This is a genomic window from Blastococcus sp. SYSU D00820 (assembly GCF_054050695.1).
Window position 1 is genome coordinate 1 of record NZ_JBJGZW010000017.1, and the last position, 100,533, is coordinate 100,533.

Genomic DNA, 100,533 nt, shown 5'->3' on the forward strand with positions numbered 1-100,533 from the left:
CCCGCCGCCGGGGCCCCCCGCCGCGCCCCCCGCGCCGCCCCGCCCCCCCCCCCCCCCCCCCCCCCCCCCCCCCCACTCCGCCTAGTCGGTGCCCGACTCCATCGCGGCGCGGTCGAGCAGCTCGTCGTGCGCCGACACCCGCCCGCGGGAGGCGATCGTCTCGGCGCCGCCGGCCTCGGAGGCGTCGATCAGGCCGGTGGCCGCCGCCTGCGCCGCACCGATCGCGGCCGTCGGCGCGCCGCCGACCATGCCGATCCGCGCGTACTGCTCCAGCCGGGCCCGCGAGTCGGCGATGTCGAGGTTGCGCATCGTGAGCTGGCCGATCCGGTCCACCGGCCCGAACGCGGAGTCCTGGGTGCGCTCCATCGACAGCTTGTCGGGGTGGTAGCTGAACGCCGGACCCGAGGTGTCGAGGATCGAGTAGTCCTCCCCGCGGCGCAGCCGCAGCGTGACCTCGCCGGTGACGGCCATGCCCACCCAGCGCTGCAGCGACTCCCGCAGCATCAGCGCCTGGGGGTCCAGCCAGCGGCCCTCGTACATCAGCCGGCCCAGCCGGCGGCCCTCGCTGTGGTACGTGGCGAGGGTGTCCTCGTTGTGGATGGCGTTGACCAGCCGCTCGTAGGCGATGTGCAGCAGCGCCATGCCCGGGGCCTCGTAGATGCCGCGGCTCTTGGCCTCGATGATCCGGTTCTCGATCTGGTCGGACATGCCCAGCCCGTGCCGGCCCCCGATGGCGTTGGCCGCCATCACCAGGTCGACGGCGGAGGGGAACTCGCGGCCGTCGATCGTCACCGGCCGGCCCTGCTCGAACCCGATCGTGACGTCCTCGGGGGCGATCTCGACGGCGGGGTCCCAGAACCGCACGCCCATGATCGGCTCGACGCTCTCGATGCCGGTGTCCAGGTGCTCGAGGGTCTTGGCCTCGTGCGTGGCGCCCCAGATGTTGGCGTCGGTGGAGTAGGCCTTCTCGGTGCTGTCGCGGTAGGGCAGGCCGTGCGCGACCAGCCACTCCGACATCTCCTTGCGGCCGCCGAGCTCGGTCACGAAGTCGGCGTCCAGCCAGGGCTTGTAGATCCGCAGCGCCGGGTTGGCCAGCAGGCCGTAGCGGTAGAACCGCTCGATGTCGTTGCCCTTGTAGGTCGAGCCGTCGCCCCAGATCTGGACGCCGTCCTCGAGCATCGCCCGCACCAGCAGCGTGCCGGTGACCGCCCGGCCGAGCGGGGTGGTGTTGAAGTAGCTGCGCCCGCCGGAGCGGATGTGGAAGGCGCCGCAGGTCAGCGCGGCCAGGCCCTCCTCGACCAGCGCCGCCCGGCAGTCGACCAGGCGGGCGAGCTCGGCGCCGTAGGCCGAGGCGCGGCCGGGCACCGAGGCGATGTCGGGCTCGTCGTACTGGCCGATGTCCGCCGTGTACGTGCAGGGGACCGCCCCCTTGTCGCGCATCCACGCGACCGCGACCGACGTGTCGAGACCGCCGGAGAAGGCGATGCCGACGCGTTCGCCGACAGGGAGGGACGTGAGCACCTTGGACACGGGATCGATTATTCACACCCCTGCATGACCATGCAGAGGCGGGGTCCTCGAGGTCAGCGGGGGACGGCGTTGTAGGCGGCGGTGACCGCCGTCCGGACGGCGTCGGCCAGCGGGCGCAGCGCGGCGTCGCGGGCGGCGGCCTGACCGTGCGTGACCGCGCCGCCGGGTGCGTCGGCCGTCGCGAGGTCGAGCACGCGCGCCAGCCGCTCGGCCCGGCCGAGCACCGACAGCGCCACCGGGTCGGTGTCGTCGGGCATGCCCGGCGCCGGGGCGGGCCGGGCCAGGCCGGCCAGCAGGGCCGGCACCTCCGGGTGCCAGCGCGCGAGGTCCAGGCGGGCCAGCGTGCGGGCCGCGTCGCCGACGGCGAGGTCCAGGGCGCCGGACGCCGCGCGCAGGGTGCCCTCGACCGGCGGCGGCGGCAGGGGGACGCCGTCCAGGGGGACGACGGTCCAGGTCACGACCTCGGGCCCGGCCTCCGGCAGCCAGGCCAGCCGGTCGCCCACGGCCGCCTGCCCGGCCTCCAGTGCCGCGGCCGCCAGCCCGGGCACGGCGGGCAGCCCGCGGACGTCGCCGGGAACCGGCAGCACCAGGCGCAGCCGCCGCTCGCCGAGGCCGCGCAGCGCCGACAGCGCCGGCCCGAGCGGCACCGCGCCGGTCTCGCCGGGCAGGCCGGTCACCACGTGGGCCCGGTCGCCGGTGATCCCGGCCAGGGCGTCGTCGTAGGAGGCGCGCCCGGACAGCCAGGCGGTGGACCAGGCGGCGAGGCGGCCGGCGGGGAAGTCGTGCACCGGACGAGGCTATGACGGGGCTCGGACGAGGCTGTGTCGCCTCGCGGCGTCGGCAACGGTCGGGATACGGAACATCGCCGTCCGTTCCGAGGGCGGGGGGCCTTCTGCCAGAGTGGCCCCGTGGACCCCTGGCTGCTGTGGCTGATCGCATCCGGGCTGTTCGCGGCCGGAGAACTGGCCAGCCTGGACCTCGTGCTCCTGATGTTCGCCGGCGGCGCCCTCGGCGGCATGACCGTGGCGCTGCTCGGCGGGCCGGTCGTGCTCCAGCTCGCCGCGTTCGTCGCCGTGGCCGCCGTCCTGCTCGCCCTGGTCCGCCCGCTGGCGAAGAAGCACCTGACCCAGCGCACCCCCGAGCAGCTGGACGGCGTCGCCACGATCATCGGCCGCACCGCGAAGGTCACCCAGGCCGTCGACGGGCACGGTGGCCGGATCCGGCTCGGCGCCGACGAGTGGACCGCCCGCAGCCAGTACACCGGCGAGGCGTTCCCCGTCGGCACCACCGTCCGCATCCTGTCCGTCGACGGCGCCACCGCGGTGGTCGGCGACGCCCTCGAGCTGGAGTGACCACCCGACCGGGGGCGTGACCCGCACCGGTCGCAGGAGAAGGATCGACCACCGAACGTCCCGACGAAGGGAGCTCCTCCCGTGACCCCCGCACTCATCGCGATCCTCGTGGTCGCGCTGTTCGCCATCGTCGTGATCGCCAAGAGCGTCACGATCGTGCCCCAGGCCCAGGCGAAGGTGGTCGAGCGCCTGGGGCGGTACAGCCGCACCCTGTCGCCGGGCCTGTCGATCCTGGTGCCGTTCATCGACCGCGTGCGCGCCACCATCGACCTGCGCGAGCAGGTCATCTCGTTCCCGCCGCAGCCGGTGATCACCGCCGACAACCTGCAGGTCGGCATCGACACCGTCGTCTACTTCCAGGTGACCGACCCGCGGCTGGCCGTGTACGGCATCGCGAACTACATCACCGGCATGGAGCAGCTGACCACCACGACGCTGCGCAACGTCGTCGGCGGGCTGAACCTGGAGGGTGCGCTGACCGGCCGCGACGGCATCAACAGCCAGCTGCGCTCGGTGCTCGACGGCACCACCGGCCCCTGGGGCCTGCGGGTGGCGCGCGTGGAGATCAAGGCGATCGACCCGCCGCCGTCCATCCAGGACTCCATGGAGAAGCAGATGCGCGCCGACCGCGACAAGCGGGCGATCATCCTGCAGGCCGAGGGCCAGCGGCAGTCGCAGATCACCACGGCCGAGGGCCAGAAGGCGGCCGCGATCCTCACCGCCGAGGGCAAGAAGCAGTCGGCGATCCTCGAGGCCGAGGCTGAGCGGCAGAGCCGGATCCTGCGCGCCGAGGGCGAGCGCGCCGCGCTGTACCTCAAGGCGCAGGGGCAGGCGAAGTCGATCGAGACGGTCTTCCAGGCCATCCACGACGGCAAGCCCGACCAGGGGCTGCTGGCCTACCAGTACCTGCAGACGCTGCCGCAGATCGCCCAGGGCGACGCCAACAAGATGTGGATCGTGCCCAGCGAGTTCAGCAAGGCGCTGGAGGGGCTGTCCCGCCTCGGCGGGGGCGACGGCGACGGCCGGTCCTGGCTGGACGTGCCGCCCTCGGCCGACGGCGGCACGAGGCCGACCGCGGAGATGGACACCAGCGGCTGGTTCGAGTCGCAGCTGCCGCCGGCCGCCGCGCAGCCGGAGGCCCGGATCGAGCTGTCGAGCCTCGCCGACGCCGCGCCGGCGGTGCCGAGCCCGGAGATGCCGCCGACGACGTCGCTGGCGCAGGCCGCGACCGACGAGGTGGCCGGCCCGGCCGCCGGCCGGCAGGCCCCGCCGCAGCAGAACGGGCAGCCGCCGGCCTGAGGAACGACGAGGGGCGGGGTGGAGATCGTCGTCTCCGCCCCGCCCCTCGTGCGTCTCAGTCCTTGAGCAGGCCCTCGCGCAGCTTGGCCAGGGTCTGGCTGAGCAGCCGCGACACGTGCATCTGCGAGATGCCGATGTCGGCGGCGATCTGCGACTGGGTCATGTTGCCGAAGAACCGCAGGATGAGGATGCGGCGCTCGCGGGCCGGGATGGTGGCCAGCAGCGGCTGCAGCGACTCCCGGTACTCCACGCCCTCGAGCGCGGCGTCCTCCTCGCCGAGGGTCGCCGCCAGGGTGGGGGAGTCGTCCTCGCCCGAGAGCCGCTCGTCCAGCGAGCTGCTGCGGTAGGCGTTGGCGACCGCCAGCCCCTCCAGCACCTCGGCCCGCGGGATGCCCAGGTGCTCGGCGAGCTCGCTGGGCGTCGGGGCCCGGCCGTTCTTCTGCGCCAGCTCGCCGACCGCGGAGTTCAGCGACAGGTGCAGCTCCTGCAGCCGCCGCGGCACGCGCACCGACCAGCCCTGGTCGCGGAAGTGCCGCTTGATCTCGCCGGTGATCGTCGGGACGGCGAAGGAGAGGAACTCCACGCCGCGCGTCGGGTCGAACCGGTCGATCGCCGCGATCAGGCCGAGGGTGCCCACCTGCAGCAGGTCGTCGAAGGGCTCCCCGCGGTTGCTGAACCGCCGCGCGAAGTGCCGCACGAGGGGCAGGTGCTCCTCGACGAGGATCTCCCGCAGCCGCTCGCGGCGCGGATCGTCCTTGTCCAGCGAGGCGAGCTCGGCGAACAGCGGCGCGGTGCGCTCGGCGCGGCGGCGGTTGTCCGACACCGGGGGCGCGTCCTCGGGCGTGCGCGGGCTGGGGACGGCGGCGACGTCCACGTCGTCCTCGTCGTCGGCGACCTCGTCCACGTCCGCCGGCTCACCGGCAGCGGGCTCGGTCGTCTCCCCGGTCACGGCGTCCTCGGCCCGGGACTCCTCGCCCCGGGGCTCCTCGTCGTGCAGCGCGTCCTCCCCGGCAGGCGTGCGGTGGGTGGCTGCCCGGCTCACCGCGGGACCGTGAGGCTCTGACCCGACCCGCCGACGGCGGAACCGGGGTGCTGGCCCGGTAGGTACTTGTCCATGGAGATGACGGCGACGGCGCTGCCGGAGCCGTCGCCGGCCGGTACCTGGGACTGCGTGGCGGGGCGGGCGTCCACGTTGTCCACCAGCGTGTGCAGCACCGCCCAGCCGAAGCCGTCACGCGGCACGTCGGTGCCCTCGGCGGTCGGCACCCAGGCGTCGATGTGCAGCCCCGTGCGGGTGGTCTCGAAGACCACGGTCAGCGGCTGGTCGGCCGCGGCGATCGCGGCCAGCGTCGCGCAGGCCTCGTCGACGGCCAGCCGGAGGTCCTCCACCGAGTCGAGGTCGTAGTCCATCCGCATGGCCAGGTCGCCGGCCATCGCGCGCACGGCGGGCAGCTGGGTGGGAGTGGCGGGCACCCGCAGTTCCAGCCGTTCCGCGCGGCGCCCGTCCTGCGCGAGGGCACCCCTCGAGTCCACCATCCGTCGTCCGCTCCTCATCGTCTGCTCGGCCGCCACCGGCCGCGTCGTGCGGTCGGCGTCCGGCCGTCCATCCTGCCCGACCCGTGCGGGGCGGCGGCGCACCGCGACCCGGACCGGGCGGCCATGGCGCTGCGCCGACGGGCTGCGATACCCGGACGCCCGGCCGGCCAAACCCCGGAGCCGCGAGGAGTGGGCGCGGTTGCTGACCCGGAGGGCCTGCGGTGAACTGGCCAGGGATGGACACGAGCAGAGGGACGACGTCGCGGGGGCACCACGCCGTCTCGGACGGGGGCCCGGCGCTGCTGGTGGCTGCCATGGAGAGCGCACCGGCGGCGATCCTCTGCCTGGCCGGGCCCGATCTGGCACCGGTCTGGGCCAACGCCCGCGCCCGCCGGATGGGCACCGACTCCGGCGACCTGCCGGTCGTCGACGGGCGGCCGGTGGCCGAGCTCGCCGACACGGTCCTGCGCACCGGTCGCACGGAGTCCCTCTGCGGCGCTCTCGGCGACGACGGCCCGGCGGCCACCGTGCTGCTCCAGCCGGTCGACGTCGGCGGCCGGCGCGGGGTCCTCGTCGTCGTGGAGGCCGACGGCGGATCGGCGGCCGCCGCGACGTCCGGAGGGGAGCTGGTCGACCAGGTGCAGCACTCGCTGCTGCCCCCGGCGCTGCCGCTCCTGCCCGACATCCGGCTCTCCGGCAGCTACCACCGGGCCAGCTCGGTGCGCGCCGCGGGCGGTGACTGGTACGACGCCGTCGTCCTGGGCGCCGGGCGGCTGGCGCTGGTCGTCGGCGACGCGGTCGGCCACGGCGTGCCCGCCGCGGGGGCGATGAGCCGGCTGCGCGGCGCGATGCGCTCGATCGCCCAGCGCGATCCGTCCCCGGCCACGGTGCTCGCCGCGCTCGACGACTTCGCCGCCCAGATGGAGGACGTCGAGGGCGCGTCGGTCTTCTACGGCGTGCTGGAGTCCGACACCGGCACCCTCACCTACGCCGCGGCCGGGCACCCCGCGCCGCTGGTGGTGCAGGCCGACGGCAGCAGCGCCTTCCTCCCGCTGACCCCCCGCCCGCCCCTGGGCACGGTGCCCGGCACGCCGACCGAGGTCGCCACCGGCGTCCTCGACTGCGGCGCCACCCTGGTGCTGTTCTCCGACGGCGCGGTCACCGCGTCGGGGCCGCCCCCGACGCAGGGGCTGACCCGGCTGGCCGAGGTCACCCGGTCGGTGCTCGCCGTCCCCGGCGCGCTGGAGGGCGAGGCGTCGGCGGGGCTGGCGGCCGCGGTCGCCGAGGGGCTGCTGACCTCCGACGGCCGGCCCGACGACATCGCCGTCCTGGTGGCCCACCGGCTCGCCGTGACCCCGCAGCCCCTGGTGCTCGACCTCCCCGCCGTCCCCTCGTCGCTGCCGCAGGTGCGCCGCCGGCTCTCCGCCTGGCTGACCGACCTCGGCATGGGCGAGCAGGACCGCGTCGGCGTGATGGTCGCGGTGGGGGAGGCCTGCGCCAACTCCGCCGAGCACGCCTACCGCGGGCAGGAGCCCGGGCTCATGCACGTGTCCGCCACCGTCGACCCCGACGGCGTGCTCACCGTGGTGGTGCGGGACGAGGGCACCTGGCGCCCGCCGGACCGCGATCCGGGCAGCCGCGGCCGGGGTCTGCTGATCATGCGGCAGCTGGTCGACGGCGTCGTGCTGCAGGGCGAGCACGGCACCACGGTCACCCTCAGCATGCGGCTGCGCCGCACGCCGGAGGAGGTCGCCGAGCAGCAGGGCGGGGTCGCCGGCGCATCGGTCGTCGTCGACCGGGCGGGGGAGCGGCCGGTGGTGCGGGTCGACGGCGCCGTCGACCTGGTCAGCGCCGAGCAGATGCGGATCCGGCTGCTGGAGGCCAGCCACGGGGGCACCGGGCGGGTCGAGCTGGACCTCACCGCGGTGACGCTGTTCAGCAGCGCGGCGGTGCGGGTGGTGCTGGCCATGGCCCGCATCGCCGGCGAGGAGGGATGGCGGCTGGTCGTGCACGCGCCCGACGGCGGTGTCACGCGGCACATCCTGGAGATCAGCGGCCTCGGGGGCCTGGTCGACCTCCGCTGATCCGGGGAACGCGCCCGCCGGGCGGTTTGGGGAACGGCTCCGGTGCCCATCCTCCGGGCGTGAGACTGCGGCGCAGTGACGTGCACGGCCCCGGCTACCGGCGCAAGCGGGCCGGACGGGGGTTCGCCTACTACGACGTCGACGGGTCGCTGATCAAGGACGACCGGCTCGACCGGATCCGGGGCCTGGCCATCCCGCCGGCCTGGAAGGACGTCTGGATCTGCCCGTGGCCCAACGGGCACATCCAGGCCACCGGCGTGGACGCCGCCGGCCGGCGGCAGTACCGCTACCACGACGCCTGGCGCGCCCGGCGGGACGCCGAGAAGCACGAGCGGGTGCTGGAGATCGCCCACCAGCTGCCCGACGTGCGGGACACGGTCGTGTCCGCCGTGACGGGGTCGGGGCTGACCCGCGACCGGGTGCTGGCGGCCGCGGTCCGGCTGCTGGACCTCGGCGCCTTCCGCGTCGGCAGCGAGCAGTACGCCGAGGACAACGGCACCTACGGCCTGGCGACGCTGCGCAAGGAGCACGTGCGGGTGCGCGGCGAGCAGGTGTTCTTCGCCTACACGGCGAAGGGCGGCATCGACCGGGAGCTCGAGCTGACCGACCGGCCCACCGCCGACGTCGTCCGCGAGCTGCTCAAGCGGCCGGCCGGCACGGGGGAGGAGCTGCTGGGCTACTGGGTGGAGGACCCGGCCGGCGGCGGGCGGATCTGGCACGACGTCACGAGCAGCGAGATCAACGCCTACCTGAAGGAGATCAGCGGCGCGGAGCTCACCGCCAAGGACTTCCGCACCTGGAACGCCACCGTGCTGATGGCCGCCATGCTGGCCGAGGCTCCGCCGCCGGGCACGAAGTCGGCGCGCAAGCGGGTGCTCAAGCAGGCCTACGAGCGGGTGTCGGAGACCCTCGGCAACACCCCGGCGGTCTGCAAGGCCAGCTACGTCGACCCGCGGGTGGTCGACCGGTACGAGCACGGCGAGACGATCGCCCCGGTGCTGCCGGAGGCGGCCGAGGCACCCGACGACCGGACCGCCCAGCGCGTGCTGGAGCAGGCGGTGTGCCAGCTGCTGTCGGCCTGAACGACGAAGGGCCCCGCCGGTCGGCGGGGCCCTTCGTCGATGAGGCCCCCTGCAGGGACCCGCCGCGAGCTAGCGAGCGGTGGGGGGCAGGGGGTCCGTCATCAGCGAGCGCTGCCGTCCACGATCGTGAACAGGTCGATCAGGCCGGTCACCTCGAGCGGCCGGGTGACCGCGCGGGTGGTGGCGATGAGCCGGAGTTCGACCTCGCGGGCGCGGGCCGACTTCTGGGTCTCGACGAGGACGGCCAGGCCGGCGGAGCCGAGGAACTGCACGCCCGAGAGGTCGATGACCAGCTCCTTGGGCTGCTGCTCCAGCTGGGTGTCGAGGGAGGACCGCAGCACCGGGGCGGTGAACGTGTCCACCTCACCCACGACCGTCACCGTGACCGCGCCGTCCGCCCCGGTGGAGGTGGACAGGGTGATCACGTCGTCGAAGGGTGCCTCCGTGCCCTCGGTCGACACGTCGGACTGCCCCTCGGCGGGCAGGTCGGATGTGGTCACGGACGAGCTCCTCTCCACGGCGGTGCCGGGAGGCACGACCGCCCGGCCAACATACCGCTGTGCGGCCCGCCGGCGTCGTCGCCCCCGGTCACGCGGCCGGATGGACATCTCCCCAGGCGAACCCGGACAGGCGTCCGGCTCGCACGGGGCGCGGCTGCCTGCTCAACCGCGCTTACAACGTAGACAACCGGATCACGACGCGCCAACCCGCCCGGAGGGCAACACCCGGGTGGGCGGCCTCCGGGCGGGACGGTGGCGCTGCGTGTGCGGCGGTCGCCCGGTCAGGGGTCGATCATGTGGACGGCGGCCTCCTCGGGGCCCTCCCCGCCGGCCGGCGCGTCGGCGGTGGCCTCGATGTCGTCGGCGGTGGTGTTGGTGCCGGAGTCGCTGTACGGGCTGGTGGAGGTGTCCTGCTCCAGCTGCAGGGTGGCCCGCTGCGGGTCCTCGGCGGCGCGGACGCCGGGCTGGACGTCGGGCTCCTCGCGGTCCAGCCGGCCGCTGAGGGACTCGCCCTCGCTCTGCTCGAACGCCGTCGTGCCGAAGTCGGTGGAGGCGCCCGGACGCTCGCCGGGCAGCGGGGCGAACTCCGGGTCCTCGTTCCAGGTCTGGGTGGGCGAGTCGTCCTGGGAGACCTCGGGGATGCCCTCGTCCTCGGGGTGGACGTCGCGGGCGGTCTGACCCTCGGGCTGCGTCATGTGCGGGACCTCCTGGTGCGCGACGGGCGCGCGGGATCGGGGACGGACGGCCGGGTGCCCGGCCGTGGACTGCCCTCCCGCCTACCCGGCCCCCAGGCAGCCATGCGTGACACCGGCGGCACGCCCGGAGCGGCATGGCCGGGCCGCCGGGCGGGTAGCGGCGGGCGCATGGCACTCCCCGACCAGGTCCAGAGGATCGGCGCCCCGCTGCGGCAGTGGGCCCGGACCCAGAAGCGCGAGTACACCCAGGGGGAGCCCCGCCCGCTGGCCGGCGACCTCGGCGCGATGGGGGTGTACCTGGGCCTGGTCTCCACGGCGGCCGCCGCGGTGCGCGCCTCGGGGCGCGAGCTGCCCAGCCGCATCCCGCTCGGTGACGCGGCACTGCTGACCGTGGCCACCTTCCGGCTGGCCCGGCGGATCGCCAAGGACCCGGTGACCAGCCCGATCCGCGCGCCCTTCACCGCCTTCCAGGGGCCCTCCGGGCACGCCGAGGTGGCCGAGGAGGTGCGCGAGCACGGCGGCGTCAAGCACGCGGTGGGGGAGCTGCTGACCTGCCCGTTCTGCCTGGCGCAGTGGGTGGCCACCGGCTTCGTGTTCGGCTACGTCACCGCTCCGCGGGCGACCCGGATGGCGGCGCTGACCATGACGATGGTGGCCGGCTCGGACGTCCTGCAGTTCGTCTACGACGCCATCCAGAGCGGCGGGCTGGAGCCGGCGCCGCGCGAGGAGCCCCAGGGCGTCGACTGACCGGTCGTCCCGCGCGGCGCGCTCGCGGCCACCCCGGACGGGGGACAGCCGCCGCCGCCGACCTGCCGTGGACCCCGGACCGCCCCTATCCTGCGGATCTTGGACAGCCGGTGGTGGGAGGGCACGTCGTGCGGTCGATCTGGCGGGGCGCGGTCTCCTTCGGGCTGGTCAGCATCGGGGTGAAGCTGTACTCGGCGACCGAGGACAAGGACATCCGGTTCCACCAGGTGCACGCCGTCGACGGCGGGCGGATCAAGTACAAGCGGGTCTGCTCGATCGACGGCGAGGAGGTCGAGTACTCCGAGATCGCCAAGGGCTACGAGCTGCCCGACGGCCAGCTGGTGATCCTGACCGACGAGGACTTCGAGGACCTGCCGCTGTCGACGCGGCGCGAGATCGAGGTGCTGCAGTTCGTCGACCAGGAGGAGATCGACCCGATCCACTTCGAGAAGACCTACTACCTGGAGCCCGACGGCCCGGCCACCCGGCCCTACGTGCTGCTGCGCGACGCGCTGACCAACGCCGGCCAGGTGGCGATCACCAAGATCGCGCTGCGGCAGCGCGAGTCCCTCGCGGCGATGCGGGTCCGCGACGGCGTCCTGGTGCTGCACACGATGCGCTGGCCCGACGAGATCCGCCGTCCGGACTTCGCATTCCTCGACGAGGACGTCACCGTCCGGCCGCAGGAGCTGCAGATGGCCGAGGCGCTCATCGGCTCGATGACCGGCGACTTCGACCCCGGCGAGTTCACCGACGACTACCGCGAGGCCATGACCGCGCTGCTGGAGGCCAAGCAGAGCGGCGGGGACGTGCAGCCGGTGCCCGAGACCGCCGATCCGGGCGCGGCCGTCGTCGACCTCATGAGCGCCCTGCGGCGCAGCGTCGAGCGGGCCCGCGGCGGCGCCGAGGACGACGGGCCGCCGGCGAAGCGGGCCCCGGCCCGCAAGGCCACCGCGGCGAAGAGGACGGCGCCCGCCGCCGAGGACGACGACGCCGACGAGGCCCCGCCGGCCAAGCGCACCGCCCGCAAGGCCCCCGCGGCGAAGACCCCGGCCAAGAAGACGGCGGCCGCGGAGAAGAAGACCCCCGCGAAGAAGGCCCCCGCGAAGAGGGCGACGGCGGCCGAGAAGACGGCGGCGGCCGGCGAGAAGCCGCCGGCCAAGCGCGCCCGCCGCAGCGCCTGACGTGCCGGCCCGCCCCCGCGGCGGTCGGCCCGACCCCCTCGCCGAGTACCGCGCGAAGCGCGACCCCGCGCGCACGGCCGAGCCCGTGCCGCCCGCCGGCCGGCCGCTGCCCGCGGGCGGGGACGACACCTTCGTCGTCCAGGAGCACCACACCCCCCGCGGCTCGGGCGAGCGGGTGCACTGGGACCTGCGGCTCGAGCGCGGCGGGGTGCTCAAGGGCTGGGCGGTGCCCAAGGGCCCGCCGACCACGACCGGGCCGAGCCGGCTCGCCGTCCCCACGGAGGACCACCCGCTGGAGTACGCCGGCTTCTCCGGCACCATCGCGGCCGGCGAGTACGGCGGCGGCGAGGTCACCATCTGGGACGCCGGCCGCTACGCCACCGAGAAGTGGGCCGACGACCACGTCACCGTCGTCTTCGACGGCCGCCGGCTGCGCGGTCGGTACGTGCTCTTCCGGCTGGCCGACGGCACCTGGAACGTCCGCAAGCTCGACCCGGCGCCGGCCGGCGCCACCGTGCCCTCGCCGATGCTGGCCACCGCCGGCGAGCTGCCCCCGCCCGCCGAGGACGCGCAGTGGGGCTACGAGTTCAAGTGGGACGGCGTCCGCGCGGTGGCCGCGGTGTCGTCCGGCGCGGTGTCGCTGTGGGCGCGCAGCGGCACCGAGATCACCGACCGTTATCCCGAACTGGGTCGCCTGCCGGACGCGCTGCGGGCGCGCGAGGCGGTCATCGACGGCGAGGTCGTCGCGATGGACGCGCAGGGCCGCCCCGACTTCGGCGCGCTGCAGGGGCGCATGCACCGCACCGGCCCCGAGGTGCACCGGATGGCCGCCGCCGCGCCGGTGACCTACCTGGTCTTCGACCTGCTCGCCCTGGACGGGGAGAGCCTGCTGGAGCTGCCCTACGAGCAGCGCCGCGACCGGCTCGACGCCCTCGGCGCGGCGGGGCACCGGTGGGTGGCCACGCCGTGGTTCCGCGGCGGCGGCGCCGACGTGCACGCCGCCAGCCGCGACAACGGGCTGGAGGGCGTGGTCGCCAAGCGGCTGGACTCGCCGTACCGGCCGGGCGTGCGCAGCCCCGACTGGCGCAAGGTGAAGAACGTCCGCACGCAGAGCGTCGTCGTCGGCGGGTGGCGGCCCGGCCAGGGGCGCCGGACCGGGATGGTGGGTTCGCTGCTGGTCGGCGTGCACGACGACGAGGGCCGGCTGGTCTACGCCGGGCACGTCGGCACCGGGTTCACGACGGCGGACCTGCAGGAGCTGGCCGGGCTGTTCACCGCCCGCCGGCGGACGCCGTTCGAGGACGCGCTGCCGCGCGAGGTGACCCGCGACGCGCACTGGGTGGAGCCGGACCTGGTCGGCGAGGTGGCGTTCGCGGCGTGGACCGCCGACGGGCGCATGCGGCATCCGTCGTGGCGCGGTCTGCGCGACGACCTGGACCCCGATGAGGTGGTCCTCGAGTGGTGAGGCGTCGCGGGGCGCCCGCGCGGGCAGGGGAGCGGCCATGAGCCGGCAGCGGGTGCGCGTCGACGGGCGGCAGCTGGAGGTCTCCAACCTCGACAAGGTGCTGTTCCCGGAGGTCTCGTTCACCAAGGCGCAGGTGATCGACTACTACGTCCGGATCGCCCCGGTGCTGCTGCCGCACCTGTCCGGGCGGCCGGTCACCTTCACCCGCTGGCCCGACGGGGTGGAGGGGCAGGCCTTCTTCGAGAAGAACAGCGCCCGGCACGCCCCGGACTGGGTGCGCCGGGTGACCATCCCGAGCCCCGGCAGCTCCCGGGGCCGGGAGACCCTCGACATGGTCATCCTGGAGACCGTCGCCGATCTCGCCTGGGCGGCCAACCTCGCGGCGCTGGAGCTGCACGTGCCCCAGTGGCAGGTGGGCAGCCGGCGGCAGCCGACGCTGCCCGACCTGCTGGTGCTGGACCTCGACCCCGGACCCAACGCGGGGATCGCCGAGTGCTGCGCGGTGGCCGAGCGGCTGCGCGAGCGGCTGGTCGCCGACGGCCTGGACCCGGTGGTGAAGACGTCGGGCTCCAAGGGCATGCAGGTCTACGCGCCGATCCGGGTGAGCGACCGGGAGCACCCCAGCCGGTACGCCAAGGCGCTGGCGCAGGAGCTGTCGGCCGAGACGCCGGACCAGGTGGTGTGGCGCATGGAGAAGGTGCTGCGCCCGGGCAAGGTGCTCATCGACTGGAGCCAGAACAACCCGGCCAAGACGACGGTCGCGCCGTACTCGCTGCGCGCCCGGCCGGACGCGACGGTCTCGACGCCGATCGGGTGGGACGAGGTGGACGCCGTCCGCGACGGGGCGGACCCGGGGCTGCTGCGGTTCCGCACCGAGGAGGTGCTGGAGCGGGTGGAGGACTACGGCGACCTGTTCGACATCGCCGACCGGGTGCGCGCGCCGCTGCCCGCCGTCTGAGGGCAGGACCCCTGCCGACCGGCGGGGAGGGCGCCCTTGGCACCATTCCGGGGTGTCCAGCCCCGCCTCGACCGACCCCCGCGCCACTGATGTCGGCCGGCTGGTCGTCCGCTGCCCCGACCGCCCGGGGATCGTCGCCGTCCTCTCCCGCCTGCTCGCCGACGTCGGGGCCAACATCACCGAGTCGCAGCAGCACTCGTCGGACCCGACCGGCGGCGTCTTCACGCTGCGGCTGGAGTTCGTCCTCCCCGAGCTCGCCGGCCGCCGGCACCAGCTGGAGGGGGCGCTGGACCTGCTGGCGCGGCAGTGGGGGATGACCTGGCGGCTGGCCGAGGCCGCGCACCGGCCGACGGTGGCGGTGTTCGTCAGCAAGACCGACCACGTGCTGCAGGAGCTGATCTACCGGGTGCGCGCCGGTGACCTGCGGGCCGACATCACCGCGGTCATCTCCAACCACCCCGACCTCGAGCCGGTCGCCCGGGCGGCCGGCATCCCGTTCCACCACGTGCCGGTGACGCCGGAGACCAAGGCCGAGGCCGAGGCCCGCGCCCTGGAGCTGGTGGGGGACGCCGACCTGGTGGTGCTGGCCCGCTACATGCAGATCGTCTCCGCCGACTTCTGCAGCCGCTTCCCCGAGCGGCTGATCAACATCCACCACAGCTTCCTGCCGGCGTTCGTCGGCGCGAACCCGTACCAGGCGGCCCACGACCGCGGGGTGAAGCTGATCGGCGCGACCGCGCACTACGTGACGCCGGAGCTGGACGCCGGGCCGATCATCGAGCAGGAGGTGGCGCGGGTCGACCACCGCGCCACCGTCGAGGACATGCGCCGGGTGGGCCGCTACGTCGAGCGGCAGGTGCTGGCCCAGGCGGTGACCTGGCACGTGGAGGACCGCGTGATCGTGGAGGGCGACCGCACGATCGTCTTCGCCTGAGCGCGGGGCGGCGTCCGTCCGCTCCCGGGCGGCGTCCGTCCTGCTTCGCCGCGGGCGGCGTCCGTCCTGGGTCCGCCGCGGGCGCCGTCCTCCCTGGCCGCCCGGGATCCTCCCTCGCCGTGCGCCGCCGGGGAGGACCCCACATGATCAGGGCACCTGATCGTGTGGGCAGCCGCCGCTCCTTCCTTGCCCGGGCACGGGCGCGGGCGCCGTCCTCCCCGACCGCCCGGGGTCCTCCCTCGCCGTGCGCCGCCCGGGAGGACCCGGCACGATCAGGGCACCTGATCGTGTGCGGAGCAGCCCCGCACGCCCCACGTCTTGATTTGACTAGTTCAAGACAAGTGGTTGAGTGGGTCCCGAGGGGCACCACCTGAGCGGCCGTCCGCGGCGGGGTGCCCGACGCGATCGTCCCCGCGGCTCCGTGCCAGGGAGCCGCGGCCGCCGGAGGACCCGTGCGCGGTCGCGAGCACCACCACGAGGAGGAGCACAGCATGACCGACGTCGCATCCCAGGGCACCGCCGCGAGCGAGGCCGACCGCGCCGTCCTGACCAACCGTCAGGGTCACCCGGTCTACGACAACCAGAACCAGCGGACGGTGGGCGCGCGTGGCCCGGCCACGCTGGAGAACTACCAGTTCCTCGAGAAGATCAGCCACTTCGACCGGGAGCGGATCCCGGAGCGCGTGGTGCACGCGCGCGGCTTCGTCGCCTATGGCGAGTTCGAGGCCACCGGGACGTGGGGCGACGAGCCGATCGAGCGCTACACCCGCGCGAAGTTCCTGAACACTCCCGGCAAGAAGACCGACCTGGCCATCCGGTTCTCCACGGTGATCGGCGGCCGCGACTCCTCGGAGGCCGCCCGCGATCCGCGCGGCTTCGCGGTGAAGATGTACACCGAGGACGGCAACTGGGACCTCGTCGGCAACAACCTCGCGGTCTTCTTCATCCGCGACGCGATCAAGTTCCCCGACGTCATCCACTCGCTCAAGCCCGACCCGGTGACCTTCCGGCAGGAGCCGGCCCGGATCTTCGACTTCATGTCGCAGACCCCCGAGGCCATGCACATGCTGGTCAACCTGTTCAGCCCCCGGGGCATCCCGTCGGACTACCGGCACATGCAGGGCTTCGGCGTGAACACCTACCGGTGGGTCAACGCCGACGGGCAGACGCACCTGGTCAAGTACCACTGGCTGCCCCGGCAGGGCGTCAAGAGCCTCACGGCCGCCGACGCCGCGGCGATCCAGGCCGACGACCTCGGGCACGCCTCGAAGGACCTCTACGAGGCCATCGAGAACGGCGACTTCCCGCAGTGGGACCTCTACGTCCAGCTCATGAGCGACGACGAGCACCCCGAGCTGGACTTCGACCCGCTGGACGACACCAAGGTGTGGCCGGAGAACGACTTCGAGCCCCGGCTCGTCGGCACCATGACGCTGAACCGCAACGTCACCGACCACCACAACGAGAACGAGCAGAGCGCCTTCGGCACCGGGGTCCTCGTCGACGGGCTGGAGTTCTCCGACGACAAGATGCTGGTCGGCCGCACGTTCTCCTACTCCGACACCCAGCGCTACCGGGTGGGCCCCAACTACCTGCAGCTGCCGGTCAACTCGGCCAAGGGCGCGGCGGTGCACACCAACCAGCGCGGCGGGCAGATGTCGTACGGCGTGGACCTGGGCCCGGGGCAGAACCCGCACGTGAACTACGAGCCGTCGATCACCGGCGGCCTGCGCGAGGCCCAGGCGCCGTCCACCGACGAGATCGGGCCGACCATCACCGGCCGGCTCACCCGGGCGCGCATCCCGCGGACCGACGACTACACCCAGGCCGGGCAGCGCTACCAGCTGCTGGAGCAGTGGGAGAAGGACGACCTGGTGACCAACCTGGTCGACAACATCGGCCAGGCGGTCCGGGCGGTCCAGGAGCGGATGGTCTGGCACTTCTACATGTGCGACGACGAGCTGGGCCAGCGGGTCGGCGACGGCCTCGGCATCAGTGCCGACGACGTCCGGGGGCTGGAGCCGCTGCAGACGCAGACCCTGACGGAGGCCGAGCTGGCGCGGGCGGCGAACCTGGGCAAGAACGGGCCCCGCGACGTCACGGGCCTGCGGATGACGCACTGCGTGCCGAACGAGCGGGTCGCCGTCGCCGGCTGACGCCGGACGTCCCGCGGCGGGCCGCGACCGGACCCCCGGTCGCGGCCCGTCGTCGTCCTCCCCGACCGCGCAGGGTCCTCCCGGGCCGTGCACCGCCGGGGAGGACGCCAGGGGATCAGGGACCCTGATCCCCTGGGCGGCGAGCTCGAGCGGGGTGCTCTTCCGCTGGGCGGGAGGCGGCGATTGGCCGGCCGCCGGCGTGCGTACTGCAGGCCGGAACGTCACCTGTGACCCGGAGGAACCCGATGACCTCGACCGCCCGTACCGGCGGCGGACCCGGGACGGCGGCGCGCGCGGCCGGCTGGGTCGCGCCGCTGTGCTGGATCGCCGTCCTGCTCGACGGCTTCGACCTCGTGGTCGTGCCCACGACCAAGTCCGGCTTCCAGGCCGAGTGGGACCTGGGGGAGGGCGGGGCCAACCTGCTCATCACCGTCGGGCTGATCGGCATGATGCTCGGCGCGCTGGCCATCGGCACGCTCACCGACCTGCTCGGCCGCCGGCTGGCGCTGATCGCCGCCGTCACGTCGTTCTCGGTGCTCACCCTGCTGTGCGCGCTGGCGCCGAACCCGTGGGTCTTCGGCATCCTGCGCTTCCTCGCGGGCCTCGGGCTGGGCGGCTGCCTGCCGACGGCGATCGCGATGGTCAACGAGTTCAGCTCGGCGGCCCGCGGCGGGCGGGCCACCACCACGATGATGACCGGCTACCACGTGGGCGCGGTCGCGACCGCCGCCCTGGGCATCCTGGTCGTCGAGCCCCTGGGCTGGCGCTGGATGTTCGTCATCGGCGCGCTGCCCATCGTGGTCCTGCTGCCGCTGATGCTGCGCCACCTGCCCGAGTCGGCGGCCTTCCTCATGGCGCACGGCCGCCGCGCCGAGGCCGAGGAGGTCGCCGCGCGCTACGGGCTGACCCTCGAGACCCCGGACGACCGCGTCGCACCGCACGCCGGCGAGACCGGCGCGGGCGGAGCGGTGGCGACGGTCCGCACGCTGTTCGCCGGCGGCTACCTGCGCAACACCGTGGTCATCGGCGTCACCTCGTTCATGGGCCTGCTGCTGGTCTACGGCCTGAACAACTGGCTGCCCACGATCATGCGCGAGGCCGGCTACGACCTCGGCGCCCAGCTGGCCTTCCTCACCGTGCTCAACGTCGGCGCCGTCGCCGGCCTGCTGGTTGCCGGGGCGGTCGCCGACCGGCTGGGCGCCCGCCCGGCGGGCATCGCCTGGTTCGCCGCGGCGGCGGTCTTCCTCGCGCTGCTGTCGATCAAGCTGCCGATCGCCGGCATCTACCTGATGGTGTTCCTCACCGGCTGCTTCGTCTTCAGCGCCCAGGTGCTGGTCTACGCGTTCGTCAGCGGCAACCACCCGCCGCAGGTGCGCGCCACCGCGCTGGGGTGGTCGGCCGGCGCCGGCCGGATCGGCGCCATCGTCGGCCCGGTGGTCGCCGGGTTGCTGGTCAGCGCGGGGGTGGCCTTCCCGTGGGGCTTCTACCTGTTCGCGGTGGTCGGCGCGCTGGGCGCCGTGGCGCTGGTCGCCGCCCGCGCCACCCGCACGACCACCGGCGCGGCGGCCCGCTGAGCGGGGGTGCCGCCGGGGTCACTCGCCCCGGCGGCGCTCCTGCTCGATGAGGAACCGCTCGAACTCGTCGGCGATCTCCTCGCCGCTGGGCACCTCGCCGCGGCTGCCGAGCAGGCCGCCGTCGGCGTGCGCGGCCGTGAACTGGTCGTACTGCTGCTCCAGCGCCGCGACCACCGCGGTGTTCTCGCTGGAGCGGCCGATCTGCTCGTCGATCTCGGTGCGGTTGGCCTCGGCGGCCTCGCGCAGCGACTCGGTGGGCAGGTGCAGCCCGGTCAGCCGGCCGAGGTGCTCCAGCAGGGTCACCGACGCCGCCGGGAAGGTGGCCTGGGCGAGGTAGTGCGGCACGTGCGCGGCCACGCCGTAGGCGTCCACGCCGGCCTCGCCCATCCGCAGCTCCAGCAGCGCGCCGACGCTGCCGGGGATGCGCATCTCGCCCCAGTACACGGGATAGCCCTCGATGAGCTGCCGCCGCGTGGCGTGCGCGGTGACCGTGACCGGACGGGTGTGCGGCACCGGCATGGGGATCGCCTGCAGCGCCACCACCGACGTCACGCCCAGCCGCTCGATCAGCGACCCCACGGCGGCGACGAACCGCTCCCAGGCGAAGTCGGGCTCGGAGCCGTGCAGCAGCAGGAACGGCTCGCCGGCGTCGTCCTCCAGGGCGTAGACGACGATCTCCGGCGCGGTGACGTCGGAGTAGCGGTCGCCGGTGAAGGTCATCCGGGGCCGGTGGGCGCGGTAGTCGACCAGGCTGTCGACGTCGAACCGCGCGATCACCTCGTGCGGCAGGCTGGCCAGCAGGTGCGCCCCGGCCAGGGCCGCGGCGTGCGCGGCGTCGAACTCCCCGGCCAGGTCGTGCACGAGGACCAGCCCCCGGCGGTGCTCGGCGGGGTCGGCGTGCTGGGCGAGGTCGGCCTCCCGGGTCAGGAACGGCTCGGCCTCCGGCAGCAGCTCGACGAGCTCTTCGGGTCGCGGTGCCACGATCGCGCCTCTCCTCGGTGGTGCGGGACGTCGACGGGTGCAGCCCGCGCCGCCCCGCGGGCATTCCCATGATCACCTGCGGGGGCGCCTCACCGCCCGGCGTCCTCCTCCGGAGCCGGCCCGCGGTCCTCCGGAGCGGCGGTCGCCTGCCCCGTCAGCTCCGCGCCGTGGGCGTCGCCGGTGACCGCGGCTCGGACGCCGTCGTCGGTCAGCTCCGGTGACCGGCCGTCCAGCTCGTCGCGGACGTAGCGGTAGGTGACCGCGATCAGCGCGGCCACCGGCACGCCGAGGAAGGCCCCGGTGATGCCGGCCAGGCTGCCGCCGGCGGTGACGGCGAGGATGACCACCGCGGCGTGCAGGTTGAAGCCGCGGCCCTGGATGATCGGCTGGAGCACGTTGCCCTCGATCTGCTGCACCAGCAGCACGATGCCGAGCACGATCAGCGCCGTCGTCCAGCCCTGGTCGACCAGCGCGATGAGGACGGCGAAGGCGCCGGCCACGAAGGCACCGATGATCGGGATGAACGCGCCGAAGAAGGTGAGCACGGCCAGCGGGAGCACCAGCGGGACGTCGAGGATCCACAGCCCGATGCCGATGAAGAAGGCGTCGATGAAGCCCACGATCGCCTGCTGGCGGATGAACTCCGACAGCGTCGACCACGCCTTGTCCGACAGCGCGGCCACGTGCGGAGCGGCGCGCGGGCCGGTCTGCGCGGCCAGCCACGGCACCCAGCGCGGCCCGTCCTTGAGGAAGAAGAAGCACAGCAGCAGCGCGAGCACCAGGTTGATCAGCCCGTTGCCGACGGCGGTGGCACCGGTGACGGCGTAGCCGGCGATGTTGCTGGCGTTGTCCTGCAGCGAGTTGATCGCGTTGTCGACCGCCTGGCCGATCTGGTCCTCGCCGATGTTGAACGGCGGGCCCTGCAGCCACTGCTGAACCTCCTCCAGGCCGCCGGCGGCCTGGGTGGCGAGCTCGCCCACCTGGTCGACGACCGAGGGGGCGATCGCGGCGATGATGCCGCCGAAGACGCCGAGGCCCAGCAGCAGGACCACCGACGCGGCCAGCGCCGGCGGCCAGCCGTGCCGCCGCAGGAAGCGGGTGGGCGGCCAGAGCACCGTGGCGATGAGCAGCCCCAGGACGATCGGCAGGATGACCACCCAGAGCTTGCCGAGCACGTACCCCACGATGATCACCGCGAGGGTGATGAGCACCAGTTCCGCGGAGACGGAGGCCAGCGTCCGCATGCCGCGGCGCACCTTGGCGCCGCGGTCGGCGGCGGGAGCGGGCGCGGCGGTCACGGCCGGCGCGGCCTCGGTGGCGCCGTGCGGGGTCCGGTCCCCGGCCGGTGCGGCGTCCCGGCGGCGGGAGGGGAGCAGGCTCATGGACCCATCGCAGCACAGATCCCCTGGTCACACCGCGCGGCACAGCGGAGCGCGCGGCTAGCGTCGGGACATGCCGCGTACCGCCACCGCCGACCGGGTCGACCGGGCGGCGCTGCTCGATTTCCTCCGCCCCCGCCACAAGGCCGTGCTGCTCACCCGCCGCTCGGACGGCACCCCCCAGATGTCGCCGGTGACCTGCGGCATCGACGCCGAGGGCCGGGTCGTCGTCTCCACCTATCCGCAGCGGGCCAAGGTGGCCAACGCCCGCCGCGACCCCGCCGTCTCGCTGTGCTTCCTGTCCGACGACTGGGACGGCCCCTGGGTGCAGGTCGACGGGACGGCGGAGGTGCTGGACCTCCCCGAGGCGCTGGAGCCGCTGGTCGAGTACTTCCGCTCGATCAGCGGGGAGCACCCCGACTGGGACGAGTACCGGGCGGCGATGGCCCGGCAGGGCAAGTCGCTGCTGCGGATCACCGTCACCCGCTGGGGGCCGGTGGCCACCGGCGGGTTCCCGGCCGAGGTCGCCGCCCGGCTCTGACCCTCCCTGACACGCCGCGACAAGGCAGGGGGCTTGCCCTGCCGCGCGGTGGGCGCCAGGCTCGCGCCGTGCCGTACGTGCTGGGCCTGCGCGCCGAGGGCGGCGCCGCCGCCGGTCGCGGCCCCGCCGACGGCCTGCGCCGGCTGGCCCTCGTGCCCGCCGCCCCCGAGGACGCCCCCGACCGGGACGAGGCGACCGCCGTGCTCGACGACCCCGCCGCGGTGGTCGACGCGGTGCTCGCGCTGATCCGGGACGGTGGCTGGGTGATCGGCGTGGGCGCCGGTGCGCTCGGGGACGGCGCCGCACCCGACGGCGCCGCGCGCGGCGGCCCGGCGCCCGCGCTGCTCGCCGCCCGCCGCGCCGTCGACGCCGCCCGGCGGCGCACCCCCCGGCTCGCCGTCCGCGGCGCCGTCCCGGCCGAGGCGGCCGACGCCCAGGCGGTGCTCGGCGCCCTGGCCACCCTCGTCGCCCGGCGCAGCGAGCCGGCCTGGGCGGCGATCGCCCTCGTGGCCGACGGCCGGACCCAGTCGGCCGCGGCCGCCGAGCTCGGCATCACCCGGCAGGCGGTCGGCCAGCGGCTGGCCGCCGCGGGCTGGGAGCTGGAGCGGGAGCTGCGGCCGACCGCCGCCCGGCTGCTGGCCCGCGCCGGCGGCTGACGCCCGGCGCGCGCCCGGCTGCTCCCGCGGCGAGAATGGGCAGGTCCGAGCCCCGCCGTCTGGAGGTCCCGTGTCCGAGTCGTCCCCGAACGGCGCTCCCCGCAATGCCGAGTTGCTCGGCATCTACTGCAACGACCACATCGCCGCGGCCACCGGTGGCATCGAGCTCACCAGCCGGATGATCGGGGTCCACCGGGGAACGGCGTACGAGCCGCGGCTCGAGGAACTGCTGGGCGAGCTCCGCGAGGAGAAATCCGCGCTGCTGGCCCAGACCCGGGCGCTCGGGCTGCCGGTGCGCCAGTACAAGCAGCTCGGCACCTGGGTGGCCGAGAAGCTGTCGCGGGCCAAGCTCAACGGCCGGCTCTTCTCCCGCTCGCCGCTGTCGGACCTGGTGGAGTTCGAGTTCATCGCCACCGCGGTGCTGGCCAAGCGGGCGGGGTTCGAGACGCTGCGCGCGCTCGCCGAGGTCGAGCCCCGCCTGGACGCGGCCCTGTTGGACCGGCTGGTCGCCCAGGCCGACAAGCAGCACGTGTGGCTGTCCGAGGTGCGCCGGGAGGTGGCCGCGCAGGTGTTCGGCGGCCGGCCGGCGGCCGCCAGCGAGGCCGCCGGCAGCCCCGCCGACGACTGAGCGGGCCGGGCCGGCCCCTGGTAGGCAGGACGCCATGTGCCACGACCCCGACAGCCGGCCCCCCGCGCCGCCGCAGCGCGCGGACGTCGCCGAGCGCGGCCTGCTCACCCTCGTGGCGGCCGACGCCACCGCGTTCGCCGCGGCCTACGCCGCCCCCGCCGGCGAGGCGCGCGCGGGCGTCGTCGTCCTGCCCGACATCCGCGGGCTGCACCCCTACTACGTCGCGCTGACCGAGCGGTTTGCCGAGGCCGGGGTGCCCGCCGTCGCCATCGACTGGTTCGGCCGCACCGCCGGCGTGCCGGACAGCGGCACCCGCGACCAGGACTTCGACTGGCAGACGCACATCCCGCAGACCACCGCGGCCGGGATCGACGCCGACCTCGCGGCGGCCATCGCCTACCTGCGCGAGCGGACCCGGCCCGACCTGCCGGTGGTCACGGTCGGCTTCTGCTTCGGGGGCAGCCACTCCTGGCGGCAGGCCGGCGGCCGGCTGGACCTGGCCGGCTGCGCCGGCTTCTACGGCCGCCCCGCGATGGTCGGCGAGGCCGCCGGCCGGGCGCACCTGCCGACGCTGATGGTCATCGCCGGCGCCGATGCCGCCACCCCGGTCGAGGAGCAGCTCGCCCTCGCCGATGCCATGCGCGCCGCCGGGGCGGACGTCGAGACGGCCGTCTACGACGGGGCGCCGCACTCGTTCTTCGACCGCGCCGCGGCCGACTGGGCCGACGCCTCGGCCGACGCGTGGCGCCACGTGCTCGGACTCCTGGACCGGGTGGCCGGGGACGCTCCCGGATGACCGGGCCGGCGGGCGGGATCGACCCCGGGGTCCTCGAGCTGGCGCGCCGGGTCTTCGACCTGGCCCGCGGCGGCGCCACCGAGGAGCTCGCGGCCTACGTCGACGCCGGCGTGCCGCCGAACCTGACCAACGAGAAGGGCGACACCCTGCTGCTCCTGGCCGCGTACCACGACCACCCGGGCACGGTCGCGGCGCTGCTGGCCCGGGGCGCCGACGTCGGCCGGGTCAACGACCGCGGGCAGACGGCGCTGGCCGCCGCGGTGTTCCGGCGGTCCGCCGAGACGGTGCGCCTCCTGCTCGGCGCCGGCGCCGACCCCGACGCGGGCGGGCCCTCGGCGCGGGAGACCGCGGTCTTCTTCGAGCTGCCCGAGATGTCCGCGCTCCTGGACGCCGGGTCGGCCTGACCACCGCGGCCGGTCGTGCCACCCTGGACGCCGAGCAGCGCCGGCGTCCTCGCGACGGCGATGCCGGGCACCGTCGAGCGCATGGGGGGACACCGGGATGCCGCTGGTCCGGGACGACGTCCGGGGGGCGCGCCGCCGCGCCGCCCGGGCCGGCTGAGGAGCGCCGCCGGTGGTCGCACACCCCGACCTGCCCGCTCCCGGACGACCCGCTCGCGGCAGCGGCGCCTCCCGGCTCACTCCCGCCGGGGTGGCGGAGGTCGACACGGCGCTCGAGCAGGAGGCGGCCGATCCGCCGGCCGACGCCGCCGAGCCGGCCCCGCCGGGCGCCGGTGAGGTCGTCGTCGGCCCCGGGGACGTCGCGGCGGGCTCGGCCGGCCTGCCGCGCTGGCTGGTGCTGCTGGTCGGCGGCGCCGCCGCGACCATCGCGCTGGCCGGCGTCCGGTCGATCGCCTGGCTGATCGCGCCGGTGCTGCTGGCGCTGGTGATCGTCGTCGCGCTGATGCCGGTGCAGCGCTGGCTGCTGCGGCACGGCGTGCCCCGCTGGCTGAGCGCCACCGTGCTGCTGGTGCTCGTCTGGACGGTGCTGCTGTCCTTCGTCGCGCTGCTGGTGCTGTCGATCGCCCAGCTGGCCGCGCTGCTGCCGGACTACGCGCCGCAGTTCAACGACCTGCTGCGATCGGTGCAGGCCGACCTCAACGACGCCGGGGTGGTCTCCGGCCAGCTGTCCGACCTCGTCGCCCAGATCGACTACGGGCAGCTGGTCGGCGTGGCCACCGGCCTGCTCGCCAGCCTCACCGACGCTGCCACCACGCTGCTGCTCCTGCTGTCCGCGCTGGTCTTCCTCGCCATCGAGAGCGGCGGCTTCGGCAAGCGGCTGGGCCTGATCGCCGCCGAGCGCCCGCACCTGCCGATCGCCCTGGGCCTGTTCGCCCGCGGCACCCGCAGCTACCTGCTGGTGAGCACGGTCTTCGGGTTCGTCGTGGCGATCGGCGACACGATCGCCCTGGCGATCCTCGACGTGCCGCTCCCGCTGCTGTGGGGCCTGCTGTCGTTCATCACCAACTACGTGCCCAACATCGGCTTCGTCCTGGGCCTGGTGCCGCCGGCGCTGCTCGGCCTGCTGGCCGGCGGGTGGACCGAGTTCTGGGTCATCGTCATCGTCTACTCGGTGCTCAACTTCGTCGTCCAGACGCTGATCCAGCCGCGGTTCGTCGGCGACTCGGTCGGCCTGTCGATGACCGTCACCTTCCTCGCGCTGCTGTTCTGGGGCTGGGTGCTCGGCGCGCTGGGGGCCCTGCTCGCCATCCCGCTGACCCTGCTGGTCAAGGCCCTGCTGGTGGACGTCGACCCGCGCGGGCACTGGCTCGACGCGCTGCTGCGCGAGGAACCGCGCGCGCCGCGGACCAGCCGGGCCCGGCAGCGCGCCCAGGCCCGCCGGGCCGCGCTGGCCTCGGTGCGCGCGCTGCACGTGCCCCGGCCGCACCGGCGGTCGGCGGCGGAGCGGCCGCCGGAGGAGACCGCGGAGGGGTGACCGGGCCGGCGCAGGAACTGGTGGTCATGGTCGGGCTGCAGGGGGCCGGCAAGACCACCTGGGTGGCCACGCACCTGGCCGGCACCCACGCGGTCGTCAGCAAGGACCACTGGCCGCGCGCCCGCCGCCGCGAGGCCCGCCAGCAGCGGGTGGTGGCGCAGCTGCTCGCCGAGGGGCGCAGCGTCGTCGTCGACAACACCAACCCGGCACCCGAGGACCGCGCGGCGCTGGTCGCCGCCGCCCGCGCGGCCGGGGTGCCGGTGCGCGCGGTGTGGGTGGACACGCCGCCGGAGACCTGCCGGGCGCGCAACGACGCCCGCGAGGGCCGGGCGCGGGTGCCGGAGGTCGGGCTGGCGGCCACCCGGGCCCGGTTCGTGCCGCCGTCGACGGGGGAGGGCTTCGACCGGGTGGACGTCGTCCGGACGCGGGCCGTGTCGGTGCCCGGCGCCCCGGTGCGGTAGACACAGCAGCGCCCCGCCCCGCCGTCCCCGGAGGTCTGCGACCCCATGCTGGCCAGCATCGGCTACGCCGTCGCCTACACGGGGGTCGGCCTCGTGCTGCTGGTCCTCGGGTTCTACGCCCTGGACCTGCTCACCCCGGGCCACCTGGGCCGGCACATCTACGAGCACCGCTCGGTCAACGCCGCGATCACCCTTGCCGCCGGGTTCCTGGGGCAGGGCGCCATCGCCTTCGCCAGCATCTGGACCAACGCGACCAGCGGCTTCGGCCAGGCGCTCCTCTACACCGTCGTCTTCGGCGTGCTCGGGGTGCTGCTGCAGGCGGTCGCGTTCGTGCTGCTGGACCTGATCACCCCGGGCCGGCTCGGCCGGCACCTCACCGAGGTGACGTTCCACCCGGCCAGCCTGGTCAGCGCCGCCGCCCAGCTCTCCGTGGCGGCGATCATCGTGGCCAGCATCTGGCCCTGAGCGGAGCCCCGTCCGGCGGTCGAGACCGCTCGCGAGGCCGGACCGCCCCGGCCGTACGGTGTCGAGGGACTTCACGACGATCGACCGGCACCCGCGGGGTGCCGACACGAAGGGGAGCGACATGAGCAGCGACACCAGCGGGGCCGCCGGCCGCGTGGCCATCGTCACCGGCGCGGCCCGCGGCATCGGCGCCGCCACCGCCCAGAAGCTGGCCGCCGACGGCTTCGCCGTCGCCGTGCTGGACCTCGAGGAGACGGCGGCGCAGGGCACCGTCTCGGCGATCGAGGCGGCCGGGGGCAAGGGCCTGGCCGTGGGTGCCGACGTGAGCGACGCCGACCAGGTGCAGGCCGCGGTCGACCGGGTCGCCGCCGAGCTCGGCGCCCCCGTGGTGCTGGTCAACAACGCGGGCGTCACCCGCGACAACATGCTGTTCAAGATGACCGACGCCGACTGGGACGTCGTCATGAACGTGCACCTGCGGGGTGCCTTCCTCATGACCCGCGCGGCCCAGAAGCACATGATCGACGCCAAGTGGGGCCGGATCGTCAACCTCTCCAGCGTCTCGGCGCTGGGCAACCGCGGCCAGGCCAACTACGCCACCGCCAAGGCCGGGCTGCAGGGCTTCACCAAGACCGTCGCCATCGAGCTGGGCAAGTTCGGCGTGACCGCCAACGCGATCGCCCCGGGCTTCATCCAGACCGAGATGACCAAGGCGACCGCCGAGCGCATCGGCGTGCCGTTCGAGGACTTCATCGCCGCCGCCGCCAAGGAGATCCCGGTGGCCCGCGTCGGCCAGCCCGAGGACATCGCGAACCTGGTGTCGTTCCTCGTCAGCGAGGGCGCCGGCTTCGTGTCCGGCCAGGTCATCTACGCCGCGGGCGGCCCGAAGGCCTGAGGCCGCGTGCAGGGGCCCGCGGCGCGCGTCGTGGGGAGCAGGCATGTCCTCCTCCTGTGAGACGCACGACGCCGGCCGGCGGGCACAGCGCCCCGCCGGCCGGCGTTGTGACTGCCGTGGACCGCTCCTCCCTCCGGCTCGCCGTCCTCGGTGACTCCATCGCCTACGGCACCGGCGCCCAGCGCACCGCTGACACCCTCGGCCCCCGGCTGGCCGCCGCCCTCGACCTCGAGGGCTACGACGTCGCGCTCTCCGTGCTCGCCGTCCCGGGCGCGGTCAGCGCCGGGCTCGCCGCGCAGGTGCGCTCGGCGGTGGCGCTCGGCGCCGACCTCGCCGTCGTGGTGATCGGCGCCAACGACCTCGCCCGGTTCGTGCCGACCGACGCCGCGGTGGCCGCCCTCGCGCAGGCGGTGCGCGACCTGCGCGCCGCCGGCACCGACGTGGTGGTCGTCCCGGCGCCGGACATGTCGAGCATCCCGTTCGTCCCGCCGGCCTTCCGCCCGGTCGTGCAGGCCGCCTCGGTCCGGCTGCAGGAGCAGCAGGCCGCGGCCGCCGAGGCGGCGGGCGCGTCGGTCGCCGCCGTCGCCGCGCACGTCGGCCGCTCCTTCGAGAGCGATCCGGCGATGTTCGCCGCCGACCGGTTCCACCCGTCGTCGACCGGCTACGCCGCGATCGCCGCCGCGCTGGTGCCCTTCGTCGTCCGCGCCGCGCACGCCCGCCGGGACGCCCGCGCGGCCTGAGCGGCCGCGCGGGCGCCGGGCGGTCACATGTCGCGGTAGCGCTGGGCCGCGGCGACCGCCGCGGTCAGCCCGGCGAGGTCGAGGTCGGCGCCGTAGCCCGGGGTGTCGCGCTGGATCCGCCAGCCCTCGGCGAGCGGGCCCAGGTCGAGGACGTCGAAGCCGAGGCCGTCGATGAACGCGGTGACGGTCTCCTTGGCCGCCGCGTCGTCGCCGGCTATGGCCAGCGCGCGGCGGTGCGGCGTGCCCGGCGGCGTGCGGCGGGCGGTGATGTCGGCGGCGAGGATGTGGTTGAACGCCTTGACCACCCGCGAGCTCGGCAGGTGCTGCTGGGCCAGCTCCGCGGTGGTGGTGGTCTCGTCGTCGAGCGCGGCGATCCGCCCGTCCCGCTCCGGGTAGTAGTTGTTGGTGTCGATGACGACCTTGCCGGCCAGCGGCTCGACGGGGACGTCGGGCAGCGCCTTGAGCGGCACGGTCACCACGACGATGTCGCCGGCGGCGCCGGCGTCGTCGGCGGTGGCCGCGCGGATCGCGCCGCGCCGGCCGGGCCGGGCCTCGATCGCCGCGACGGTGCCGGCCAGGGTCTCCGGGCCGCGGGAGTTGGACAGGACGACGTCGTGGCCGGCGTCGGTCGCTGCCTGGGCCAGCGCCGTGCCGATGTGGCCGGCGCCGATGATGCCGATGGTGGTCATGCCCTGCCCGAACGCGGCAGCGCGCCGTCCATTCCGCCGGCGAGCAGCTGAGCGAGGTGGAGGCCGCGCCGGCCGGCCAGCTGGTCGAGCTGGGTGCGGCAGGAGAACCCGTCGGCCAGCACCACGCCGTCCTCGCCCAGCTCCCGGACCGCCGGCAGCAGCTGCCCCTCGGCGATCGCGACCGACACGTCGTGGTGGCCGCGCTCGATGCCCCAGTTGCCGGCCAGCCCGCAGCAGCCGCCGATCCGGCGCACGCGGGCCCCGGCGTCGCGCAGCAGCCGCTCGTCGGCCGACCAGCCCATCGTGGCGGCGTGGTGGCAGTGCGGCTGGGCGACCACCTCCAGCCCGTCGAGGGACGGCGGCCGCCACCCCGGCGCGCGGGCGAGCAGCTCGGCGAGGGTCGACGTCCCCTGCGCCAGGCGCTCGGCGGCGGGGCCGGGCACCAGCTCGCGGGCGTCGCCGCGCAGCACGGCCGTGCAGGAGGGCTCGAGCCCCACGACCGGCACCCCGGCCTCGGCCAGCGGGGCCAGCGCGGCCACGGTCCGGCCGAGGATCGCCCGCGCGCGGTCCAGCTGCCCGGTGGTGATCCAGGTCAGCCCGCAGCAGGTGTCGGCGGCCGGCACCTGCACCCGGTAGCCGGCCTCCTCCAGCACCCGCACCGCCGCCTCGGCCACCTCGGGGGCGAAGTGGTCGGTGAACGAGTCGACCCACAGCGCGACCGGATCGCCGGTGGTGCGCTCCGGGCGGCGGGCCCACCGGTCGCGGAACGTCCGCTCGGCGAACGCGGGCAGGTCGCGGCGCTGGTCGACCCCCGCACCCCACCGGGCCAGCCGGGCGCCGGCCCGCGAGGAGAGGACGGCGTTGACCAGCCGCGGCGCGCGGGCGGCGAGGTCGGCCCAGCGGGGCAGCCGGCCCAGCGTGTAGTGCGACCGCGGGCGCAGCCGGCCGCGATGGCTCTGGTACAGCACCTCGGCCTTGTAGGCGGCCATGTCCACGCCGGTGGGGCAGTCGCGGGCGCACCCCTTGCACGACAGGCACAGGTCGAGCGCCGCATGCACCTCCGGCGACCGCCAGTCGCGCACCGGCCCGCCGGGCGCCAGCATCTCCTGCAGCACGCGGGCGCGGCCGCGGGTGGAGTCCTTCTCCTCGCGGGTGGCGGGGAACGACGGGCACATCACCCCGCCGGTGGCGGTCAGGTCGGCCCGGCACTTGCCGACGCCGGTGCAGCGGTGCACGGCGGCGGAGAGGTCGCCCCCGTCGTGCCGGTAGGCCAGGGCCAGCCCCTCGGTGAGCCGGGGCGCGGCGGCCACGCGGACGTCGGCGTCCAGCGGGGCCGGGCGCACGAGCACGCCGGGGTTGAGCACGTCGTCGGGGTCGAACAGCGCCTTGACCCGCTCGAACAGCGCGAGCACCCGCCCGGAGTACATGGTGGTCAGCAGCTCGCTGCGGGCCCGGCCGTCGCCGTGCTCGCCGGAGATCGAGCCGCCGTAGCGGGCGACCAGCGCGGCGGCGTCGGTGACGAACGCGCGGTAGCGGCTGCGGCCGGCGTCGTCGGCGGCACCGAACGGGAAGTCGATCCGCACGTGCACGCAGCCGTCGCCGAAGTGCCCGTACGGCACCCCCTGCAGCCCGTGCTCGTCCAGCAGCGCCTCGAAGCCCCGCAGGTAGGAGCCGAGCGACTCGACGGGCACGGCGGCGTCCTCCCAGCCCGCGTGGGCCGGGCGGCCGTCGCTGGTGCGCGCGGCCAGGCCCGCGCCGTCCTCCCGGATCCGCCAGATCGCCGCCGCCTCGGCCGGGTCGGTGACCACCAGGACGTCGACCGCGCCGGCGTCGGCGACCACGCGCGCGGCCGTCGCCTCGACCTCCGCGAGGCTGTCGCCGGTCACCTCCACGACCAGCCAGCCCTCGCCGCGCGGCAGGTCCGGGACGACGGCGGCCGGCACATCGCGCAGCCGCTGCACGATGCGCTGGTCCAGCCCCTCGACGGCGGTGGGGCGGTGGGGGAGCAGGGCGGGGGTGGCGTCGGCGGCGTCGGCCATCGACGGGTAGCCGAGCACGACCAGCCCCCGGAACGGGGCGTCGGCCACCAGCCGCACGGTCGCGCCGAGCACCAGCGCGAGGGTGCCCTCGCTGCCGACCAGCGCGCGGGCGGCGTCGGCGCCGCGCTCGGGCAGCAGGTGCTCCAGCGAGTAGCCCGACACCTGCCGGCCGAAGCGGCCCAGCTCCGTGCGGATCGCGGCGAGGTCGCCGGCGACCAGGCGGCGCAGGTCGTCCAGCACCCCGCCGGCCGCCCCCGGGCCGAGCCGCAGCCGGTCGCCGCCGCCGGTCACCACGTCCAGGCCGACGACGTTGTCCGACGTCCGCCCGTAGCCCAGCGCCCGCGAGCCGCAGGCGTTGTTGCCGATCATCCCGCCGACGGTGCAGCGGTTGTGCGTGCTCGGGTCGGGGCCGAAGCGCAGCCCGTGCGGGCGGGCCGCCGCCTGCAGCGAGGCCTGCACGACCCCCGGGTCGACCGTCGCCGTCCGTGCCTCGGCGTCGATGCCGTGCACCCGGGTCAGGTGCCGGCTGGTGTCGACGACGACGCCCGGGCCGACCGCGTTGCCGGCGATGGACGTGCCGGCGCCGCGCGCGGTCAGGGGGACGCCGAGCTCGCGGCAGACCTCGAGGGTGGCCACCAGCTCGTCGGGGTGCCGGGGGCGGACGACGGCGCGCGGCAGCACCCGGTACAGCGAGCCATCGGAGGAGTACAGGGCCCGGGCGAGGCCCGAGTCGTCGACGTCGGCGAGGCCGGCCCGCCGCAACGCCGCGGTCACCTCGGCCGTCGCGGGATCGGGCCGGGCAGCGCGGGAGGTCATGGGCCGATCGTCTCCCGCGGGTTCCGCGCGGGGCCACCGGCGGTGGCCCCGCGCCGGCTCACTCGGTGGGCGGCTCGTCCTTGCCGGACTCCTCGGCCTCGTCGGCCTCCTCCTTGGTGTGGTGCACCGCGCCGTCGGCGTGCTCCGGGGGGCCGTAGACGGTGTAGAGGATGAGCGGGTTCTCGCCGGTGTTGAGGAAGTTGTGCTTCGTGCCCGCGGGGACGACGACGAGGTCGCCCTGGGCCACCTTCTTGGTGGCGCCGCCGACCTTGGCCTCACCGGTGCCGCTGACGAAGGTGAGGATCTGGTCGATGTCCTCGTGGACCTCCTCGCCGATCTCGCCGCCCGGCGGGATCGTCATGATCACCAGCTGGGTGTTCTTGCCGGTCCACAGCACCCGGCGGAAGTCCGCGCTCTTCTCCGCCTCGGTCGCGATCGTGTAGTGGATGACGGACGCCATCGACGCGCTCCTCTCTCCTGACCTGCAGTTCCGGTGCGTCCGGGCGCGGCGGGGCCGGCCGGACGGCTGACCTGCTGGTCCTGCCCCCGACCCGCGCGGAGTAGTCCTCCCGAGCGGGTGAAGGACGCCGCACCGGGCCCGTGCCCCCCTCCGGCCCTCCCGAGGTGGTTTGACATCCGGACCGACCCTGTTACGGTCAGCCGGTCGGTAGGGAAGTCCAACCGCCTGGAGGCCCCCGTGTCGCGCACCCCCGCCGAGCCGTCCGTCCTCGCGCCGCCGGCCCCGGGGGAGGCGACGCCGGCCGAGCAGCGCCGGGTCCTCGCGCTCGTGTCGGCCAGCACCGTCGTCGTGCTCGCCGCCTTCGTGACACCGCTGGCCACCGGCGTCCGCACCGCCGCCGACCTCGGCACCGGTGCCGGGGGCACGGCGTGGCTGCTCAGCGCCATGAGCGTGGGGCTGGCCGCGGCCCTGCTCGTGGCCGGCACGGTGGCCGACGACGTCGGCCGGCGGCGGGTGTTCGTCGCCGGCCTCGTCGTGCTGGCGGTCGGCGCCGCCGTCTGCGCGGCTGCCCCCGGCACCGGCTGGGTGGTCGCCGGGCGGCTCGTGCAGGGGGTGGGCGGCGCGGCCGTCCTCGCCTGCTCCCTGGGCCTGATCGCCGCGGCGTACCCCGTCGGTCCGGGCCGGGCCCGCGCGGCCGCGGTGTGGGGCGCCTGCATCGGCGCCGGCACCGGTGTCGGCGGGCTGGCCACCGTCGTCCTCGACGGCGCCGACGGCTGGCGTGCCACGTACGCCGCGACCGCCGTGCTCGCCCTCGCCGGGGCGGCCGCGGCACGCTGGGGCCTGCCCGAGACGCCGCGGATGCCCCGCGCCGGCCTCGACGTCGCCGGCGCGGTCCTCCTCGTGGGTACGGTCGCCGCGCTGCTCACCGCCCTGGTGGCGCTCCGCAGCGGCACGGGGCCGACGGTCGTCGCGCTGCTGTTCACGGGCAGCGGGCTGCTCGCGGTGGCCCTGGTCGTCGCCGAGCGGCGAGCGGTCGCGCCGCTGGTGGAGCCGGCCCTGTTCCGGGTGCCCGGGTTCGTCGCCGCGACGGTGGGCGCGCTGGTCACCGGGGCCGCGGTCGTGGGCCTGATGTCCTACCTGCCCACGGTGCTCCAGCGCGGGCTCGGCGACAGCCTCCTGGCCGCCACGGTCCTGGTGCTGGTCTGGTCGGCGGTGGCCACCGTCGTCGCCGTCGGGCTGCGGTGGGTGCCCGGCGTCGACGGCCGGCTGCTGCTCGCCGGCGCGCTCGCCGTCTCCGCGGCCGGGATCGCGCTCCTGGCCGTGCTCGCGCCCGACGGGTCGTGGCTGCGCGTGCTGCCCGGGATGGTGGTGCTCGGCGCGGGCTACGGCGCGGCCAACGCGGCGCTGGGCCGGGAGGCGGTGGCGCACGTGCCGGCGGCCCGCGCGTCGATGGGCAGCGGGGCCAACAACACGGCCCGGTACGTGGGGGCCGCGCTCGGCGTCACCGTCGTGGTGCTCGCGGCCGGCCCGGCGGCCTCGCCCGCCGGGCTCACCAGCGGCTGGAACGCCGCGGCCCTCGGCGGCGCGGCGGTGGCCCTCGCCGGCGCGCTGGCGGTGCTGCTGATCCGGCCGGCCCGTCGCTGACGGTCGCCCTGGCAGCACCGCCGCTGCCCGGTGGTGGGTGAGGTCACCCCCCGGAAGCGGAAGAAACAGGGCCGTCGATGACGTCGTCCCTGGGGTGAGCGCACCCGAACCGGCCCGCGCCACCGCCCGTGCCGTGGCGGTCTGGCTGGTGGCCCTGCTGGCCTACGTGGTGGCGATCTTCCACCGCGCCTCGCTGGGCGTCGCCGGCGTCGAGGCGCAGGAGCGGTTCTCCGCCGGGGCGTCGGCGGTCTCGCTGTTCCTCGTGCTGCAGCTCGCCGTGTACGCGGCCATGCAGGTGCCGGTGGGCGTGGCGCTGGACCGGTACGGCTCCCGGCGGCTGATCGTGGCCGGCGGGCTGACGATGGCCGCCGGGCAGCTGCTGCTCGCGCTGGCCACCGACGTGCCCACCGCGGTCGCCGCCCGGGTGCTGGTCGGGGCCGGCGACGCCATGACGTTCATCAGCGTGCTGCGGGTCGTCGGGCTGTGGTTCCCCGGCCGCACGGTGCCGCTGATCACCCAGCTCACCGGCATCCTCGGCCAGGTCGGCGCGGTGGTCGCCGCCTATCCGCTGGTCGCCCTGCTGCACTCGGTGGCCTGGCGGAGCACCTTCCTCGGCGCGGCCGCGGTCGGGCTGCTGGTCGCCGTCCTCGTGTTCGCGGCGCTGCGCGACGCGCCGCCCGGCACCGTCCTCGCCGTGCCGGCCGACCTCGCCGAGGTGCGCCGCGCGCTGGCCGCCACCTGGCGGGAGCCCGGCACCCGGGTCGGGCTGTACACCCACCTCGTCACCCAGTTCTCCGGCACGGTCTTCGCGCTGCTGTGGGGCTATCCGTTCCTCGTGGTGGGGCAGGGCCTGAGCCCGGCGGTCGCCGCCGGGCTGCTCACCCTGCTGGTGCTCGTCGGCATGGTCGTCGGCCCGCTGCTCGGCCGGCTGTGCGCCCGCTGGCCGCTGCGCCGGTCGGTTCTGGTGCTCGCCATCCTCGCCGCGACCGCCGGGATGTGGACCGTCGTCCTGCTGTGGCCCGGGCGGGCACCCCTGCCGCTGCTGGTCGCGCTGGTCGTCGTCCTCGGCACCAACGGGCCCGGGTCGATGATCGGCTTCGACTTCGCCCGCACCTGGAACCCGGCCGAGCGGCAGGGCAGCGCCAGCGGCGTGGTCAACGTCGGCGGGTTCGTGGCCTCGCTGCTGACCGTGCTGGCGATCGGCGCGGTGCTCGACGTGCTGACCCCGGGCGCCTCCACCGCCTACTCGCTGGACGCGTTCCGCGCCGCGTTCGCCGTGCAGTACGTGTTCTGGGCGATCGGCCTGGCCGGCCTGCTTCACCACCGGCGGCTGCTGCGCGCCCGGCTGATCGACGACGGCGTCGTCCTCGTGCCGCTGGGCACCGCGGTGGCCGCCCGGCTGCGGAGCCGGACCGCCGTCCGCTGATCCCGCCTGCGCTGGCGGGCCCCGCGGCCCCCGGCCAGGATCGCTGACGTGGACGTCGTGGTCGGGCTGGATGCGGGGACGACGGCCACGAAGGCCGTCACCGCCGGCACCGACGCCCGCGTCCGCGACCTGGTGAGCATCGGCTATCGGCTGCTGGTGCCGGCACCCGGCCGCGCCGAGCTCGACGCGCACCGGCTGGCCGGCGCCGCCGTCGAGGCCCTCACCCAGGTGGCCGCCCGGGCCCGGGAGCGGGGTGACCGCGTGGTCGGGATCTGCCTGTCCGCCGCCATGCACGGCGTCGTTCCGCTGGACGACGACGGCGCGCCGCTGGGAACCGTGCTGACCTGGGCCGACGCCCGCGCCGCCGGGCAGGCCGCCGCCCTCGGGACGGCCGGCCGCGCCGCGGGGCTGCACGCCCGCACCGGCACCCCCGTGCACCCGATGGCGCCCCTGGTCAAGCTGGCCTGGACCGCCGAGCACGACCCCGACGCGGTGCGCCGGGTGCCGCGCTGGGGAGGGGTCAAGGAGCTGCTGGTCGGCGCGCTGTGCGGCGGGGCGCACGTGCTGGACCGCTCGTGCGCCTCGACCACGGGCATGTACGACCTGCGCGCCCAGCGGTGGGACGACGAGGCGGTGGACATCGCCGGCGTGCGCGTGGCGCAGCTGCCCGAGGTGCTGCCCACCACCACGGTGCTGCCCCGGCTGCGGCCGGAGGTGGCCGCCGCGGCCGGGCTGCCGGAGGCCACCCCCGTGGTGCTGGGCGCCGCCGACGGCGTGCTGGCCAACCTCGGGGTCGGCGCCGTGCGGCCCGACGTCGCGGCGGTGTCGCTGGGCACCAGCGGCGCGCTGCGCGTCGTCGTCCCCGAGCCGACGATCGACCCCGACCGCCGGCTGTTCTGCTACGCGCTCACCGACGAGCACTGGGTGGTCGGGGGAGCGGTGAACAACGGCGGCTCGGTGGTGCGCTGGGCCGCCCAGGCGCTGGCCGACGGCGCGCACCTGGAGGGGGAGGAGGCCGACGAGTTCGACGCCCGGCTGCTCGCCGAGGCCGCCGGGGTGCCGGCGGGCAGCGACGGCCTGCTCTGCCTGCCCTACCTGCTGGGCGAGCGGGCGCCGTGGTGGCGCTCCGGGCTGCGCGGCGCCTACCTCGGGCTGCGCCGCGAGCACCGCCGCCCGCACCTGGTGCGGGCCGCGGTCGAGGGCGTCTGCCAGCAGCTGGCGCTGGTGCGCGACGCCTTCGGCGCCGCCCGGCTGCCGGTGCGGGAGGTCCGGGCCACGGGCGGCGCGGTCGCCGCCGACCTGTGGGTGCAGACGCTGGCCGCCGCGCTGGACCTCCCGGTGCGGGTCGCCGACTCCCCGGAGGGCACCGGCCTCGGCGCCTGCCTGCTCGGCTGGCACGCGCTGGGCGCGCTGCCCGACCTGGACGCCGCCACCGCGCTCGTCGCCGTCTCCGATCCGGTGGACCCGGAACCGCGGGCGGCCGCTCTGTACCGCGCGATGCGGCCGCTGGTGGCACGCTCGACGGACGCGCTGACCGACGTCCTGACGGCGCTGGACGCGCTCGACGACAGCCCGGCCGACCCGGTGGAGGCGCCGGCCGGGGGGAGGAGGCGGTCATGAAGGGTGCGGTCCGTGCCGCGGTCGCGGGGCTGGGGGCGGTGGCCGCCGTGGCCGCCCGCGACCTGCTGCAGCGCGAGCACACGCTGCTGCGCAACTACCCGGTGGTGGGCCATGCCCGCTACCTGCTGGAGTCCATCGGGCCGGAGCTGCGCCAGTACCTGGTGGCCGGCAACGACGAGGAGCGGCCGTTCACCCGCGACCAGCGGCGCTGGGTCTACGCCTCGTCGAAGAAGGAGAACAACTACTTCGGGTTCGGCACCGACAACGACGTCGAGCACACGGCGGGCTACGCCGTCATCAAGCACCGCACCTTCGGCCGCGCCGTGCCGCCGTCGCACCCGGCCTCCGGGTACGACGTCGAGCTGCCCTCGGCCAAGGTGCTGGGCGGGCCGCGCGGGCGGGCGCACGCCTTCCGCCCGCGGTCGGTGGTCAACGTGTCGGCGATGAGCTTCGGCTCGCTGTCGGGCGCGGCGGTCGAGGCGATCAACCGCGGGGTGGCGCTGGCCGGGTGCCTGCAGAACACCGGCGAGGGCGGGCTGTCGGTGCACCACCGGCACGGCGGGGAGCTGGTGTTCCAGATCGGCACCGCCTACTTCGGCTGCCGCGACGAGGACGGCCGGTTCGACCTGGCCCGGCTGCGCGACCTGGTGGCCTCGGCCCCGGTGCGGGCCCTCGAGATCAAGCTCAGCCAGGGGGCCAAGCCGGGCCTGGGCGGCGTGCTGCCGGCGGCGAAGGTCTCGCCGGAGATCGCCGCGGCGCGGGGCGTGCGGCAGGGCGTGGACTGCGTCAGCCCGTCGCGGCACGCGGAGTTCTCCGACGTCGACAGCCTGCTCGACTGGGTGGAGCTGCTGGCCGCCGAGACCGGGCTGCCCGTGGGCATCAAGGCCGCCGTCGGCGACATGACCTTCTGGGACGAGCTCACCGAGCTCATGGCCACCAGCGGGCGCGGCGTGGACTTCGTGACCATCGACGGCGGCGAGGGCGGCACCGGCGCCGCGCCGCTGATCTTCAGCGACTCGGTCTCGCTGCCCTTCCAGCTCGGGTTCGCCCGGGTGTACGCCACGTTCGCCCGTGCGGGGCTGACCGACTCGGTCACCTTCATCGGCGGCGGGAAGCTCGGCCTGCCCGACAACGCGATCGTCGCCTTCGCCCTGGGTTGCGACATGGTGAACGTCGCCCGCGAGGCGATGCTGGCGATCGGCTGCATCCAGGCGCAGAAGTGCCACACCGACCGCTGCCCGACCGGCGTGGCGACCCAGGACCCCTGGCTGGCCCACGGCCTGGACCCGGCGCTGAAGTCGGTGCGCCTGGCCAACTACGTCACCACGCTGCGCCGCGACCTGATGAAGGTGGCCGAGGCGTGCGGCGTCGAGCACCCCGGGCTGATCGACACCGGATCGGTGGAGATCCTCGACGGGCGGGTCTCGGGCACGCCGCTGGACCGGGTCTACGGCTACGAGCCCGGATGGGGGCTGCCGTCGGAGGCCGACCGGGCGGAGATCGTGCGGATCATGACGGGGGAGGGCGAGCAGGGCGGGTCGGCGACGCCGTCCGCGACCGCCGTCGGCTGATCCCTCGGGCATAGGAGGCTTTACCCACGCCCTGGCTCCCAGAACATGGGTAAAGCCTCCTATGCCGCGGCTCGCGCGGGCCTGGAATCGGGCACCCCGGCGGGCCTATCGTGGGCGCCCCGCGCCCGAGGAGCACCGATGGCTGCTGTCGAGGTGACCGACCTCCGCAAGGAGTACGGCGGGTCCCCCGCCGTCGACGGGTTGTCCTTCGTCATCGAGGAGGGGGAGGTCTTCGCCCTGCTCGGTCCGAACGGCGCGGGGAAGACCACCACCGTCGAGATCCTCGAGGGGCATCGCCGGCGCACCTCCGGGCAGGTCCGCGTGCTGGGCTACGACCCGGAGACCGGCGGCCGGGAGTACCGCGAGCACATCGGCATCGTGCTGCAGGAGGCGGGCTTCGACGACGACTTCTCGGTGCGCGAGCTCGTGCGCCTGCACCGCGGGCTGTACCCCCGGCGGCGCGCCGTCGACGAGGTCATCGACCTGGTGGGCCTCGGGGACAAGCGGGAGGCGCGGGTCAAGACCCTCTCCGGCGGCCAGCGCCGGCGACTCGACCTGGCCCTCGGCCTGGTGGGCGATCCCGACCTGCTGTTCCTCGACGAGCCGACGACGGGATTCGACCCCTCCGCCCGGCGCCGTGCCTGGGACCTCGTGGAGCAGCTGCGCGGCCTGGGCAAGACCGTGCTGCTCACGACCCACTACCTCGACGAGGCCGAGCACCTGGCCGACCGGGTGGCGATCGTGGCGCGGGGCCGGCTGGTCGCGGTGGGCACACCGGCCGAGCTGGCGGCCGGTCACGAGGCGGCCGTGGTCCGGTTCCGCCTGCCGTCGGACGCCGACCCCGCGACGCTGCCGGCGCTGGACGGCGACCTGGCCCGCGAGGGGCTGGACTGGCTGCTGAGCACGGTGCAGCCCACGGCGGCCCTGCACCGGCTCACCGGCTGGGCGTTGCAGCGCGGGGTCGAGCTGCCGGCGCTCGAGGTGCGCCGGCCGTCGCTGGAGGACGTCTACCTGCGGCTGGTCGGCGGGACGGCCGAGGACGAGGGGCGGGTGCCGGTGGCCCGCTCGGCCCAGGACGCGACGGTGCGGAGCGGATCGTGACCGCACGCGCGGACGCGCCGGCGACGGCGCGCCCGGGCCCGATCGCGCTGCTCGGAGGCCAGGTCCGGTACGCCGTGCTGGACCTCTGGCGGACGGGCGTGGTGCTCGTCTTCAGCTTCGCGCTGCCGCTGGTCTGGCTGCTGGTCATCGGGGCGGTCGCGGGCAACGAGACCGTCGACGAGGCCGGCGGGGTGCGGGTGATGCAGTTCGCCACCCCGACGGCGATCGCCATGGGTGTCCTGTACTCCGCCTATCCCACCGTGGCCATCTCGCTGGCCGCGGCCCGCGAGGCCGGGGTGCTCAAGCGGCTGCGCGGCACGCCGCTGCCCGCGTGGGCGTACCTGGCGGGGCGGATCGGCGGCGCGGTCGTGTTCGCCCTCGCCTCCGTCGCGGCCGCGCTGGCCGTGGGCGTGGTCGGCTTCGACGTCCGGATCCTCGACCGGACCCTGCCGGCGACGGTGGCCACCCTGGTCCTGGGCATCGCCTGCTTCGCCGCGATCGGACTGGCCGTGGCCGCGGTGTCGCGGACCCAGGCCGTCGCGCAGGCCGCCTCCGTGGCGACGGCGGTCACGCTGACCTTCGTCTCGGGGATGTTCACCCTGGACAGCGCCACCCCGCGGTGGCTCGACGTCATCGGCGAGGTGTTCCCGCTCAAGCCCTTCACCGCGATGCTGCAGGAGCAGTTCGACCCGTTCGGCTCAGGGTCGGGCTGGCACTGGGGGCGGGCGGCCGTCGTCGCCGGCTGGGGACTGCTGGCGGGTGTCGTGGCCGCGCGCTGGTTCGGCTGGGAGCCGGGCCGGCGGGGCGGGGGAGCCGCACCGCCGGCCGGCGCGCCGGCGCGCGCGACGGGGAACGCTCCGGCGGGGGCGGTGCGCTCCGGGCGCCCGTCGTCGCTCGCGATGGTCCTCGACCAGGCACGCGCCGCCGACCGGGCGGCGCGGCGTGACGCGGCGTCCCTGTTCTTCGCGCTGGTCATGCCGGTCGGCCTGTACGCGTTCTTCGTGGGCACCCAGGGCAGGGGCGGCGAGGTCGGCGGCATGCCGTTCGAGACCTTCTTCGCCGCCGGGATGGTGGCGTGGGGCGCCGGGGTGACCGTCGTCATCAACCTGCCGGAGTCGGTGGCCCTGGCCCGGGACAAGGGGGTGCTCAAGCGGCTGCGCGGCACCCCGCTGCGACCGTGGCAGTACCTCGCCGGCCGGACGGCGGCGGGTCTGTGGATGGCCGTGCTGATCGCGGTGCTGGTCCTCGGCGTCGCCGTCCTGGCCTTCGACGTCCGGCTGCCCGCCGGCGCCGTGCTCCTGGGGCTGCCGATCGTCCTCCTGGGCACCCTGACGCTCACCGCCTGCGGGTTCGCCCTCGCCTCGTTCGTGCCCACGGCGAAGGCGGTCGGTCCCGTCGCCCTCGTCGTGCTGCTCCCGCTGGCGTTCTTCTCCGACGTGTTCCTGGTCGGCGGCCCGGAGTGGATGCGCACCATCGGCGGGCTGTTCCCGCTGCGCCACTTCCAGAGCGCGCTGGCGCAGGCCTGGCACGTCACGCCGTCGATCGGCTGGGACCACGTCGCGGTCCTGGCCGGGTGGGGCGCCGTCGCGGCCGTCGTGGCGGTCCGCTGGTTCCGCTGGGAGCCGCGCGGCGGTCAGTGACCGCCGCGGAGCAGCTCCTCGAACGACGGCGTCCCGCCGAACGGGCCGTCGAGCACCGGCCGGGCCACCGCGGCCGGCCGGCCGCCGACCAGGTCGGCCAGCTCGCCGGCGGCCCGGTCGACCCGCTCGGCCAGGCTGCGGCTGGTGCCGTCGCCGCCGGCCCAGTCCTCGGCGGCGGCGAAGACGGCGGTCGGCACGGTCACCGCGCGCAGGTAGGCGAACAGCGGCCGCATCGCGTGCTCGAGCACCAGGGAGTGCCGGGCGGTGCCGGCGGTGGCGCCCATGAGCACCGGGGTGCCGGCCAGCGCGTCGCGGTCCAGGACGTCGACGAACGTCTTGAACAGGCCGCTGTAGGACGCCGAGAACACCGGCGTCACCGCGATCAGGCCGTCGGCCCCGGCCACGGTGCCCAGCGCCGCCTGCAGCGACCGGTTGGCGAACCCGGTGACCAGGTCGTCGGCGAGGTCGCGGGCGTGCTCGCGCAGCTCCACGACCTCGACGGTCGCGTCGTCCCCGCGCCGCCCGAGGGCGGCGACGGTGGCGGCGGTGAGGCGGTCGGCCAGCAGCCGGGTGGACGACGGCGTGCTCAGCCCGGCGCTGACGACGGCGAGGGTGCGGGTGCTCATCGGACCGGGACCTCCTCCTGCTGCTGCGCGGCGCGGGCCGCCACGAGGGCGGCGTGGGTGGGGGCGTCGGGCACGTGCGCGGGCTTGAGCGCGGCGAACTCGCGGCGCAGCACCGGCACGACCTCCCCGCCGAGGATGTCCAGCTGCTCGAGCACCGTCTTCAGCGGCAGCCCGGCGTGGTCGACGAGGAACAGCTGCCGCTGGTAGTCGCCGACGTACTCGCGGAAGCCCAGCGTGCGCTCGATGACCTGCTGGGGGCTGCCCACGGTCAACGGCGTCTCGCGGGTGAACTCCTCCAGCGACGGGCCGTGGCCGTAGACCGGGGCGTTGTCGAAGTAGGGCCGGAACTCGCGGACGGCGTCCTGGCTGTTCTTGCGCATGAACACCTGCCCGCCGAGGCCGACGATGGCCTGGTCGGCGCCGCCGTGCCCGTGGTGCTCGAAGCGGCGGCGGTAGAACTCGACCATCCGGGCGGTGTGCTCGGCCGGCCAGAAGATGTGGTTGGCGAAGAACCCGTCGCCGTAGTACGCGGCCTGCTCGGCGATCTGCGGGCTGCGGATCGAACCGTGCCAGACGAACGGCGGGACGCCGTCCAGCGGGCGCGGGGTCGAGGTGAAGCCCTGCAGCGGGGTGCGGTACTTGCCCGACCAGTCGACGACGTCCTCGGTCCACAGCCGGCGCAGCAGCGCGTAGTTCTCGACGGCGAGCGGGATGCCCTCGCGGATGTCCTGGCCGAACCACGGGTAGACGGGGCCGGTGTTGCCGCGGCCCATCATCAGGTCGACCCGGCCCTCGGCCAGGTGCTGCAGCATCGCGTAGTCCTCGGCGATCTTCACCGGGTCGTTGGTGGTGATCAGCGTGGTGGACGTCGACAGCTGCAGCCGCGTGGTGCGGGCGGCGATCCAGGCCAGCAGCGTGGTCGGGGAGGAGGAGAAGAACGGCGGGTTGTGGTGCTCGCCGAGGGCGAAGACGTCGAGCCCGACCTCCTCGGCCTTCAGCGCGATCGTCTGGACGGCCTTGATCCGCTCGGCCTCCGCGGGGGTGCGGCCGGTGGTCGGGTCCTGCGTGATGTCGCTGACGGTGAAGATCCCGAACTGCATGTCGATCGCCTCTTTGGTTGAGAGTGCAACTACTGGCCCGTGCAACCGGGGGTCGGGGGCGGGCATTCCCCGCGCTCCGGTCGTGACCGCTTCGTGACCGCTCCGTGACCTCTCATTGCCCCTGCGTAGTGGGCCGGGCACGCGCCGCTGGACTACGCCGGGAGCGCTCCGGAGGGCTCCGGATCGCCCTTCGCGGAGCGCGCCGGTGCGTCATCGTGGGTCGTGGGCGGATCCCCTCCGCAGGTGGGAGCGGAGGGGGACGGCGGACCCGGAGGGTGCTCCATGTCGCTGCGCGAAGAGGTACCGACCACTCCTGCGCCGGGCGCCGGGCCCGCTCGCGGTCTCGACGCGCTGCTCGGCACCGACCCCTGCTTCTCGGGCGCACTGCGCGGCTACGACCGGCTCCAGGTCGACACCTACGTGGCCTGGGCGGAGAACGAGATCGCCCTGGCGCGCCGGGAGAGCGACCACCTGCTCAGCCGCTACGCGGCCTGCTCCGGCGAGCTGCAGAACGCCCGCCGCCGGCTGGCGCAGTTCGTCCGCGAGCGGGACGGCGGAAAGGTGCGGGAGCTGGTCGAGCGCGCGGAGCGCCGCGCGGCCGAGACGGTGGCCGACGCCGAGGCCGAGGCCGAGCGGATCCGCGCCGAGGCCTGCACCGAGGCCGAGGCCCGGCTGGCCAAGGTGGCCGCGCTCCGGGACGCCGCCCGGGCCGAGCGCGACGAGCTGCTCGCCGGCGCCCGGCGGGAGGCCGAGGAGCTGCGCCGCGCCGCCGCCGAGGAACTCGCCGCGCGCCTGGCCGACGAGGAGCAGCGTGCCCGGCAGGACCGCGAGGCCGCCGAGGCCGCGGCCGCCGCCCGGCTGGCCGCCGTCGCCGCCGAGGTGCAGGCGCTGGAGGCGCAGCGGGACGAGGCCCGGCGGTCGCTGCGCCGGCTGACCGGCCAGATCGGCGACGCGCTGCAGGTGGTGGCCGGCAGCCTGCCCGAGGACCTCGTGCAGCTGACCGACGCCAGGCGTCCGGTGTCGGCGAGCTGAGGCCGGCGCCACTCCGGACGCTCCCCGCCCCACCCGTCACAGGGGTTGCGCGAGCTTCCTCACGGCGGGAATCCCGCTCGCGGCATTGTCACGGGACGGTAACGCCGCCTACGGTCGAGGCGTCCGGTCGGTCCGCAGTCCCCATCCGGGGAGCCCGGCCGGGCGCCGCCGAGTCGTGTCCGCACCCGTGGACGCGAGCCGGGGACCCACCGCAGCACCGGGGTGAATCCCGTCTGCCGGACGCCCGCCGTCCGTCAGCCGGGTAGGGCGCTTCCTTCCCGCCCGAACCCGTCAGCTAACTCGGTAGGCGGCCGCAGAAGGAACGGAGAGTCTCCGCATGCCCCGCCTCCGGGCTCCCTCGGGTTCCAGGGCCTCCCGGCCGCGCACCGCGCCGCCGACGTCGACGTCCTGACCCGCTGACGCCGGCCGGCCCCAGAGCCGCCGGCCCCCCGAAGACCACCGCAGCGCCGGGGTCGCCGCCCCGGGACCGGGGTCGCCTCCGCGCGCGCACTCTCCCTCGGAGCACCGCACCCCCATGCCCACGAGCACCCCGCAGTCCCCGGCCGCCGACACCCTCGAGGCGCCGGCCGTTCCCGCCGCCCCCGCCCGGGGCCGCCGCCGCGCCCGCCGCGCCACCACCCCGCTCGGCCCGCGCCGCCCCGCGCTCTACCTGGCCGCCGCGGCCGCCGGCGCCGTCCTGGTCAACGTGCTGACCACCAGCCCGCCGGCCGCAGACGCCGAGACCCGGACCGCGTCGGTGTCGGTCAGCGTCGCCGAGCAGCTCGGCATCACCGCCGAGCAGGCCGCGGCCGCCACCCCCGACCTCACCGGCCTGGAGGACCTCGCCGCCTCGCGCAGCGAGCGCGACGCCGCCGAGGCGCAGGCCGCCCAGGCGCAGGCCGCCGCCGACCAGGCCGAGCTCGACCGCCAGGCCGCCGAGGCCGCGGCCGCCGCGCAGGCCGCTGCCGAGGCGCAGGCGGCGGCGGAGGCCGCCGCCGCTGCCGAGGCCGCCGCCGAGCAGGCCGCCACCCAGCCGGCCGCCGCCCCGGCCCCCTCCTCCTCGGGTGGTGGGCAGGGCTCGTTCAAGGACTACGCCATGGCGCAGGTCGGCAGCGGCGGGGAGTTCGACTGCCTCGAGCGCCTCTGGGGCCGGGAGAGCGGCTGGAACCCCAACGCGCAGAACCCGACCAGCACCGCCTACGGCATCCCGCAGTTCCTCGACTCGACCTGGGCCGGCACCGGGATCGCCAAGACCAGCGACGGCTACCGCCAGATCGACGCCGGGCTGATCTACATCGAGAACCGCTACGGCTCGCCGTGCGGCGCGTGGGCGCACAGCCAGTCGACCGGCTGGTACTAGAAGGACCCCACTGCCCCCCACGCCTCGCAGGCTCGGCGCGGGACCCTGCAGCGGGGCCGCCGCTGCCCCCCACGCCTCGCAGGCTCGGCGCGGGACCCTGCAGCGGGGCCGCCGCCGCGGCGGCGCGGGGCCAGGTGGTGGGATCCCCGGGTGACGCTCGTCCCCGTGCCCGCCGCCTTCGTCCGCGCCCACACCCAGGTGCGCCGGCCCTCGTCGGTGCCGGAGGTCCGGCTGCACGTCGCCGACGACGTCGTCGCCCTGTGGGAGGCCATGGAGGTCGACGCCGGGGGAGCCGGTGACGCCCCGCCGTTCTGGGCGGCGGCCTGGCCCGGCGGGCAGGCCCTGGCCCGCTTCGTCCTCGACACCCCGGAGGTCGTGGCCGGCCGGACGGTCCTCGACCTCGGGGCGGGCAGCGGCCTGGTCGTGCTCGCCGCGGCACTGGCCGGGGCGACCGGCCTGCTGGCCAGCGACGTCGACCCGTTCAGCCGGACGGCGATCGGCGTGAACGCCGTCCTCAACGGCATCCGCGACGTCAGCGTGCTCGGCGACGTGCTGGGCCACGACCTGCCCGGCGTGGACGTCGTCCTGGCCGGCGACGTCTGCTACGACCGCGCGATGACCGAGCGGGTGCTGCCGTTCCTCGAGCGGCTGCGCGACCGGGGGGCGGAGGTCTACATCGGCGACCCCGGGCGCCCCTACCTGCCGCACGAGCGCCTGACCGCGGTCGCCGTCTCCGACATCGCCGAGACCGAGGGCCCGGGCATCCGGCGGACGACGGTGTGGCGGCTGCCCTGAAGGGGTGGGCCCCGGCTCGACACCGTGTCGAGATCCTCGACGCTGGTTAGGGTCGGCGGCGTGGCCGCACCGCTCGACGACGCCGCCGGGCCCTCGCGCGGGCGCCGCACCCGCCGGCCCTCCGGCGACGACCGGGAGCGGGCCCTGCTGGCCACCGCCGAGCGGCTGCTCGAGGAGCGGCGGCTGGCCGAGATCTCCGTCGACGACCTCGCCCGCGGCGCCGGCATCTCCCGGCCCACCTTCTACTTCTACTTCCCGTCCAAGGACGCCGTCGTCCTCGCGCTGCTCGACCGCGTGGTCGCCGAGGCGCGGGCGCTGCGCGCCCAGGCGCTGGCCGGCGCCTCCGGCGACGTGCGGGAGAGCTGGCGGCTGGCGCTGGTCGCCGTCCGCGACACCTTCCGGGAGCACCGGGCCCTGACCGCCGCGGCCACCGAGCTGCTGGCCGGGAGCGCCGAGGTGCAGGCGCTGTGGTCGCAGGTGATGGAGGGCTTCGTCGAGGAGACCGCCGCGGCCATCGAGGCCGAGCGGGCCCGCGGCGCGGCGCCGGACGGGCCGCCGGCCCGCGACCTCGCCGTCGCGCTGAACTGGATGAACGAGCGGGTCATCCAGGTCACCTACGCCGGCCGGACGCCGGCGCTGGCCGAGGACGACCTGCTCGACGTGCTGCTGACCGTCTGGCTGCGGACCATCTACGGGACCGACAGCCCGTAGTCGCCGCGCAACCTCCGGGCCGACGCGTCGTTGAGCCTCTCGACACCGTGTCGACAAGGGCGTCGGCGGCAGGCACGATCGGGGGGCCGCCGCCGCCCGCGGCACGGTGGCCGCACCACCGACCGGACGAGCAGCACCTCGACGACGAACGGGAAGTCCATGACGACCTCGCACGCCACCGCGGTCGACCGCGCGCAGGACCCGGCGCCGACGCAGCACGTCGACGTCGTCGTCGTCGGCGCCGGGCTGTCCGGCATCGGCGCCGCCTGCCACCTGGAGCGCGAGCGCCCCGGCACCACGTACGTGGTCCTCGAGGCCCGCGACGCCATTGGCGGCACGTGGGACCTCTTCCGCTATCCGGGCATCCGCTCGGACTCGGACATGTTCACCCTCGGCTACCGGTTCCGGCCGTGGACCGATCCGCAGGCGATCGCCGACGGCGCCTCGATCCGCCGGTACGTGCAGGAGACCGCGCGCGAGTTCGGCGTCGACCGGCACATCCGGTTCGGGCACAAGGTGCTGTCGGCGGAGTGGTCCAGCGCGGACGCCCGCTGGACGGTGACCGCCGAGCGCACCGACACCGGGCAGCGGGTGACGATCACCTGCGGCTGGCTGTCGGTCTGCTCCGGCTACTACCGCTACGACCAGGGCTTCAGCCCGGAGTTCCCCGGCGCCGACCGCTTCCGGGGGCAGATCGTGCACCCGCAGCACTGGCCCGAGGACCTCGACTACACCGGCAAGCGGGTGGTGGTCATCGGCAGCGGGGCCACCGCGGTCACCCTCGTGCCCAGCATGGCCGGGGACGCCGCCCACGTCACGATGCTGCAGCGGACGCCGAGCTACATCCTGTCGCTGCCCGGCCGCGACAAGCTGGCCGAGGCGCTGCGCGGGCGGCTGCCCGACCGGGTCGTCGACCCGGTCATCCGGTGGAAGAGCGTGCTGCTGTCGATGCTGTCCTACCAGTTCAGCCGCCGGCGGCCGGCTGCGATGAAGGCGATCCTGCGGCGGCTGACGCAGAAGCAGCTGCCCGAGGGCGTCGACGTCGACACGCACTTCGCCCCGCCCTACGACCCCTGGGACCAGCGGCTGTGCCTGGTGCCCGACGGCGACCTGTTCAAGGCACTGCGGGCGGGCACCGCGTCGATCGTCACCGGGCGGATCGAGACCTTCACCGAGACCGGCATCCGGCTGGAGTCCGGGGAGGAGCTCGAGGCCGATCTGATCGTCACCGCGACCGGCCTGAATCTGCTGCCGATCGGCGGCATGACCCTGTCGGTCGACGGCGCGCAGGTCGACCTCGCCGGGACCGTCTCCTACAAGGGGATGATGATCTCGGGCGTCCCCAACTTCTCGCTGACCATCGGCTACACGAACGCGTCGTGGACGCTCAAGGCCGACCTGGTCGCCCAGTACGTCTGCCGGCTGCTGGCGCACATGGAGGCCAACGGCTACGACACCGCCACCCCGGTGCCGCCGGCCGAGGGCGCCGACGAGCCGTTCCTCGGCCTGACCTCGGGCTACGTGCAGCGCAGCCTCTCGCAGCTGCCCAAGCAGGGCTCGCGGGCGCCGTGGAAGCTGTACCAGAACTACATCCGCGACGTGCAGCTCATGCGCCGCGGTCCCCTCGAGGACGAGGGCATCCGGTTCGGCCGCCGCGCGGCCACGACGCTGGCGGAGGCCGCGTGATGGAGGACTACCGCTTCGCCGGCGGAACGGCGCTCGTGACCGGTGCCGCCAGCGGCATCGGCGCCCAGCTGGCCCCGGCGCTGGCCGCCCGCGGCAGCCACCTGGTGCTGCTGGACCGGGACGCCGAGGGCCTGGCCACGGTGGCCAAGGAGATCGGCACGGCACACCCCGAGCTGACGGTGACCACCTACGTCGTGGACCTCGCCGACGCCGAGGACACGCAGCGGGTCGCCGACGCGCTGGTGACCGGGCACCCCGGGATCACGCTGCTGGTCAACAACGCCGGGGTCGCCCTCGGCGGGCGGTTCGACCAGGTGACCCTCGAGGAGTTCGACTGGGTCATGGAGATCAACTTCCGGGCGGTGGTGCGGCTGACCAAGGCGCTGCTGCCGACCCTGAAGGCGCACCCCGGATCGCACGTCGTCAACGTCTCCAGCCTCTTCGGGCTCCTGGCGCCCGCCGGCCAGGCCGCGTACTCGGCGAGCAAGTTCGCCGTGCGCGGGTTCACCGAGGCGCTGCGGCACGAGCTCGCCGAGGACGGCGTCGGCGTCACCAGCGTGCACCCCGGCGGCATCAAGACCCGGATCGCGGAGTCCGCCCGGGTGGCCGCCTCGGCCTCGGCGGAGGAGGCCGCGCAGGGCAAGAAGGAGTTCGCCCGGCTGCTCACCTTCCCGGCCGACGAGGCGGCCGCGTTGATCGTCTCCGCGATCGAGAAGCGGAAGCCGCGGCTGCTGATCGGGCTGTCGGCCGTCGTCCCCGACCTGCTGGTCCGCATCGCGCCCGGCACCTACGGAAAGCTGCTCGCTGCGGTCACCCGGCTGGCCGGGCGGCTGCGCCGCTGACCCCCGGGCCGTGGCCGCCGTCCACGTCGGCACGTCCGGCTGGAGCTACGACCACTGGGACGGCGTCCTCTACCCACCGGGGACGCCGTCCCGGGACCGGCTGGCCCACTACGTCCGCCGCTTCGGCACCGTCGAGCTCAACGCCAGCTTCTACCGCTGGCCGCGGACGGCGACCTTCGCCGGCTGGCGGTCGCGGCTGCCACCCGGGTTCCAGCTCTCGGTCAAGGCGCCGCGCGGCCTGACCCACGCCAAGCGGCTGTACGCGCCCGAGGCCTGGGTGGAGCGGATGACCGCGGCCTGGCACGAGCTGGGTGACAAGCGCGCGGTCCTGCTCCTGCAGCTGCATCCCGCGCACGCCCGGGACGACGCCCGGCTGGAGTACCTGCTGCGGCTGCTGCCGGAGTGGATGCGGGTCGCGGTCGAGTTCCGGCACCCGAGCTGGCACACCGACGAGGTGTTCGCGCTGCTCGAGCGGCACGGCGCGGCGTACTGCGTGATGAGCGGCGCCGGGCTGCCGTGCGTGCTGCGGGCGACCGCGCCGTTCGTGTACCTGCGCATGCACGGACCGGACGAGCGGCACCTGTACGCCGGGTCCTATCCCGACGCGGACCTGCGCTGGTGGGCCGACCGGATCGGGGAGTGGCGCGGGCAGGGGCGCGACGTCTACGCGTACTTCAACAACGACGGGCACGGGCATGCCGTGCGAAACGCCGAGACGCTGCGGGCGTTCGTGGGTTGAAAGGTGGCCGTGCCGGCCGCCCGGCCGGAATGGCGCTTCTGGTCATCGGCCCCGGCCCCGCGTCTCTCGGCTCGACGGGCGTCGTGCACGCAGAGTCACGGTGGGCGGCGGACGTGTGCAGGGGCCGATGCTCGTGCCCTGCCCACCACGGTGGGCAGAGCACGAGTCCGAGGAATGCCCGTAGTCCGCCTCTGACCTGCGCTTTCGCCTTGCCGCGCACCCCTCGCTCCGCTAGACTTCGTCCATGTGTTCGACTGTCGAACCGGGAGGCGATGTCCTCGACGTCATCGCTGCCGGGGTCGCTGAGCGCAACCGGCGGGACGCCGAGCTGACCGCTCAGGTGCGGGCAGCAGAGCTGGCTCAGGCGGCCGAGCGCGACGGCCTGAAGGCGATGACCTCGTGGTTGAAGGGTCACTGCCGGATGGCGGGGCCCGAGGCGGTGCGGCTGGTCCGCAACGGCCGCGCCTTGGAGCATTTGCCGGCGCTGGCCGAGGCGTTCGCGGCCGGGTTGGTGAGTGCGCAGCAGGTGCACATTGCCGCCGACGCGGTCACGCCGGCCCGGCTCGCGGCCGCGGCAGCCCAGGGCGTGGATCTAGCGGTGATCGACGCTGTCTTGACGCAGGTGGCCATCGACCAGCCGGTCGAGAGCCTGGTGCAGGTGGTGAAGAAGTACGTCGACAACCTGGATCCCGACGGCCCCGAGCCCGATCCGACCGAGCAGCGGTCGTTGACGATCAGCCGGCACGCCGACGGCACCGTCTCCTTCTCCGGCACGCTGGACGCCGTCGGCGGGGAGAAGCTGCAGACCGTCATCGAGGCCCATTCCCAGGCCGACCGGCCCGCCGACGACACCCGCACCCGGGCGCAGCGGCAGGCCGACGCCCTCGTCCAGGCCATCGACAACACCCTCGCCGCAGGCAACCTGCCGGTCCTGCGCACCCGCAAGCCCCAGGTGCTGGCCACCATCCCGCTGTCCGACCTCGCCTCTCCCGCTACCGCACGCGGTGCGGGGCGGATGGGGTTCGGTGCCGCCATCTCCGCCGCCCGCGCCCGGTGGCTGGCCTGCGACGGGGAGATCACCCGCCTGGTCATGGGTCCCGACGGTCAGCCGCTGGACGTCGGCAGGACCGCCCGCGTCGTGCCCCCGCACCTGCGGCGGGCGGTCGAAGCGCGGGACGGGGCCTGCGTGTTCGCCGGCTGCACCGCTCCGACGCACTGGTGCGACGTCCACCACCTGGTGCACTGGATCGACGACGGCGCGACCTCCTTGGAGAACTCCGCGCTGCTGTGCGAGCGGCACCACACCAAGGTCCACTCCGGCTTCCGCGTCCAACGGCAACCCGACGGCCGATGGCGCACCTGGCGCCCCGACGGCACCGAGATCACCACCCCCGCACCCCTGCGCGCCACCGCCGCCTGACCGCGCCCACCTGACCCGAGCACCGGCTGCCCGCCGCCGCGCCCCGCGCGGACGGCGGCACCGGCATGCCCGCACACGCTCGTGCTCTGCCCACCCCGGTGGGCAGAGCACGAGCATGCGGCAGGGGAGGTGCCCGGTGCCGCCCGGCCGGCCGGCGCCCGGCGCGGCAGACTGGCGCGAGGACCTGCGACGACGAGCTGGAGGCAGCGCGATGAGCGAGCAGCCGGAGACCCCGCGGGAGCCGGCCGGCGGCCTGGTGAGCCGGTCGATCGAGGAGTTCGTGGCCCAGCTGCGCGGCTTCACCGACCGGGCGCGCGGCCTGGCCGCGGGCGCCGTGCCGACCGGGCTGTCCCTGCCCCGGCTGCCCTCGCCGCCCGGCGCGATGTCGGCCGCCCAGCTGCGTGCCATCGACCAGGCCGTCCGCGGCCAGCGCCAGCAGATCCAGGGGCTGGTGGCCCAGCTGCAGGCCTTCGACGAGCAGCTCGCCGTCTTCGAGAAGATCCTCGACCCGCTGGTCGAGTGGAGCTCGACGTGGGCGCGGCTCGAGGAGTCGGTGTCGGAGTTCGTCCGTGGCCCGGGCAGCGGTGACGGCGGCCGGGGGAGCACCCCGCAGTCACCGGCTCCCTGACCTGCCGGAGGGACGCCGCCCGGTGGGAGGGTGCCCCCACGGGAGCGGGCCGCGCTCCCCGGACCGGGAGGGGCCGCACATGGCCGCGCGCTACGAGTACAAGGTGGTCGAGCTCCGCGAGGGGCTCATCGGCGGGAAGATGTCCGGTGACAAGCTGGAGAAGGTGCTCAACGAGCAGGCCCGCCAGGGCTGGCAGCTCAAGGCCCTGACCGCCGTCGAGGTGAAGGGCCGCATCGGGCCCGGCGGCGTCGAGGGCGTGCTGGTGACCTTCGAGCGCCCGACCGCCTGACCCCGCGACCGCTGGAGGCCCCGTGACCCCGACTCCCATCCCGACAGCGGGGGCGGACGGCCGGGGCCTCCTGCGGGCCGACTGCGCGCGCTGCGTCGGCCTCTGCTGCGTCGCGCCGGCGTTCGCCGCCTCGGCCGACTTCGCCATCGACAAGCCGGCCGGCCGGGCCTGCCCCAACCTGCAGACCGACTTCCGCTGCGCCATCCACGCCGAGCTCCCGGCGCGCGGCTTCCGGGGCTGCACCGTGTTCGACTGCTTCGGCGCCGGCCAGCAGGTCACCCAGGTCACCTTCGGGGGCACCGCCGACTGGCGGGACGGGCCGGAGACCGCGGCGGCCATGTTCGCCGCCTTCGGCGTCATGCGCCAGCTGTCCGAGCTGCTCTGGTACCTCACCGACGCGCTCACCCGGCCGGCCGCGGCCCCCCTGCACCGCGAGCTCACCGCGCTGGCCGACCGCACCCGCGCGCTCACCGCGGCCGCCCCGGACGAGCTCGCCGCCGTCGACACCCGGGTGCTGCGGGCGGAGGGCCGGCGCGCTGCTCGGCTCGGTCAGCGAGCTGGTCCGCTCCGGCCTGCCGCGGCGCGCCCGCGACCGCCGGGACGCCGACCTGATGGGCGCCGACCTCCGGCGCGCCGACCTGCGGGGAGCGAGCCTGCGCGGCGCCTACCTGATCGCCGCCGACCTCCGCGGCGCCGACCTCCGCGCGGCCGACCTGCTCGGCGCCGACCTCCGGGACGCCGACCTGCGCGGCGCCGACCTGCGCGACGTCCTGTACCTCACCGGCCCGCAGCTCGCCGCCGCCCGCACCGACGCGACCACCCGTCTGCCGGCGGGGCTGCGGTGACCGGGCCGGCCGCCCGGCTCGCCGCCCTGACCGGGGGGACGACGCCCGAGGCCGCCTGGGCGCTGTTCGACGACCTGGCACCGCTGGCTCCTGCCGAGGCGACCGGCCGCTGGCGCGGCGCCGAGCTGCCCACCGGCAGCCGGCTCACCGGCCTGCTCGCCGCGCACGGCTGGTGGGGCAAGGAGGTGGTCGACGCCGAGACCGTGCACCCCCTGCTGTTCGCCGGCCGCGACGGCCGCCCGGTGCCGGTCGACCCGGCGCCCGCGCCGCTGGCGCTGCTGCGCCGGTGGCCCGGCCTGGCCCGCAGCGCGGTCGCCCGCGCCGGGTTCCCGCTGGTCCGCCCCCTCCTGCGGGCCCGCCGCCCCGGCGGCCGCATCCGCCCGGTCCAGCACCGCGGGGTGGTCACCGCCGCGCTGCTCTACGACGCGCTGCCGATCGTCGACGTCCTCCGCCGGGTGGACGCCGACACCCTGCTCGGCGTCATGGACCTGCGCGGGCTGCCCGAGCCGTTCTTCTTCGTGCTCCGCCGCGACGGGGACTAGAGCTCGCCGTCCTCGTCCGCCGGCCGGCCGCGGCGGCGCAGGATGCCGGTCACCGCGCCGACCCGCGAGGTCGCCTGGTGCAGTCCGGAGATCAGCGGCATGAGGTCGTCGTGGATGCGCCGCAGGGTGTCGGGGATGTCGTCGACCGCGGGGTCGTCGAGCACCTTCCCGACCCGCACCAGCCCCGGCCGCAGCGCCCGCACCGGCTCCTCCAGCTCGTCGACCAGCGACTCGAGCCGCTCGGCGGTGCGCTGCGCCGAGGTGATCGTCTCCGTGGCCACGCGCGTGGCCGCGATCAGCTCGCGGACCGCCGCGTTGAGGTCGGTCAGCGTGCGCGGCAGCGACGCCAGGGCCTCGGTCTGGGCCTGCAGCGCGGCGAGCAGGTCGGAGAGGCCGGGGATGCGGGGCATGCCGAGGCGGAAGGGGTCCACGGCGGCCACCGTCCGCGCCCGGACGGCGTCGCGCAAGCGGGGGCTCAGAGCGCCTTGAGGATGTCCTCCACCCGCTCGCGCGCGTCGCCGAAGAGCATCCGGGTGTTCTCCCGGAAGAACAGCGGGTTCTGCACCCCGGCGTAGCCGGTGTTCATCGACCGCTTGAAGACGACGACGTGCTCGGCCTCCCACACCCGCAGCACCGGCATGCCGGCGATCGGGCTGCCCGGGTCGTCCGTGGCGGCCGGGTTCACCGTGTCGTTGGCGCCGATGACCAGCACGACGGAGGTGGCGGCGAGGTCGTCGTTGACCTCGTCCATCTCCAGCACGATGTCGTAGGGCACCTTGGCCTCGGCCAGCAGCACGTTCATGTGGCCGGGCAGCCGGCCGGCGACGGGGTGGATGCCGAAGCGGACGTCCACCCCCGCCTCGGTGAGCTTGCGGGTCAGCTCGGCGACCGGACCCTGGGCGTGCGCGACCGCCATGCCGTAGCCGGGGGTGATGACCACCGACCGCGCCTGCCGCAGCAGCTCGGCGGTCTCCTCGGCGGTGATCTCGGTGTGCTCGCCGTCCTGGTCGCCGGAGGCGGCGCTGGCGCCCTCGTTGCCGAAGCCGCCGGCGATCACCGACAGGAACGAGCGGTTCATCGCCTTGCACATGATGTAGGAGAGGTAGGCACCGGAGGAGCCGACCAGCGCGCCGGTGATGATCAGCAGGTCGTTGTCGAGCAGGAACCCGGAGGCGGCGGCCGCCCAGCCCGAGTAGCTGTTCAGCATCGAGACGACCACCGGCATGTCGCCGCCGCCGATCGAGGCCACCAGGTGCCAGCCCAGCGCCAGCGCCAGCACGGTGAGCGCGGCCAGCACCGGGAGGCTGGGCTCGACGACGAAGACCACGGTGAGGACGACGAAGGCCACCAGCGCGCCGAGGTTCAGCGCGTTCTTGCCCGGCAGCACCAGCGGGTTGCTCTTGATCCGCGCCGACAGCTTGAGGAAGGCCACGACCGAGCCGGTGAAGGTCACCGCGCCGATGAAGACGCCGATGGCGACCTCGGCGGAGTGGATGCCGACCGGCAGCCCCAGCTCCTCGGCCTCCCCGGCCGGGGCTCCCTCGACCGAGAGGTAGCCGTTCCAGCCGACGAGGACGGCGGCCAGCCCGACGAAGCTGTGCAGCAGGGCGATCAGCTCGGGCATGCCGGTCATCTCGACCCGCATCGCCCGCCAGATGCCGATCACGGCACCGGCGACCATGGCGACGGCGATCAGCGCGACGGCGACGGCGTCGAGATCGCGGGCGGCCAGCCCGATGGTGGCGGCCAGGGCCAGCGCCATGCCGGCGATGCCGTAGCCGTTGCCGGCCTTGGCCGTCTCGTGCCGGGACAGCCCGGCCAGGCTCAGGACGAACAGCAGGCCGGCGACGAGGTAGGCGGCCGCGGCCGCGGTGGTGGCGGTCATGGCTCAGCGCTCCGCGGTCGTGCGGGCCGGGCCGCGGGTGAACATGCCGAGCATGCGCCGGGTCACGGCGAAGCCGCCGAAGACGTTGATGCTGGCCAGCAGGACGGCGATGAACGCCAGCACGGTGACCACCGTGCTCCCGTGGCCCAGCTGCAGCAGCGCGCCCACCACGATGATCCCCGAGATCGCGTTGGTCACCGACATCAGCGGCGTGTGCAGGGCGTGGTGCACGTGGCCGATCACGTAGAACCCGACCACCACGGCGAGCGCGAAGACGGTCAGGTTGCCCACCAGCTGGCCGGGCGCGAACGCGGTCAGCGCGAACAGCACCGCGGCCGCGGCCACGACCAGCGCCGACCGGCGGGCCGGGGACATCGCCGTCGCGGCCGGTGTCGGCAGCGGCGCCGGCGGGGGAGCGGCCGGGGCCGGCGCCGGGGCGGCGGAGACGGCCACCGGCGGCGGGGGCCACAGCGTCTCGCCGTCCTTCACCACGGTCATCGCCCGGACGACCACGTCGTCGAGGTCCAGGACGATCCGCCCGTCCGTGCCGGGGGTGAGCAGCTTGAGCAGGTTGACCAGGTTGGTGCCGTAGAGCTGGGAGGCCTGGGCGGGCAGCCGGCCGGGCAGGTCGGTGTAGCCGATGATCGTGACGCCGTTGGGCGTGACCACGACCTCGTCGGCCACCGTGCCGGCGACGTTGCCGCCCTGGGCGGCGGCCATGTCCACGATCACCGAGCCCGGCTTCATGGCGGCGACCATGTCCTCGGTGATCAGCCGGGGCGCCGGGCGGCCCGGGATGAGCGCCGTGGTGATGACGATGTCGACGTCCCGGGTCTGCTCGGCGTACATGACCGCGGCGCGGGCGTCGTAGTCGGCCGAGGTCACCGAGGCGTAGCCGGTGCCGCCGCCGGCCTGCTGCTCGTCGGCCGGGACGCCGACGTACTCCCCGCCCAGCGACCGGATCTGGTCGGCGACCTCCGGGCGGACGTCGGTGGCGCGGACGATCGCGCCCAGGCTCGAGGCGGTGCCGATCGCCGCCAGCCCCGCGACGCCGGCGCCCGCGATGAGGACCTTGGCCGGGGGTACCTTGCCCGCCGCGGTCACCTGACCGGTGAAGAACCGGCCGAACGCGTGGGCGGCCTCCACGACCGCCCGGTAGCCGGCGATGTTGGCCATCGAGGACAGCACGTCCAGCGACTGGGCCCGCGAGATCCGGGGGACGGCGTCCATCGCCAGCGCGGTCACCGGCCGCGCCGCCAGCGCCGCGACGAGGTCGGGGTCGAACGCCGGCGCGAGCAGGCTCACCAGGATCGCGCCGTCCCGCAGCCGGGCGATCTCCCCGGTCGTCGGCTTCGCGACGTGCAGGACGACCTCGGCGCCCCACGCGTCGTCGGCCGTGCCGACCCGCGCGCCGGCCGCCGCGTACTCCTCGTCGGGGAAGCTGGCCGCCGCGCCCGCCCCGGTCTCCACCACCACCTCGTGGCCGAGGGCGAGCAGCTGGGACACCGTCGACGGGGTGGCTGGCACCCGCGTCTCGCCGGGACGGGACTCCCGGGGCACTCCGATGAGCACGCGCGCTCCGATCCTGCAGGTCGGGCCGGCGTCGTCGCCGGCGGGGGCCTGGGTGGTGCGGGTGCATCGTGACAGCCCGTGTCCGCCGGGCCGTGCGCGGGTCGCCTCCCTCGCGACGGCGCGTCGCCCGCCCGGACGGCCGACCCACCCGCCCGGGTGAGAACGCGCGTCCCCGGGTCCAGCGCGGGGCCGGGACGGCCGTAACCCCCTGTGGGGCGCACGGAGGCGACCCGCTGTACGAGGCCGGCGCGCGTCGCCGGCCGGAGGAGGGACCGTGACAGCCAGCCCGACGGCGTCAGCCGAGTTGCGGGTGGCGCCCGAGATCGTCTCCTCGATCTTCTACGGCGCCGCGGTGAGCGACAGCCTGGTCCTGCTGGTCGCCGAGATGGTCGGCGGCACGCCCCGCATCACCTGGGGCAACGAGGGCGCGGTCCACCTGCTCGGGTACGCCCTGGAGGACCTGCACCACCTCCCGGTCGGCTCGCTGGTGCCGACGCTGCGCGGCGGCGAGCTCAAGCTGCTGCTGCGCCGGGAGCGCGCGGCCCGCATGAACCTCCCCATCCGGACGGCGAGCGGCGCGGTCGTCGACGCGCTCGTCGTCTCCACCCCGACGCCGTCGGGCCGGATGTGGAACCTGCGCATCGTGTCCGTGGCCAACGAGCAGGAGCGCGCGCTGCGCGCGACCGCCGACGCCCACGAGCGGCGCTTCGCCACGCTGACCGAGCGCTCGCCGATCCCGACGCTGCTGTCCGAGCAGGGCATGCGGCTGGCCCACGTCAACGACGCCTTCTGCTCCCTGGTCGGCCTGCAGGCCGAGCAGCTGCTGGGCACCGGCTGGATGGCCAGCGTGCACCCCGACGACCTCGACCGGGTCATCGAGGCGGTCGCCCTCGTGCTGGCCGGCGGCGACGCCGAGGCGCGGACCCGGCTGGTCCGCGACGACGGCACCGAGCGGGTCACCGTCATCCGGTTCGCCCACCTGTTCACGCCCGGGGTCGGCGCGGGCTTCGTCGGCACCATCGAGGACATCACCGAACGGCTGGCCTTCGAGGCCCGGCTGGCCCACCAGGCCAACCACGATCCGCTGACCGGCCTGCCCAACCGGACCCTGCTCGACCAGCACGTCGCCGTCCGGTTCACCGCCGGCGGCGGGGGACTGGCCTGCCTCTTCCTCGACCTCGACAACTTCAAGGTGGTCAACGACTCGCTCGGGCACGCGGCCGGCGACGACCTGCTGCTCGAGGTGTCCCGCCGGCTGCGCGCGACCGTGCGCCCGGTGGACCTCGTGGCCCGCTTCGGCGGCGACGAGTTCGTCGTCGTGTGCGAGGACATCGACGAGGACCGCGCCGTCGGGCTGGCCCGGCGGATCGGCACCGCGCTGGCCGCGCCGGTGCGCCTCGGCGGGGTCGACGTGCGCCCGCACGCCAGCATCGGCGTGACCGTGCAGACCGACGAGCACACCGGCCCCGACGACCTGATCCGCGACTGCGACATCGCGATGTACCAGGCCAAGAGCGGGGGCAAGGGGCGGATCACCGTCCTCGACCACCACGCCCGCGCCGAGGCCCGCGACAAGCTGCGCCTGGTCGCCGACCTCCGGGACGCCATCGAGCGGCGCGAGCTGAGCATGTACTACCAGCCGATCCTCCGCGCCGACGACGGCACGGCCGGCTCGGTGGAGGCCCTGGCCCGCTGGACCCACGCCGAGCGCGGCCCGATCAGCCCGGCCACCTTCGTGGCGCTGGCCGAGGAGAGCGGGCTGATCGGCCCGCTCGGGCTGTTCGTCCTCGACGAGACCTGCCGCCAGGTCGCCGAGTGGGACCGGCTGCTGGGCGACGCCGCCCCGCGCCGGGCCAACGTCAACGTCTCCGCGCTCCAGCTCGACGAGAACCTGTGCCAGCAGGTGGTCTCCGCGCTCGACCGGCACGGGCTCACGTCGTCCCGGCTGTCGATCGAGATCACCGAGTCGGCGCTGATGAAGGACCCCACCTCCGCCCGCGAGGTGCTCGACGACCTCCGGGCGCTGGGCGTGCAGCTGGCCATCGACGACTTCGGCACCGGCTACTCGTCGCTGGCCTACCTGCGGCACCTGCCGGTGGACTGCCTCAAGGTCGACCGCTCCTTCGTCGCCGAGCTGGCCGAGGGCCACGGCGAGATCGCCTCGGCGGTCATCGCGCTCGCCGGCAGCCTGGGCCTGTCCACCGTCGCCGAGGGCGTGGAGACCCCGGAGCAGGCCGCCGAGCTCGGCCGGCTCGGTGCCACCCACCTGCAGGGCTTCATGCTCGCCGAGCCCATGAGCGGTGGCCACGTCGCCGCCTGGTACGCCCGGCGCGCGGAGGTCCGCGCATGACCGTCCTGACCGCCCCCGCCCCGATCGCCGACCCCGGAGCTCCCGTGACCCCCCAGCTCGCCGCCGCGCCCTCCTTCGACGTGGAGCAGGTGCTGGCCAGCATCGACACCATGGCGGCCCAGCGCCCGGTGGCCGCGCAGATCGTGTCGGTCGCCAACTCCGACGACACCAGCGCCCGCGCGCTGGCCGACATCCTCGGCGCGGACGTGGCGCTGGCCAGCCGGGTCATGAAGCTGGCCAACTCCGCCTACTTCGGCATGCGCGGCCGGGTCAGCACCCTGCAGTTCGCCGTCACCGTCGTCGGGTTCACCACCGTGCGCACCATGGCCACGGTCGCCCTGACCGACCTCGACGACGAGTCCCGCCTCCCCGAGGACTTCTGGCTCAGCTCCACCAGCGTCGCCCTCGCCGCCTCGCTCATGGCGCCGCGCTTCGGCGAGCGCCCGCAGGACGCGCTCTGCCTGGGGCTGCTGGCGCAGGTCGGCGTGGCGCTGCTGCACCACAACGACGCCGACGGCTACCGCGAGCTGTCGGCGGAGCAGCCCACGTTCACCGGCCGCCGCGCCGCCGAGGTGCGCCGCTACGGCATCTCCTCGCTCCGGCTGACCGCCGTCGCGCTGGAGCAGTGGGGCTTCCCGCACACGATGGTGCACCCGCTGACCTGCGTGGACGACGCCTCGTCGGTGGACGGCTCGCTGCTGCGGATCGCCTTCGAGGTGGCCGCGCGGCTGACCGCCCCCGGCTACAGCCCGGTGGACGTCGCCCAGCTGACCTGCGGGCAGGTCCGGGAGGACGCCGTCCCGCCGGTGCTGGAGCAGGTGCGCGCCGACGCCGACGAGCTGCGCCGGGCGCTGCTCGACAACTGAACGCACGGTTCGTGCACGTGCCGTGGTCCGCGACCGCCGCGCACCACGACACGTGCACGAACGGTGACCTCACCCGCCCGTGTCCGGCCGCGTCAGGCGTAGGGCGCGCCCAGCGGGTCGACCGTGGGGTGGTCACCGACGGTGGCGGCCAGGCGGCCCAGCGCCCAGTCGCCGTCGCCGAGCAGGTGGTCGATCGCGGTGAGCCGGCTGGTGTAGTGACCCACCTTGTACTCGGCGGTGACGCCGATGCCGCCGTGCAGCTGGATCGCCTCCTGGCCGATGTGCCGGCCGGCCCGGCTGGTCTGCAGCCGGGCGCGGTCGGCGGCGGAGACGACGTCGCCCCCGGCGTCGGCCACCATGCTCGCCCACAGCGCGGTGCTGCGGGCCAGCTCCAGGGACATGTACATGTCCGCCGCGCGGAAGGTCAGCGCCTGGAACCGGTTGAGGGTCACCCCGAACTGCTTGCGGGTCCGCAGGTACTCCGCGGTGGTGGTCAGCGCCGTCGACATCGCCCCGACCGCCTCGTTGCTGTAGGCGATCCGGGCCAGGGACTGCGCCCGCTCGACGTCGGCGGTGCGGTCGCCGGTGCCCTCGCCGAGCAGCTCGGCCGGGGTGCCGTCGAAGGCGACCCGCGCCGCGCGGCCGCCGTCGTGCGTGCGGTAGCCGGTGCGGGTGAGCCCCGCCGCGTCGCCCTGGACCAGGAACAGCGCGGTGCCGCCGCCGGTGACCGCGCTGACGACCAGGACGTCGGCCCGGGCGCCGTTGGGCACCGGCTCCTTGACGCCGGACAACCGCCAGCCGTCGCCGTCCTGCGTGGCGGTGACGGCCGAGGCCGCGGCGCTCCACCGCGTGCGCGGCTCGGCGTGCGCGAAGGCCGGCACGCTGGTGCCCTCGGACAGCGGGCCGAGCACGGCCGCCCGCTGCTCGGCGGTGCCGACCGCGGCCACCAGGCCGCCGGCGAGCACGACCGCCTCGACGAACGGCTCGGGGGCGAGCACGCGGCCCACCTCCTCGGCGACGATCCCCACCTCGATGGGGCCGGCGCCCATGCCGCCGTCCTCCTCGGCGAAGGGCAGCCCGAGGACGCCCATCTCGGCCAGCCGGGCCCAGGTCTTCTCGTCGAAGCCCGGGTCGGTGGCGGTCACCTTCCGGCGCGCCTCGCTGTCGCCGTAGGCGCGCTCCAGCAGGCCGCGGACGGCGTCGCGGAGGTCGTTCTGCTCACTGTCGAATGCGAAGTCCACGTGTCACAGCCCCAGGATCGTGCCGGCGATGATGGTGCGCTGCACCTCGTTGGAGCCTCCGTAGATGGAGACCTTCCGGTAGTTCAGGTAGTGCGGTGCCGAGACCCGCGCCCACTCCGGGACGTCGGTGTCGCCCTCGTCGGCGTAGGAGGCCAGCGACAGCGGGCCGGCGATGTCGACCAGCAGCTCGGTGGCCTGCTGCTGCAGCACCGAGCCGCGCAGCTTGAGCACCGAGGACGCCGGGTGCGGCTTGCCGTCGGCGGAGTTGGCGACCACCCGCAGCGCCGTGAGCTCCAGCGCCACCAGGTCGTTCTCCAGCTCCGCGATGCGCGCGGCCATGAACGGGTCCTCGGCCAGCGGGCGGCCGTCGACGGTGATCTCGCGCAGGTGCTCCTTGGCCTGGGCCAGCACCGCCTTGGTCGCGCCGATGCGCGCGATGCCGACCCGCTCGTTGCCGAGCAGGAACTTGGCGTAGTCCCAGCCGCGGTTCTCCTCGCCGATGAGGTTCTCGGCGGGCACCCGGACGTCCTCGAAGAAGACCTCGTTGACCTCGAAGGTGCCGTCGAGCAGCTCGATCGGGCGCAGGGTGACCCCGGGGGTGTCCATCGGGAAGACCAGCAGCGAGATGCCGCGCTGCTTCTTCTCCGCCGTGGGGTCGGTGCGGACCAGGCAGAAGATCCAGTCGGCGTGCTGGCCGAGCGTGGTCCAGGTCTTCTGGCCGTTGACCACGTACTCGTCGCCGTCCCGGACGGCGGTGGTGCGCAGGGAGGCGAGGTCGGAGCCGGCGTCGGGCTCGGAGAAGCCCTGGCACCACCAGATGTCGAGGTTCGCCGTCTTCGGCAGGAAGCGCTCCTTCTGCTCCTGGCTGCCGAAGGCCGCGATGACCGGGCCGATCATGCCGGCGTTGAAGGGGAGCGGCTCCGGCACGCTGGCCAGCGCCATCTCCTCGCGCCAGATGTGGCGCTGCAGCGGCGTCCAGTCCTTGCCGCCCCACTCGACGGGCCAGTGCGGCACGGCCAGGCCACCGGCGTTGAGCGCCTGCATCGCCGCCACGTACTGCTCCTTGGACAGGTGGCGGTGGGCCGCGACGGCGTCCCGGACGTCCTGGGGCACCTGGGTGGTGAAGTAGGTGCGCATCTCCTCCCGGAAGGCCTCCAGCTCCGGGGACAGCTGCAACCGCATGGGACCTCTCTCCTGACGGCCCCGCCCCTGTGCGGGCGCCGTCTCGACGTGTGCCCCCGACGATCCCACATTCGTTACCGGCCGGTAGGCCCCGGCGTCGGGCGGCCTCGGCGGCGTCCCGGCCGGTCGCTCGGTAGGTTCGGCCGGTGACGACGCCGGACCCCGACCTCGCCGCCCGACTGGACCGGCTGGAGGCCGTCGAGGAGATCCGCCAGCTGGCCGCGCGCTACGCCCTCGCGCTGGACAGCCGCGACGTGCCGGCGCTCGTGGCGCTGTTCGCCGGCGACGTGCGGGTGGGCGACGGCCGCGTGGGCCGGGCGGCGCTGGCCGAGTGGTTCGACCCGGTGCTGCGGCCCTACGGCATCACCTTCCACCTGGTCGGCAACCACGTGATCACCCGCACCGGGCCGGATACCGCCGAGGGGCTGGTCTACTGCCGGCCCGAGCACGAGGTCGGCCGGGAGTGGATCGTGATGCCGGTCGTCTACCACGACCGCTACGTGCGCGAGGACGACGGGCACTGGTACTTCCGCAGCCGCAAGCCCAAGCCGCTGTACGCCGCCGACGTGCGGCAGAACCCGCTGGAGGTGCCCGGCCGGTTCTCCTTCCCGGGCAATCCCTACGTCACCGCGGCCAGCCTGCCGGAGGACTGGGCCACCTGGCGGGCGTTCTGGGCGCAGCAGTCGGGGACGGCGGGGGAGTAGCGCCACCGCCCCGCGATGAGTTCCGCGGCGCGGCCCGGTCTTCCTGGTGCCGGGCGGGTGCCCGGTGCACGATGCCCGCGACCGCCCACCCGAGGAGAGCCCCCCGATGACGACGACCGAGCCGCGCAGCGCCACCTTCGAGACGACGGTCGCGGCCGTCGGCAACAACGCCGGCATCGTCGTGCCGCCGGAGGTTCTCGAGCAGCTGGGCGCCGGCAAGCGGCCGCCGGTGCACGTCGACCTGAACGGCTACGGCTACCGCAGCACCCCCGGCGTGATGGGCGGGAAGTCGATGATCAGCGTCAGCGCCGCCGTGCGGAAGGCGACGGGGCTGGCCGCCGGCGACCCGGTCCGCGTCACGCTCACCGTCGCCGACACCCCGCGCGAGGTCGACGTGCCCGACGACCTCGCCGCGGCCCTGGCCGCGGACCCCGCGGCGGGCGCGTTCTTCGCCGGGCTGTCCAACAGCCTGCAGCGCTACCACGCCGACAACGTCACCGGCGCCAAGAACCCGGAGACCCGGCAGCGGCGCATCGACAAGGCGCTCGCCCTCTTCCGGGAGGGCAAGCAGCGCTGAGGCGTCAGCCGCCGCGGCGGGCCAGCTCCTGGGCGTGCCGCAGCGGATCGGTCGCGTCCCGGGTGCCGGACGGGCCTGCGCCCTCCTTGGGGATCCGCCGGCCGGCGTCCGACCGGGTCCACTCCCGCACCGCCCAGCGCTCGCGGATGGCCCACCGGCCGCCGGCGTGCGCCATGAGGTCGACGTAGCGGAAGCCGCTGGTGAAGTTCCGCCGCGGGTCGTCGGCGGGCTCGCCCCAGTGCACGGCGGTGCCGTAGGTCTCGCTGACGGCGAGGTCGCCGTGCAGCTCGACCAGGTGGTTGCCGACGACGTGCATGGTGCCGCTGAACTTCGCCAGGCCCCGCTCGACCCAGGCCACGTACTCGTCGACGGTGCCGTCGAAGCCGGTGTGGTGGTCGATGCCGCCGGGGTGGTAGCAGGCCCGGACGGTGTCCATGTCCAGCCGGTCGACGCCCCGGCAGTACCGCAGCACCACCTCGTGGATGGCGCGGCGGTCGGCCTCCTCGCCGCGGCCGGTCACTGGGTGATCGTCCAGCCGCCGTCGACGGGCAGGAACGCGCCGTTGACGTAGCCGGCCAGCGGGGAGAGCAGGAACAGCACCGCCCAGGCGATGTCGTCGGGGGTGGCCATCCGGTGCAGCGGGATGCGCTGCAGGACCCGCTGCCCCAGCTCGCTGGCGGCGAAGCCGGCCAGCCGCGGGGTGTCGGTCATGCCCGGGCCGACGGCGTTGCTGCGCACCTCGTCGGCGCGGTAGGCGGCCAGGTGCCGGGTGTAGCCGGTGATCGCGGCCTTGGCGGCGGAGTACCAGTCCGACCCGGTGCCGATGACGTTGCCCGCGACCGAGGCGATGTTGACCAGTGCGGCGCCGGGAGCGGCACCGGGCGCCAGCCATGCCTCCACCATCGCCCGCATGCTGCCGACCGACAGCAGCAGCGCCTCGTCGAACTCCAGTGGCACCGCCGAGGACGGGCCGGCGTTGTTCACCAGGTAGCGCACGGTGCCGAGCTCCCGGCTGCGCGCGAAGCCGGCGGCGATGTCGGCCGCGACGCCGACGTCGGCCCGGACGGCGACCGCCCGGCCGCCGGCGTCGGAGACCGCGGCCACCGTGGCTGCGGCGGTCTCCTCGACGAGGTCCCAGGCGGCGACGGTCAGGCCGAGCTGCGCGGCGCGCAGTGCGGTGGCCCGGCCGATGCCGCTGCCGGCGCCGGTGACCACGACGACGTCACCGGCGGCGAAACCCAGGTGCAGGGGGGCGTCGGCTCCGCTCGGCACGGGGTCAGCCGAGCCGCTCGATGATGGTGACGTTCGCCTGGCCGCCGCCCTCGCACATCGTCTGCAGCCCGTAGCGGCCGCCGGTGCGCTCCAGCTCGTGCAGCAGCGTGGTCATGAGCCGGGCACCGGTGGCGCCGAGCGGGTGGCCCAGGGCGATGCCGCCGCCGTTGACGTTGACCCGGGCCGGGTCCGCGCCGGTCTCCTTGAGCCAGGCGATGACCACCGAGGCGAAGGCCTCGTTGATCTCGACCAGGTCGATGTCGTCGATGTCCAGGCCGGTCCTCTCCAGCGCCCGTGCGGTGGCCGGGATGGGAGCGGTGAGCATCCACACCGGATCGGCGGCGCGCACGGAGAGGTGGTGGATGCGGGCCCGCGGGGTCAGCCCGTGGTCGCGCAGCGCCTGCTCGGAGACGACCAGCAGCGCCGCGGCGCCGTCGCAGATCTGGCTGGAGACCGCGGCGGTCACCCGGCCACCGGGCTCGAGCGGCTCGAGGCCGGCCATCTTCTCCAGCGAGGTACCCCGCCGGGGGCAGGTGTCGACGGTGGCCTCGCCGAGGGGGAGCAGCTCGCGGTCGAAGCGGCCCTCGTCGATCGCGGCCAGCGCCCGCTCGTGGCTCTGCAGGGCGAAGCGCTCCATGTCCTCCCGGCCGGCGTCCCACTTCTCGGCGATCATCTCCGCCGAGCGGAACTGCGAGACCGGGACGTCGCCGTAGCGCTTCTGCCAGCCGACCGAGGTGGAGAACGGGTCGGGGAAGCCGAACTGCTGGCCGGTGGTCATCGCCGCGGAGATCGGGATGGCGCTCATGTTCTGCACGCCGCCGGCGACGACCACGTCCATCGTGCCGCTCATGACCGCCTGCGCGGCGAAGTGCACGGCCTGCTGGGAGGAGCCGCACTGGCGGTCGACGGTCGTGCCGGGCACCTCCTCGGGCAGCCCGGCGGCCAGCCACGCGGTGCGGGCGATGTCGCCGGCCTGGCTGCCGATGGTGTCCACGCAGCCGAGGACGACGTCCTCCACCGCGGCCGGGTCGATGCCGGCCCGCTCCACCAGGCCGGAGAGGACGTGCCCGCCCAGGTCGGCCGAGTGCACCCCGGCCAGCGCGCCGCCGCGCTTGGTGACCGGCGTCCGGACCGCCTCGACGATGTAGGCCTCGGCCATGTGGGTCCTCCGGGGGAGAAGGGGGCGAACGGATGCCCCTGCAGTGGGCAGCATCGCGGCCGCGGCCGGGGGCCGCCGTCCCGCCGAGCGGGACGCGAGCCGGGACCGGAAGGCCGCGGCTTAGTCTAGCAAGCGCTTGGTCGGCTCTCTACGATCGACCGCGCGGAACCGTCCCCGGCGGCGCCGCACCACCGACCACCGCAGGAGGACCTCATGGCCGACCCGGCATCCGAGCAGGCGGGCACCATCCCCGCCCGGTTGCGGGCGGCGGCCGAGGACGTCCCGGCGGCCGACGCCGTCGTCGACGGCGACGTGCGCCTGTCGTGGGCCCGGTTGTGGGAGGAGGTCGTCCGGTTCGCCCGCGCCGCGGTCGCCGCGGGGCTGCAGCCCGGCGACCGCGCCGGGGTGTGGGCGCCGAACTCGGCCCGCTGGGTGGTCGCCGCGCTGGGCATCCAGGCCGCGGGCGGGGTCCTCGTGCCGGTCAACACCCGGTTCAAGGGCGAGGAGGCCCGGTACGCCCTCGACAAGGTTCGCGCCGTGCTGCTCGTCGTCGACCAGGGCTTCCTCGGCGCCGACCACCTGGGCATGCTGCGCGGGGAGGACCCGACCCCGCCGTCGGCGGAGTGCCCGGTGCCGGCGCTGGGCCACCTGCGCACCGTGGTGACCGTCGGCGAGGGCAGCGACCCGGCCGCCCGGGGGTGGGACGGGTTCCTCGCCGGCGCCGAGCGGGTACCGGAGTCGGAGGTGCTGGCCCGCATCGAGCGGCTGCGCCCCGACGACGTCGCCGACATCCTCTTCACCTCGGGCACCACCGGCTATCCCAAGGGTGCGATGGTCACCCACGCGTCCAACCTGAGGGTGGACGAGGCCTGGGCGGACATGACCGGCCTGCTGCCCGGCGACCGCTACCTGCTGGTCAACCCGTTCTTCCACAGCTTCGGCTACCGCGCCGGGCTGCTGGCCTGCGTGATCCGGCGGGCGACGATGGTGCCGCAGGCGGTGTTCGACGCCGAGACCTCGCTGCGGCTGATCGAGCAGGAGCGGATCACCGTCTTCCCGGGCGCGCCGACGGTCTACACGACGCTGCTGGACCACCCGGCCCTGGCCGACCACGACATCAGCTCGGTGCGGCTGGCGGTCACCGGCGCGACGATCGTCCCCGAGGCGCTGCTCACGCGGATGCGCGAGGTGCTCGGCTTCCGCGACATCATCACCGCGTACGGGCTGACCGAGAGCTGCGGCACGGTCACCGTCTGCCCGCCCGACACCGACCTGCACCGGCTGTCGACCAGCTGCGGCAAGGCCATCCCCGGCACCGAGGTGGCGATCGTCGGCGCCGACGGCCGGCAGCTGCCGCCGCGCGAGTCGGGCGAGATCGTCGTCCGCGGCTACAACGTCATGCTCGGCTACTTCGAGGACCCCGAGGCCACCGCCGCGGCCATCGACCCCGACGGCTGGCTGCACACCGGCGACGTCGGCTGGCTGGACGAGGAGGGCTTCCTCCGCGTCACCGACCGCATGAAGGACGTCTTCATGGTGGGCGGCTTCAACGTCTACCCGGCCGAGGTCGAGCGGCTGCTCACCGGGCACCCGTCGGTCGCCGAGGTCGCCGTCGTCGGCGTCCCCGACGAGCGGATGGGCGAGGTGGGGCACGCCTACGTGCTGCCCCGGCCCGGAACGGCGCCCACGGAGGCCGAGCTGCTCGAGTACTGCCGGTCCACCATGGCCAACTTCAAGGTGCCCCGGCGCATCACCGTCGTCGACCAGCTGCCGCGCACCTCCAGCGGCAAGGTCCAGAAGTTCCGCCTCGGCGCGGGCGCCTGACCGCGCCCGGCCCTCCCCACCCCGCCTCCCGAGGAGACCCCGTGCCCGAAGCCGTGATCGTCGCCGCCGCCCGCTCGCCGATCGGCCGGGCCTTCAAGGGCTCCCTGATCGGGATGCGCGCCGACGACCTCGCCGCCGCGATGGTCCGCGCCGCGCTCGACCAGGTGCCCCAGCTGGACCCGCACACCATCGACGACCTGATGCTGGGCACCGCGCAGCCGGCCGGCGAGCAGGGCTACGGGCTGGCCCGCGTGGTCGCGGTCCTGCTGGGCCTGGACGACGTCCCCGGCACGACGGTGCAGCGCTACTGCGCCTCCAGCGTGCAGACCACCCGGATGGCGATGCACGCCATCCGCGCGGGGGAGGGCTCCGTGTTCGTCTCCGCCGGCGCCGAGGTCGTCTCCCGCTTCGCCCGCGGCAAGGCCGACGGCATGCCCGACACCAAGAACCCGGTCTTCGACGCCGCCACCGCGCGCAGCACCGAGCGGGCCGGCGAGGGCAGCGCGGTCTGGACCGACCCGCGCGAGGAGGGGCTGCTGCCCGACGTCTACCTCGCCATGGGCGAGACGGCGGAGAACGTCGCGCAGTTCCGCGGGGTCAGCCGGCAGGCGCAGGACGAGTGGGGCGCGCTGAGCCAGCAGCGGGCGGAGAAGGCGATCGCCGACGGCTTCTTCGCCACCGACATCACCCCGGTCACCCTCGCCGACGGCACGGTGGTCAGCACCGACGACGGCCCCCGTTCCGGCGTCACGGTCGAGGGGCTGGCCGGTCTCAAGCCCGCCTTCCGCCCCGACGGCACCGTCACCGCCGGCAACTGCTGCGGTCTCAACGACGGCGCCGCGGCGCTGGTCGTCATGTCCGACACCCGCGCCGCCGAGCTGGGCATCACCCCGCTCGCCCGCGTGGTCAGCACGGGCGTCTCCGCCCTGTCGCCGGAGATCATGGGCCTGGGCCCGGTCGAGGCCTCCCGGCGCGCGCTGGCCAACGCCGGCATGTCGATCGGCGACATCGACCTGGTCGAGATCAACGAGGCGTTCGCCGCGCAGGTGCTGCCCACGATCGACGACCTCGGCATCGACCCCGAGCGGGTCAACGTGCACGGCGGGGCGATCGCGCTGGGCCACCCCTTCGGCCAGACGGGAGCGCGGATCACCACCACGCTGCTCAACGGCCTGCGGTCCCGCGACGCCCAGTTCGGCCTGGAGACCATGTGCACCGCCGGCGGGCAGGGCATGGCGATGGTGGTCGAGCGCCTGTCGTGACCGCCGACCGGGGGAGCCGCCGCCAGCCGGTCTGCGTGAGCGGGATCGCGGCGGCCTCCTGGCCGCTGGCCGACGAGCTGGCCATGTACCGCCGGACGGGCACCGACCGGATCGGCCTGCAGGCGGCCAAGCTGGCCGCGCTGGGGTGGGACGACGCCGAGGCGCTGGTCCGCGGCGGCGGGCTGCCGGTCGAGTACCTGGTGCACGCCTTCACCGCCGACCCCGACGACGAGCGGCGCTGGAGCCGGCAGGTGCCGGCGCTGGTGGCGGCGGTGGAGTCCGCGGCCCGGCTGGATGCGCCCACCGTCTACCTGGTGACCGGCCCCTCCGGCCGGCTCCCCTGGGAGGAGGCGGCCGACCGGTTCACCGCGCGGATGCGCCCGGCCGTCGAGCGGGCCGGCGAGCTGGGGATCGCGCTGGCGATCGAGAACACCCACCAGGTGCGCGCCGACCTCAGCTTCGTGCACTCGGTCCGGGACGCCGCCGAGGTGGCCCGCCGGCTCGACGCCGGGCTCTGCGTCGACCTGTACTGCTGCGCGCAGGAGCGCGGGCTGGCCGCCACCCTCCGCGCCGAGCTGGACCGCATCCGGCTGGTGCAGGTCAGCGACTTCCGCAGCGGCACGAACGCCTTCCCCAACCGCTGGGTGCCCGGCGACGGCGACCTGCCGATGGCCGAGCTGCTCGCCGACGTCCTCGCCGCGGGCTACCGGGGCACCGTCGACATCGAGCTGGTCGGCCCGGCGATCGAGGCCGAGGGGCCGGAGCCCGCGCTCACCCGGGCGGTGGCGTGGACGCGGGACCGGCTCCCCGCCCGCTGACCTACCCCTGCGGCACCTCCGCCGGCTCACCGCCCACCGCGGCGGCCAGCAGCGCCCGGCCCTCCGGGGTTCCGTCCAGCTGGCGGTTGACCCGGTTGGTGACCTGCCAGCCCTCGGGCGTGCGGACCAGCTCCCAGCGGTTCACCCCGGTGCGCCACACCCGGTAGCCGTCCTCGCCGGGGATGCGCTGCACGACCTGCGAGTAGTTGGTGACGACCGCGGTGTCGCCGTCGACCTGGATGTGCGGGATGCCCAGCATGTGCGCCGCACCGGAGCCGATCAGCCCCTGGTGCCGGCTGCCCCGGACCATGTCGCGCAGCGCGTCCCGGCCCTCGAGGACGACGGGGAAGGTGTCGTAGACGCCGTCCTCGGTCCACAGCCGGGCGGTCGCCTCGGGCGAGCCGCTGTCGACCGCCGGACCGTAGGCGGCCACCAGCTGCAGCAGCGCCAGCCGGTCCTCCACCTCGGCCAGGCGGCGCTCCAGGGCGGCGATCCGGTCGTCGGTGCTCATGGGTTCTCCTCGGGATCGGGGTCGGGGGCCGTGGGGATGGCGCGCAGGAAGTCGAGCATGCGGGCGAAGGCCGGATCGGTGTCCGGCTCGGCCGGCAGGCCGACGGCCAGGCCGGAGCAGCGGCCGCCGTACCACTCGGCCAGCACGCCGGGCAGCTCGGCGTAGCTGCCCTCGGGCACCAGCGCGCGCAGCGTGGCGTCGTCCAGGAGAGCCGGCAGCCGGTCCCACCGGTCCTCCCGCACCAGCGCGCTCAGCCGGGGGCCGAGCTCCTCGTGGCCGAGCAGGGCGAGCGTGGGCCGGTAGGCCGGGGTCGAGTACAGGAAGGCCATCTCGCGGCGGGCCGCCTCGCGGGCGGCGGCCAGCCGGTCGCCGTCGGCGCCGGTCACCGGCTTGGGGACGACGACCACCCGCGGCCGGCGCCGTCCGGCGGCCGCCGCCCCGGCGGCCAGCGCCGGCAGCACGGCGCCGTCGAGGTAGCGCGGGTGGGAGTTGGTGGCGTGGGTGACGAAGCCGTCGGCCACCGCGCCGGCGGTCTCGCACATCCGCCGGTTCACCCCGCCGGTGTAGACCGGCGGCGCTGGGACGTCGATCGGCCCGGGGTTGAAGTAGGGCTGCAGCCGGTCGAACCGGTAGCTCGCGCTGTCGAAGGTCAGCGGGCCGCCGGCGGCGAACGCGGCGAAGATCGCCCGCACCGCGCGCACGTGGTCGGCCAGCTGCTGCGCCGGATCCTCCGGCCACGGCACCGAGAACCGCCCGACGACGTTGCCGCGCACCTGGGTGGCCAGGCCGAGCTGGAAGCGGCCGCCGGAGTAGCGGGCGAGGTCCCAGGCGGCGTAGGCCACGACCATCGGGCTGCGCGGAAAGGCCAGCGTCATGCTGGTGCGCACGGTGAGCCGGGTGCTGTGCTCCAGCGCCAGCAGGGCCACCATGAGCGAGTCGTGCACGGTCTCGGGCACGTGCACGGTGTCGAAGCCGAGCGCCTCGATCCGGGCGACCACCGCCGGCACCTCCCGGAGCGGGGTGTCCTGGGGGAGGGTGGTGGCCAGCTCCATCACGGCAGCCGCCCGGCCAGCGCGTCGTCGACCACGCGGTCGCCGCACAGCGCCCGCGCCAGCGGCTCCAGGTACGGCGCCCGGCGCAGGTGGTTGCCGCCCTCCACCGGCAGCGTCGCGCCGGTGACCCACCCCGACTCCGGACCGGCGAGGTAGCGCACCGCCTCGGCGACGTCCTCGACGGTGCCGACCCGCGCCAGCGGCTTCTCCCGGAGGACGGCCGCCCGCATCTCCGGGTCGGCGACGAGCATCCCGGGCTTCTCGGCGTCGGTCGGCACGAGCCCGGGGCGGACCGCGTTGACCCGCACGCCCAGGGCGCCGAGCTCCTCGGCGGCCACCCGCACCAGGGCCTCGAGGCCGGCCTTGGCCACCGAGTAGGAGGCCATGAACGGGAACGCGGCGCCGCCGGCGGTGGAGGAGATGGCGACCACCGAACCGCCCCCGGCGCGGGCCATCGCGGCCGCGCCGTGCCGGATCACCAGGAGCGCGGTCACCACGTTGCGGCGCAGGTCGGCCTCCAGCGTCGCGGGGTCGAGGGCCAGCAGCGGGCGCACGGTGCTGCCGCCGACCGTGGCCACGGCGATCCGCAGCGGCGTCTCGTCGGCGACGGCGACGGCCGCCGCGACGTCGTCCTCCACCGCGGCATCGCCGACCGACCAGCGCACCGGCGGGGCGTCCGGGAGCGCCTCGCCGATCGCGGTGGCGGCCGCGCGCAGCGTGTCCTCGGTGCGGCCCATCAGGGTGACGGCCGCGCCGTCGGCGGCCAGCCGGCGGGCCACCGCCCGGCCGAAACCCCCGGCGCCCCCGGTCACCAGCGCGCCCTGCCCGGCCAGCGGTCCCGTCACCCGTCCGCCCTCTCGTCGGCAGCCCCGACCCAGCCGGTCGAGCGCTTGGTCAACAGGTAGCAGCCGGCCGGCCGGGGGGCAAGCGCCGTCCCGGTCCGGTGACCGGGAGCGACCTTGACCCCCCTCATGGCTCTCACTAGCGTCGGCCAAGCGCTTGCTTGCCGAAGCGCCCGTCCGATCCTCTGGAGGTCCCCGCCGTGCCGACGTTCGCCGAGATCCTGCGGGCCCGGGTGGGCGACCAGCACGTCGGCCTCCGCTTCGAGGAGAACTCCTGGACCTGGGACGAGGTCGTGCGGGAGAGCGCCGTGCGGGCCGCGCTGCTGCGGCGGTACGCCACCGAGGGCAAGCAGGTGCACGTCGGCCTCCTCCTGGAGAACGTGCCCGACTACGTCTTCTGGATCGGCGGGGCGGCGCTGGCCGGCGCCGCGCTGGTCGGCATCAACCCGACGCGCCGCGGGGAGGAGCTCGCGCACGACATCCGGCACACCGACATCGACCTCGTCGTCACCGAGGAGCGGCAGGTCGGGCTGCTCGACGGGCTGGACCTCGGCCTGCCCGCCGACCGGGTGCTCACCGTGGAGTCCGACACCTACCGCGGCCTGCTGGACGAGCACCGCGGCGCCGCGCTGCCCGAGGAGATCCCGCCGGCCGAGGCGATCCTGCTGCTGCTGTTCAGCTCCGGCTCCACCGGCGCGCCCAAGGCGGTCATCTGCTCGCAGGGCCGCTTCGGGATGCTGGCCGAGTCGCTCACGGTGCGCACGGAGATGACCCGCGACACGGTGAGCTACCTGTGCATGCCGCTGTTCCACGGCAACTCGGCGATGATGAACCTCGCCCCGGCCGTGCACGTCGGCGCCACCGTCTGCCTGGCCCGCAAGTTCTCCGCCTCCGGCTTCGTGCGCGACGTCCACCGCTTCGGTGCCACCTTCGTCAACTACGTCGGCCGGGCGCTGTCCTACGTGCTCGCCCAGCCCGAGACCGACGCCGACCGGCACAGCACCCTGCAGCTGGCCATCGGCACCGAGGCCTCGGCGGCCGACATCGAGCGGTTCAGCGCCCGCTTCGGCTGCCGGGTCTCGGAGGGGTACGGGCTGTCCGAGGGCGTGCTGCGGATCAACCGCACGCCGGACTCCCCGGCGGAGTCGCTGGGCAAGCCGGTCGCCGGCGCCGACGTCCGCGTGCTGGACGAGGCCACCGGCGAGGAGTGCCCGCCGGCCGAGCTCGACGAGACCGGCCGGCTGCTGAACTCCGAGGCGGCCATCGGCCAGATCGTCGGCATCGGGATGGCGCACACCTTCGAGGGCTACTACAAGAACCCCGGGGCCATGGCCGAGCGGGTGCGCGGCGCGGACTTCTGGACCGGCGACCTCGCCTACCGCGACGCGGACGGCTTCTTCTACTTCGCCGGCCGGTCGTCGGACTGGCTGCGGGTGGACAGCGAGAACTTCTCCGCCGCGCCGGTCGAGCGCATCCTCGAGCGCTCGCCCGACGTCGCGGTCGCGCTGGTCTACGCCGTCCCCGACGCGCGCACCGGTGACCAGGTCATGTGCACCCTGCAGCTGGGGCCCGGGGTGGCGTTCGATCCCGAGGCGTTCGCCGCCTTCCTCGACGCCCAGCGCGACCTGGGCACCAAGTGGCGCCCGCGCTACGTCCGGGTGATGGAGGAGGTGCCCACCACCGGCAGCAACAAGGTCGCCAAGACCGGCCTGCGACGGGCGGCCTGGCAGACCACCGACCGGGTGTGGATCCGGGACGGCGCGTCGACCGCCTACCGGCCGATGACCCGGGCCGACCGCGACCGGCTGGAGAAGGAGTTCGCCGAGCACGGCCGCACCGCGCTGCTGCCGGCCGCGGTCTGATCCGGTGACCACCCCCGCGAGCTCGCGCCGGGTCTTCTTCTCCTTCCCGAGGATCACCGATCCGGCGCGGCACCGGGACTACAACCAGTGGCACCAGTACGACCACCGTCCCGAGAACCTGGCGCTGCCCGGCGTCGTGCACGGCGACCGCTGGGTGCGCTCCCCGGACTGCGCGGCCGCCGGCAGCGCGCCCGACGACGTGCTCGCCGGCACGCACTACCTGGCGATGTACTGGTTCGCCGAGCCGGTGGAGGCCAGCGTCGCGGAGTGGCTGCAGCTGGGGGACACCACGCTGCAGCAGGGCCGCCGGCCGGAGCTGCGCTACGCCGAGCGGCCGCTGACCGGCTTCTTCCGGCCGGTGCGCGCCCACCTCGCGCCGCGCACCCGGATCTCGGCCGCGGCGCTGCCGTTCCGGCCGCACACCGGCGTCCACGTGACCGTCACCGCGGTCGCGGACGCGGGCGGTGCCGACGCCGAGGAGCACTACGCGTGGGAGGACGCCGTCGCGCTGCCCGCGCTGCTCGACGTCCCGGGCGTGGCCGGCGGCTGGACCTTCCGCAGCGAGCGGGTGCACACCGGTCCGCCCTCGGGCGGCGAGGCGCCGGACCGCCCCACGCTGCGGCTCCGGCTGCTGTGGCTGGACGGGGACCCGCTCGAGGTCGCCGCCCGGATCGGCGAGCGGGAGCGCGCCGCGCCCGCGCCGCGGCCGGAGACCGTCCGCGTTCTGCTGTCCTGCCCCTACCGGACGATCGTGCCGGGGGAGTGGAGCTGGTTCGACGCCTCCTGACGCGGCCCTCCGACGGGGCCGCGCGGTGGGGTCCCTCCGGCCGGGGGATGGAGCCGCCCCGGCCGGAGGGGAGCTTCAGACGGTGTAACCGCCGTCGACGTCGAGCTTCTGGCCGGTGACGAACCCGGCCCGCGGCGAGGCCAGGAAGGCCACCGCCTCGGCGACGTCGAGGGCCGAGCCGAACCGGCGCAGCGGGATGTTCCGCCGCGTGATGGCCAGGGCCTCGTCGTCCAGCTCGCCGGAGCCGATCAGCCGGGCGGCCATGCCGTCGGTGAGCATGCCGGGCCCGACGGCGTTGAGCCGGACGCCGAACCGGCCCTCCTCGGCGGCGAACGCGCGCACCAGCGCCTCGACGGCGGCCTTGGTGCCGGAGGAGAGGCCGTCGCGCACGGGGTAGCGCGCGGTGGCCGCGGTGGTCACCGCGACCACCGACCCGGAGCTGCGGCGCAGCGCCGGCAGGGCCGCGGAGACGACGGTGAAGAAGGCCTGCGCCTCGTCCTGCAGGGCGGCGGCGTACTGGGCGGGGGAGACCCGCGACAGGTGCACCATCGGGATGTGCGGCCCCGCGGCGTGGACGACGGTGTGCAGCCCGCCGCCCCGCTCCTCCAGCTCCGCGACGGCTGCGGTCACGGCGTCCGCGTCGGTGAGGTCCAGCTGCACGGCGGTGGCCCGCTCGCCGAGCGCGGCGACCAGCGCCTCGGCGGCCGCGGCGTTGCTCCGGTAGGTGAGCGTGACCGCGGAGCCCCGCTCGGCCAGGAGCCGGCAGACCGCTGCGCCGATGCCGCCGGTGCCCCCGGTGACGAGGGCGGTGCCGGGCAGCGGGGCGAAGTCGGACACCGGGCTCTCCAGGGGTCGAGGGCTGTCAAGCAAGCGCTTGGTAGACCCTAGGGAGGCGCGCGCGGGCCGGTCAAGAGCGGTCCGCTCCCGGTGACCGAGACCCAACCAAGCGCTTGTTTGCATGCGTCCCGGGCGCTGTGTCACGCTGCCGGGCAGTCGGCACCACATCGGAGGGTTCATCTCGTGAGCGGGATCTGCGCGGGGCGCTCGGTCATCATCACCGGCGCCGGCCAGGGGCTGGGTCGGGCGCACGCGCTGGAGTTCGTCCGGCAGGGCGCCCGCGTCGTCCTCAACGACGTCGGGCCCGCGGTCGAGGAGCTCGCGGAGGAGATCCGCGGCGCCGGGGGCGAGGCGGTGGCCAGCCGCGGCGACGTCTCGGACTGGGGCTACGCCCAGGAGCTGGTGCGCACCGCGGTCGACGCCTTCGGCCGGCTGGACACGCTGGTGAACAACGCCGGCATCAACCGCGACCGGATGCTGGTCAACATGAGCGAGGAGGAGTGGGACCTCGTCCTCAGGGTCGACCTCAAGGGCCACTTCGCCCCGATGCGGCACGCCGCGGCCTACTGGCGCGACCAGGCCAAGGCCGGCGGGTCGATCGCCGCCCGCGTGGTCAACACCTCCTCGGGCGCCGGCCTCATGGGCAGCGTCGGGCAGGGCAACTACGGCGCGGCCAAGGCCGGCATCGCCGTCCTCACCCAGATCTCCGCGGTCGAGTGGGCCCGTTACGGCATCGTGGTGAACGCGATCGCGCCCTCCGCCCGCACCCCGATGACCGAGGCGGTGTTCGCCGAGCGCATGGCCGCACCGGAGAGCGGCTTCGACGCGATGGACCCGGCCAACGTCTCCCCGCTGGTGGCGTGGCTGGGCAGCGACGAGGCGACCGTGACCGGCCGGGTGTTCGAGATCGAGGGCGGTCAGCTGTCCCTCGCCGACGGCTGGCGGCACGGGGAGGCCGCCACCAAGGACTCCCGCTGGGAGGCCGCCGAGATCGGCACCGCCGTCGCCGACCTCGTCGCCCGCTCCCAGCCGCCGGCCCCGGTCTACGGCGCGTGATGGACGGCGCAGGGCTGACCCCGTCGGCGGCCGACGAGGAGTTCCGCACCGAGATCCGCGACTGGCTGGCCGAGAACCTGCGCGGCGAGTTCGCCGCCGCGGTCGGCACCGGCGGCCCGGGCCGCGAGCACGAGGCGCACGAGCTGCGGCACGCGTGGGAGCGGCGGCTGGGCGAGGGCGGCTGGATCGGCCTGGCCTGGCCGGTGGACAAGGGCGGCCGCGGCGCCACCCTGATGCAGCAGGTGATCTTCCACGAGGAGTACGCCCGCGCCGGCGCTCCCGGCCGGCTCGGGCACATCGCCGAGCAGCTGGTCGGCCCGACCCTGCTGGCGTTCGGCACCCCCGACCAGCAGGAGCGGTTCCTGCCCGGCATCCTGCGCGGCGACGACCTGTGGTGCCAGGGCTACTCCGAGCCCGGCGCCGGATCCGACCTCGCCGGGGTCAGCACGGCCGCCGTCCGCCGGGGGGAGGAGTACGTCGTCACCGGGCAGAAGGTCTGGACGTCGCTGGCCCACCTGGCCGACTGGTGCTTCGTGCTCTGCCGCACCGACCCGGCCAGCACCCGGCACAAGGGGCTGTCCTACCTGCTGGTGCCGATGCACCAGGACGGCGTCGAGGTCCGGCCGATCGTGCAGATCACCGGTACCTCGGAGTTCAACGAGGTGTTCTTCGACGGCGCGGTCACCCCGGTGGCCAACCGCGTCGGCGAGGAGGGTGACGGGTGGCGGGTGGCCATGGGCACCCTCGGCTTCGAGCGCGGCGTCTCCACCCTCGGCCAGCAGATCGGCTTCGAGCGCGAGCTCACCGCGATCACCGAGACCGCCCGCGCCACCGGTGCCATGGACGACCCCGAGCTGCGGGCCCGCATCGTCGACGCCTGGATCGGCCTGCGCGTCATGCGCTACACCGCCATGCGCACCCTGGCCTCCTCCGGCGAGGGCACCGCGGGGCTGGAGGCGTCGATCTCCAAGCTGCAGTGGGCCACCTGGCACCGCGACCTCGGCGAGCTCGCCGTGGACGTCGCCGGCGCCGCCGGCCTGCTGACCGAGGGCGAGCCCTACGCGCTCACCGACGCCCAGACGCTGTTCCTCTTCACCCGCTCGGACACCATCTACGGCGGCTCGAACGAGGTCCAGCGGAACATCATCGCCGAGCGGATGCTCGGCCTCCCGCGCTGAGCCAGGAGCCGCCCCGATGACCGCGAGCAGCACGCAGACCCCCGAGCAGCGGGAGATGCGCCGGACGGTGGCCGCCCTGCTGGACCGGCACGCCGGCCCCGAGCGGATCCGCGAGGCCATGGCCTCCGGGACCGGCTACGACGCCGGGCTGTGGCGCCGGTGCACCGAGGACCTCGGCCTCGCCGCGCTCCTGGTGCCCGAGCGCTGCGGCGGCCTGGGGCTGGACCTGCGCGACGCCGCCGTCGTCCTCGAGGAGTTCGGCCGGCGGCTGGTGCCCTCGCCGCTGGCGACGACGCTGGTGGCGACCGCCGTCCTCGCCGGCTGCGGCACGCCCGAGGCCGACGCGCTGCTCGAGCGGATCGCCGAGGAGGGGCCGGCGGTCTCGCTGGCCCAGGCCGAGGAGGCCGACGGGTGGGACGGCGAGCGCCCGGCGACCGCCGCGGCCGCCGGCGCCGGCGGCGGGCTGGTGCTGCGCGGCGGCAAGCGCTACGTGCCGCACGGTGCCGCGGTCGACGTCCTGCTCGTCGTCGCCCGCGACGCCGACGGGCCCGCGCTGTTCGCCGTGGACGGCGACGCCCCCGGCGTGCGGCGCACCGGCCGCACCGCGCTGGACCAGACCCGCCGGCTGGCCGAGGTCGACCTCGACGACGCGCCCGCGGTCCGGCTCGGCCGGCCGGGGGAGGGGGCTGCGGCCGTCGCGCTCGCGGCCGACCTGTGGCGCGTCGTCCTGGCCGTCGAGGCCGCCGCGGCGGCGCAGGCCTGCCTGACCGCCACCGTCGAGTACCTCACGGTGCGCGAGCAGTTCGGCCGCCCGCTGGGCAGCTTCCAGGCGCTCAAGCACCGCTGCGCCGACCTCGCCGTCGCCGTGGAGGGCGCCGCGTCCACCGCCTGGTACGCGGTGGACGCCGCCGCCTCGGCCTCGGCCGAGCTGCCCGCGGTGGCCGCGCTGGCCCGCGTGGTCTGCGGCGACGCGCTCATGGCCGTGGCCGCGGACTCCCTGCAGCTGCACGGTGGCGTCGGGTTCACCTGGGAGTACGACGTGCACCTGTACCTCAAGCGCGGCAAGGCGGTGCAGCAGCTCGGCGGCTCGGCGTCCGAGCTGCGCCGCCGGTTCGCCCGGCTGGCCGGGATCTGAGGTGACCGGTCCCGGCGCCGCCGAGCTGCTGCGGGTCGCCGACATGGTGCTGGTGGCCGACGTCCTCGCGCGGCTGACCCACGCCGCCGACTCCGGCACGCTCGAGGAGTACGGCGAGCTGCTCACCGAGGACGCGGTCTGGGAGATGCCGGAGAACGGCAGCACCCGGCTGCCGGCCCAGGTGCGGCGCGGGCGGGCGGACCTGCTGGCCGGCGCCGCGCAGCGGCGGGCGGCCGGGCTGCAGGGGCCGGGAACGGCCAGCCGGCACGTGATCGGCAACGTCTCGGTGGTGCCCGATGGCGACACCGCGCGCTCGACGGCGTACTGGCGGTTCTACACCGGCACGACGGGCACGCCCCGGCTGGTGGCGGCCGGCACCTACCGCGACCTCCACCGCCGCGAGGGCGCGGTCTGGCGGCTGGCCCACCGCCGCATCGGCGTCGGGTGACGCCGGCGGGAGCATCGCAGCGAGCTCTGCGAGCGAGGAGCGGACCGGGGGCGGAAGCCGACCGGTGTGGTCGTCGGCTGACGCCGGCGCTTCAGCGCTTCTGCAGCCCGTCCAGGAACGTCGAGACGAAGTCGTCGGCGAACCGCTCGCGCGGGTAGTCCTTGGTCGGCTTGTACCAGCGCACCGACAGCCACAGGGCGTCGCGCATCAGCCGGTAGACCACCCGCAGCGGGACGTCGGTCCGGAAGTCGCCCGAGGCGACGCCGGCCTCCAGCACCCCGATCCACGAGCTCTGGATGGTCGCCGCGGCCTTCTTGATCTCGTCGTAGCCGGACAGCGAGGCCAGGTAGTTGCCGCTGTTCTGGTAGATCTCGGTCGCGTGCGGGTGCGCCTCGTGCACCGCCAGGGAGCCGCGGACCATCTCGGCCAGCCGGGTGCGCGGGTCGCTCTCGGTGGACAGGATCTCGGTGTAGCGGCCCGTGAGGTCCTCGAGGTAGCTGCCGACGATGGCGCTGACCATCTCGTCCTTGGACTGGAAGTGGTGGTACAGGCTGCCGGACAGGATGCCGACGGCGTCGGCGATCTCGCGCACGCTGGTGGCCACGATGCCCTTGGTGGCGAACAGCCCCGCCGCCTGGTGGAGGATGACCGTCCGCCGGTCGGGAGCCTGACGGTCGGCTGTCTCGGCCATGGGTGTGTCCTTCCCGGTCCTTCCACGGAGGACGGCTGCACCGCCGCCGATCAAGCGCTTGTTCTACCACGCGGGGCGGGGTTCCGGACCGCTTCCGTACCCCTGCCGGGGGAGTCGCCGGCGGTCGCCGTCCGGTCGCCCCGCTGACCGGGACGGGACGTCGCCGTGCGGGCGTCTCCGGTACATCCTCTCGCGGCCGCGCCCGGGCGGCGCGGGCACCGTCCGCGCGCGAACGGCGACCGGTGCGGGGCCTTTCGCGCGCGAACGGCGGCCGGCACGACAGCGCCGGCCGGTGGGTCACGGGTCCTGTACGGCCCGGGGTGCGCCTGCTACCTTCCCAACCAAGCGCTTGGTTTGTTGCCCGGCGCACGAACGTCGAGCGAGCCAGGAGCTGCGATGGCGGACAAGCGGATGACCGCGCCCGAGGTGGTGTCCCGGCTGCGGTCCGGGATGACCGTCGGGATCGGTGGGTGGGCCTCGCGGCGCAAGCCGATGGCCCTGGTGCGGGAAATCCTGCGCTCGGACCTCACCGACCTCACCGTCGTCTCCTACGGCGGTCCGGACGTCGGCCTGCTGTGCGCGGCCGGCAAGGTGCGGAAGCTGGTCTTCGGCTTCGTCTCGCTGGACTCCATCGCGCTGGACCCGCACTTCCGGGCCGCGCGGCAGGCCGGCGCCATCGAGGTCGCCGAGTACGACGAGGGCATGCTCCAGTGGGGGCTGTACGCCGCCGCGCTGCGGCTGCCGTTCCTCCCCACCCGCGCGGGCCTGGGCTCCGACGTCGTCACCTACAACCCCGACCTCGCCACCGTCGAGGACCCGTACGGCAGCGGTGAGGCGATGCTGGCGATGCCCGCCATCCCGCTGGACGCCGCGCTGGTGCACATGAACCGCGCCGACGTGCACGGCAACGCCCAGTTCCTCGGTCCCGACCCGTACTTCGACGACCTGTACTGCATGGCCGCGGAGCAGGCGTTCGTCTCCTGCGAGAAGATCGTGCCCACGGCCGAGCTGACCGCCACCGCGCATCCCGCGACCCTGCGGATCAACCGCATGTCGGTCACCGGTGTGGTCGAGACGCCCCGCGGCGCGCACTTCACCTCCTGCGCCCCCGACTACGACCGCGACGAGGCCTTCCAGCGCGCCTACGCCACCGCCGCGGCCGATCCGCAGGCGTGGCAGGAGTTCTCCGCCCGGTACCTCGCGGGCTCCGAGTCCGACTACCAGGCGGCCGTCGCGGCGGCCCGCGAGGAGGTCCCGGCATGACCAGCACCGTCGAGCAGGCCGCCACGACGCAGGCCGTCACCCGCGCCGAGGTCTGCGTGGTCGCCTGCGCCGACGCCTTCCGGGGCGACGGCGAGGTCATCGGCAGCGCCTTCGGCACCATCCCGGCGATCGGCGTGCGGCTGGCCCGCGAGACCTTCTCGCCGGACCTGCTCATCTCCGACGGCGAGGCGTACATGGTGCGCGGCACCTCGGCCGTGGGCGCGCCGGTCTCCGGCGACGTCGAGGCCTGGACCAACTTCCGGACCATCTTCGACCTGGTCTGGAACGGCAAGCGGCACGTCATGATGATCCCGTCGCAGATCGACCGGTACGGCAACGCGAACATCTCCGCGGTCGGCGACTACCACAGGCCGAAGGTGCAGCTGCTCGGCGTGCGCGGCGCCCCGGGCAACACCGTCTGCCACCCGACCAGCTACTGGGTGCCCAAGCACTCGGCCCGGGTGTTCGTCCCCGCCGTCGACATGGTCGCCGGGGTGGGCAACGACCGCGCCGCCGCGGCCGGCCCGGCCGCCTCCCGGTTCCACGACCTGCGCCGGGTGGTCACCAACCTGGCGGTGCTGGACTACGCCGCCGACGGCTCGGTGCGCCTGGCCTCGGTGCACCCGGGGGTCACCGTCGACGAGGTGCAGGCCGCGACCGGCTTCCCGCTGACCGTCGAGGGGGAGGTGCCCGAGAGCCGGCTGCCCACCGACGCCGAGCTCGAGCTGATCCGCACCGTGCTCGACCCGCGCACCCTGCGCGACAAGGAGGTCCCGGCGTGACCAGCGCCGCGACGACCGAGCGGGACGGCACCGCCTACCCCGCCGCGCTGCGCACCCGGGCCTGCGAGCTGTTCGACATCCGCTACCCGATCGTGCAGACCGGCATGGGGTACGTCTCCGACGCCGGGCTGACCGCGGCCACCTCCAACGCCGGGGGCCTGGGCATCCTGTCCGCCGGCCTGCTGAGCTACGCGGAGCTGGCCACCGCCATCGAGCAGGTGCAGGCCCGCACGTCGAACTCCTTCGGCGTGAACATCCGCGCCGACCAGCCCGACGTCGAGAAGCGGATCGACCTGCTGATCAGCACCGGGGTCAAGGTGGCCTCGTTCGCGCTGGCGCCCAAGCAGCACCTCATCGCCAGGTGCAAGGACGCCGGCCTGGTCGTCGTCCCCTCGATCGGGGCGCGCCGGCACGCCGAGAAGGTGGCCGGCTGGGGTGCCGACGCCGTCATCGTCCAGGGCGGTGAGGGCGGCGGGCACACCGGCGGCGTGCCCACGTCCCTGCTGCTGCCCCAGGTGGTCGACGCCGTCGACATCCCGGTGGTCGGCGCCGGCGGGTTCTTCGACGGCCGCGGCCTGGTGGCCGCCCTCGCCTACGGCGCCGAGGGCATCGCCATGGGCACCCGGTTCCTGCTGACCACCGACTCGCCGGTGCAGCCGGCGGTCAAGGACGTCTACCTGTCCAAGACCGTCAACGACACCGTCCTCACCACCGAGGTCGACGGCGTGCCGCAGCGCGTGCTGCAGGCCGGCACGGTCGACCAGCTGGTGAAGAGCAGCGCCGCCGGCCGGCTGCTGCGCTCGGCCCGCAACGCGCTGGCCTTCCAGAAGATCTCCGGCATCCCGTGGCACGCGATGGTGCGCGAGGGCCTGGCCATGCGGAAGAACCAGGACCTCACCTGGAGCCAGGTGATCATGGCGGCCAACGCCCCGATGCTGTACCGCGCGGCGCTGCTCGAGGGCCGCACCGACGTCGGCGTCATGGCCACCGGCCAGGTCGTCGGCCTCATCGACGACGTCCCGAGCTGCGCCGAGCTCATCGACCGGATCATCGCGCAGGCCATCGAGGTCCTGCGCCGGCTGGGCTGAGCCCGGCCGCACCCCGACGACAGGAGATCCCGCGTGACCGACGTCCCCGCGCAGAGCTGGGCCGGCCCCGCCCACGGGCTGCTGACCGGCCGGTCGGTCCTCGTGACCGCCGCCGCCGGCACCGGCATCGGCTACGCCACCGCCCGCCGCTGCGCCGAGGAGGGCGCGCGGGTGGCGATCAGCGACCGGCACGAGCGCCGCCTCGGCGAGGCCGCCGACAGCATCGAGCAGCTCACCGGCGTCCGGCCGCTGGCGGTGCCGTGCGACGTCACCGACCAGGGCCAGGTCGACGCGATGGTCGACGCCGTCGCCGCCGAGTACGGCGGCATCGACGTGCTGGTCAACAACGCCGGCCTCGGCGGCACCGCCAGCGTCGTGGACATGACCGACGAGCAGTGGGACGCCGTCCTCGCCGTCACCCTGACCGCCACCTTCAAGGTCACCCGCGCGGCCCTGCGGCACATGGTGCCCGCCCGGCGCGGGGTCGTGGTCAACAACGCCTCGGTCATCGGCTGGCGGGCGCAGGCCGGCCAGGCCCACTACGCCGCGGCCAAGGCCGGCGTCATGGCCCTCACCCGCTGCTCGGCGATGGACGTCGCCGAGCACGGCATCCGGGTCAACGCCGTCTCCCCGAGCATCGCGATGCACGCCCACCTGGCCAAGGTGACCAGCGACGACCTGCTCGCCCAGCTCTCCTCCCGCGAGGCGTTCGGCCGGGCCGCCGAGCCGTGGGAGGTCGCCAACGTCATCGTCTTCCTGGCCAGCGACTACTCGTCGTACATGACCGGCGAGGTCGTGTCGGTCAGCAGCCAGCACCCCTGAGGAGCGCATCCGTGACCACCGCAGAGCGGGAGATCGTCTCCCTCACCGTGCACGAGGACGGCGTCGCCGAGGTCGTCATGGACGCACCTCCGGTCAACGCACTGACCGTCGCCGGCTGGTTCGCCGTCGCCGAGAAGCTCGGCGAGGCCGGCCGCGATCCCGCCGTCCGCGTGGTCGTGCTGCGGGCCGAGGGTCGCGGCTTCAACGCCGGCGTGGACATCAAGGAGATGCAGCGCACCGAGGGCTTCACCGCCCTGCTGGGTGCCAACCGCGGCTGTTACGAGGCGTTCAAGGCCGTCTACGAGTGCCCGGTGCCGGTCATCGCCGCGGTCAACGGCTTCTGCCTGGGCGGCGGCATCGGCCTGGTCGGCAACGCCGACGTCATCGTCGCCGCCGAGAACGCCACCTTCGGCCTCCCCGAGGTCGACCGGGGTGCCCTGGGCGCGGCCACCCACCTCTCCCGGCTGGTGCCGCAGCACAAGATGCGCGCGATGGTCTACACCTCGGCCACCGCGACCGCCGCCGAGCTGCACGCGCACGGCTCGGTGCACTCGGTCGTCCCCCTCGAGGGGCTGCGCGACGCCGCCCTGGAGCTGGCCCGGTCGATCGCGGCGAAGGACCCGACGGTCATCCGCGCGGCGAAGGCCTCGCTCAACGGCATCGACCTGTGGGACGTCAACCGCAGCTACCGCTTCGAGCAGGGCTTCACCTTCGAGCTGAACCTGACCGGCGTCTCCGACCGGATCCGCGACGAGTTCGGCTCGTGACCGGGGCGCACGACAGCACCGAGGAGTTCCCGTGGACCTGACCTGGACCGCGTCGGAGGAGGCCTTCCGCGCCGAGGCGCGGGAGTGGCTGGCCACCCACGTGCCGCGCACCCCGCTGCCGTCGGGCGACACCCGCGAGGGCTTCGCCGCCCACCTGGAGTGGGAGCGGCAGCTGTTCGCCGACCGCTGGTCGGTGGTGTCGTGGCCGGCCGCCTACGGGGGCCGGGACGCCTCCATCTGGGAATGGCTGATCTTCGAGGAGGAGTACTACCGGGCCGGGGCTCCGCAGCGGGTCACCCAGAACGGCATCTTCCTGCTCGCACCGACGCTGTTCGAGTTCGGCACCCAGGAACAGCAGGACACCCTGCTGCCGCGCATGGCCGCCGCCGAGGACCTCTGGTGCCAGGGCTGGTCCGAGCCCGGCGCCGGCAGCGACCTCGCCGGCATCCGCAGCCGGGCCGACCGCGACGAGGACGCCGGCGGCTGGCGGCTGACCGGGCAGAAGACCTGGAGCACCCGCGGCGCGTTCTGCACCCACCTGTTCGGCCTGTTCCGCTCCGACCCCGGGTCGACCCGCCACCAGGGCCTGACCTACTTCCTCGTGCCGCTGGACAGCCCCGGGGTCACCGTGCGCGGCTTCGAGCGGCTCGACGGCGACGAGGGCTTCGCCGAGGTCTTCTTCGAGGACGTGTTCGTCCCCGACAGCGCCGTCCTCGGCGGGGTGCACCAGGGCTGGAAGGTCGCCATGGCGACCACCGGGTCCGAGCGTGGCCTCACGCTGCGCTCGCCGGGCCGGTTCCTGCACGCCGCCGACCGGCTGGTCGAGCTGGCCCGGTCCCGCCCCGACGCGGTCACCGGTGCGCTCGCCGACCGGGTGGCCGAGGTCTGGATGCAGGCGCAGGCCTACCAGTACTTCACCCTCGCCCAGGTCACCGGCCTGGTGGAGGGCCGCAACCCCGGCTCGCGCTCCAGCCTGAACAAGGTCTTCTGGTCCGAGCTCGACATCCGGCTGCACGAGACCGCCCTGGAGCTGCTCGGCCCCGACGGGCAGACCGACAACCCGTGGAGCCGCGGCTTCCAGTTCTCCCTGTCCGGGCCGATCTACGCCGGCACCAACGAGATCCAGCGCAACATCATCGCCGAGCGGGTGCTCGGCCTGCCGAGGAAGTGAGCCCATGCGCTTCGCGCTGACCGCCGAGCAGGACGACCTGCGGCAGGTCGTGGCCGACCTGATGGCCAAGCTCTGCCCGCCCTCGGTCGTCCGCTCCGCCCCGGACTCGCCGGCGGTGGGCACGCTCGCCGCCGGCCTGGCCGACCTGGGCGCGCCCGGCCTGCTCGTCCCCGAGGACGCCGGCGGCCTGGGCCTGGACGAGGTCTCCCTGGTGCCGCTGCTGACCGAGGTCGGCCGGGCCGCCGCGCCGCTGCCGGTGCTGGAGACCGTCGCCGTCGCCCCGGGCGTGCTGCTGGCCGCCGGGCTGCTGGACGACGTCCTCGCCGGCACCACCGCCGTCGGCGCCGACCCCTCCGGCCGCGGGCTGGTGCGGTACGGCACGCGCGCCGGCCTGCTGCTCTCCGGCGGTGCCGGGGGCACCGGCGCCATCCGCGTGCTCGACCTCAGCGGCGCCGCCCGCGAGCCGGTCGCCGCGGTGGACCCGGCCGCGGACCTCCAGCAGGTGAGCGGCGCCCGCGAGCTGGCCGTCGTCGACGACCCCGACGTCGTGCACGCGGCCTGGCTGCGCGGCGCCCTGGGCGCCGCGGCCGAGCTGGTCGGGCTGTCCTGGCGGATGCTCGACATGACCGTCGAGTACGTCGGGTCGCGCACCCAGTTCGGCGTGCCGATCGGCTCGTTCCAGGCGGTCAAGCACCACCTGGCCACCGCGCTGCTGCAGGTCGAGTTCGCCGCGCCGGTGGTCGCCCGCGCCGCGCTGTCGCTGGCCGCGGGGGAGGCCGAGGTCATCCGCGACGTCGCCGCCGCCAAGGCCATGGCGTCGGACGCCGCCCGCCTGGTGGCCCGGACGACGATCCAGTGCCACGGTGCCATCGGGTACACCACCGAGTACGACCTGCACCTGTTCGCCAAGCGGGCCTGGGCCCTGGCCGCGGAGTGGGGCTCGGCGGCCTGGCACCGCGCGCGGGTCGCCGAGAGCCTGGGCCTGCCGCTGCCGGGGAGCCTGCCGGCCGCCTGACCGCACCCGCCGTCCCGTTCCGCCCGAGAACCCGAGGAGAGCGCCATGAGCAGCCCCGAGACCCCCGCCGACGGCGCGGACGCCCCGGTCGTCACCTACGAGCAGCGCGGCGACGTCGCCGTCGTCACGATGAACCGGCCGGAGTACCGCAACGCGCAGAACTCCCGGATGACCTACGCGCTGGACGACGCCTTCTACCGGGCCGCCGCCGACAACAGCGTCAAGGTCGTGGTGCTGGCCGGCAACGGCAAGCACTTCTCCGCCGGCCACGACATCGGCACCCCCGGGCGCGACATCGACCAGTCCTTCGACCGGCGCGCGGGCCTGTGGTGGGACCACACCGACAAGGAGGGCGCGGAGAGCCGCTACGCCCGCGAGTCGGAGGTCTACCTCGGCATGTGCCGGCGGTGGCGGGAGCTGCCCAAGCCGACCATCGCCATGGTCCAGGGCGCCTGCGTGGCCGGCGGGCTGATGCTGGCCTGGTGCTGCGACTTGGTCGTCGCCGCCGACGACGCGTTCTTCGCCGACCCGGTCGTGCGCATGGGCATCCCCGGCGTCGAGTACTTCGCCCACCCGTGGGTGATGGGGCCGCGCTTCGCCAAGGAGTTCCTCTTCACCGGCGACCGCGTGTACGCCGAGCGCGCCCTTGCCCTCGGCATGGTCAACCGGGTCGTGCCCCGCGACCAGCTGGAGACCGAGACGTTCGCGCTCGCCGAGAAGATCGCCACCATGCCGCGGCTGGGGCTGGCGCTGACCAAGAAGGCGGTCAACCAGGCCGAGGACCTCATGGGCCTGCGCGCCGGCATGGACTCGGTCTTCGGCCTGCACCACGTCGCGCACGCGCACAACGCCGAGGTGGGCCTGGACTCCCTGGCCGGCATGGACGCCCGGTCGATGAAGAAGTCGGCCGCCTCGTCCTGAGGCGGCACCGCACGGGCCGGTCGCGCGGGGGCGCGCGACCGGCCCGTCGCCATCTCAGGGGGCGTAGGGGCGGTTGGTCCAGCCGCTGCCGTCCTCGCGCGGGAACCACCCGCCGGCGGCGTGGCTGCCGCCGTCGACGTGCAGCGTCGTCCCGGTCACGTAGGCCGACAGTGGCGAGGCGAGGAACAGCGCGGGGCCGGCGACGTCGTCCGGCGTTCCGGGGCGGGCCAGCGGCGCCCACAGCCGCCAGCGCCACCAGTCCTCCTCCGCCACCCGCTCCCGGTAGGGCACCTGCGGGGTCTCGACGAGGTCGGGGGCGATGGTGTTGAACCGGATGCCGTCGGGCCCGTGCTCCAGCGCCATGCTGCGCGACCACGCCATGAGCGCGGCCTTGGCGCCGGAGTAGACCGCGTGGCCCGGGATCGCCCGGTGCGCCTCGACGGTGGTCATGCTGATCACGCTGCCGCCGCGGCCGCGGGCCAGCATGCCCGGCAGCAGCGCGGCGGTGAGCTCCAGGGCGTGGTCGACGTTGACCCGGAACATCCGCGCCCAGTCGTCGGGACCCTCCTCCACGAACCGCCGTGGGGCGCGCAGGAAGTGCCCGACGTTGTGCACCACCACGTCGGGCTCGCACTGCCCGGCGATCCGCGCCGCCGCGCCGGGCTCGGTCACGTCGAGGACGAGGGTGTCGACGCCGTCCGGCACGTCCCCGGGTACGTCGACGTCGACGGCGAGCACCCGCGCGCCGTGCGCCGCGAACGCCGCGCTGACCGCACCGCCGATGCCGCCGCAGCCGCCGGTGACCACGGCCTGCAGGCCGGGAAGCAGGGGGCCGGGGGAGTGGATCGGAGTCATGCCCGAACGCTAGGCTACCAAGCGCTTGCTCGACAACGACCTGAGGAGCCCCATGACGCTGTTCGTCGGACTGCCCAACCACGGCGACTACCTGGGCGACCGGCCGTGGCGCGCCCTGGTCGGGCTGGCCGAGGCCGCCGAGGAGGCCGGCGTGGGCGGGGTCTCGGTGGTCGACCACGTGGTCATGGGGACGCAGCTGGAGAAGTACCCCTACGGCGGCTTCCCCGGCGGCCCCGAGGCCCCGTGGCTGGAGCCGATGACGGTGCTGTCGACCATCGCGGGGGCCACCGAGGACCTCCGGCTGGCCACCGGCGTGCTGATCTCCCCGCTGCGGCCGCCGGCGCTGCTGGCCAAGTCCGCGGCCACCCTCGACGCGCTCAGCGGCGGCCGCCTGGTGCTCGGGGTGGGCACCGGCTGGCAGGCCGAGGAGTACGAGGCCTCGGGCCTGGACTTCGCCCGGCGCCACCAGCTCCTGGACGACGGCCTGGCCGCCTGCCACGCGCTGTGGCAGGGCGGGCCGGTCGACTTCACCTCGGAGACGCTGTCGTTCTCGCAGATCGCCTGCTATCCGCGGCCGGTGCAGGCCGGCGGCGTGCCGATCTGGATCGGCGGCAAGCTGACCGAGCGCAACCTCGAGCGCATCGTGCGGTGGGGGAGCGGGTGGATCCCCGCGCCGACCGACGGCGGCAAGGTCGTCGCCGAGGGCATGGCCACCCTGCGGGCGGCGATGGAGGAGGCCGGCCGCGACCCGGCGTCGGTCAGCGTGCGGATCTCCCCGCGGCTGTCGCTCGACGGGAACGGGCGGGTGGACCAGGAGGCGTTCGTGGCCAACACCCGCCGGATGCTCGAGGCCGGCGGCACCGACGTCCTGGTGATGCTGCAGGCGTGGTGCCCGGACCCCGCCGACGCCCCGGCCGTGCTGCGGGACCTGGCCGACGCGATGGCGGCGGTCTGAGCCCGGCTCCCTGGTCGTCCGCCGGGAGCGGCGCGGCACCCCCGAGGGCGCCGCTCCCGGCGGACCCGGCTCAGCCCGCGGCGGTGGCGACCGGCGGGTACAGCGGGCCGCCGCCGAACAGCTCGCGTTGCACCCGCGGCCGGCGGCCGCCCTCCTCGGTGATGCCGTAGCGCTCGGCGATCTCCGCCGAGATCAGCGCGGTGCCCGACAGCGACGGGAGGTCGGGGTCGGCGGCCACCGCGGCCAGCACCCGCCCCTGGAACGCCGGCGTCTCACCCTCGGAGACCAGCGCCCCGGCCACCGAGGTGATCCCGCGGGAGAGCAGCGCCTCGGTCTGCACCAGCCCCGGCCAGAACGAGACGGCGGAGACGCCGTGCGGGCGCAGCTCCCGGGCCATGTCGTTGGCCATCTTGTCCAGGCCGGCCTTGCTGATGCCGTAGAGCACCGAGTGCAGGTACGAGCGGGCGCCGAACGAGGAGATGTTCACGATCAGCCCGGAGCGGCGGGCCACCATGTGCGGCGCCGCGGCGCGGCTGGCCACGTAGTGGGCGCGCAGCCCCACGCCGATCAGCTGGTCCCACTCCGACAGCGGCCGCTCCCAGAACGGGGCCTCGACGATGCCCGGGCCCACCCACGCGTTGTTGACCAGCAGGTCCAGCCGGCCGTGCTCGGCGACCACGCCGTCCACCAGCGCGGCGACCTGCTCGTCGTCGCGGTGGTCGCAGACCGCCGCGACCGCGCGCCCGCCGGCGGCGGTGACCCGGTCGACGGTGTCCTGCAGCGGCGTGCCGGCACCGGCCGGCCCGCGGCCGGTGACGACGACGGTCCAGCCGCTCTCGCCCAGGCCGACGGCGATGCCCTGCCCGACGCCGCGGCTGCCGCCCGTGACCAGCGCCACGCGGCCGGCGCCCTCACCCTGGCCGCTCACCGGAAGTCCTCCTCGATGGCGACGCCGTCGGCCAGCGGCCGGGAGTACGACCACAGCGTGTGCGCGTGCGACTTGGCCATCTTCCACTCGCCGTCCTCGACCACGTAGCGGTCGTCGTACTCGATGGCGGCCAGCTTCTCGGTGCGGTCGTGCAGGTTGATCTGGCGGAAGCGCAGCGTCCACCGGCCCACGGCGGTCAGCGGGTCGAGCAGCGTGATGTCCGGGTGCAGGCCGTGGTGCATGTCGAGGATCAGGTGCCTGCCGTCCTCACCGGTGGCCCGGGCGATGCGGGAGAAGACCGCCACCAGGCCGTCGGCGTCGTCGTACCGGCCGATGCGGGGGCCGTAGTCCAGGTCGGCGCCCCGGGCGATGAAGCAGGCGCGGAAGGCCTCGGCGTCCTTGGCGTCGCAGGCCCGCCAGTAGCGGTACTTCAGCCGCTCGATGGCGGCCACCGCCTCGAGTGCGGCGATCCGGTCCTCCAGGGTGCGGGTGGTCTGGAGCGCGGTCATGGTGCCTCCTTGAGCTCTGGCCGGGACCCGGCCGGGGGACGGGCGAGGTGGCAGACGACGCTGCCGGACGGACCGTGTGCGGGGGTGGCGACCGGCACCTGCTCGGTGCAGACCGGCAGCACGCTGGGGCAGCGGGAGCTGAACGGGCAGCCCGGCGGCGGGGACGCCGGGTCGGGCAGTTCGCCGGTGAGCCGGATGCGGGTGCGCTGCCGCTGCCGCACCGGGTCGGCGACCAGCGCCGCCGACAGCAGCGCCCGGGTGTAGGGGTGCACGGGCTGCTCGAACAGCTCGTGCGTGGGCCCCTGCTCGACGATCGTGCCCAGGTACATGACCGCGATGCGGTCGGCGATGTGCCGCACCACGCCGAGGTCGTGGGAGATGAACAGGTAGGCGATCCCCAGTTCCCGGGACAGCCGCTGCATCAGCTGCAGGATCTGGTTCTGGCTGGACACGTCCAGCGCGCTGACCGCCTCGTCGGCGACGACCAGCTTGGGGTTCAGCGCGATCGCGCGGGCGATCGCGATCCGCTGGCGCTGGCCGCCGGAGAACTCGTGGGGGTAGCGGTCCACGTGCTCGGCGCGCAGGCCCACCTGGACCAGCAGCTCGCGGGCACGGGCCCGGCGGGCCGCGCGGTCGAGGTCGGTGTGCACCACCAGCGGCTCGCCGATGACGTCCTCGATGGTCATCGCGGGGTTCATCGAGGAGAACGGGTCCTGGAACACCATCTGCATGTCGCGGCGGACCGCCCGCATCCGGTCCTTCGGCAGGCCGGTCAGCGGGGTGCCCTCGAAGACGATCTCGCCGCCCGTGGTGGGCACCAGCTGCAGGATGCCGCGCGCCGCGCTGCTCTTGCCCGATCCGGACTCGCCGACGACGGCCACCACCTCGCCGGGCCAGATGTCGAGGTCGATGCCGCGGACCGCGCGCAGCCGGCGCCGCCGGCCGGTGCGGAAGGTGACGTCGAGGCCGCGGACGCTCAGCAGCGGGGTGCCCTCGCGGGCCGGGGGAGCGGGGACGGGGGAGCTCGCGGGGCTGCTCACCGGGTACCTCCGAGGACGAGCTCACCGGCGCGGGCACAGCGGGTGACCCGCCCGGGGCCGGCGTCGGCCAGCAGCAGCGGCTCGCCGGTGCAGACCCCGGGGACGGCGTGCGCGCAGCGGGCGGCGAACCGGCAGCCCGGCGGCACCGCCCACGGCAGCGGCGCCGAGCCGGGGATGACGTGCAGCTCGTCGGGGCCCTCGACGCTGGGCAGCGAGCGCATCAGCCCCTCGGTGTAGGGGTGCCGCGGCGCGGCGAACAGGTCGTCGACCTCGGCCCGCTCGACCACCTGGCCGGCGTACATGACCACGACCCGGTCGCAGATGTCGGCGACCACCCCGAGGTCGTGGGTGACCAGCAGGACGCCCATGCCGAAGCGGGCGCCCAGGTCGCGCAGCAGGTCGAGCACCTCGGCCTGGATGGTCACGTCCAGCGCCGTCGTCGGCTCGTCGGCGATCAGCAGCTCCGGCTCGGTGGACAGCGCCATCGCGATCATGACGCGCTGGCGCATGCCCCCGGAGAACTGGTGCGGGTAGTCGCGCACCCGGTCGCGGGCCCGCGGGATGCCGACCAGGTCGAGCACCTCGACCGCCCGCTCCGTGGCCGCCTTCCGGCTGCCGCCGCGGTGCCGGCGCACCGTCTCGGCGATCTGCGCGCCGACGGTGAACGCCGGGTTCAGGCTGGTCATCGGCTCCTGGAAGATCATCGAGATCTCGTTGCCGCGGACGTCCTGGATCTGCCGCTCGGGCAGGGTCAGCAGGTCGCGGCCGCGGAACAGCACCTGCCCGCTGGTGATCCGGCCGGGCGGGGTCTCGATCAGCCGCAGCACCGAGAAGCAGGTGACCGACTTGCCCGACCCGGACTCGCCGACCAGGCCGACGACGCTGCCCTCGGGCACGTCGAAGCTCACGTCGCTGACCACCGGCAGGTAGCCGCGCTCGGTGGCGAACTCCACGGTCAGGTCGCGCACCGACAGCAGCGGGACCGCCGGGTCGGGGAGGGAGGCGGCCACGGGTCAGCCCTTCCGGACGGTGCGGCCGACGGAGTCGTTGACCCCGTCGCCGACGAGGTTGCAGGCCAGGACCGCCAGGATGATCGTGACGGCGGGGACGACGATGGGCCACGGCGTGTAGAACCACGACGCGCGGCCGTCGGCGAGCATCACGCCCCAGCTGGGGTCGGGCGGCTGCACGCCGAGGCCGAGGAAGCTCAGGCTGGCCTCGGCGAGGATGGCGAAGCCGCAGGCGAGGCTGATCTGCACGATCAGCGGCGAGGCGACGTTGGGCAGCACGTGCCGGCGCAGCACCCAGCCGGTCGGCGTCCCGATGCTGCGGGAGGCCTCGATGAAGGTCTCCTCGCGGACGGCGAGCACCGCGGAGCGCACGACGCGGAAGAACCGCGGCACGAACACGATGCCGATGGCGATCATCGCGTTGGTGACGTCCGGGCCCATGACGCCGACGATCGCCATGGCCAGCAGCAGCGGCGGGAAGGACAGCAGGGCGTCGGCGATCCGGCTGAGGACGGCGTCCCACCAGCCGCGCAGGTAGCCGGCGACCAGCCCCGGCACCACGCCGATGGCCAGGCCCACCGCGACCGAGGTGATCGCGGCCTCCGCGGCCACCCGCGCACCGAACAGCAGCCGGGAGAGGGTGTCGCGGCCGAGGCTGTCGGTGCCGAGCAGGTGCCCGTCGGACAAGGGCGGGAGCCGCCGGGCCAGGAGGTCCTGCGCGAGCGGGTCGTGCGGGGCGATGACCGGCGCCAGCAGCGCGACCGCCGCCCACACCACCAGCACGGTCAGGGCCGCGACGTTGGTGACCGAGCGGAGGAACCGCCGGGCGAACTGCCGGCGGGGGGACGGCGCGGCGGCCTCGTCGGCGTCGCCGGCGGGCGGCGCCCCGACCGTCGACGGCAGGACGGGCGGGACGATCTCCGGCGGGCCGGCCTCCGTCGTGCTCATGTGGTCCGCTCCCCTCGCGGGTTCAGGTAGCCGTAGGAGATGTCCACGAGCAGGCTGGCCACGACGGTGATGAGCACGGCGAACACGACCATCCCCTGGATGGCCGGCAGGTCGCCGTTGAGCACCGACTGGACGGCGAAGTCGCCCAGGCCCTTGATGCCGAAGACGCTCTCGATGACCGCCGTGCCGCCGAGCATGTAGCCGATCTGGATGCCGATGACGGTGACCACCGGCATGAGGGCGTTCTTCAGCGCGTGCCGGCCGACCACCGCGCGCGGGCGCAGGCCCTTGGCCACGGCGGTGCGCACGTAGTCCTGCCTGAGCACGCCCACCATGGCGCTGCGCAGCTGCCGGGCGATCTCGGCGGCGCACACCACGCCGAGGGCCAGGCCGGGCAGCAGCAGGTAGGACAGCCACTCGCCGAAGCCCTCGGACAGCGGCGCGTACCCGGTGGCCGGCAGCCAGCGCAGGCTGATGCCGACGACCAGGATCAGCAGCAGGGCGAGCACGAAGTTCGGCGTCGCCAGGCCCAGGGTGCTGGCGACGGTCACGGCCCGGTCGGGCCAGCGGCCGGCGCGGCGTCCGGCGATCATGCCGGCCGGGATGCCGATGACCAGCGCCATGACGATCGCGACGACGGCGAGCGAGAGCGTGATCGGCAGCCGGTCGAGCAGGATGTCCGCGATCGGCACCGAGTAGGTGAAGCTGGTGCCGAGGTCGCCCCGCAGCAGGCCGCCGACGAAGGAGCCGTACTGCACCAGCAGGGGCTGGTCCAGGCCGAGCTCGGTGCGGACCATCTCGACCTGCTCCGGGGTGGCGGCCTCGCCGGCGATCCGGGCCGCCGGGTCACCGGGGATCAGCAGCACCAGGCTGAAGGTCAGCAGCGTGACGATCAGCAGCAGCGGCACCAGCGCCAGCAGGCGGCGGCCGACGAGGCGGAGGACTCGTCCCCTCATGCGCGGACTCCTCGCAGTGGTTCGGGCGGGACGCGGACCGCGCCGGCGGGGCCCCTCCCGGGGCCCCGCCGGCGGCGGGTCACTCCCCGGTCGTGATGCCGACGCCGCGGAACTCGCTCACCCCGTTGACGGTGGGCTCGTAGCCCGCGACGGAGGTGCTGCAGAACGCGCCGACGTCGTTGAAGGTCAGGGGCACCACGCGCGCGTCGTCGAGCACGATCTGGCTGGCCTCGGCGAGCGCGGCGCCGCCCTCCTCGGGGTCGGCGATCGCGTCGGCGGCGGCCAGCGCCTCGAGGAAGCCGTCGGGCGTGCTGCGCGACGGGTTCTGCGGCGAGGTCGGGGCGAAGTACGCCGTCATCAGGTTGGACGGGTCGGGGCGGCCGGTCCAGGCGGTGACGACCGCGTCGGCCTCCCCGCGCGCGAAGCTGACCCCGGCCTCGGCCGGCGAGCGGGTGTCGAGCTCCATCGTGATGCCGACCTCGGCCAGCTGCTGCTGGATGATCTGGGCGGTGGTCACGAACTGGGGCAGCCCCAGCACGATGGCGCGGAAGGTGAAGCCGTCGGGGCGGCCGGCCTCCTCCAGCAGGTCGCGTGCCTTGTCCGGGTCGGGGGCGTACCGGTCGGCCAGCTCCTCGGAGTGGGCGAAGTAGCCCTCGGGGAACAGCTGGGTGGCGGCCTCGCCGTGGCCCTCCTGCGCCGCGGCCAGGATGGCCTCGCGGTCGATGGCGTAGGAGATGGCCTGGCGCGCCGCCGGGTTGGCCAGCTCGCCGCTGCTGCTGTTGAAGTACAGCACCGACTCGGTCAGCGTCGTGGCGACCTCGGTCCACACGTCCGGGATCTGCATCGCCGCGTCGATGATCTCCGGGTTGGCCAGGCCGCAGTCGGTCTGGCCGGACTCCACGCCGTTGAGCAGCGCCTGGGAGTCGCTGATGACCGAGATCTCCAGGCCGGCCAGCCGGAGCGCGTCGGCGTCCCAGTAGTCCTCGCTCGCGGCGAAGCTGTAGCGGGCGCCGGGCTCGCTGTCGGTGAGGGTGAACCGGCCGATGCCGACCGGCGTCTGGGCCAGGGCCGCGGCCGCCTCGGGGGTGGCGAACGCCTGCGGGCTGACCATCATCCCGGCCAGGTCCGACAGCGTCAGCGGCAGCTGCGCCCCGGGGCCGGTCAGGTTCAGCACGACGGTGGTGGCGTCCGGGGTGTCGATCGAGCCGACCGGCGCCAGCAGGGCCGAGGAGATCGAGTCGGGCTCCTTGGCGCGCAGCAGGTTCAGCCGCACGGCCTCGGAGTCGAACGGCGTCCCGTCGCTGAAGGTGAGGCCCTCGCGCAGCGTCAGGGTCAGGGTCGAGCCGTCGGGGGCCAGCTCCCAGCTCTCGGCCAGCCCCGGCACCGGAGAGCCGGTGATGTCGCGGTGCACCAGCCGGTCGTAGACGAAGTTGAGCAGCGTGAAGTCCGAGCTCAGCCGGGTCTTGTGGGGGTCGAACGACGTGACACCGGCGGTGACGGCGTAGCGCAGCGTCGCCGACGTGTCGAAGTCCGCCGTGCTGGCGTCCGGGGAGCCGGAGGAGTCGCTGCCGCCACCCCCGCCCGAGCAGGCCGTCAGAGCCAGGGCGGTCGCGAGGGCGCCCGCCAGTCGAAGTCGTGACATCGAGTCCTCCGTCGCTGGCCAAGCAAGCGCTTGGGAGGTGCCACGGTGGCACAGGTCACCCCGACGGGTCAGCCGACCTCCCGCTGAGAGGAACGCCCGTGATGGACCCGTGACCGGCCGGGTAGCGGGTCAGGTCACCCGGTCGCCGAGCCAGGCCCGCACCGGCCGGAGGGCCACGGTGGCCACGTGCAGCTCCCGCCGGGCGAACCGCCAGCCCTGCGGGGTGCGCCGGTAGGTGTCGGCGTAGCGCAGCTGCCACACGAGGTCGGTGACCTCGCCGGAGCGGCCGCGGGAGAGGTGGTGGGCCTCGCAGGCCACCGTGCCCGTGGCGGTGTCGTCGTCCCCGCCCGCGTCGTGCACCTCGCCGACCACCGCGTGGAACGTCTGCGGCACCGCGGCGACCGCCGACATCGCCGCCCGGATCGCCGCCCGCCCCTCGTGCGCGGTGACCGGGGCCAGCGACGCCGGCGGGTCGGGCAGCACCAGGACGCCGTCCTCGGTGAACAGCGCGACCACGGTGTCGAGCTCGCGGCGGTCGACGGCCAGGGCGTAGCGGGCGGTGAGGTCGCACAGCGCCGCGCGCACCTCCGGGGCGACGGGCTGCGGGGCAGGGGCGTCGGCGGGCATGGCCGCGACGCTAGGGGTGCGCCGGACGGCCGGGCACGCGCCGGTCCGGTGACCGGGAGAGGCGGCCGCCACGGGTCCGCCGGGCCCGCAGACTCGCCCGGGTGAGCAGCCCGGACCGGCGTCGGCCGGTGGCCCTGGTGACCGGTGCCAGCCGCGGCATCGGCCGCGCGATCGCCCTCGCCCTGGCGCGCGCCGGGTACGACGTCGCCTTCACCGCCCGCACCGTGGAGGAGGGGCAGGGCGTCGTCGAGCCGCGGTCCAGCGCCGATCCGCGCCGCGCCATTCCGGTGCCCGGCAGCCTGGCGACGACGGTGGCGCAGGTGCGCGCCTGCGGTGTCCGCGCGCTGCCGGTGCCCATGGACCTGCTCGACCCGGCCTCCGTGCGGGCCGCCGCCGACCGGGTGCACGCCGCGTGGGGCCCGGTCGACGTGCTGGTCAACAACGCGATCACCCACCTGGCCGGCGAGCACGACCGGCTGCTCGACCTCGATTCGGACGTGGCCGCGCGCACGATGGCCGGCAACTTCCTGGCCCAGCTGGTGCTGGTGCAGGCGGTGCTGCCGCCGATGGTCGCGGCCGGCGGCGGCACCGTGGTCGACCTCGCGTCGGGCTCGGCGACCACCGATCCGCCCGCGCCGCCGGGGGAGGGCGGCTGGGGGCTGGCCTACGCGGCGTCGAAGGCGGCCTTCGGCCGGCTGGCCGGGGCGATCGACGTCGAGTACCGCGGCGCCGGCGTGCGCGCGTTCAACCTCGACCCGGGGTTCGTCGTCACCGATGCCGGCGCCGCGCGCGGCGGCACCGGCGCGATCGCCGGCGCCGGATTCGCGCCGACCCCCGAGACGGCGGCCGGCGCGGCCGTCGTCTGGCTGGCCACCGCGCCGGACGCCGACCGGTTCCTCGGCCGGGTGGTCTGGACCCCGCGGCTGGTGGCCGACCTGGGCCTGCCGGTCTGACGCCGGGTCCCGATCAGCAGGAGCGGCGGCTGGCCGGCCGTCGTCCCGCCCGCAGGATGCGGGCTCCGTACCGAGCAGGGGAGAGGCGCGACAGTGGGCATCCTGGACGGCAAGGTCGCCGTGGTCACCGGCGCAGGGCAGGGCGTGGGGCAGGGCATCGCGCTCGCCCTGGCCGCGGAGGGCGCCGCGGTCGCCGTCCTCGGCCGGACCAAGGAGAAGCTCGACACGACGGTGGAGCTGCTGCGCGCCCGCGGCGTGCGGGCGGAGCCGGTGCCGTGCGACGTCACCGACCTCGAGGCGATCCCCGGGGTCGTCGAGCAGGTCGCGCGCACCTTCGGCGGCATCGACGTGCTGGTGAACAACGCCTACTCCGGCGCCTACGGCCCGCTGCTGTCGATGAGCGACGAGACGTTCCAGCGCGGCTTCGTCAGCGGCCCGTTCGCCACCTTCGCGTTCATGCGCGCCGCGCACCCGTACCTCAAGGAGCGCCGCGGCGCCGTGGTGAACCTGGTGAGCTCGGCGATGGTGCGCTGGGACCTGTCGACCTACGGCGCCTACGCCTCGGCCAAGTGGGCGATCCGCTCCCTGACGCGGGCCGCCGCCGACGAGTGGGGCCCCGACGGCATCCGGGTCAACGCGATCGCCCCGCACGCGCTCTCGCCCGGCCTCAGGGGATGGGTCGAGCGGAACCCGGAGGAGGCCGCGGAGTTCCAGCGGACCATCCCGCTGGGCTACATCGGCGAGTGCGAGGAGGACATCGGGCGCGCCGTCGTCGCCATCGTCAGCCCGGCGATGCGCTACCTCACCGGGGCGACCGTGCCGCTCGACGGCGGCCAGGCCAACTTCGACTAGCGCCGCCGGTTCCCGGTGCGGGGGCCGTGGGGGGGGGGGGGGGGGGGGGGGGGGGGGGGGGGGCGGGGGGGGGGGGGGGGGGGGGGGGGGGGGGGGGGGGGGGGGGGGGGGGGGGGGCGGGGGG

General features: G+C 75.1%; 98 protein-coding genes and 1 riboswitch. Of the genes, 63 read left to right on the plus strand and 35 right to left on the minus strand.

All coding sequences use genetic code 11. The features are described 5' to 3' along the window. Positions 1 to 81 precede the first annotated feature (81 nt). Complete coding sequence (gene argG / locus ACI79R_RS16750; RefSeq protein WP_456574780.1) at positions 82 to 1,530, minus strand: argininosuccinate synthase; 1,449 nt, start codon at positions 1,528 to 1,530, stop codon at positions 82 to 84. Between the two features lie 53 nt (positions 1,531 to 1,583). Continuing rightward, positions 1,584 to 2,318, minus strand: a complete 735-nt coding sequence (locus ACI79R_RS16755; RefSeq protein ID WP_456574781.1) for a hypothetical protein — start codon at positions 2,316 to 2,318, stop codon at positions 1,584 to 1,586. Between the two features lie 120 nt (positions 2,319 to 2,438). On the opposite strand from ACI79R_RS16755, the gene ACI79R_RS16760 reads away from it, so the two are divergent. Both ACI79R_RS16760 and ACI79R_RS16765 read left to right on the plus strand, forming a co-directional pair. Beyond that, on the plus strand, positions 2,439 to 2,882 hold the full coding sequence (locus ACI79R_RS16760; protein WP_456574782.1) for an NfeD family protein: 444 nt from the start codon (positions 2,439 to 2,441) through the stop codon (positions 2,880 to 2,882). Between the two features lie 81 nt (positions 2,883 to 2,963). Continuing rightward, a complete protein-coding gene (locus ACI79R_RS16765) occupies positions 2,964 to 4,181 on the plus strand; it encodes an SPFH domain-containing protein (RefSeq protein WP_456574783.1) in 1,218 nt (405 codons plus the stop codon). A gap of 55 nt (positions 4,182 to 4,236) precedes the next feature. Here the strand turns inward: ACI79R_RS16765 and ACI79R_RS16770 are convergent, their stop codons facing one another. Both ACI79R_RS16770 and ACI79R_RS16775 read right to left on the minus strand, forming a co-directional pair. Further along, the gene (locus tag ACI79R_RS16770; protein WP_456574784.1) at positions 4,237 to 5,223 is read right to left on the minus strand and encodes an RNA polymerase sigma factor SigF; all 987 of its coding nucleotides are present in this window, start codon (positions 5,221 to 5,223) and stop codon (positions 4,237 to 4,239) included. Then, positions 5,220 to 5,717: an ATP-binding protein gene (locus tag ACI79R_RS16775; protein WP_456574785.1), complete on the minus strand. Its 498-nt coding sequence runs from the start codon at positions 5,715 to 5,717 to the stop codon at positions 5,220 to 5,222. Before ACI79R_RS16775 ends, ACI79R_RS16770 begins: the two co-directional genes overlap by 4 nt. Positions 5,718 to 6,031: 314 nt before the next feature. On the opposite strand from ACI79R_RS16775, the gene ACI79R_RS16780 reads away from it, so the two are divergent. Together ACI79R_RS16780 and ACI79R_RS16785 are read left to right on the plus strand one after the other, a co-directional pair. Then, positions 6,032 to 7,801 (plus strand): SpoIIE family protein phosphatase, encoded by a 1,770-nt coding sequence (locus ACI79R_RS16780; RefSeq protein ID WP_456574786.1) that lies wholly within the window; start codon positions 6,032 to 6,034, stop codon positions 7,799 to 7,801. Positions 7,802 to 7,860: 59 nt separating this feature from the next. Next, the gene (locus ACI79R_RS16785) at positions 7,861 to 8,883 is read left to right on the plus strand and encodes a DNA topoisomerase IB (RefSeq protein WP_456574787.1); all 1,023 of its coding nucleotides are present in this window, start codon (positions 7,861 to 7,863) and stop codon (positions 8,881 to 8,883) included. A gap of 101 nt (positions 8,884 to 8,984) precedes the next feature. Here ACI79R_RS16785 and ACI79R_RS16790 read toward each other — a convergent pair whose 3' ends face one another. Both ACI79R_RS16790 and ACI79R_RS16795 read right to left on the minus strand, forming a co-directional pair. After that, positions 8,985 to 9,383: an STAS domain-containing protein gene (locus ACI79R_RS16790; RefSeq protein WP_456574788.1), complete on the minus strand. Its 399-nt coding sequence runs from the start codon at positions 9,381 to 9,383 to the stop codon at positions 8,985 to 8,987. Between the two features lie 281 nt (positions 9,384 to 9,664). Then, positions 9,665 to 10,078, minus strand: coding sequence for a hypothetical protein (locus ACI79R_RS16795; RefSeq protein WP_456574789.1), 414 nt, complete (start codon positions 10,076 to 10,078; stop codon positions 9,665 to 9,667). Positions 10,079 to 10,246: 168 nt separating this feature from the next. Between ACI79R_RS16795 and ACI79R_RS16800 the strand changes: the two genes are divergently transcribed. The 7 genes from ACI79R_RS16800 to ACI79R_RS16830 all read left to right on the plus strand — a co-directional run bounded on the left by ACI79R_RS16800 (position 10,247) and on the right by ACI79R_RS16830 (position 19,096). After that, entirely contained in the window at positions 10,247 to 10,825 is a 579-nt protein-coding gene (locus ACI79R_RS16800; RefSeq protein ID WP_456574790.1) for a DUF1360 domain-containing protein, read from the plus strand. Between the two features lie 128 nt (positions 10,826 to 10,953). Next, complete coding sequence (gene ku, locus ACI79R_RS16805; RefSeq protein WP_456574791.1) at positions 10,954 to 12,009, plus strand: non-homologous end joining protein Ku; 1,056 nt, start codon at positions 10,954 to 10,956, stop codon at positions 12,007 to 12,009. A gap of 1 nt (position 12,010) precedes the next feature. After that, positions 12,011 to 13,474: a non-homologous end-joining DNA ligase gene (gene ligD / locus ACI79R_RS16810; protein ID WP_456574792.1), complete on the plus strand. Its 1,464-nt coding sequence runs from the start codon at positions 12,011 to 12,013 to the stop codon at positions 13,472 to 13,474. Between the two features lie 37 nt (positions 13,475 to 13,511). After that, positions 13,512 to 14,432, plus strand: coding sequence for a non-homologous end-joining DNA ligase (ligD, locus tag ACI79R_RS16815; protein WP_456574793.1), 921 nt, complete (start codon positions 13,512 to 13,514; stop codon positions 14,430 to 14,432). 52 nt (positions 14,433 to 14,484) lie between these two features. After that, the gene (purU, locus tag ACI79R_RS16820) at positions 14,485 to 15,366 is read left to right on the plus strand and encodes a formyltetrahydrofolate deformylase (RefSeq protein WP_456574794.1); all 882 of its coding nucleotides are present in this window, start codon (positions 14,485 to 14,487) and stop codon (positions 15,364 to 15,366) included. Positions 15,367 to 15,857: 491 nt separating this feature from the next. Then, positions 15,858 to 17,522 (plus strand): catalase, encoded by a 1,665-nt coding sequence (locus ACI79R_RS16825; protein WP_456574795.1) that lies wholly within the window; start codon positions 15,858 to 15,860, stop codon positions 17,520 to 17,522. Between the two features lie 245 nt (positions 17,523 to 17,767). Then, positions 17,768 to 19,096: an MFS transporter gene (locus ACI79R_RS16830; RefSeq protein WP_456574796.1), complete on the plus strand. Its 1,329-nt coding sequence runs from the start codon at positions 17,768 to 17,770 to the stop codon at positions 19,094 to 19,096. 18 nt (positions 19,097 to 19,114) lie between these two features. Here the strand turns inward: ACI79R_RS16830 and ACI79R_RS16835 are convergent, their stop codons facing one another. Both ACI79R_RS16835 and ACI79R_RS16840 read right to left on the minus strand, forming a co-directional pair. Continuing rightward, positions 19,115 to 20,077, minus strand: coding sequence for a proteasome assembly chaperone family protein (locus tag ACI79R_RS16835; protein ID WP_456574797.1), 963 nt, complete (start codon positions 20,075 to 20,077; stop codon positions 19,115 to 19,117). Positions 20,078 to 20,166: 89 nt separating this feature from the next. Next, the gene (locus ACI79R_RS16840) at positions 20,167 to 21,459 is read right to left on the minus strand and encodes an AI-2E family transporter (protein ID WP_456574798.1); all 1,293 of its coding nucleotides are present in this window, start codon (positions 21,457 to 21,459) and stop codon (positions 20,167 to 20,169) included. 70 nt (positions 21,460 to 21,529) lie between these two features. Here ACI79R_RS16840 and ACI79R_RS16845 point away from each other — a divergent pair, with 70 nt between their 5' ends. The 10 genes from ACI79R_RS16845 to ACI79R_RS16890 all read left to right on the plus strand — a co-directional run bounded on the left by ACI79R_RS16845 (position 21,530) and on the right by ACI79R_RS16890 (position 28,573). Continuing rightward, positions 21,530 to 21,997: a PPOX class F420-dependent oxidoreductase gene (locus tag ACI79R_RS16845; RefSeq protein ID WP_456574799.1), complete on the plus strand. Its 468-nt coding sequence runs from the start codon at positions 21,530 to 21,532 to the stop codon at positions 21,995 to 21,997. Positions 21,998 to 22,065: 68 nt separating this feature from the next. After that, positions 22,066 to 22,653 carry a hypothetical protein gene (locus ACI79R_RS16850; protein WP_456574800.1) on the plus strand — a complete coding sequence of 196 codons (588 nt, stop codon included), beginning with the start codon at positions 22,066 to 22,068 and terminating at the stop codon, positions 22,651 to 22,653. 70 nt (positions 22,654 to 22,723) lie between these two features. Then, entirely contained in the window at positions 22,724 to 23,281 is a 558-nt protein-coding gene (locus ACI79R_RS16855; RefSeq protein ID WP_456574801.1) for a hypothetical protein, read from the plus strand. 34 nt (positions 23,282 to 23,315) lie between these two features. Continuing rightward, entirely contained in the window at positions 23,316 to 24,077 is a 762-nt protein-coding gene (locus tag ACI79R_RS16860; protein WP_456574802.1) for a dienelactone hydrolase family protein, read from the plus strand. After that, a complete protein-coding gene (locus ACI79R_RS16865; RefSeq protein WP_456574803.1) occupies positions 24,074 to 24,481 on the plus strand; it encodes an ankyrin repeat domain-containing protein in 408 nt (135 codons plus the stop codon). The genes ACI79R_RS16860 and ACI79R_RS16865 overlap by 4 nt, the downstream gene beginning before the upstream one ends. Before the next feature lie 169 nt (positions 24,482 to 24,650). Next, complete coding sequence (locus tag ACI79R_RS16870; RefSeq protein ID WP_456574804.1) at positions 24,651 to 26,012, plus strand: AI-2E family transporter; 1,362 nt, start codon at positions 24,651 to 24,653, stop codon at positions 26,010 to 26,012. After that, complete coding sequence (locus ACI79R_RS16875; protein WP_456574805.1) at positions 26,009 to 26,473, plus strand: AAA family ATPase; 465 nt, start codon at positions 26,009 to 26,011, stop codon at positions 26,471 to 26,473. The genes ACI79R_RS16870 and ACI79R_RS16875 overlap by 4 nt, the downstream gene beginning before the upstream one ends. A 45-nt stretch (positions 26,474 to 26,518) precedes the next feature. Beyond that, positions 26,519 to 26,938, plus strand: coding sequence for a DUF350 domain-containing protein (locus ACI79R_RS16880; RefSeq protein WP_456574806.1), 420 nt, complete (start codon positions 26,519 to 26,521; stop codon positions 26,936 to 26,938). Positions 26,939 to 27,059: 121 nt separating this feature from the next. After that, the gene (gene fabG / locus ACI79R_RS16885) at positions 27,060 to 27,833 is read left to right on the plus strand and encodes a 3-oxoacyl-ACP reductase FabG (RefSeq protein WP_456574807.1); all 774 of its coding nucleotides are present in this window, start codon (positions 27,060 to 27,062) and stop codon (positions 27,831 to 27,833) included. 116 nt (positions 27,834 to 27,949) lie between these two features. Beyond that, on the plus strand, positions 27,950 to 28,573 hold the full coding sequence (locus ACI79R_RS16890) for a GDSL-type esterase/lipase family protein (protein ID WP_456574808.1): 624 nt from the start codon (positions 27,950 to 27,952) through the stop codon (positions 28,571 to 28,573). Between the two features lie 23 nt (positions 28,574 to 28,596). Here the strand turns inward: ACI79R_RS16890 and ACI79R_RS16895 are convergent, their stop codons facing one another. Genes ACI79R_RS16895 through ACI79R_RS16905 form a run of 3 tightly spaced genes read right to left on the minus strand, consistent with a single transcriptional unit; the run spans position 28,597 to position 32,577 of the window. Continuing rightward, entirely contained in the window at positions 28,597 to 29,262 is a 666-nt protein-coding gene (locus tag ACI79R_RS16895; protein WP_456574809.1) for an NADPH-dependent F420 reductase, read from the minus strand. Continuing rightward, positions 29,259 to 32,117: an FAD-binding and (Fe-S)-binding domain-containing protein gene (locus tag ACI79R_RS16900; protein WP_456574810.1), complete on the minus strand. Its 2,859-nt coding sequence runs from the start codon at positions 32,115 to 32,117 to the stop codon at positions 29,259 to 29,261. Before ACI79R_RS16900 ends, ACI79R_RS16895 begins: the two co-directional genes overlap by 4 nt. A gap of 58 nt (positions 32,118 to 32,175) precedes the next feature. Next, positions 32,176 to 32,577, minus strand: coding sequence for a cupin domain-containing protein (locus ACI79R_RS16905; protein ID WP_456574811.1), 402 nt, complete (start codon positions 32,575 to 32,577; stop codon positions 32,176 to 32,178). Positions 32,578 to 32,814: 237 nt separating this feature from the next. On the opposite strand from ACI79R_RS16905, the gene ACI79R_RS16910 reads away from it, so the two are divergent. The 6 genes from ACI79R_RS16910 to ACI79R_RS16935 all read left to right on the plus strand — a co-directional run bounded on the left by ACI79R_RS16910 (position 32,815) and on the right by ACI79R_RS16935 (position 41,579). After that, a complete protein-coding gene (locus ACI79R_RS16910; RefSeq protein WP_456574812.1) occupies positions 32,815 to 34,221 on the plus strand; it encodes an MFS transporter in 1,407 nt (468 codons plus the stop codon). Between the two features lie 94 nt (positions 34,222 to 34,315). Beyond that, a complete protein-coding gene (locus ACI79R_RS16915) occupies positions 34,316 to 35,647 on the plus strand; it encodes an MFS transporter (RefSeq protein WP_456574813.1) in 1,332 nt (443 codons plus the stop codon). Between the two features lie 48 nt (positions 35,648 to 35,695). Beyond that, the gene (locus tag ACI79R_RS16920) at positions 35,696 to 37,267 is read left to right on the plus strand and encodes a gluconokinase (RefSeq protein ID WP_456574814.1); all 1,572 of its coding nucleotides are present in this window, start codon (positions 35,696 to 35,698) and stop codon (positions 37,265 to 37,267) included. Next, positions 37,264 to 38,838: a glutamate synthase-related protein gene (locus ACI79R_RS16925; protein ID WP_456574815.1), complete on the plus strand. Its 1,575-nt coding sequence runs from the start codon at positions 37,264 to 37,266 to the stop codon at positions 38,836 to 38,838. Before ACI79R_RS16920 ends, ACI79R_RS16925 begins: the two co-directional genes overlap by 4 nt. Positions 38,839 to 38,976: 138 nt before the next feature. Further along, positions 38,977 to 39,939, plus strand: a complete 963-nt coding sequence (locus tag ACI79R_RS16930) for an ABC transporter ATP-binding protein (protein WP_456574816.1) — start codon at positions 38,977 to 38,979, stop codon at positions 39,937 to 39,939. Beyond that, entirely contained in the window at positions 39,936 to 41,579 is a 1,644-nt protein-coding gene (locus ACI79R_RS16935) for an ABC transporter permease (protein ID WP_456574817.1), read from the plus strand. The genes ACI79R_RS16930 and ACI79R_RS16935 overlap by 4 nt, the downstream gene beginning before the upstream one ends. On the opposite strand, the gene ACI79R_RS16940 is transcribed toward ACI79R_RS16935, so the two are convergent. Together ACI79R_RS16940 and ACI79R_RS16945 are read right to left on the minus strand one after the other, a co-directional pair. Further along, positions 41,573 to 42,205: an FMN reductase gene (locus ACI79R_RS16940; RefSeq protein ID WP_456574818.1), complete on the minus strand. Its 633-nt coding sequence runs from the start codon at positions 42,203 to 42,205 to the stop codon at positions 41,573 to 41,575. The genes ACI79R_RS16935 and ACI79R_RS16940 overlap by 7 nt on opposite strands. Continuing rightward, positions 42,202 to 43,305, minus strand: coding sequence for an LLM class flavin-dependent oxidoreductase (locus ACI79R_RS16945; protein WP_456574819.1), 1,104 nt, complete (start codon positions 43,303 to 43,305; stop codon positions 42,202 to 42,204). Before ACI79R_RS16945 ends, ACI79R_RS16940 begins: the two co-directional genes overlap by 4 nt. A gap of 282 nt (positions 43,306 to 43,587) precedes the next feature. On the opposite strand from ACI79R_RS16945, the gene ACI79R_RS16950 reads away from it, so the two are divergent. The 12 genes from ACI79R_RS16950 to ACI79R_RS17005 all read left to right on the plus strand — a co-directional run bounded on the left by ACI79R_RS16950 (position 43,588) and on the right by ACI79R_RS17005 (position 54,194). Further along, positions 43,588 to 44,337, plus strand: coding sequence for a hypothetical protein (locus ACI79R_RS16950; RefSeq protein WP_456574820.1), 750 nt, complete (start codon positions 43,588 to 43,590; stop codon positions 44,335 to 44,337). 166 nt (positions 44,338 to 44,503) lie between these two features. After that, positions 44,504 to 44,660, plus strand: a riboswitch (cyclic di-AMP (ydaO/yuaA leader). 212 nt (positions 44,661 to 44,872) lie between these two features. Then, positions 44,873 to 45,697, plus strand: a complete 825-nt coding sequence (locus ACI79R_RS16955; RefSeq protein WP_456574821.1) for an aggregation-promoting factor C-terminal-like domain-containing protein — start codon at positions 44,873 to 44,875, stop codon at positions 45,695 to 45,697. A gap of 150 nt (positions 45,698 to 45,847) precedes the next feature. Further along, complete coding sequence (locus ACI79R_RS16960; RefSeq protein WP_456574822.1) at positions 45,848 to 46,492, plus strand: class I SAM-dependent methyltransferase; 645 nt, start codon at positions 45,848 to 45,850, stop codon at positions 46,490 to 46,492. 60 nt (positions 46,493 to 46,552) lie between these two features. After that, positions 46,553 to 47,203: a TetR/AcrR family transcriptional regulator gene (locus ACI79R_RS16965; protein WP_456574823.1), complete on the plus strand. Its 651-nt coding sequence runs from the start codon at positions 46,553 to 46,555 to the stop codon at positions 47,201 to 47,203. Between the two features lie 159 nt (positions 47,204 to 47,362). After that, on the plus strand, positions 47,363 to 48,889 hold the full coding sequence (locus ACI79R_RS16970) for a flavin-containing monooxygenase (protein WP_456574824.1): 1,527 nt from the start codon (positions 47,363 to 47,365) through the stop codon (positions 48,887 to 48,889). After that, positions 48,889 to 49,731, plus strand: a complete 843-nt coding sequence (locus ACI79R_RS16975; protein ID WP_456574876.1) for an SDR family NAD(P)-dependent oxidoreductase — start codon at positions 48,889 to 48,891, stop codon at positions 49,729 to 49,731. Before ACI79R_RS16970 ends, ACI79R_RS16975 begins: the two co-directional genes overlap by 1 nt. 10 nt (positions 49,732 to 49,741) lie before the next feature. After that, on the plus strand, positions 49,742 to 50,470 hold the full coding sequence (locus ACI79R_RS16980; protein WP_456574825.1) for a DUF72 domain-containing protein: 729 nt from the start codon (positions 49,742 to 49,744) through the stop codon (positions 50,468 to 50,470). Between the two features lie 244 nt (positions 50,471 to 50,714). Beyond that, positions 50,715 to 51,890 (plus strand): DUF222 domain-containing protein, encoded by a 1,176-nt coding sequence (locus ACI79R_RS16985; protein ID WP_456574826.1) that lies wholly within the window; start codon positions 50,715 to 50,717, stop codon positions 51,888 to 51,890. 211 nt (positions 51,891 to 52,101) lie between these two features. Continuing rightward, entirely contained in the window at positions 52,102 to 52,518 is a 417-nt protein-coding gene (locus ACI79R_RS16990; protein ID WP_456574827.1) for a hypothetical protein, read from the plus strand. 79 nt (positions 52,519 to 52,597) lie between these two features. After that, positions 52,598 to 52,807 (plus strand): DUF4177 domain-containing protein, encoded by a 210-nt coding sequence (locus tag ACI79R_RS16995; RefSeq protein ID WP_456574828.1) that lies wholly within the window; start codon positions 52,598 to 52,600, stop codon positions 52,805 to 52,807. Positions 52,808 to 53,418: 611 nt separating this feature from the next. Further along, entirely contained in the window at positions 53,419 to 53,652 is a 234-nt protein-coding gene (locus ACI79R_RS17000; RefSeq protein ID WP_456574829.1) for a pentapeptide repeat-containing protein, read from the plus strand. Then, complete coding sequence (locus ACI79R_RS17005) at positions 53,649 to 54,194, plus strand: DUF4334 domain-containing protein (RefSeq protein ID WP_456574830.1); 546 nt, start codon at positions 53,649 to 53,651, stop codon at positions 54,192 to 54,194. Before ACI79R_RS17000 ends, ACI79R_RS17005 begins: the two co-directional genes overlap by 4 nt. Here ACI79R_RS17005 and ACI79R_RS17010 read toward each other — a convergent pair. From ACI79R_RS17010 to ACI79R_RS17020, 3 genes are read right to left on the minus strand one after another with little or no spacing between them, the layout of a single operon-like run. Continuing rightward, on the minus strand, positions 54,191 to 54,625 hold the full coding sequence (locus ACI79R_RS17010; RefSeq protein WP_456574831.1) for a hypothetical protein: 435 nt from the start codon (positions 54,623 to 54,625) through the stop codon (positions 54,191 to 54,193). The genes ACI79R_RS17005 and ACI79R_RS17010 overlap by 4 nt on opposite strands. A gap of 44 nt (positions 54,626 to 54,669) precedes the next feature. Continuing rightward, positions 54,670 to 56,079, minus strand: coding sequence for a Re/Si-specific NAD(P)(+) transhydrogenase subunit beta (pntB, locus tag ACI79R_RS17015; protein WP_456574832.1), 1,410 nt, complete (start codon positions 56,077 to 56,079; stop codon positions 54,670 to 54,672). A gap of 3 nt (positions 56,080 to 56,082) precedes the next feature. Beyond that, positions 56,083 to 57,651 (minus strand): Re/Si-specific NAD(P)(+) transhydrogenase subunit alpha, encoded by a 1,569-nt coding sequence (locus ACI79R_RS17020; RefSeq protein WP_456574833.1) that lies wholly within the window; start codon positions 57,649 to 57,651, stop codon positions 56,083 to 56,085. 274 nt (positions 57,652 to 57,925) lie between these two features. Between ACI79R_RS17020 and ACI79R_RS17025 the strand changes: the two genes are divergently transcribed. After that, entirely contained in the window at positions 57,926 to 60,001 is a 2,076-nt protein-coding gene (locus ACI79R_RS17025) for a putative bifunctional diguanylate cyclase/phosphodiesterase (RefSeq protein ID WP_456574834.1), read from the plus strand. Continuing rightward, positions 59,998 to 60,867: an HDOD domain-containing protein gene (locus ACI79R_RS17030; protein ID WP_456574835.1), complete on the plus strand. Its 870-nt coding sequence runs from the start codon at positions 59,998 to 60,000 to the stop codon at positions 60,865 to 60,867. The genes ACI79R_RS17025 and ACI79R_RS17030 overlap by 4 nt, the downstream gene beginning before the upstream one ends. Positions 60,868 to 60,959: 92 nt before the next feature. Here the strand turns inward: ACI79R_RS17030 and ACI79R_RS17035 are convergent, their stop codons facing one another. Together ACI79R_RS17035 and ACI79R_RS17040 are read right to left on the minus strand one after the other, a co-directional pair. After that, a complete protein-coding gene (locus tag ACI79R_RS17035) occupies positions 60,960 to 62,108 on the minus strand; it encodes an acyl-CoA dehydrogenase family protein (RefSeq protein WP_456574836.1) in 1,149 nt (382 codons plus the stop codon). Between the two features lie 3 nt (positions 62,109 to 62,111). After that, the gene (locus ACI79R_RS17040) at positions 62,112 to 63,290 is read right to left on the minus strand and encodes an acyl-CoA dehydrogenase family protein (RefSeq protein WP_456574837.1); all 1,179 of its coding nucleotides are present in this window, start codon (positions 63,288 to 63,290) and stop codon (positions 62,112 to 62,114) included. Positions 63,291 to 63,436: 146 nt separating this feature from the next. Here ACI79R_RS17040 and ACI79R_RS17045 point away from each other — a divergent pair, with 146 nt between their 5' ends. Further along, positions 63,437 to 63,994: a nuclear transport factor 2 family protein gene (locus tag ACI79R_RS17045; protein WP_456574838.1), complete on the plus strand. Its 558-nt coding sequence runs from the start codon at positions 63,437 to 63,439 to the stop codon at positions 63,992 to 63,994. Positions 63,995 to 64,100: 106 nt separating this feature from the next. Continuing rightward, positions 64,101 to 64,571 (plus strand): YdeI/OmpD-associated family protein, encoded by a 471-nt coding sequence (locus tag ACI79R_RS17050; RefSeq protein WP_456574839.1) that lies wholly within the window; start codon positions 64,101 to 64,103, stop codon positions 64,569 to 64,571. Positions 64,572 to 64,575: 4 nt separating this feature from the next. Here ACI79R_RS17050 and ACI79R_RS17055 read toward each other — a convergent pair whose 3' ends face one another. The 3 genes from ACI79R_RS17055 to ACI79R_RS17065 are packed head-to-tail and all read right to left on the minus strand — an operon-like array spanning position 64,576 to position 67,002. Further along, positions 64,576 to 65,091: a nuclear transport factor 2 family protein gene (locus tag ACI79R_RS17055; RefSeq protein ID WP_456574840.1), complete on the minus strand. Its 516-nt coding sequence runs from the start codon at positions 65,089 to 65,091 to the stop codon at positions 64,576 to 64,578. Then, positions 65,088 to 65,843 (minus strand): SDR family NAD(P)-dependent oxidoreductase, encoded by a 756-nt coding sequence (locus ACI79R_RS17060; RefSeq protein ID WP_456574841.1) that lies wholly within the window; start codon positions 65,841 to 65,843, stop codon positions 65,088 to 65,090. The genes ACI79R_RS17055 and ACI79R_RS17060 overlap by 4 nt, the downstream gene beginning before the upstream one ends. Before the next feature lie 4 nt (positions 65,844 to 65,847). After that, positions 65,848 to 67,002 (minus strand): acetyl-CoA C-acetyltransferase, encoded by a 1,155-nt coding sequence (locus tag ACI79R_RS17065; RefSeq protein WP_456574842.1) that lies wholly within the window; start codon positions 67,000 to 67,002, stop codon positions 65,848 to 65,850. Between the two features lie 213 nt (positions 67,003 to 67,215). Here ACI79R_RS17065 and ACI79R_RS17070 point away from each other — a divergent pair, with 213 nt between their 5' ends. The 3 genes from ACI79R_RS17070 to ACI79R_RS17080 are packed head-to-tail and all read left to right on the plus strand — an operon-like array spanning position 67,216 to position 70,906. Continuing rightward, a complete protein-coding gene (locus tag ACI79R_RS17070) occupies positions 67,216 to 68,826 on the plus strand; it encodes a FadD3 family acyl-CoA ligase (protein ID WP_456574843.1) in 1,611 nt (536 codons plus the stop codon). 41 nt (positions 68,827 to 68,867) lie between these two features. Then, positions 68,868 to 70,088, plus strand: a complete 1,221-nt coding sequence (locus tag ACI79R_RS17075) for an acetyl-CoA C-acetyltransferase (RefSeq protein ID WP_456574844.1) — start codon at positions 68,868 to 68,870, stop codon at positions 70,086 to 70,088. A gap of 35 nt (positions 70,089 to 70,123) precedes the next feature. Next, positions 70,124 to 70,906: a sugar phosphate isomerase/epimerase family protein gene (locus ACI79R_RS17080; RefSeq protein ID WP_456574845.1), complete on the plus strand. Its 783-nt coding sequence runs from the start codon at positions 70,124 to 70,126 to the stop codon at positions 70,904 to 70,906. A 1-nt stretch (position 70,907) separates the two neighbouring features. Here ACI79R_RS17080 and ACI79R_RS17085 read toward each other — a convergent pair whose 3' ends face one another. Genes ACI79R_RS17085 through ACI79R_RS17095 form a run of 3 tightly spaced genes read right to left on the minus strand, consistent with a single transcriptional unit; the run spans position 70,908 to position 73,314 of the window. Further along, positions 70,908 to 71,417 (minus strand): nuclear transport factor 2 family protein, encoded by a 510-nt coding sequence (locus tag ACI79R_RS17085; RefSeq protein WP_456574846.1) that lies wholly within the window; start codon positions 71,415 to 71,417, stop codon positions 70,908 to 70,910. Next, positions 71,414 to 72,469, minus strand: a complete 1,056-nt coding sequence (locus ACI79R_RS17090) for a TIGR03617 family F420-dependent LLM class oxidoreductase (protein WP_456574847.1) — start codon at positions 72,467 to 72,469, stop codon at positions 71,414 to 71,416. Before ACI79R_RS17090 ends, ACI79R_RS17085 begins: the two co-directional genes overlap by 4 nt. Further along, a complete protein-coding gene (locus ACI79R_RS17095; RefSeq protein WP_456574848.1) occupies positions 72,469 to 73,314 on the minus strand; it encodes an SDR family NAD(P)-dependent oxidoreductase in 846 nt (281 codons plus the stop codon). The genes ACI79R_RS17090 and ACI79R_RS17095 overlap by 1 nt, the downstream gene beginning before the upstream one ends. 197 nt (positions 73,315 to 73,511) lie before the next feature. On the opposite strand from ACI79R_RS17095, the gene ACI79R_RS17100 reads away from it, so the two are divergent. Beyond that, positions 73,512 to 75,173 carry an AMP-binding protein gene (locus ACI79R_RS17100; RefSeq protein ID WP_456574849.1) on the plus strand — a complete coding sequence of 554 codons (1,662 nt, stop codon included), beginning with the start codon at positions 73,512 to 73,514 and terminating at the stop codon, positions 75,171 to 75,173. Between the two features lie 4 nt (positions 75,174 to 75,177). Further along, positions 75,178 to 75,960, plus strand: a complete 783-nt coding sequence (locus tag ACI79R_RS17105; protein ID WP_456574850.1) for a hypothetical protein — start codon at positions 75,178 to 75,180, stop codon at positions 75,958 to 75,960. 75 nt (positions 75,961 to 76,035) lie between these two features. Here the strand turns inward: ACI79R_RS17105 and ACI79R_RS17110 are convergent, their stop codons facing one another. Beyond that, positions 76,036 to 76,797, minus strand: coding sequence for an SDR family oxidoreductase (locus tag ACI79R_RS17110; RefSeq protein ID WP_456574851.1), 762 nt, complete (start codon positions 76,795 to 76,797; stop codon positions 76,036 to 76,038). 183 nt (positions 76,798 to 76,980) lie between these two features. Between ACI79R_RS17110 and ACI79R_RS17115 the strand changes: the two genes are divergently transcribed. From ACI79R_RS17115 to ACI79R_RS17130, 4 genes are read left to right on the plus strand one after another with little or no spacing between them, the layout of a single operon-like run. After that, positions 76,981 to 77,853, plus strand: coding sequence for an SDR family oxidoreductase (locus tag ACI79R_RS17115; RefSeq protein WP_456574852.1), 873 nt, complete (start codon positions 76,981 to 76,983; stop codon positions 77,851 to 77,853). Next, on the plus strand, positions 77,853 to 79,031 hold the full coding sequence (locus ACI79R_RS17120) for an acyl-CoA dehydrogenase family protein (protein ID WP_456574877.1): 1,179 nt from the start codon (positions 77,853 to 77,855) through the stop codon (positions 79,029 to 79,031). Before ACI79R_RS17115 ends, ACI79R_RS17120 begins: the two co-directional genes overlap by 1 nt. A 16-nt stretch (positions 79,032 to 79,047) precedes the next feature. Next, a complete protein-coding gene (locus ACI79R_RS17125) occupies positions 79,048 to 80,166 on the plus strand; it encodes an acyl-CoA dehydrogenase family protein (protein ID WP_456574853.1) in 1,119 nt (372 codons plus the stop codon). Position 80,167: 1 nt separating this feature from the next. Further along, positions 80,168 to 80,614, plus strand: a complete 447-nt coding sequence (locus tag ACI79R_RS17130) for a nuclear transport factor 2 family protein (protein ID WP_456574854.1) — start codon at positions 80,168 to 80,170, stop codon at positions 80,612 to 80,614. Between the two features lie 91 nt (positions 80,615 to 80,705). Here the strand turns inward: ACI79R_RS17130 and ACI79R_RS17135 are convergent, their stop codons facing one another. Next, positions 80,706 to 81,305, minus strand: coding sequence for a TetR/AcrR family transcriptional regulator (locus ACI79R_RS17135; RefSeq protein WP_456574855.1), 600 nt, complete (start codon positions 81,303 to 81,305; stop codon positions 80,706 to 80,708). 396 nt (positions 81,306 to 81,701) lie between these two features. On the opposite strand from ACI79R_RS17135, the gene ACI79R_RS17140 reads away from it, so the two are divergent. The 8 genes from ACI79R_RS17140 to ACI79R_RS17175 are packed head-to-tail and all read left to right on the plus strand — an operon-like array spanning position 81,702 to position 89,134. Then, positions 81,702 to 82,568 carry a CoA transferase subunit A gene (locus ACI79R_RS17140; protein ID WP_456574856.1) on the plus strand — a complete coding sequence of 289 codons (867 nt, stop codon included), beginning with the start codon at positions 81,702 to 81,704 and terminating at the stop codon, positions 82,566 to 82,568. Continuing rightward, on the plus strand, positions 82,565 to 83,350 hold the full coding sequence (locus tag ACI79R_RS17145; protein ID WP_456574857.1) for a CoA-transferase subunit beta: 786 nt from the start codon (positions 82,565 to 82,567) through the stop codon (positions 83,348 to 83,350). The genes ACI79R_RS17140 and ACI79R_RS17145 overlap by 4 nt, the downstream gene beginning before the upstream one ends. Continuing rightward, positions 83,347 to 84,438, plus strand: a complete 1,092-nt coding sequence (locus tag ACI79R_RS17150; RefSeq protein ID WP_456574858.1) for an NAD(P)H-dependent flavin oxidoreductase — start codon at positions 83,347 to 83,349, stop codon at positions 84,436 to 84,438. Before ACI79R_RS17145 ends, ACI79R_RS17150 begins: the two co-directional genes overlap by 4 nt. A gap of 33 nt (positions 84,439 to 84,471) precedes the next feature. After that, positions 84,472 to 85,260 carry an SDR family oxidoreductase gene (locus ACI79R_RS17155; RefSeq protein ID WP_456574859.1) on the plus strand — a complete coding sequence of 263 codons (789 nt, stop codon included), beginning with the start codon at positions 84,472 to 84,474 and terminating at the stop codon, positions 85,258 to 85,260. Positions 85,261 to 85,271: 11 nt separating this feature from the next. Then, entirely contained in the window at positions 85,272 to 86,027 is a 756-nt protein-coding gene (locus ACI79R_RS17160) for an enoyl-CoA hydratase family protein (protein WP_456574860.1), read from the plus strand. A 31-nt stretch (positions 86,028 to 86,058) separates the two neighbouring features. Then, entirely contained in the window at positions 86,059 to 87,198 is a 1,140-nt protein-coding gene (locus tag ACI79R_RS17165; protein ID WP_456574861.1) for an acyl-CoA dehydrogenase family protein, read from the plus strand. A 4-nt stretch (positions 87,199 to 87,202) separates the two neighbouring features. Further along, positions 87,203 to 88,213 (plus strand): acyl-CoA dehydrogenase family protein, encoded by a 1,011-nt coding sequence (locus ACI79R_RS17170; protein WP_456574862.1) that lies wholly within the window; start codon positions 87,203 to 87,205, stop codon positions 88,211 to 88,213. Between the two features lie 45 nt (positions 88,214 to 88,258). Next, a complete protein-coding gene (locus tag ACI79R_RS17175) occupies positions 88,259 to 89,134 on the plus strand; it encodes an enoyl-CoA hydratase (protein ID WP_456574863.1) in 876 nt (291 codons plus the stop codon). Between the two features lie 54 nt (positions 89,135 to 89,188). Here ACI79R_RS17175 and ACI79R_RS17180 read toward each other — a convergent pair whose 3' ends face one another. After that, on the minus strand, positions 89,189 to 89,989 hold the full coding sequence (locus ACI79R_RS17180; protein WP_456574864.1) for an SDR family NAD(P)-dependent oxidoreductase: 801 nt from the start codon (positions 89,987 to 89,989) through the stop codon (positions 89,189 to 89,191). A gap of 52 nt (positions 89,990 to 90,041) precedes the next feature. Between ACI79R_RS17180 and ACI79R_RS17185 the strand changes: the two genes are divergently transcribed. Beyond that, on the plus strand, positions 90,042 to 90,944 hold the full coding sequence (locus ACI79R_RS17185) for a TIGR03619 family F420-dependent LLM class oxidoreductase (protein ID WP_456574865.1): 903 nt from the start codon (positions 90,042 to 90,044) through the stop codon (positions 90,942 to 90,944). 70 nt (positions 90,945 to 91,014) lie between these two features. Here ACI79R_RS17185 and ACI79R_RS17190 read toward each other — a convergent pair whose 3' ends face one another. From ACI79R_RS17190 to ACI79R_RS17225, 8 genes are all read right to left on the minus strand, one after another. Next, the gene (locus tag ACI79R_RS17190) at positions 91,015 to 91,872 is read right to left on the minus strand and encodes an SDR family NAD(P)-dependent oxidoreductase (protein ID WP_456574866.1); all 858 of its coding nucleotides are present in this window, start codon (positions 91,870 to 91,872) and stop codon (positions 91,015 to 91,017) included. Further along, complete coding sequence (locus tag ACI79R_RS17195; RefSeq protein ID WP_456574867.1) at positions 91,869 to 92,381, minus strand: nuclear transport factor 2 family protein; 513 nt, start codon at positions 92,379 to 92,381, stop codon at positions 91,869 to 91,871. The genes ACI79R_RS17190 and ACI79R_RS17195 overlap by 4 nt, the downstream gene beginning before the upstream one ends. After that, complete coding sequence (locus ACI79R_RS17200) at positions 92,378 to 93,421, minus strand: ABC transporter ATP-binding protein (RefSeq protein WP_456574868.1); 1,044 nt, start codon at positions 93,419 to 93,421, stop codon at positions 92,378 to 92,380. The genes ACI79R_RS17195 and ACI79R_RS17200 overlap by 4 nt, the downstream gene beginning before the upstream one ends. Further along, positions 93,418 to 94,431, minus strand: coding sequence for an ABC transporter ATP-binding protein (locus ACI79R_RS17205; protein WP_456574869.1), 1,014 nt, complete (start codon positions 94,429 to 94,431; stop codon positions 93,418 to 93,420). Before ACI79R_RS17205 ends, ACI79R_RS17200 begins: the two co-directional genes overlap by 4 nt. A 3-nt stretch (positions 94,432 to 94,434) precedes the next feature. Next, positions 94,435 to 95,379 (minus strand): ABC transporter permease, encoded by a 945-nt coding sequence (locus ACI79R_RS17210; RefSeq protein ID WP_456574870.1) that lies wholly within the window; start codon positions 95,377 to 95,379, stop codon positions 94,435 to 94,437. After that, positions 95,376 to 96,335, minus strand: coding sequence for an ABC transporter permease (locus tag ACI79R_RS17215; protein ID WP_456574871.1), 960 nt, complete (start codon positions 96,333 to 96,335; stop codon positions 95,376 to 95,378). Before ACI79R_RS17215 ends, ACI79R_RS17210 begins: the two co-directional genes overlap by 4 nt. A 79-nt stretch (positions 96,336 to 96,414) precedes the next feature. Next, positions 96,415 to 97,977 (minus strand): ABC transporter substrate-binding protein, encoded by a 1,563-nt coding sequence (locus ACI79R_RS17220; RefSeq protein WP_456574872.1) that lies wholly within the window; start codon positions 97,975 to 97,977, stop codon positions 96,415 to 96,417. Between the two features lie 129 nt (positions 97,978 to 98,106). After that, a complete protein-coding gene (locus ACI79R_RS17225; protein WP_456574873.1) occupies positions 98,107 to 98,604 on the minus strand; it encodes a nuclear transport factor 2 family protein in 498 nt (165 codons plus the stop codon). Between the two features lie 101 nt (positions 98,605 to 98,705). Between ACI79R_RS17225 and ACI79R_RS17230 the strand changes: the two genes are divergently transcribed. Beyond that, positions 98,706 to 99,557, plus strand: a complete 852-nt coding sequence (locus ACI79R_RS17230; RefSeq protein ID WP_456574874.1) for an SDR family NAD(P)-dependent oxidoreductase — start codon at positions 98,706 to 98,708, stop codon at positions 99,555 to 99,557. 93 nt (positions 99,558 to 99,650) lie between these two features. Further along, entirely contained in the window at positions 99,651 to 100,409 is a 759-nt protein-coding gene (locus ACI79R_RS17235) for an SDR family NAD(P)-dependent oxidoreductase (RefSeq protein ID WP_456574875.1), read from the plus strand. Positions 100,410 to 100,533: the final 124 nt, after the last annotated feature.

Excerpts from the sequence above, each read along its gene's own strand:
- ACI79R_RS17120 (WP_456574877.1), top strand. The coding sequence starts at position 77,853 with ATGGACGGCGCAGGGCTGACCCCGTCGGCGGCCGACGAGGAGTTCCGC.
- ACI79R_RS16905 (WP_456574811.1), bottom strand. The coding sequence starts at position 32,577 with ATGGCGTCCGTCATCCACTACACGATCGCGACCGAGGCGGAGAAGAGC.
- ACI79R_RS17215 (WP_456574871.1), bottom strand. The coding sequence starts at position 96,335 with ATGAGGGGACGAGTCCTCCGCCTCGTCGGCCGCCGCCTGCTGGCGCTG.
- ACI79R_RS16895 (WP_456574809.1), bottom strand. The coding sequence starts at position 29,262 with ATGACCACCATCGGCATCATCGGCGCCGGCCACATCGGCACGGCGCTG.
- ACI79R_RS17050 (WP_456574839.1), top strand. The coding sequence starts at position 64,101 with ATGACGACGACCGAGCCGCGCAGCGCCACCTTCGAGACGACGGTCGCG.
- ACI79R_RS16995 (WP_456574828.1), top strand. The coding sequence starts at position 52,598 with ATGGCCGCGCGCTACGAGTACAAGGTGGTCGAGCTCCGCGAGGGGCTC.
- ACI79R_RS16975 (WP_456574876.1), top strand. The coding sequence starts at position 48,889 with ATGGAGGACTACCGCTTCGCCGGCGGAACGGCGCTCGTGACCGGTGCC.
- ACI79R_RS16930 (WP_456574816.1), top strand. The coding sequence starts at position 38,977 with ATGGCTGCTGTCGAGGTGACCGACCTCCGCAAGGAGTACGGCGGGTCC.
- ACI79R_RS16945 (WP_456574819.1), bottom strand. The coding sequence starts at position 43,305 with ATGCAGTTCGGGATCTTCACCGTCAGCGACATCACGCAGGACCCGACC.
- ACI79R_RS16845 (WP_456574799.1), top strand. The coding sequence starts at position 21,530 with ATGCCGCGTACCGCCACCGCCGACCGGGTCGACCGGGCGGCGCTGCTC.
- ACI79R_RS16970 (WP_456574824.1), top strand. The coding sequence starts at position 47,363 with ATGACGACCTCGCACGCCACCGCGGTCGACCGCGCGCAGGACCCGGCG.
- ACI79R_RS17145 (WP_456574857.1), top strand. The coding sequence starts at position 82,565 with ATGACCAGCACCGTCGAGCAGGCCGCCACGACGCAGGCCGTCACCCGC.
- ACI79R_RS17040 (WP_456574837.1), bottom strand. The coding sequence starts at position 63,290 with ATGCGGTTGCAGCTGTCCCCGGAGCTGGAGGCCTTCCGGGAGGAGATG.
- ACI79R_RS16775 (WP_456574785.1), bottom strand. The coding sequence starts at position 5,717 with ATGGTGGACTCGAGGGGTGCCCTCGCGCAGGACGGGCGCCGCGCGGAA.
- ACI79R_RS17135 (WP_456574855.1), bottom strand. The coding sequence starts at position 81,305 with ATGGCCGAGACAGCCGACCGTCAGGCTCCCGACCGGCGGACGGTCATC.
- ACI79R_RS17140 (WP_456574856.1), top strand. The coding sequence starts at position 81,702 with ATGGCGGACAAGCGGATGACCGCGCCCGAGGTGGTGTCCCGGCTGCGG.
- fabG (WP_456574807.1), top strand. The coding sequence starts at position 27,060 with ATGAGCAGCGACACCAGCGGGGCCGCCGGCCGCGTGGCCATCGTCACC.
- ACI79R_RS16925 (WP_456574815.1), top strand. The coding sequence starts at position 37,264 with ATGAAGGGTGCGGTCCGTGCCGCGGTCGCGGGGCTGGGGGCGGTGGCC.
- ACI79R_RS17175 (WP_456574863.1), top strand. The coding sequence starts at position 88,259 with ATGAGCAGCCCCGAGACCCCCGCCGACGGCGCGGACGCCCCGGTCGTC.
- ACI79R_RS16880 (WP_456574806.1), top strand. The coding sequence starts at position 26,519 with ATGCTGGCCAGCATCGGCTACGCCGTCGCCTACACGGGGGTCGGCCTC.
- ACI79R_RS17030 (WP_456574835.1), top strand. The coding sequence starts at position 59,998 with ATGACCGTCCTGACCGCCCCCGCCCCGATCGCCGACCCCGGAGCTCCC.
- ACI79R_RS16900 (WP_456574810.1), bottom strand. The coding sequence starts at position 32,117 with ATGACCTCCCGCGCTGCCCGGCCCGATCCCGCGACGGCCGAGGTGACC.
- ACI79R_RS16840 (WP_456574798.1), bottom strand. The coding sequence starts at position 21,459 with ATGAGCCTGCTCCCCTCCCGCCGCCGGGACGCCGCACCGGCCGGGGAC.
- ACI79R_RS16780 (WP_456574786.1), top strand. The coding sequence starts at position 6,032 with ATGGAGAGCGCACCGGCGGCGATCCTCTGCCTGGCCGGGCCCGATCTG.
- ACI79R_RS17210 (WP_456574870.1), bottom strand. The coding sequence starts at position 95,379 with ATGAGCACGACGGAGGCCGGCCCGCCGGAGATCGTCCCGCCCGTCCTG.
- ACI79R_RS17185 (WP_456574865.1), top strand. The coding sequence starts at position 90,042 with ATGACGCTGTTCGTCGGACTGCCCAACCACGGCGACTACCTGGGCGAC.
- ACI79R_RS16990 (WP_456574827.1), top strand. The coding sequence starts at position 52,102 with ATGAGCGAGCAGCCGGAGACCCCGCGGGAGCCGGCCGGCGGCCTGGTG.
- ACI79R_RS16860 (WP_456574802.1), top strand. The coding sequence starts at position 23,316 with ATGTGCCACGACCCCGACAGCCGGCCCCCCGCGCCGCCGCAGCGCGCG.
- ACI79R_RS17070 (WP_456574843.1), top strand. The coding sequence starts at position 67,216 with ATGGCCGACCCGGCATCCGAGCAGGCGGGCACCATCCCCGCCCGGTTG.
- ligD (WP_456574793.1), top strand. The coding sequence starts at position 13,512 with ATGAGCCGGCAGCGGGTGCGCGTCGACGGGCGGCAGCTGGAGGTCTCC.
- ACI79R_RS17065 (WP_456574842.1), bottom strand. The coding sequence starts at position 67,002 with ATGGCCGAGGCCTACATCGTCGAGGCGGTCCGGACGCCGGTCACCAAG.
- ACI79R_RS16985 (WP_456574826.1), top strand. The coding sequence starts at position 50,715 with ATGTGTTCGACTGTCGAACCGGGAGGCGATGTCCTCGACGTCATCGCT.
- ACI79R_RS16940 (WP_456574818.1), bottom strand. The coding sequence starts at position 42,205 with ATGAGCACCCGCACCCTCGCCGTCGTCAGCGCCGGGCTGAGCACGCCG.
- ACI79R_RS16795 (WP_456574789.1), bottom strand. The coding sequence starts at position 10,078 with ATGACGCAGCCCGAGGGTCAGACCGCCCGCGACGTCCACCCCGAGGAC.
- ACI79R_RS16955 (WP_456574821.1), top strand. The coding sequence starts at position 44,873 with ATGCCCACGAGCACCCCGCAGTCCCCGGCCGCCGACACCCTCGAGGCG.
- ACI79R_RS17220 (WP_456574872.1), bottom strand. The coding sequence starts at position 97,977 with ATGTCACGACTTCGACTGGCGGGCGCCCTCGCGACCGCCCTGGCTCTG.
- ACI79R_RS17195 (WP_456574867.1), bottom strand. The coding sequence starts at position 92,381 with ATGACCGCGCTCCAGACCACCCGCACCCTGGAGGACCGGATCGCCGCA.
- ACI79R_RS17000 (WP_456574829.1), top strand. The coding sequence starts at position 53,419 with ATGGGCGCCGACCTCCGGCGCGCCGACCTGCGGGGAGCGAGCCTGCGC.
- ACI79R_RS17085 (WP_456574846.1), bottom strand. The coding sequence starts at position 71,417 with ATGAGCACCGACGACCGGATCGCCGCCCTGGAGCGCCGCCTGGCCGAG.
- ACI79R_RS17090 (WP_456574847.1), bottom strand. The coding sequence starts at position 72,469 with ATGGAGCTGGCCACCACCCTCCCCCAGGACACCCCGCTCCGGGAGGTG.
- ACI79R_RS17180 (WP_456574864.1), bottom strand. The coding sequence starts at position 89,989 with ATGACTCCGATCCACTCCCCCGGCCCCCTGCTTCCCGGCCTGCAGGCC.
- ACI79R_RS16825 (WP_456574795.1), top strand. The coding sequence starts at position 15,858 with ATGACCGACGTCGCATCCCAGGGCACCGCCGCGAGCGAGGCCGACCGC.
- ACI79R_RS17225 (WP_456574873.1), bottom strand. The coding sequence starts at position 98,604 with ATGCCCGCCGACGCCCCTGCCCCGCAGCCCGTCGCCCCGGAGGTGCGC.
- ACI79R_RS16865 (WP_456574803.1), top strand. The coding sequence starts at position 24,074 with ATGACCGGGCCGGCGGGCGGGATCGACCCCGGGGTCCTCGAGCTGGCG.
- ACI79R_RS16830 (WP_456574796.1), top strand. The coding sequence starts at position 17,768 with ATGACCTCGACCGCCCGTACCGGCGGCGGACCCGGGACGGCGGCGCGC.
- pntB (WP_456574832.1), bottom strand. The coding sequence starts at position 56,079 with ATGACCGCCACCACCGCGGCCGCGGCCGCCTACCTCGTCGCCGGCCTG.
- ACI79R_RS17170 (WP_456574862.1), top strand. The coding sequence starts at position 87,203 with ATGCGCTTCGCGCTGACCGCCGAGCAGGACGACCTGCGGCAGGTCGTG.
- ACI79R_RS17125 (WP_456574853.1), top strand. The coding sequence starts at position 79,048 with ATGACCGCGAGCAGCACGCAGACCCCCGAGCAGCGGGAGATGCGCCGG.
- ACI79R_RS16800 (WP_456574790.1), top strand. The coding sequence starts at position 10,247 with ATGGCACTCCCCGACCAGGTCCAGAGGATCGGCGCCCCGCTGCGGCAG.
- ACI79R_RS16950 (WP_456574820.1), top strand. The coding sequence starts at position 43,588 with ATGTCGCTGCGCGAAGAGGTACCGACCACTCCTGCGCCGGGCGCCGGG.